At 40.5% G+C, this 114,282-nt stretch carries 120 protein-coding genes, 1 pseudogene and 1 riboswitch (1 of these 122 running past the window's edge); of the genes and pseudogenes, 93 read left to right on the top strand and 28 right to left on the bottom strand.

The genetic code is table 11. The features are described 5' to 3' along the window. The 10 genes from ACFOU2_RS12745 to ptsP all read left to right on the top strand — a co-directional run. Window positions 1-284, top strand: the 3' portion of a protein-coding gene (locus ACFOU2_RS12745; protein WP_377915680.1) for an SRPBCC family protein. The gene continues 169 nt to the left of window position 1, outside the view; the window shows 284 of its 453 coding nt (coding positions 170-453); its start codon lies beyond the left edge, outside the window; the stop codon is at window positions 282-284. A 158-nt stretch (window positions 285-442) separates the two neighbouring features. Further along, complete coding sequence (locus ACFOU2_RS12740; protein ID WP_377915678.1) at window positions 443-1,477, top strand: YkvI family membrane protein; 1,035 nt, start codon at window positions 443-445, stop codon at window positions 1,475-1,477. A gap of 232 nt (window positions 1,478-1,709) precedes the next feature. Continuing rightward, window positions 1,710-1,947, top strand: a riboswitch (FMN riboswitch). A 342-nt stretch (window positions 1,948-2,289) separates the two neighbouring features. Further along, entirely contained in the window at window positions 2,290-3,402 is a 1,113-nt protein-coding gene (gene ribD / locus ACFOU2_RS12735) for a bifunctional diaminohydroxyphosphoribosylaminopyrimidine deaminase/5-amino-6-(5-phosphoribosylamino)uracil reductase RibD (RefSeq protein WP_377916386.1), read from the top strand. Beyond that, window positions 3,383-4,033, top strand: a complete 651-nt coding sequence (ribE, locus tag ACFOU2_RS12730; RefSeq protein WP_377915676.1) for a riboflavin synthase — start codon at window positions 3,383-3,385, stop codon at window positions 4,031-4,033. The genes ribD and ribE overlap by 20 nt, the downstream gene beginning before the upstream one ends. Before the next feature lie 15 nt (window positions 4,034-4,048). Next, window positions 4,049-5,242 carry a bifunctional 3,4-dihydroxy-2-butanone-4-phosphate synthase/GTP cyclohydrolase II gene (locus ACFOU2_RS12725; protein WP_377915674.1) on the top strand — a complete coding sequence of 398 codons (1,194 nt, stop codon included), beginning with the start codon at window positions 4,049-4,051 and terminating at the stop codon, window positions 5,240-5,242. Between the two features lie 18 nt (window positions 5,243-5,260). Next, on the top strand, window positions 5,261-5,728 hold the full coding sequence (gene ribH / locus ACFOU2_RS12720) for a 6,7-dimethyl-8-ribityllumazine synthase (RefSeq protein WP_377915672.1): 468 nt from the start codon (window positions 5,261-5,263) through the stop codon (window positions 5,726-5,728). A 371-nt stretch (window positions 5,729-6,099) separates the two neighbouring features. Continuing rightward, window positions 6,100-6,951 (top strand): glucose PTS transporter transcription antiterminator GlcT, encoded by an 852-nt coding sequence (glcT, locus tag ACFOU2_RS12715; protein ID WP_377915670.1) that lies wholly within the window; start codon window positions 6,100-6,102, stop codon window positions 6,949-6,951. Between the two features lie 213 nt (window positions 6,952-7,164). Next, window positions 7,165-9,216 (top strand): glucose-specific PTS transporter subunit IIBC, encoded by a 2,052-nt coding sequence (gene ptsG, locus ACFOU2_RS12710; RefSeq protein ID WP_377915668.1) that lies wholly within the window; start codon window positions 7,165-7,167, stop codon window positions 9,214-9,216. 19 nt (window positions 9,217-9,235) lie between these two features. Beyond that, entirely contained in the window at window positions 9,236-9,502 is a 267-nt protein-coding gene (locus tag ACFOU2_RS12705) for a phosphocarrier protein HPr (RefSeq protein WP_377915666.1), read from the top strand. Further along, window positions 9,502-11,223 carry a phosphoenolpyruvate--protein phosphotransferase gene (gene ptsP / locus ACFOU2_RS12700; protein WP_377915664.1) on the top strand — a complete coding sequence of 574 codons (1,722 nt, stop codon included), beginning with the start codon at window positions 9,502-9,504 and terminating at the stop codon, window positions 11,221-11,223. Before ACFOU2_RS12705 ends, ptsP begins: the two co-directional genes overlap by 1 nt. A gap of 214 nt (window positions 11,224-11,437) precedes the next feature. Here ptsP and ACFOU2_RS12695 read toward each other — a convergent pair whose 3' ends face one another. The 3 genes from ACFOU2_RS12695 to ACFOU2_RS12685 form a co-directional block, all read right to left on the bottom strand. Further along, window positions 11,438-12,139, bottom strand: a complete 702-nt coding sequence (locus ACFOU2_RS12695; protein ID WP_377915662.1) for an LrgB family protein — start codon at window positions 12,137-12,139, stop codon at window positions 11,438-11,440. Next, a complete protein-coding gene (locus ACFOU2_RS12690) occupies window positions 12,136-12,504 on the bottom strand; it encodes a CidA/LrgA family protein (protein ID WP_377915660.1) in 369 nt (122 codons plus the stop codon). The genes ACFOU2_RS12695 and ACFOU2_RS12690 overlap by 4 nt, the downstream gene beginning before the upstream one ends. A 403-nt stretch (window positions 12,505-12,907) precedes the next feature. Beyond that, the gene (locus ACFOU2_RS12685) at window positions 12,908-13,798 is read right to left on the bottom strand and encodes a LysR family transcriptional regulator (RefSeq protein WP_377915658.1); all 891 of its coding nucleotides are present in this window, start codon (window positions 13,796-13,798) and stop codon (window positions 12,908-12,910) included. Between the two features lie 221 nt (window positions 13,799-14,019). Between ACFOU2_RS12685 and ACFOU2_RS12680 the strand changes: the two genes are divergently transcribed. Further along, a complete protein-coding gene (locus tag ACFOU2_RS12680) occupies window positions 14,020-14,793 on the top strand; it encodes a peptide ABC transporter permease (protein ID WP_377915656.1) in 774 nt (257 codons plus the stop codon). A 449-nt stretch (window positions 14,794-15,242) separates the two neighbouring features. After that, the gene (locus ACFOU2_RS12675; RefSeq protein ID WP_377915654.1) at window positions 15,243-16,028 is read left to right on the top strand and encodes an SDR family oxidoreductase; all 786 of its coding nucleotides are present in this window, start codon (window positions 15,243-15,245) and stop codon (window positions 16,026-16,028) included. A gap of 40 nt (window positions 16,029-16,068) precedes the next feature. On the opposite strand, the gene ACFOU2_RS12670 is transcribed toward ACFOU2_RS12675, so the two are convergent. Further along, window positions 16,069-16,680, bottom strand: coding sequence for a nitroreductase family protein (locus ACFOU2_RS12670; protein WP_377915652.1), 612 nt, complete (start codon window positions 16,678-16,680; stop codon window positions 16,069-16,071). 367 nt (window positions 16,681-17,047) lie between these two features. Here ACFOU2_RS12670 and ACFOU2_RS12665 point away from each other — a divergent pair, with 367 nt between their 5' ends. Beyond that, window positions 17,048-17,917: an NAD(P)-dependent oxidoreductase gene (locus ACFOU2_RS12665; RefSeq protein ID WP_377915650.1), complete on the top strand. Its 870-nt coding sequence runs from the start codon at window positions 17,048-17,050 to the stop codon at window positions 17,915-17,917. 89 nt (window positions 17,918-18,006) lie between these two features. Continuing rightward, window positions 18,007-18,189 carry a hypothetical protein gene (locus ACFOU2_RS12660; RefSeq protein ID WP_377915648.1) on the top strand — a complete coding sequence of 61 codons (183 nt, stop codon included), beginning with the start codon at window positions 18,007-18,009 and terminating at the stop codon, window positions 18,187-18,189. An 86-nt stretch (window positions 18,190-18,275) separates the two neighbouring features. Here the strand turns inward: ACFOU2_RS12660 and ACFOU2_RS12655 are convergent, their stop codons facing one another. Both ACFOU2_RS12655 and ACFOU2_RS12650 read right to left on the bottom strand, forming a co-directional pair. Further along, on the bottom strand, window positions 18,276-19,430 hold the full coding sequence (locus ACFOU2_RS12655; RefSeq protein ID WP_377915646.1) for an aminotransferase A: 1,155 nt from the start codon (window positions 19,428-19,430) through the stop codon (window positions 18,276-18,278). A 240-nt stretch (window positions 19,431-19,670) separates the two neighbouring features. Then, on the bottom strand, window positions 19,671-19,907 hold the full coding sequence (locus ACFOU2_RS12650; protein WP_377915644.1) for an IDEAL domain-containing protein: 237 nt from the start codon (window positions 19,905-19,907) through the stop codon (window positions 19,671-19,673). Between the two features lie 214 nt (window positions 19,908-20,121). On the opposite strand from ACFOU2_RS12650, the pseudogene ACFOU2_RS12645 reads away from it, so the two are divergent. Both ACFOU2_RS12645 and ACFOU2_RS12640 read left to right on the top strand, forming a co-directional pair. After that, a pseudogene (locus tag ACFOU2_RS12645) lies at window positions 20,122-20,364 on the top strand (CorA family divalent cation transporter); the annotation flags it as partial. A gap of 25 nt (window positions 20,365-20,389) precedes the next feature. Then, window positions 20,390-20,851: a DinB family protein gene (locus tag ACFOU2_RS12640; RefSeq protein WP_449237048.1), complete on the top strand. Its 462-nt coding sequence runs from the start codon at window positions 20,390-20,392 to the stop codon at window positions 20,849-20,851. Window positions 20,852-21,052: 201 nt separating this feature from the next. On the opposite strand, the gene ACFOU2_RS12635 is transcribed toward ACFOU2_RS12640, so the two are convergent. Further along, the gene (locus ACFOU2_RS12635) at window positions 21,053-21,250 is read right to left on the bottom strand and encodes a hypothetical protein (RefSeq protein ID WP_377915640.1); all 198 of its coding nucleotides are present in this window, start codon (window positions 21,248-21,250) and stop codon (window positions 21,053-21,055) included. A 158-nt stretch (window positions 21,251-21,408) separates the two neighbouring features. Next, complete coding sequence (locus tag ACFOU2_RS12630) at window positions 21,409-22,005, bottom strand: TetR/AcrR family transcriptional regulator (protein WP_377915638.1); 597 nt, start codon at window positions 22,003-22,005, stop codon at window positions 21,409-21,411. Between the two features lie 246 nt (window positions 22,006-22,251). Here ACFOU2_RS12630 and ACFOU2_RS12625 point away from each other — a divergent pair, with 246 nt between their 5' ends. Then, window positions 22,252-23,568: an MFS transporter gene (locus ACFOU2_RS12625; protein ID WP_377915636.1), complete on the top strand. Its 1,317-nt coding sequence runs from the start codon at window positions 22,252-22,254 to the stop codon at window positions 23,566-23,568. A gap of 77 nt (window positions 23,569-23,645) precedes the next feature. Then, entirely contained in the window at window positions 23,646-24,551 is a 906-nt protein-coding gene (locus tag ACFOU2_RS12620) for a chemotaxis protein (protein ID WP_377915634.1), read from the top strand. Between the two features lie 257 nt (window positions 24,552-24,808). Here ACFOU2_RS12620 and ACFOU2_RS12615 read toward each other — a convergent pair whose 3' ends face one another. Beyond that, window positions 24,809-25,276 carry a YkyB family protein gene (locus ACFOU2_RS12615; protein ID WP_377915632.1) on the bottom strand — a complete coding sequence of 156 codons (468 nt, stop codon included), beginning with the start codon at window positions 25,274-25,276 and terminating at the stop codon, window positions 24,809-24,811. Window positions 25,277-25,545: 269 nt separating this feature from the next. Between ACFOU2_RS12615 and ACFOU2_RS12610 the strand changes: the two genes are divergently transcribed. Together ACFOU2_RS12610 and ACFOU2_RS12605 are read left to right on the top strand one after the other, a co-directional pair. Beyond that, window positions 25,546-26,406, top strand: a complete 861-nt coding sequence (locus ACFOU2_RS12610; protein WP_377915630.1) for a GRP family sugar transporter — start codon at window positions 25,546-25,548, stop codon at window positions 26,404-26,406. A 14-nt stretch (window positions 26,407-26,420) separates the two neighbouring features. Further along, complete coding sequence (locus ACFOU2_RS12605) at window positions 26,421-27,206, top strand: glucose-1-dehydrogenase (protein WP_377915628.1); 786 nt, start codon at window positions 26,421-26,423, stop codon at window positions 27,204-27,206. On the opposite strand, the gene ACFOU2_RS12600 is transcribed toward ACFOU2_RS12605, so the two are convergent. Continuing rightward, window positions 27,203-27,463, bottom strand: a complete 261-nt coding sequence (locus tag ACFOU2_RS12600) for a LysM peptidoglycan-binding domain-containing protein (RefSeq protein ID WP_377915626.1) — start codon at window positions 27,461-27,463, stop codon at window positions 27,203-27,205. The two genes, ACFOU2_RS12605 and ACFOU2_RS12600, sit on opposite strands and share 4 nt — an antisense overlap. A gap of 209 nt (window positions 27,464-27,672) precedes the next feature. On the opposite strand from ACFOU2_RS12600, the gene ACFOU2_RS12595 reads away from it, so the two are divergent. Both ACFOU2_RS12595 and ACFOU2_RS12590 read left to right on the top strand, forming a co-directional pair. Next, complete coding sequence (locus ACFOU2_RS12595; RefSeq protein ID WP_377916384.1) at window positions 27,673-29,181, top strand: Ppx/GppA phosphatase family protein; 1,509 nt, start codon at window positions 27,673-27,675, stop codon at window positions 29,179-29,181. 251 nt (window positions 29,182-29,432) lie between these two features. After that, the gene (locus tag ACFOU2_RS12590) at window positions 29,433-31,559 is read left to right on the top strand and encodes an RNA degradosome polyphosphate kinase (protein ID WP_377915624.1); all 2,127 of its coding nucleotides are present in this window, start codon (window positions 29,433-29,435) and stop codon (window positions 31,557-31,559) included. Between the two features lie 34 nt (window positions 31,560-31,593). Here ACFOU2_RS12590 and ACFOU2_RS12585 read toward each other — a convergent pair whose 3' ends face one another. Continuing rightward, on the bottom strand, window positions 31,594-31,866 hold the full coding sequence (locus ACFOU2_RS12585; protein ID WP_377915622.1) for a hypothetical protein: 273 nt from the start codon (window positions 31,864-31,866) through the stop codon (window positions 31,594-31,596). A gap of 98 nt (window positions 31,867-31,964) precedes the next feature. On the opposite strand from ACFOU2_RS12585, the gene ACFOU2_RS12580 reads away from it, so the two are divergent. Continuing rightward, complete coding sequence (locus tag ACFOU2_RS12580) at window positions 31,965-32,363, top strand: fluoride efflux transporter FluC (RefSeq protein ID WP_377915620.1); 399 nt, start codon at window positions 31,965-31,967, stop codon at window positions 32,361-32,363. Next, window positions 32,360-32,713 carry a fluoride efflux transporter CrcB gene (gene crcB, locus ACFOU2_RS12575; protein ID WP_377915618.1) on the top strand — a complete coding sequence of 118 codons (354 nt, stop codon included), beginning with the start codon at window positions 32,360-32,362 and terminating at the stop codon, window positions 32,711-32,713. The genes ACFOU2_RS12580 and crcB overlap by 4 nt, the downstream gene beginning before the upstream one ends. Before the next feature lie 228 nt (window positions 32,714-32,941). Here the strand turns inward: crcB and ACFOU2_RS12570 are convergent, their stop codons facing one another. Then, window positions 32,942-33,808: a metallophosphoesterase gene (locus tag ACFOU2_RS12570; protein ID WP_377915616.1), complete on the bottom strand. Its 867-nt coding sequence runs from the start codon at window positions 33,806-33,808 to the stop codon at window positions 32,942-32,944. 289 nt (window positions 33,809-34,097) lie between these two features. Between ACFOU2_RS12570 and ACFOU2_RS12565 the strand changes: the two genes are divergently transcribed. The 4 genes from ACFOU2_RS12565 (at window position 34,098) to ACFOU2_RS12550 (ending at window position 36,791) form a co-directional block, all read left to right on the top strand. Continuing rightward, window positions 34,098-35,312: an EAL-associated domain-containing protein gene (locus tag ACFOU2_RS12565; protein ID WP_377915614.1), complete on the top strand. Its 1,215-nt coding sequence runs from the start codon at window positions 34,098-34,100 to the stop codon at window positions 35,310-35,312. A gap of 228 nt (window positions 35,313-35,540) precedes the next feature. Beyond that, the gene (locus ACFOU2_RS12560; protein WP_377915612.1) at window positions 35,541-35,885 is read left to right on the top strand and encodes a hypothetical protein; all 345 of its coding nucleotides are present in this window, start codon (window positions 35,541-35,543) and stop codon (window positions 35,883-35,885) included. Between the two features lie 56 nt (window positions 35,886-35,941). After that, window positions 35,942-36,175, top strand: a complete 234-nt coding sequence (locus tag ACFOU2_RS12555) for a hypothetical protein (RefSeq protein WP_377915610.1) — start codon at window positions 35,942-35,944, stop codon at window positions 36,173-36,175. Between the two features lie 88 nt (window positions 36,176-36,263). Further along, entirely contained in the window at window positions 36,264-36,791 is a 528-nt protein-coding gene (locus tag ACFOU2_RS12550) for a DUF3993 domain-containing protein (protein WP_377915608.1), read from the top strand. 297 nt (window positions 36,792-37,088) lie between these two features. Here the strand turns inward: ACFOU2_RS12550 and ACFOU2_RS12545 are convergent, their stop codons facing one another. Continuing rightward, entirely contained in the window at window positions 37,089-37,325 is a 237-nt protein-coding gene (locus ACFOU2_RS12545; protein ID WP_377915606.1) for a glutaredoxin domain-containing protein, read from the bottom strand. Window positions 37,326-37,596: 271 nt separating this feature from the next. Here ACFOU2_RS12545 and ACFOU2_RS12540 point away from each other — a divergent pair, with 271 nt between their 5' ends. The 13 genes from ACFOU2_RS12540 to ACFOU2_RS12480 all read left to right on the top strand — a co-directional run bounded on the left by ACFOU2_RS12540 (window position 37,597) and on the right by ACFOU2_RS12480 (window position 48,938). Beyond that, window positions 37,597-37,833, top strand: coding sequence for a YkuJ family protein (locus ACFOU2_RS12540; protein WP_377915604.1), 237 nt, complete (start codon window positions 37,597-37,599; stop codon window positions 37,831-37,833). 251 nt (window positions 37,834-38,084) lie between these two features. Then, the gene (abbA, locus tag ACFOU2_RS12535) at window positions 38,085-38,276 is read left to right on the top strand and encodes an antirepressor AbbA (protein ID WP_377915602.1); all 192 of its coding nucleotides are present in this window, start codon (window positions 38,085-38,087) and stop codon (window positions 38,274-38,276) included. Between the two features lie 288 nt (window positions 38,277-38,564). Continuing rightward, window positions 38,565-39,032, top strand: coding sequence for a cyclic-di-AMP-binding protein CbpB (gene cbpB, locus ACFOU2_RS12530; RefSeq protein WP_377915600.1), 468 nt, complete (start codon window positions 38,565-38,567; stop codon window positions 39,030-39,032). Between the two features lie 253 nt (window positions 39,033-39,285). Beyond that, window positions 39,286-40,170 carry a LysR family transcriptional regulator gene (locus ACFOU2_RS12525; protein ID WP_377915598.1) on the top strand — a complete coding sequence of 295 codons (885 nt, stop codon included), beginning with the start codon at window positions 39,286-39,288 and terminating at the stop codon, window positions 40,168-40,170. A 72-nt stretch (window positions 40,171-40,242) separates the two neighbouring features. Beyond that, on the top strand, window positions 40,243-40,953 hold the full coding sequence (dapD, locus tag ACFOU2_RS12520) for a 2,3,4,5-tetrahydropyridine-2,6-dicarboxylate N-acetyltransferase (RefSeq protein ID WP_377915596.1): 711 nt from the start codon (window positions 40,243-40,245) through the stop codon (window positions 40,951-40,953). Between the two features lie 140 nt (window positions 40,954-41,093). After that, window positions 41,094-42,224, top strand: coding sequence for an N-acetyldiaminopimelate deacetylase (locus ACFOU2_RS12515; RefSeq protein ID WP_377915594.1), 1,131 nt, complete (start codon window positions 41,094-41,096; stop codon window positions 42,222-42,224). Window positions 42,225-42,281: 57 nt separating this feature from the next. Beyond that, window positions 42,282-42,524 (top strand): YkuS family protein, encoded by a 243-nt coding sequence (locus ACFOU2_RS12510; RefSeq protein ID WP_377915592.1) that lies wholly within the window; start codon window positions 42,282-42,284, stop codon window positions 42,522-42,524. Between the two features lie 468 nt (window positions 42,525-42,992). Further along, window positions 42,993-43,541: a peroxiredoxin gene (locus ACFOU2_RS12505; protein WP_377915590.1), complete on the top strand. Its 549-nt coding sequence runs from the start codon at window positions 42,993-42,995 to the stop codon at window positions 43,539-43,541. Window positions 43,542-43,736: 195 nt separating this feature from the next. After that, window positions 43,737-44,192, top strand: coding sequence for a TlpA family protein disulfide reductase (locus tag ACFOU2_RS12500; protein WP_377915588.1), 456 nt, complete (start codon window positions 43,737-43,739; stop codon window positions 44,190-44,192). A 338-nt stretch (window positions 44,193-44,530) separates the two neighbouring features. Further along, the gene (gene gnd, locus ACFOU2_RS12495) at window positions 44,531-45,427 is read left to right on the top strand and encodes a phosphogluconate dehydrogenase (NAD(+)-dependent, decarboxylating) (RefSeq protein ID WP_377915586.1); all 897 of its coding nucleotides are present in this window, start codon (window positions 44,531-44,533) and stop codon (window positions 45,425-45,427) included. 417 nt (window positions 45,428-45,844) lie between these two features. Then, window positions 45,845-47,176 (top strand): cytochrome ubiquinol oxidase subunit I, encoded by a 1,332-nt coding sequence (locus tag ACFOU2_RS12490; RefSeq protein ID WP_377915583.1) that lies wholly within the window; start codon window positions 45,845-45,847, stop codon window positions 47,174-47,176. Window positions 47,177-47,198: 22 nt separating this feature from the next. Then, on the top strand, window positions 47,199-48,218 hold the full coding sequence (locus ACFOU2_RS12485; protein ID WP_377915581.1) for a cytochrome d ubiquinol oxidase subunit II: 1,020 nt from the start codon (window positions 47,199-47,201) through the stop codon (window positions 48,216-48,218). Window positions 48,219-48,278: 60 nt separating this feature from the next. Next, window positions 48,279-48,938 (top strand): potassium channel family protein, encoded by a 660-nt coding sequence (locus ACFOU2_RS12480; protein WP_377915579.1) that lies wholly within the window; start codon window positions 48,279-48,281, stop codon window positions 48,936-48,938. A gap of 191 nt (window positions 48,939-49,129) precedes the next feature. On the opposite strand, the gene rnjA is transcribed toward ACFOU2_RS12480, so the two are convergent. Beyond that, on the bottom strand, window positions 49,130-50,797 hold the full coding sequence (gene rnjA, locus ACFOU2_RS12475; protein ID WP_377915577.1) for a ribonuclease J1: 1,668 nt from the start codon (window positions 50,795-50,797) through the stop codon (window positions 49,130-49,132). A gap of 2 nt (window positions 50,798-50,799) precedes the next feature. After that, window positions 50,800-51,012 carry a DNA-dependent RNA polymerase subunit epsilon gene (locus ACFOU2_RS12470; RefSeq protein ID WP_377915575.1) on the bottom strand — a complete coding sequence of 71 codons (213 nt, stop codon included), beginning with the start codon at window positions 51,010-51,012 and terminating at the stop codon, window positions 50,800-50,802. Between the two features lie 556 nt (window positions 51,013-51,568). On the opposite strand from ACFOU2_RS12470, the gene ACFOU2_RS12465 reads away from it, so the two are divergent. From ACFOU2_RS12465 to ACFOU2_RS12455, 3 genes are all read left to right on the top strand, one after another. Beyond that, window positions 51,569-52,480, top strand: a complete 912-nt coding sequence (locus tag ACFOU2_RS12465; protein WP_377915573.1) for a DMT family transporter — start codon at window positions 51,569-51,571, stop codon at window positions 52,478-52,480. 14 nt (window positions 52,481-52,494) lie between these two features. Further along, a complete protein-coding gene (locus ACFOU2_RS12460; RefSeq protein WP_377915571.1) occupies window positions 52,495-53,274 on the top strand; it encodes a Cof-type HAD-IIB family hydrolase in 780 nt (259 codons plus the stop codon). Window positions 53,275-53,679: 405 nt separating this feature from the next. Next, complete coding sequence (locus tag ACFOU2_RS12455; RefSeq protein ID WP_377915569.1) at window positions 53,680-54,579, top strand: alpha/beta hydrolase; 900 nt, start codon at window positions 53,680-53,682, stop codon at window positions 54,577-54,579. A gap of 94 nt (window positions 54,580-54,673) precedes the next feature. Here the strand turns inward: ACFOU2_RS12455 and def are convergent, their stop codons facing one another. Both def and ACFOU2_RS12445 read right to left on the bottom strand, forming a co-directional pair. Next, window positions 54,674-55,228, bottom strand: coding sequence for a peptide deformylase (gene def, locus ACFOU2_RS12450; protein WP_377915567.1), 555 nt, complete (start codon window positions 55,226-55,228; stop codon window positions 54,674-54,676). Between the two features lie 123 nt (window positions 55,229-55,351). Then, a complete protein-coding gene (locus ACFOU2_RS12445) occupies window positions 55,352-55,459 on the bottom strand; it encodes a YjcZ family sporulation protein (protein WP_377915565.1) in 108 nt (35 codons plus the stop codon). Between the two features lie 200 nt (window positions 55,460-55,659). Here ACFOU2_RS12445 and ACFOU2_RS12440 point away from each other — a divergent pair, with 200 nt between their 5' ends. The 5 genes from ACFOU2_RS12440 to lpdA all read left to right on the top strand — a co-directional run bounded on the left by ACFOU2_RS12440 (window position 55,660) and on the right by lpdA (window position 62,085). Continuing rightward, the gene (locus ACFOU2_RS12440; protein ID WP_377915563.1) at window positions 55,660-56,355 is read left to right on the top strand and encodes a YkyA family protein; all 696 of its coding nucleotides are present in this window, start codon (window positions 55,660-55,662) and stop codon (window positions 56,353-56,355) included. 683 nt (window positions 56,356-57,038) lie between these two features. Further along, window positions 57,039-58,154: a pyruvate dehydrogenase (acetyl-transferring) E1 component subunit alpha gene (gene pdhA / locus ACFOU2_RS12435; RefSeq protein ID WP_377915561.1), complete on the top strand. Its 1,116-nt coding sequence runs from the start codon at window positions 57,039-57,041 to the stop codon at window positions 58,152-58,154. Window positions 58,155-58,157: 3 nt separating this feature from the next. After that, a complete protein-coding gene (locus ACFOU2_RS12430; RefSeq protein WP_377915559.1) occupies window positions 58,158-59,135 on the top strand; it encodes an alpha-ketoacid dehydrogenase subunit beta in 978 nt (325 codons plus the stop codon). Window positions 59,136-59,305: 170 nt separating this feature from the next. After that, the gene (locus ACFOU2_RS12425; RefSeq protein ID WP_377915557.1) at window positions 59,306-60,667 is read left to right on the top strand and encodes a dihydrolipoamide acetyltransferase family protein; all 1,362 of its coding nucleotides are present in this window, start codon (window positions 59,306-59,308) and stop codon (window positions 60,665-60,667) included. Between the two features lie 5 nt (window positions 60,668-60,672). After that, entirely contained in the window at window positions 60,673-62,085 is a 1,413-nt protein-coding gene (gene lpdA, locus ACFOU2_RS12420) for a dihydrolipoyl dehydrogenase (protein ID WP_377915554.1), read from the top strand. Between the two features lie 116 nt (window positions 62,086-62,201). Here the strand turns inward: lpdA and ACFOU2_RS12415 are convergent, their stop codons facing one another. Beyond that, a complete protein-coding gene (locus ACFOU2_RS12415; protein ID WP_377915552.1) occupies window positions 62,202-62,576 on the bottom strand; it encodes a hypothetical protein in 375 nt (124 codons plus the stop codon). A gap of 783 nt (window positions 62,577-63,359) precedes the next feature. Between ACFOU2_RS12415 and ACFOU2_RS12410 the strand changes: the two genes are divergently transcribed. Then, window positions 63,360-64,400, top strand: a complete 1,041-nt coding sequence (locus ACFOU2_RS12410) for a M23 family metallopeptidase (protein WP_377915550.1) — start codon at window positions 63,360-63,362, stop codon at window positions 64,398-64,400. Window positions 64,401-64,603: 203 nt separating this feature from the next. On the opposite strand, the gene ACFOU2_RS12405 is transcribed toward ACFOU2_RS12410, so the two are convergent. Further along, window positions 64,604-65,038, bottom strand: coding sequence for a DUF1885 family protein (locus ACFOU2_RS12405; RefSeq protein WP_377915548.1), 435 nt, complete (start codon window positions 65,036-65,038; stop codon window positions 64,604-64,606). 189 nt (window positions 65,039-65,227) lie between these two features. Here ACFOU2_RS12405 and ACFOU2_RS12400 point away from each other — a divergent pair, with 189 nt between their 5' ends. Both ACFOU2_RS12400 and ACFOU2_RS12395 read left to right on the top strand, forming a co-directional pair. Continuing rightward, a complete protein-coding gene (locus ACFOU2_RS12400) occupies window positions 65,228-65,527 on the top strand; it encodes a DUF3055 domain-containing protein (protein WP_377915546.1) in 300 nt (99 codons plus the stop codon). 272 nt (window positions 65,528-65,799) lie between these two features. Next, window positions 65,800-65,922: a GapA-binding peptide SR1P gene (locus ACFOU2_RS12395; RefSeq protein ID WP_377915544.1), complete on the top strand. Its 123-nt coding sequence runs from the start codon at window positions 65,800-65,802 to the stop codon at window positions 65,920-65,922. Between the two features lie 419 nt (window positions 65,923-66,341). Here ACFOU2_RS12395 and ACFOU2_RS12390 read toward each other — a convergent pair whose 3' ends face one another. Continuing rightward, a complete protein-coding gene (locus ACFOU2_RS12390) occupies window positions 66,342-67,817 on the bottom strand; it encodes an aminotransferase class I/II-fold pyridoxal phosphate-dependent enzyme (protein WP_377915542.1) in 1,476 nt (491 codons plus the stop codon). Window positions 67,818-68,477: 660 nt separating this feature from the next. On the opposite strand from ACFOU2_RS12390, the gene ACFOU2_RS12385 reads away from it, so the two are divergent. Both ACFOU2_RS12385 and ACFOU2_RS12380 read left to right on the top strand, forming a co-directional pair. Next, window positions 68,478-69,437, top strand: coding sequence for an NAD(P)H-dependent flavin oxidoreductase (locus tag ACFOU2_RS12385; RefSeq protein ID WP_377915539.1), 960 nt, complete (start codon window positions 68,478-68,480; stop codon window positions 69,435-69,437). Window positions 69,438-69,478: 41 nt separating this feature from the next. Continuing rightward, complete coding sequence (locus ACFOU2_RS12380) at window positions 69,479-69,748, top strand: UPF0223 family protein (protein WP_377915537.1); 270 nt, start codon at window positions 69,479-69,481, stop codon at window positions 69,746-69,748. A gap of 291 nt (window positions 69,749-70,039) precedes the next feature. On the opposite strand, the gene ACFOU2_RS12375 is transcribed toward ACFOU2_RS12380, so the two are convergent. After that, window positions 70,040-70,672, bottom strand: coding sequence for a YktB family protein (locus ACFOU2_RS12375; RefSeq protein ID WP_377915535.1), 633 nt, complete (start codon window positions 70,670-70,672; stop codon window positions 70,040-70,042). Between the two features lie 218 nt (window positions 70,673-70,890). On the opposite strand from ACFOU2_RS12375, the gene ACFOU2_RS12370 reads away from it, so the two are divergent. The 3 genes from ACFOU2_RS12370 (at window position 70,891) to ACFOU2_RS12360 (ending at window position 72,493) form a co-directional block, all read left to right on the top strand. Then, on the top strand, window positions 70,891-71,085 hold the full coding sequence (locus ACFOU2_RS12370) for a hypothetical protein (protein WP_377915533.1): 195 nt from the start codon (window positions 70,891-70,893) through the stop codon (window positions 71,083-71,085). Window positions 71,086-71,231: 146 nt separating this feature from the next. After that, on the top strand, window positions 71,232-72,032 hold the full coding sequence (locus tag ACFOU2_RS12365; RefSeq protein WP_377915531.1) for an inositol monophosphatase family protein: 801 nt from the start codon (window positions 71,232-71,234) through the stop codon (window positions 72,030-72,032). After that, window positions 72,032-72,493 (top strand): GNAT family N-acetyltransferase, encoded by a 462-nt coding sequence (locus ACFOU2_RS12360; protein WP_377915529.1) that lies wholly within the window; start codon window positions 72,032-72,034, stop codon window positions 72,491-72,493. The genes ACFOU2_RS12365 and ACFOU2_RS12360 overlap by 1 nt, the downstream gene beginning before the upstream one ends. Before the next feature lie 380 nt (window positions 72,494-72,873). On the opposite strand, the gene ACFOU2_RS12355 is transcribed toward ACFOU2_RS12360, so the two are convergent. Continuing rightward, window positions 72,874-73,059 carry a YlaF family protein gene (locus tag ACFOU2_RS12355; protein ID WP_377915528.1) on the bottom strand — a complete coding sequence of 62 codons (186 nt, stop codon included), beginning with the start codon at window positions 73,057-73,059 and terminating at the stop codon, window positions 72,874-72,876. A gap of 110 nt (window positions 73,060-73,169) precedes the next feature. Between ACFOU2_RS12355 and typA the strand changes: the two genes are divergently transcribed. From typA to ACFOU2_RS12340, 3 genes are all read left to right on the top strand, one after another. Further along, entirely contained in the window at window positions 73,170-75,014 is a 1,845-nt protein-coding gene (gene typA, locus ACFOU2_RS12350; RefSeq protein WP_377915527.1) for a translational GTPase TypA, read from the top strand. 32 nt (window positions 75,015-75,046) lie between these two features. Then, on the top strand, window positions 75,047-75,361 hold the full coding sequence (locus tag ACFOU2_RS12345; protein WP_377915526.1) for a YlaH-like family protein: 315 nt from the start codon (window positions 75,047-75,049) through the stop codon (window positions 75,359-75,361). A gap of 83 nt (window positions 75,362-75,444) precedes the next feature. After that, window positions 75,445-75,732 carry a hypothetical protein gene (locus ACFOU2_RS12340; protein WP_377915525.1) on the top strand — a complete coding sequence of 96 codons (288 nt, stop codon included), beginning with the start codon at window positions 75,445-75,447 and terminating at the stop codon, window positions 75,730-75,732. A 135-nt stretch (window positions 75,733-75,867) separates the two neighbouring features. On the opposite strand, the gene ACFOU2_RS12335 is transcribed toward ACFOU2_RS12340, so the two are convergent. Further along, entirely contained in the window at window positions 75,868-76,068 is a 201-nt protein-coding gene (locus tag ACFOU2_RS12335; protein WP_377915524.1) for a YlaI family protein, read from the bottom strand. A 324-nt stretch (window positions 76,069-76,392) separates the two neighbouring features. On the opposite strand from ACFOU2_RS12335, the gene ACFOU2_RS12330 reads away from it, so the two are divergent. After that, a complete protein-coding gene (locus ACFOU2_RS12330) occupies window positions 76,393-76,848 on the top strand; it encodes a pyridoxamine 5'-phosphate oxidase family protein (RefSeq protein WP_377915522.1) in 456 nt (151 codons plus the stop codon). Window positions 76,849-76,919: 71 nt separating this feature from the next. Here ACFOU2_RS12330 and ACFOU2_RS12325 read toward each other — a convergent pair whose 3' ends face one another. After that, complete coding sequence (locus ACFOU2_RS12325) at window positions 76,920-77,516, bottom strand: YhcN/YlaJ family sporulation lipoprotein (protein WP_377915519.1); 597 nt, start codon at window positions 77,514-77,516, stop codon at window positions 76,920-76,922. Between the two features lie 210 nt (window positions 77,517-77,726). Here ACFOU2_RS12325 and ACFOU2_RS12320 point away from each other — a divergent pair, with 210 nt between their 5' ends. Next, window positions 77,727-79,055: a PhoH family protein gene (locus tag ACFOU2_RS12320; protein ID WP_377915517.1), complete on the top strand. Its 1,329-nt coding sequence runs from the start codon at window positions 77,727-77,729 to the stop codon at window positions 79,053-79,055. 110 nt (window positions 79,056-79,165) lie between these two features. Here the strand turns inward: ACFOU2_RS12320 and ACFOU2_RS12315 are convergent, their stop codons facing one another. After that, the gene (locus tag ACFOU2_RS12315; RefSeq protein ID WP_377916382.1) at window positions 79,166-79,663 is read right to left on the bottom strand and encodes a peptidyl-prolyl cis-trans isomerase; all 498 of its coding nucleotides are present in this window, start codon (window positions 79,661-79,663) and stop codon (window positions 79,166-79,168) included. Window positions 79,664-79,823: 160 nt separating this feature from the next. On the opposite strand from ACFOU2_RS12315, the gene ACFOU2_RS12310 reads away from it, so the two are divergent. From ACFOU2_RS12310 to pyc, 3 genes are all read left to right on the top strand, one after another. Beyond that, window positions 79,824-80,105: a YlaN family protein gene (locus ACFOU2_RS12310; RefSeq protein ID WP_377915515.1), complete on the top strand. Its 282-nt coding sequence runs from the start codon at window positions 79,824-79,826 to the stop codon at window positions 80,103-80,105. Between the two features lie 331 nt (window positions 80,106-80,436). After that, window positions 80,437-81,642: an FtsW/RodA/SpoVE family cell cycle protein gene (locus ACFOU2_RS12305; RefSeq protein WP_377915513.1), complete on the top strand. Its 1,206-nt coding sequence runs from the start codon at window positions 80,437-80,439 to the stop codon at window positions 81,640-81,642. Window positions 81,643-81,716: 74 nt separating this feature from the next. Continuing rightward, window positions 81,717-85,166 carry a pyruvate carboxylase gene (pyc, locus tag ACFOU2_RS12300; RefSeq protein ID WP_377915511.1) on the top strand — a complete coding sequence of 1,150 codons (3,450 nt, stop codon included), beginning with the start codon at window positions 81,717-81,719 and terminating at the stop codon, window positions 85,164-85,166. A gap of 153 nt (window positions 85,167-85,319) precedes the next feature. Here pyc and ACFOU2_RS12295 read toward each other — a convergent pair whose 3' ends face one another. After that, window positions 85,320-86,258, bottom strand: coding sequence for a COX15/CtaA family protein (locus ACFOU2_RS12295; RefSeq protein WP_377915509.1), 939 nt, complete (start codon window positions 86,256-86,258; stop codon window positions 85,320-85,322). 600 nt (window positions 86,259-86,858) lie between these two features. Here ACFOU2_RS12295 and cyoE point away from each other — a divergent pair. The 9 genes from cyoE to ACFOU2_RS12250 all read left to right on the top strand — a co-directional run bounded on the left by cyoE (window position 86,859) and on the right by ACFOU2_RS12250 (window position 94,684). After that, window positions 86,859-87,794: a heme o synthase gene (gene cyoE / locus ACFOU2_RS12290; RefSeq protein ID WP_377915507.1), complete on the top strand. Its 936-nt coding sequence runs from the start codon at window positions 86,859-86,861 to the stop codon at window positions 87,792-87,794. A gap of 168 nt (window positions 87,795-87,962) precedes the next feature. Beyond that, a complete protein-coding gene (coxB, locus tag ACFOU2_RS12285; protein WP_377915505.1) occupies window positions 87,963-89,021 on the top strand; it encodes a cytochrome c oxidase subunit II in 1,059 nt (352 codons plus the stop codon). Window positions 89,022-89,061: 40 nt separating this feature from the next. Further along, window positions 89,062-90,930, top strand: coding sequence for a cytochrome c oxidase subunit I (gene ctaD, locus ACFOU2_RS12280; RefSeq protein WP_377915503.1), 1,869 nt, complete (start codon window positions 89,062-89,064; stop codon window positions 90,928-90,930). Then, the gene (locus ACFOU2_RS12275) at window positions 90,930-91,553 is read left to right on the top strand and encodes a cytochrome (ubi)quinol oxidase subunit III (protein WP_377915501.1); all 624 of its coding nucleotides are present in this window, start codon (window positions 90,930-90,932) and stop codon (window positions 91,551-91,553) included. The genes ctaD and ACFOU2_RS12275 overlap by 1 nt, the downstream gene beginning before the upstream one ends. Window positions 91,554-91,557: 4 nt before the next feature. Next, window positions 91,558-91,890: a cytochrome c oxidase subunit IVB gene (ctaF, locus tag ACFOU2_RS12270; RefSeq protein WP_377915499.1), complete on the top strand. Its 333-nt coding sequence runs from the start codon at window positions 91,558-91,560 to the stop codon at window positions 91,888-91,890. 236 nt (window positions 91,891-92,126) lie between these two features. Beyond that, window positions 92,127-93,035 carry a cytochrome c oxidase assembly factor CtaG gene (gene ctaG, locus ACFOU2_RS12265; RefSeq protein WP_377915497.1) on the top strand — a complete coding sequence of 303 codons (909 nt, stop codon included), beginning with the start codon at window positions 92,127-92,129 and terminating at the stop codon, window positions 93,033-93,035. Window positions 93,036-93,065: 30 nt separating this feature from the next. Then, a complete protein-coding gene (locus tag ACFOU2_RS12260; RefSeq protein WP_377915495.1) occupies window positions 93,066-93,524 on the top strand; it encodes a DUF420 domain-containing protein in 459 nt (152 codons plus the stop codon). Between the two features lie 128 nt (window positions 93,525-93,652). Next, window positions 93,653-94,342, top strand: a complete 690-nt coding sequence (locus tag ACFOU2_RS12255) for a GNAT family N-acetyltransferase (RefSeq protein WP_377915493.1) — start codon at window positions 93,653-93,655, stop codon at window positions 94,340-94,342. A 21-nt stretch (window positions 94,343-94,363) separates the two neighbouring features. Next, window positions 94,364-94,684, top strand: coding sequence for a hypothetical protein (locus ACFOU2_RS12250; protein WP_377915491.1), 321 nt, complete (start codon window positions 94,364-94,366; stop codon window positions 94,682-94,684). A 122-nt stretch (window positions 94,685-94,806) separates the two neighbouring features. Here the strand turns inward: ACFOU2_RS12250 and ACFOU2_RS12245 are convergent, their stop codons facing one another. After that, window positions 94,807-95,166: a YugN family protein gene (locus tag ACFOU2_RS12245; protein ID WP_377915489.1), complete on the bottom strand. Its 360-nt coding sequence runs from the start codon at window positions 95,164-95,166 to the stop codon at window positions 94,807-94,809. Window positions 95,167-95,382: 216 nt separating this feature from the next. On the opposite strand from ACFOU2_RS12245, the gene ACFOU2_RS12240 reads away from it, so the two are divergent. From ACFOU2_RS12240 to ACFOU2_RS12225, 4 genes are all read left to right on the top strand, one after another. Next, window positions 95,383-95,805 carry a CBS domain-containing protein gene (locus tag ACFOU2_RS12240; protein ID WP_377915487.1) on the top strand — a complete coding sequence of 141 codons (423 nt, stop codon included), beginning with the start codon at window positions 95,383-95,385 and terminating at the stop codon, window positions 95,803-95,805. A 218-nt stretch (window positions 95,806-96,023) separates the two neighbouring features. Then, window positions 96,024-97,037: a CAP domain-containing protein gene (locus tag ACFOU2_RS12235; protein WP_377916380.1), complete on the top strand. Its 1,014-nt coding sequence runs from the start codon at window positions 96,024-96,026 to the stop codon at window positions 97,035-97,037. 71 nt (window positions 97,038-97,108) lie between these two features. After that, window positions 97,109-97,876 carry a sporulation protein YpjB gene (gene ypjB, locus ACFOU2_RS12230; RefSeq protein WP_377915485.1) on the top strand — a complete coding sequence of 256 codons (768 nt, stop codon included), beginning with the start codon at window positions 97,109-97,111 and terminating at the stop codon, window positions 97,874-97,876. Window positions 97,877-97,952: 76 nt separating this feature from the next. Then, entirely contained in the window at window positions 97,953-98,633 is a 681-nt protein-coding gene (locus ACFOU2_RS12225) for a zinc metallopeptidase (protein WP_377915483.1), read from the top strand. A gap of 317 nt (window positions 98,634-98,950) precedes the next feature. Here the strand turns inward: ACFOU2_RS12225 and ACFOU2_RS12220 are convergent, their stop codons facing one another. Then, window positions 98,951-99,823: a YitT family protein gene (locus tag ACFOU2_RS12220; RefSeq protein ID WP_377915481.1), complete on the bottom strand. Its 873-nt coding sequence runs from the start codon at window positions 99,821-99,823 to the stop codon at window positions 98,951-98,953. A 199-nt stretch (window positions 99,824-100,022) separates the two neighbouring features. On the opposite strand from ACFOU2_RS12220, the gene ACFOU2_RS12215 reads away from it, so the two are divergent. From ACFOU2_RS12215 to ACFOU2_RS12145, 15 genes are all read left to right on the top strand, one after another. Next, the gene (locus ACFOU2_RS12215; RefSeq protein ID WP_377915479.1) at window positions 100,023-100,373 is read left to right on the top strand and encodes a nucleotide pyrophosphohydrolase; all 351 of its coding nucleotides are present in this window, start codon (window positions 100,023-100,025) and stop codon (window positions 100,371-100,373) included. Continuing rightward, entirely contained in the window at window positions 100,373-101,173 is an 801-nt protein-coding gene (dapB, locus tag ACFOU2_RS12210) for a 4-hydroxy-tetrahydrodipicolinate reductase (RefSeq protein ID WP_377915477.1), read from the top strand. Before ACFOU2_RS12215 ends, dapB begins: the two co-directional genes overlap by 1 nt. Window positions 101,174-101,189: 16 nt before the next feature. Continuing rightward, window positions 101,190-101,600, top strand: a complete 411-nt coding sequence (gene mgsA / locus ACFOU2_RS12205; RefSeq protein WP_377915474.1) for a methylglyoxal synthase — start codon at window positions 101,190-101,192, stop codon at window positions 101,598-101,600. Window positions 101,601-101,603: 3 nt separating this feature from the next. Further along, a complete protein-coding gene (bshB1, locus tag ACFOU2_RS12200) occupies window positions 101,604-102,311 on the top strand; it encodes a bacillithiol biosynthesis deacetylase BshB1 (protein WP_377915472.1) in 708 nt (235 codons plus the stop codon). Beyond that, window positions 102,308-103,435: an N-acetyl-alpha-D-glucosaminyl L-malate synthase BshA gene (bshA, locus tag ACFOU2_RS12195; RefSeq protein ID WP_377915469.1), complete on the top strand. Its 1,128-nt coding sequence runs from the start codon at window positions 102,308-102,310 to the stop codon at window positions 103,433-103,435. Before bshB1 ends, bshA begins: the two co-directional genes overlap by 4 nt. 13 nt (window positions 103,436-103,448) lie before the next feature. Then, window positions 103,449-104,654 (top strand): CCA tRNA nucleotidyltransferase, encoded by a 1,206-nt coding sequence (locus ACFOU2_RS12190; protein WP_377915467.1) that lies wholly within the window; start codon window positions 103,449-103,451, stop codon window positions 104,652-104,654. Beyond that, window positions 104,624-105,610 carry a biotin--[acetyl-CoA-carboxylase] ligase gene (locus ACFOU2_RS12185; protein ID WP_377915465.1) on the top strand — a complete coding sequence of 329 codons (987 nt, stop codon included), beginning with the start codon at window positions 104,624-104,626 and terminating at the stop codon, window positions 105,608-105,610. Before ACFOU2_RS12190 ends, ACFOU2_RS12185 begins: the two co-directional genes overlap by 31 nt. Before the next feature lie 346 nt (window positions 105,611-105,956). Continuing rightward, entirely contained in the window at window positions 105,957-106,790 is an 834-nt protein-coding gene (panB, locus tag ACFOU2_RS12180) for a 3-methyl-2-oxobutanoate hydroxymethyltransferase (protein ID WP_377915463.1), read from the top strand. Between the two features lies 1 nt (window position 106,791). Next, window positions 106,792-107,637 (top strand): pantoate--beta-alanine ligase, encoded by an 846-nt coding sequence (panC, locus tag ACFOU2_RS12175; protein ID WP_377915461.1) that lies wholly within the window; start codon window positions 106,792-106,794, stop codon window positions 107,635-107,637. Between the two features lie 13 nt (window positions 107,638-107,650). Beyond that, window positions 107,651-108,034 carry an aspartate 1-decarboxylase gene (gene panD, locus ACFOU2_RS12170; RefSeq protein ID WP_377915459.1) on the top strand — a complete coding sequence of 128 codons (384 nt, stop codon included), beginning with the start codon at window positions 107,651-107,653 and terminating at the stop codon, window positions 108,032-108,034. A 272-nt stretch (window positions 108,035-108,306) separates the two neighbouring features. Further along, window positions 108,307-111,129, top strand: coding sequence for an ATP-dependent DNA helicase DinG (dinG, locus tag ACFOU2_RS12165; RefSeq protein WP_377915456.1), 2,823 nt, complete (start codon window positions 108,307-108,309; stop codon window positions 111,127-111,129). A 2-nt stretch (window positions 111,130-111,131) separates the two neighbouring features. Then, the gene (locus ACFOU2_RS12160) at window positions 111,132-111,953 is read left to right on the top strand and encodes a hypothetical protein (protein WP_377915454.1); all 822 of its coding nucleotides are present in this window, start codon (window positions 111,132-111,134) and stop codon (window positions 111,951-111,953) included. A gap of 211 nt (window positions 111,954-112,164) precedes the next feature. Next, window positions 112,165-112,335, top strand: a complete 171-nt coding sequence (locus ACFOU2_RS12155) for a YpmA family protein (RefSeq protein WP_377915452.1) — start codon at window positions 112,165-112,167, stop codon at window positions 112,333-112,335. 20 nt (window positions 112,336-112,355) lie between these two features. Next, the gene (locus ACFOU2_RS12150; RefSeq protein ID WP_377915450.1) at window positions 112,356-112,844 is read left to right on the top strand and encodes a cell wall elongation regulator TseB-like domain-containing protein; all 489 of its coding nucleotides are present in this window, start codon (window positions 112,356-112,358) and stop codon (window positions 112,842-112,844) included. Window positions 112,845-112,931: 87 nt separating this feature from the next. Then, entirely contained in the window at window positions 112,932-114,116 is a 1,185-nt protein-coding gene (locus ACFOU2_RS12145; protein WP_377915448.1) for a pyridoxal phosphate-dependent aminotransferase, read from the top strand. Window positions 114,117-114,282: the final 166 nt, after the last annotated feature.

The raw sequence follows: 114,282 nt of genomic DNA, 5'->3' as shown, positions 1-114,282 counted from the left end.
TGGGTGCACAAGACACAACGTCCATTTTAGAGTTTATCGAGTACATTCCGAATCGTTCATATACTATACAGAGTGAAACAAACGGCATTGAAGTCATTTATAGATATCAATTTAAAACATACGATAACGGAACACTCGTTGATTTTACGGGGGAAGTGGTAGCCAAAAATATGATGATGAGGTTCATCCGCCCGATGGTGATCAACATGCTGAAAAAAGAAGATAAAGATTGTCTCTCTCTTCTGAAAAAAGCGATAGAACAGCGTGAAAAAATAAACAAATAAACGGGGAGCCGACTCGAAAGCCTCCAAACGATGACAATCATCAATTTTTCTATGAAATGTTTCCATTCTGAAAAAGAAACAGTGGTGCAGGCTCGTCTTTTTTTAAAAATAGCTTCATATAGTGTACTATTAGTAGCTTTTGAAAAAAGGGTGAGATGATGAAAAAAGAATGGAAACTGATCTTGCAAGTGGCTGCTACCTACATAGGAACAGTTGTAGGTGCCGGGTTTGCAACGGGGAAAGAAATTGTGCAGTTCTTTACCCGATATGGCACGCCCGGGTTAATCGGCATTGTAGTAAGCGGCTTATTTTTCGTTTGGCTCGGATCGAAAATGATGATAATGGCGCAGGAAATTGGAGCCCAATCCTATCAGCAACTAAACGACTATTTATTTGGAAAAACAATCGGTAAAATCGTAAATGTGTTTACCATCATCATTTTGTTTGGAATCACCTCTGTCATGCTGGCAAGCACAGGATCGATTGTAAAAGAACAGCTCGGTTGGTGGCCGCAAATCGGTATGTTCTTAACGGCCATTATTGCTTATATTTCCATCGTTAAAGGAATTGAAGGCATCATGATTGTAAACTCACTTGTTGTACCGATGATGCTCACTTTTTCGGTGATCATCATCGCGCCTTACATCGGCAATTTTTCCTTTTTGCAAGGTTCGTCCGCCCAATTATTGACAGGTGACATGAGTTGGTTAAAAAGCCCGTTCTTATACGCAGCTTTTAATTTAGCGATGGCTCAAGCTGTATTAGTACCGCTCGGCTATGAAATTAAAGAACGTAAGATTCTTCGGTGGGGCGCAATCCTCGGAGGAGTTGGACTAACCTTTATGATGATTGTCGCTCATTTGGCTCTTTCTAATTTGCCGTATACGTTCAAATTGGACATTCCTATGAGCGAAGTCATTAAAAATGTAGGGGTATGGGTAAATTGGCTGTTTTTAATCGTGATATATGGTGAGATTTTTACAACACTGATCGGTAATGTATTTGGAATGGCACGCCAGCTGCAAACCGTTATTCCTATACGTGAAAGTACATGGATTATCGTGATTCTGCTTCTTTGCTTTACCATTGGCCAAGTTGGATACGGGTCTTTATTAACGGCCTTATATCCTCTATTTGGTTATATGGGATTGGCTTTTATTTTTATGTTATGGATAAAAAAAGTAAAACAATGAATGGCCATGGGAAACTTATTGAAATCAAGAGGGTGCCGGCGGATCTTTTCAATCTTTATCCTATTTATGTTCGTCTGTTCTTGCATCCTGAATGGACGAAGGCTTATGCGTAAAGAATTTGATATGGGCGGTTTTTGCTCATGTCAAATTCTTTATGTGGATTTATATAGAAAACAAATTCCGTGATTTTTTTTGGCTTATCTGTTAAACTATTAGCAAAACTTAATAAAACCATATCCTTCGGGGTCGGGTGAAATTCCCAACCGGCGGTGATGAAACAGAATCGTTTCTAAGCCCGTGACCCGTTTATTTTTTATGATGATTGATGGTTAGTTGAACCAATCGAGCCCTTATGGACAGTTGTTTCCCTTTGAAGAAGGGGGAAGGATTCTGTCCGTTAGAGCGGGATAAACGGTGGATTCAGTGAAAATCTGGAGCCGACAGTATAGTCTGGATGGGAGAAGGATCAGAACGTGCAGATTTCGGCACTTTTATTTGCTTGTTTCATGAGTAAATAGAGGTTTATTTCGCTTGCTTATCAAGGAATAAAGAAAGCATGATTGTTGAATGATCAAGTAGCTTAATCTTCGGGCTTGCTTATAGTCAACTAGGGAGGTCTCTTCAGGAAGATCCTTTATTTCCTTGAGGCAATGATCTTAAAAAGCGGTCGTTATCGGGCTTATTTGGCATGTGGAAAGACTGATTCGTCTCAACAAACCCCAGGACATATGGACTGGGTTTTTTGTGTTTGGACATATTATTACTGGACAAACAAAATATGTAAAGGAGAAAAAGATTGGGAGGCGATGATGCTGAAAGACGACGATTATATGAAGCTGGCAATTGAGCTGGCAAAAGCAACAATGGGGCAGACGAACCCGAATCCTGTTGTTGGGGCTGTTGTTGTAAACAATGGCGAAGTAGTCGGCATGGGGGCGCACCTAAGAGCAGGCGAAGCGCATGCGGAAGTACATGCATTACAGATGGCCGGCGAACGGGCAAAAGGGGCAACCATTTATGTAACCCTTGAACCATGCTCACACTATGGCAAAACGCCGCCATGTGCTGACCTTGTTGTTAAAAAAGGAATAAAAAGAGCCGTAATTGCTTCGCTTGATCCGAATCCCCTTGTATCAGGAAAGGGAATCGAGCGTATGAAAGCGGCGGGAATCTCCGTAGAAACAGGGATATTGAAAGAAGAAGCAGATGCTTTGAATAAAATCTTTTTTCATTATATAAAAACGAAAATCCCGTATGTGACGTTAAAAACAGCGAGCAGTCTTGATGGCAAGACAGCAACGGTTACGGGAGACAGCAAATGGATTACAGGTGAGCAGGCCAGATTGGACGTACATCAATTGCGTCATCAGCATGATGCCATTTTAGTAGGCGTCCAAACCGTGATTGCCGACAATCCAAGTTTAACGACACGTCTTCCAGGTGGAGGAAAGCATCCGATTCGAATCGTTCTTGATGCTTCATTAAGAATACCAGAGGAGTGTACATTGCTAAATGACGGAGAAGCCCCTACCTGGATTATAACAGGAAACAATATAGATCCTGAAAAAGCAGGCCGTCTTCGCAACTCGTTTGTAGAGATTTTTCCGCTTCCTACTGAAAAGATTGATATCAAAGAAGCGTTAACGTTCCTTGGAGAAAAGGGTGTCACCTCCCTTTTAGTAGAAGGAGGATCGACAGTTCACGGAAGTTTCTTGAAGGCAGGGCGATTTAATCAAATGATTTCCTATGTGGCCCCGAAGCTCATCGGAGGTAAGGAAGCTCCAACTTTGTTCGGGGGAGAAGGAATCCCCAATATCAATGAAGCAGTTCAATTGAAAATCCAATCAGTCGAATACGTCGGCGATGATTTGAAATTAACGGCTGTACCGTTAGAAGGTGAAAGAAATGTTTACGGGAATTATTGAAGAAATCGGCAGAGTCCAACATATTCAAAAAGGAAAGGATGCTATTGAGATTGCGATTACTGCACACAGCATCCTTGAGGACGTAAGACTCGGAGACAGTATATCGGTGAACGGCGTTTGTTTAACCGTTACTTCATTTACAAAAAGTGAATTTACGGTTGATGTGATGCCGGAAACCATCTCTGCCACTACATTAAAAACACTAAAGCGGGGGGACGCTGTTAACCTAGAAAGAGCGATGGCGGCTAACGGACGTTTCGGCGGTCATTTTGTCAGCGGCCATGTTGATGGAATTGGCAAGATTACACGGAAATCGCCGAAAGGGAATGCTGTTTACTACGAGATTGAGGCCGATTCGGGCTTACTCGATTTTATGGTTTTAAAAGGATCAGTCACCGTTGATGGGACGAGCTTAACGATTTTCGGCTTGACTAATGAAACGTTTACGATTTCCCTTATCCCTCACACGTCCTCCCATACAATTTTAGGGGGAAAAACGGCTGGGGATATTGTGAATATTGAAACCGATATGCTGGCTAAATATATGAGAAAAATGATGGTGAAAGAGCAGCAGACAGCAAAACGTTCTATGACTTACGGTTTGCTGAAGGAATACGGGTTTGCAGAATAAAGGAGGGGAAGTTTGATGTTTCATCGTATTGAAGAAGCTCTTGACGACTTGAAAAAAGGCAAGGTCATCATTGTTTGTGATGATGAAGATCGGGAAAACGAAGGAGATTTTGTGGCCTTAGCGGAAAAAACAACCCCCGAAACGATTAATTTTATGGCCACACATGGCAAAGGGTTGATTTGTACACCGATTTCTGAAGAATTAGCACAATCACTAGATTTAAAGCCAATGGTTGAGCATAACACTGACTCACACGGGACGGCCTTTACAGTAAGTATCGATCATAAAACGACAACAACAGGTATTAGTGCGTTTGAGCGTGCAGCTACCATTCAAGCGCTCCTGGATCCAGAGGCAAAAGCGAGTGATTTCCGCCGTCCGGGACATGTGTTTCCGCTTATCGCGAAAAAAGGAGGAGTATTAAGACGTGCCGGTCATACGGAAGCAGCGATTGATTTGGCCGCTTTAGCAGGAGCAAAGCCTGCGGGGGTCATTTGTGAAATCATGAAGGAAGACGGCACAATGGCACGAGTTCCCGACTTGGTGGAAATAGCAAGCACTTTAGACTTAAAAATGATTACCATTAAAGATTTGATCGCTTATCGCAGAAAGCATGATAAGCTGGTTAAACGCGAAGTGGAAATCCAGTTACCGACATCATTTGGACACTTTCAAGCAGTCGGTTTTTCAAATGTATTGGACAATCGGGAACATATGGCGCTTGTAAAAGGGGAGATTTCAGCAGATGAGCCTGTTTTAGTCCGCGTTCATTCCGAATGTTTAACAGGTGACGTGTTTGGGTCACACCGCTGTGATTGCGGTCCTCAGCTGCATGCGGCACTTGCGCAAATTGAGCAAGAAGGCAAAGGCGTTTTGCTTTATATGCGTCAAGAAGGAAGAGGCATCGGTCTGTTAAACAAGTTAAGGGCCTACAAGCTGCAGGAGGAAGGATACGATACAGTAGAAGCAAATGAAAAGCTTGGTTTTGCGGCTGATTTACGTGATTACGGCATCGGTGCGCAAATGTTAAAAGATCTCGGTGTCCAAAAAATGAGGCTCTTAACGAATAATCCACGTAAAATCGCAGGGCTGGAGGGCTATGACCTGGAAATCGTCGAACGCGTTCCGATTCAGATGCCTGTATTGAAAGACAATGAGCGCTACTTGCATACAAAAGTAGAAAAACTTGGACATTTATTACACCTATAAGTTGGAGGAGAAATAAAAATGGGAAAAGTATTTGAAGGGCATTTAGTAGGAACCGGATTACGTGTAGGGATTGTTGTAGGGCGTTTTAATGAGTTTATTACAAGCAAGTTGTTAGGCGGGGCGCTTGATGCTTTAAAGCGCCACGGAGTAGAAGAAGAGAATGTGGATGTCGCATGGGTTCCGGGAGCATTTGAAATTCCGCTTATCGCGAAGAAATTGGCGGAATCCAAAAAATATGACGCCGTTATTACGTTAGGAACCGTGATTCGCGGTGCCACTCCGCATTTTGATTATGTTTGCAATGAAGTGGCAAAAGGAGTAGCATCCCAAAGCCTGCAAACAGGAGTACCGATTATTTTTGGTGTTCTAACCACAGAAAACATTGAGCAAGCAGTAGAACGTGCCGGTACAAAGGCTGGAAACAAAGGATGGGAAGCTGCGGCGGCAGCAATCGAAATGGCGAATCTAACAAGAGAGTTCCAATAAAAAGGATGACTCACCAGGGATAAAAAGTATCCCTGGTGAGTCATCCTCCTGAAAGGACCCGTCATGAAAATCCAGCAATAGCAAGGGATTCCGTGATGGGTTCTTTCAATAAACACCAATTTTTGTGATTGATCCCGCATTAACGGGCAGTAAACCCCCACTGATGGAAGTTTCCTTTATTGTGGAGACTTATGGGGCAGCTTACTAAAAAGGCCTGTCATTTGAAATCCGATAAGATCCAGGATTTGAATGATGGGCCTTTTTTTGGATATATAGTTCTAACATGATTATTTTCATTGACGTCAAAACTATTTCTTTTGTAATATGTAAGGACGAGTAGTGACAAGTGAAAGCAGGGGAGTGGAGGATTCGTGCAAGGGTCCTTTGTCGTAAAAAAAGCTTTAAACAACAATGTATTAATTGCGTCACATGCAGAATATGATGAGGTAGTCCTTATTGGAAAAGGGATTGGATTTGGCAAGAAAAAAGGTGATGAAATAGCGTCCGAAGCCGTCGAGAAATTGTTCCTGTTAAAGAGTGAGCAAGAAAGGGAACAGTACAAGCAGCTTCTTAACCATATTGATGAGCGCTTTGTTGGGCTCATGAACGATATGATTTCTCATATTCAGCAGAGGGTGAATGCACCGTTGAATGAACATATCCATGTCGCCTTAACCGATCATGTTTATTTTGCGATTAAGCGTATACAACAAGGAATGGACCTGAAAAACCCTTTTTTATTGGAAACAAAAGCATTATACCCCGATGAATACACAATTGCTTCTGAAGTAATTGATATGATAAATAAGAGAATGGGGCTAAAGCTGCCAAAAGGGGAAATAGGTTTTATCGCGCTTCATATCCATAGTGCATTGACGGCCAAACACATTTCAGAGGTGAATAAACATTCGCAGCTGATTCACACGATTATCGAAATGATTGAACATGCTTTTAAGATCCAGATTGACCGTGAATCCATTCATTATATGCGGCTTATTCGTCATCTTCATTTTACGATTGAGCGCGTAAAAGAAGGGGAGAAAGTAGAGGAACCTAAAAAATTAGCTTTACTCTTGAAAGAGGAATATCCTTTATGCTACAATTTGTCTTGGAAAATCATCAAGGTGATGCAGCAAGTATTACAATTACCTGTCTATGAGGCAGAAGCCGTGTATTTGACGATGCATCTGCAGCGATTAGTGGATAAAACTGAATTAGCATAAATTCATTTTGATACGTGTTACTGATTCGATCAGGCATGAGTTGAGAAATGAAACAATGGTGAGGTTAAAGGCTTATTTATGCCTTTTTGCTGCCATCTGTTTCTTTTTTTTCTCATGCCTTTTTTGTTGTTTGAAAAGAAAGCGTTTGATAAAGAATAACGTATCAATTCACTCGCTTGTTGCACACTACAAATAGAAAAGGAGGTATACGCTATGTTTAAAAAGCTTTTTGGCGTATTGCAAAGAGTAGGAAAAGCATTGATGCTTCCAGTAGCGATTTTACCGGCAGCCGGTATTCTGCTGGGCGTTGGTACAGCGCTTCAAAATCCGACTCTACTAGAGCGTATTCCAGCTCTTGAAGCCGATTGGTTCCAGCTGATAGCCAGCGTTTTGGCGCAGGCTGGCGATATCATCTTTGCCAACCTATCCCTCTTATTTGCGGTAGGGGTTGCCGTTGGTTTAGCAGGTGGTGACGGGGTTGCGGGTATTGCGGCGATTGTAGGCTATCTCATTATGAATAAAACAATGAGTACGATTTTAATAGGTACAGGGCAATTAGATCCGGCTATGATTGGAAAAGACCCGGCGTTTGCAAGCATCTTAGGTATTCCAACCCTGCAAACAGGGGTGTTTGGCGGTATTATCGTAGGTATATTGGCCGCGTCGATGTATAACCGTTATTTCAAAATTGAACTGCCTTCTTATTTAGGGTTCTTTGCAGGTAAACGTTTCGTACCGATTATTACGGGTGTAGCAGCTATTATTCTTGGCGTTGTATTAATTTTTGTGTGGCCGCCGGTTCAAGGTGGACTTAATGCGTTTTCAAAAAATATGATTGGAGCAAATCCGACGCTATCAGCCTTTATCTTCGGGTTGATCGAACGTTCTCTAATCCCGTTTGGGCTCCATCACATTTTCTATTCGCCGTTCTGGTTTGAATTTGGTGAGTATGTGAATAAAGCCGGTGAAGTGGTGCGTGGGGACCAAAAAATCTTTTTCGCACAGCTTAAGGACGGAGTAGAGTTGACAGCTGGTACATTCATGACAGGTAAATTCCCGTTCATGATGTTCGGTTTACCGGCAGCAGCGTTGGCAATGTATCATGAAGCGCGTCCTGAACATAAAAAATATGTAGCCGGTATCATGGGTTCGGCTGCGCTAACATCTTTCTTAACGGGTATTACAGAGCCACTTGAATTTACGTTCTTATTCGTTGCACCAATTTTATTTGCCATCCATGCCGTGTTTGCAGGCTTATCATTCATGGTCATGCAAATCTTGAATGTAAAAATTGGTATGACGTTCTCTGGTGGCCTAATTGACTATATATTATTCGGTGTGCTGCAAAACCGTACAGACTGGTGGTTAGTCATCCCGGTAGGTTTAGTGCTGGCTGTTATTTATTACTTCGGGTTCCGTTTTGCCATCCGTAAGTTTGACTTGAAAACACCTGGCCGCGAGGATAAAACAGAAGAAGCTGAAGCAGGTGCAGTTGAAGCGGGTGAGCTTCCACGCAACGTACTCGAAGCACTTGGCGGTCAAACAAATATCTCTAACTTGGATGCTTGTATCACTCGTTTACGCGTATCTGTCAATGATGTGAAAAACGTCGACAAAGAGCGTTTGAAAAAACTTGGAGCTTCAGGTGTTCTAGAAGTGGGTAATAATATTCAAGCGATTTTCGGACCAAAGTCTGATACATTAAAAGGCCAAATTAAGGATATTATGGAAGGGCGTACACCGATTGCAGCGACAGAGCCAAAAGCAGTTGAAAAAGAAGTCATTACACCTGCGGGAATGAGCGGTAACTTAAATGACTTGGTTTCTCCCATTAAAGGGGAAATCGTACCGCTTTCTGAAGTGCCAGATCAAGTATTTTCACAAAAGTTAATGGGTGACGGCTTTGCAATTGTTCCTTCTGAGGGAACAGTAGTTGCGCCGGCGGACGGAAAAGTAGTAAACTTATTCCCGACGAAGCATGCCATTGGAATTGAAACGACAAGCGGTCGCGAGATTTTGATCCACTTTGGTATCGATACTGTTAACTTAAAAGGTGAAGGCTTTGATGCTCTTGTGTCTCAAGGAGACGAAGTGAAAAAGGGTCAGCCGATATTGAAGGTTGATTTGGATTTTGTGAAAAATCACGCACCTTCTGTTATCACACCGATCATTTTCACAAACTTACAAGCTGATGAAAAAGTCAACATTTTAAAACAAGGTCACGTTGACCTTAATGAAGAAAGCATTATAAACATTTCAAAGTAGAAAAAGGAGATTGATCATCATGGCAGAAAAACAATTTACAGTAGTAGCAGATTCAGGAATCCATGCTCGTCCAGCAACAACATTGGTACAAGCTGCAAGCAAATTCGATGCTGATGTTAACTTAGAGTACAACGGTAAGACAGTTAATTTAAAATCAATCATGGGCGTTATGTCTTTAGGTATTCCGAAAGATGCTGTTATCAAAATTACTGCTGAAGGCTCTGATGCAGCAGATGCAATCGCTGCTTTAGAAGACACAATGAAAAAAGAAGGTTTAGCAGAATAATGACAAACGAAATTTTGGGCATTGCCGCGTCAAGCGGCATTGCCATTGCTAAAGCTTTTCGCCTAGAAAACCCGGAGTTAACAGTAGAGAAAACAGCAGTAACGGATACAAATGCAGAAGCAGAACGTTTCGAACAAGCGCTTGCTCAATCAAAATCAGAGCTTGAAGTCATCAAAGAGCATGCTCGTAAAGAATTGGGAGAAGATAAAGCGGAAATTTTCGCAGCTCATCTCCTTGTATTAAGTGATCCAGAACTAATCAATCCTATTAAAGATAAAATTACATCTGAACAAGTGAATGCTGAATTTGCTTTAAACGAAGTGGCAACGATGTTCGTTCATATGTTCGAGTCCATGGACAACGAATATATGAAAGAGCGCGCGGCTGACATTCGTGATGTAACAAAGCGTGTATTGGCTCATTTGTTAGGCGTTACTATCGCCAATCCGAGCATGATTTCTGAAGAAGTGGTTATCATCGCAGAAGATTTGACGCCATCAGATACTGCTCAATTAAATCGTAAATACGTAAAAGGTTTTACCACAGATATCGGCGGCCGTACATCCCACTCGGCGATTATGGCTCGTTCGATGGAAATTCCTGCGGTTGTCGGGACAAAAACGGTTACTGCGGATATCAAAAATGGTGCATTAGTCATCGTAGATGGTTTAGACGGAAAAGTAATCGTCAATCCGACAGAAGATATCGTGAAAGCATATGAAGACAAGAAAGCGGCTTATGAAGCGCAAAAAGCGGAGTGGGCAAAACTTGTAAACGAAAAAACGGTATCAGCAGATAATTATCATGTAGAATTAGCGGCCAACATCGGTACACCTGAGGATGTAAAAGGGGTACTCGAAAACGGCGGGGAAGGCGTCGGTTTATATCGGACAGAATTCCTATACATGGGAAGAGATACACTTCCGACAGAAGAAGAACAATTTACTGCCTATAAAACAGTATTAGAGCGTATGGAAGGAAAGCCGGTTGTCGTTCGTACATTGGATATCGGAGGGGACAAAGAGCTTCCATATTTAGATCTTCCAAAGGAAATGAACCCATTCTTAGGATTCCGTGCCATCCGTTTATGCTTAGAAATGCAAGACATGTTCCGTACACAGCTTCGTGCTTTGTTGCGTGCTAGTGTACACGGTAATTTAAAAATTATGTTCCCAATGATTGCAACTCTTGATGAATTCCGTCAAGCAAAAGCTATTTTAATGGAAGAAAAAGAGAAGCTTCAAGCTGAAGGTGTTGCTGTTTCTGACAACATCGAAGTTGGGATGATGGTAGAGATTCCGTCTTCTGCGGTCATGGCAGACCTGTTTGCCAAAGAAGTCGATTTCTTCTCAATCGGAACAAACGATTTAATTCAGTATACATTAGCGGCTGACCGTATGAACGAGCGCGTTTCTTACCTTTATCAGCCATACAATCCGGCGATTCTTCGCTTGATCAAAAATGTCATTGATGCTGCTCATAAAGAAGGAAAATGGGCAGGTATGTGCGGAGAAATGGCGGGAGATGAAATTGCCATCCCGATTCTCCTTGGATTAGGATTAGATGAGTTCTCCATGAGTGCAACATCCATCCTAAAAGCACGTTCTCAAATCCGTCATTTATCAAAAGTGGAAATTGAGAAATATGTAGATCAAGTCCTTTCCATGCCAACGACTGAAGAGGTAGTGGCATTTGTAAAACAAACTTTCCATATTGGATAATGAAAAAGCGTTTGGCAAAAAGCCAAACGCTTTTTTTACTATATAAGAAAGCATAGATTGCACATTGAAATTGTCTTGTTCCGCAAGCTATACTCTACGGTAATTTCACCACCTCTCTATTCATATTCCATTTCATCTTAACATTTTTTTGAATATTTTATAAATTTTTATCAACCATAAAAAAACCAATCGGAAAGTTATTGCCGATTGGTTTTTACGATAGCATATTGAATAGAGCCGGTATGATTGTATGGGCAAACACAAGAGTTAAAATGGCAGTAATGATCATCGCCAAACTTGAAAATGTTCCCTCCAGCTTGCCTAATTCAAAAGCGCGGGCTGTCCCCGTACCGTGGGCGGCCACACCCATCAAAAGCCCCTTAGCAACAGATGAGCGCAATGTAAGCAGCCGGATGAGCTTCGGCCCAATCATTGTACCCCAAATACCTGTCATAATAACAAACAAAATGGTTACGCTCGGGTCCCCTCCAATAGATTCTGACACATCGACAGCAATGGGAATCGTGATAGAACGAGGGATGATACTGTTGACGATTTGACCATTCAAATGAAACAATAATGCCAAAAAGAGCGACGAAAGGGTAGCAATCATTGTTCCACTCAACACACTTACTAAAATTTCAATGCTGTGTTTCTTTAAAAGCTGAAAATGCTTATACATAGGAATGGCAAATGCAACAGTAGCAGGCCCAAGCATATAGCTTAAAAGATTAGAGCCTTTCTTATAGGTTTCATACGTCATATCCCCAAAAGACAATAAAATGATGATGATAACAGGTGCGAATACAATGGGTGAAAATATGATTATTCTTTTATATTCATATATCTTTTTGGATATAAGGTAACTTAACAGTGTAACCACAATGGCTCCAAGGGACAATAGTAAAGTATTCATGCCGATTTTTCCTCCTTTCGCTTTGAGACTAATTCAGCTACAAGACCTGTCACTGACATCACGAGTACCGTACTGACAACAATAACGGCCATAATTTGTATCCCATATTGTTTAATAACGTCCGTGTAGTTAATCAAACCGACGACAGCCGGAATAAAAAACAGCAGCAGGTTAGCCAGTAACAAATTCCCGCCCTTTTCGATCCAGCTTAATTTAATGATCTTCAATTGAAGAAGTAAAAACAAAATGGCGAGTCCGATAATACTCCCTGGTACAGGAAGGTGAAAAAGTCTTACTATGCCTTCTCCAAGTAAGAAGATGACGGTTAGCAGTATCATTTGAAGAAGAATTGTGAATATTTTCACAAATATCACCACCTCTAGGATAAAAATTTATTATGAAAACGGTTTAAAGTTCTGTATACAAATAAGAGAGCCGCCTTGCATGGGACAAGACGACTCATCTTTGGGAGAAAAGAGTAACATGAGATTATGCAAATGGGTCTAGAGATCATGAATTCATCGTATAACGTTGAATCATTTTGTTGTAACGTAATGTGATGAATCTTACACAATTAAGTGTATACGAGAGTATACTTTCCGTAAAATACATAATAGTTATAGTTATTATGCATGGAAGCTATAGATGAAAAGGGTGAACCATCATGAGAAAATCAGCAAAATGAATGATTACTTGACGGCCATTTCAGTTAAAAAAACAAGATTATCTCCCTTCCCGTGACTTATGGGGCTCCCCCATATCGTTCACTTATTTGTTGGGAGAAGGAAAATACGATTTCAAGTGGTCCAAAAATGTCTTTGTAGCAATTGAGATGTAGCGGTCTTTTTTTATGATTAAACCAAGCTCCCATGGAATCGTATGTTTTAAATCAATAATACTCACTTGATCGGGGTTAAGTTTTAGGCAAATAGATTGAGGAAATAAGGCTACTCCTAGATTTGCCGCAACCATTTCACCGATGAAATCCCATTGTGAGCTTTCGTAGGCGATTTTTGGCTGAAAACCAGCGCGTAAGCATTCATTATAAATAATGTCATGCATCGAAAAATCTTCGTGGAACATAATAAACGATTCATCCTTTAAATCAGTTAAGGGAATCACGCCTTTTTCAGCAAGCGGGTGCTCTTTATGTACAACTACTTGTAATTGTTCTTTTGCAAAAGGAATGGCTTCAAATATGGTTTCATCTACAGGGAGAAGAACGACTCCTACATCGACTTCACCTTGTTCAACGATTCTTTCCATCTTCTTTGCGCCAAATTCAATCATTTGAATATGGATAAGAGGGTAAGAATCATGAAACGACTTAATGATACGCGGAAAGAATAATGTTCCAATGATAGGGGGGATACCAAATTTAATTGTTCCTCTTTTTAAATTCATTAAATCGTATAGAGAATTCGATAAGTCTCCGAGGGAACGCAGCACGGCTTCAGATTGCTGAAATACAATTTCACCCGCATCTGTGAGCTGAATTCGTTTTCCTGACCGATCAATTAACTTGATTCCAATTTCATCCTCTAGCGATTTGACCATCTTACTTAAAGATGGTTGTGAGATATGTAATACTGCAGCCGCTTTTGTAAAGCTTTTTTGCTTTGCGACTTCATAAAAATATTGAAGCTGACGTATGTCCATGCAGATCCCCTTTCACAAGAACCAATCTTGATGCTTAAAATATGTACAAACTTAAAGCTTATTATAACGAGTTTTACTACCTTTGTCATGACTCTTGTGTATTGAGCCGGATACCGCCAACTAGGACAGAGGTAGGAGGAAATACTTTTACTTTTAATTAATTAGCGATATAATAAATCAATAAAATACATAGCGAACATCATGTAAGGTGGTTAGTACGGTTGAGCAAAACAGATGGCATACGAGATCTTATTTATATAAACGGCAATCTTAATGAAAGATTCTTTATAACGTATGGTATTGAATTTAAAGAGTTTGTTTATTCAATCCCTTCGGAGCTTTCAAATATTTTATTATTAAAACATCAATTCGACGAAAGCGATTTTCATTTTGGAACATTGCTGGATTATGTGGAAAGAGAGCAAATTGATAAGCTGGCCCAGGACAATGTATACGGTTACGGAAACTTTTGCTGGATTGATGTGGAAGAACTTTCATCGCTCGATCTTCTCGAGCCGCATGATCTTGCTGCATTGTTGTATTTGGGCCACTATCAGAAGCCTTTACACAGCCCGTTTAACAATAAACTGAATAATCAATTTGTCTATCTCGCCCATGATGACGGGCGGTTTAACAAAACGTATTATAGAGATGTATATGATATGAAACATTTGATGAGCCGGATTGTCCCTTTGAAAATCTCTTCATTAAATCATAAACGTTTTTCTTTGCTGCGTAAGAAGTCGGAGTACCCCGCATTGCCTTTAGTGTTGGTGAATACGCTGTTAACATTAACAAATGATGGTCTTTTGCTTGATTTCCAGCATATGGGTCATACACGCAGAGATATACAAATCCCTGTTTATACGATCGGCGAATTTTTAGATATGGATGAAATGTACAATGACCTCGAGGAGCATAAAAGAACAAGTAAGCTGAAGGCGAACCTTATTTTAAACAAAAAAGATTTGGAGTGGAGCTTGATTGAAAGCTAAAAGGGGCTGACTCAAAAGCCTCCAGATGACGGTAAGCATCCATTTTTTCTGTGACGGGCCATCACCGCAACGCTTGATTTACCTGGATTTTTAATGACGGTCCATCGCAGGGGGTGTCCCAAAAGTATATTCTTTGTACTTGGGGCACCCTCTTTTAATGTTTTGATTTAAACGGATTGCGTCATTCCATCAGGGCTGCACAATCACGGGACTTCTCATCTTTCAGGTAGCCGCGGACAATGCCGACGGGGTAACGTCAAAATGTGGAGGAAATATTTAAAGGGAGCACAGAGGAGCAAATTTTACTAGGAAGATATCCCTTGCCGGGAGTAAAAAATCGGTCTCCAAGAAGCAGAAAGATTCGAAATAAACAAAACTTTCATAGGCAAGCTTTCTTTTTCATGGTAAATTGAATGATAGAATCACAAAGAAAAGGTGGGAACAAAACGATGGACTTACAGCTAAAAGGAAAAACGGCTATTGTATTAGCTTCAAGCCAGGGGCTTGGTAAGGCAATTGCCGTACAGCTTATTAAAGAGGGTGTAAACGTAATGCTTGCAAGCCGATCTGAAGAAAAGCTGCGTGCAACAGCGGAAGAGTTGTCTTCTTTAGCAGACGGAAAAGCAGTCTATACCATTGCGGATGTAACGCAAAAAGAATCTATTCAAATGGTCGTAAAACGAACCATTGAATATTTTGGGACGGTTGATATTTTAGTCAACAATGCCGGCGGGCCGAAAGCGGGGAACATTGAATCATTAACGGACGACGACTGGCAGGACGCATTTGAATTGAACTTGCTGAGTTATATTCGCACGATTCGAGAAGTGCTGCCATATATGAAGAAGCGAGGCGGTCATATCATTAACATTGCTTCTTCCTCCATTAAAGAGCCGATTCCTGGTTTGGTATTATCCAACACGTTCCGTACAGGAATTGTGGGGTTAACGAAAACATTGTCTCAAGAATTGGGAGAGTATAACATTTTAGTTAACACTGTGGCGCCTGGGCGAATTGCTACAGAACGTGTAGAACAGCTTGATCAAATCAGTGCCAAAAATGAGGGAATCTCCAAAGAAGAAGTTAAAGAGAAAGTGAAATCCACGATTTCTCTTGGCCGTTACGGAGAACCTGAAGAGTTCGCTAAAGTTGTTGCATTTTTAGTATCTGGGGCGAATACATACATGACAGGCAACTCGTTCTTAGTTGACGGCGGTATGGTAAAGTCCATATAAAAACACGCTCCAGATCTGGAGCGTGTTTTTATAATGGGTCTTATAGGAATGTTGCCAGCTCATCGACAGAAAGCCTTGCACTGGCATGAGCCGGTTTGGCTGCTTTACCGACTGAAATTAGCATAATGGGAATATAACGTTCAGGTACTTTGAATTCCTCAATAAACCGCTGAACATTAAAGCCCCCCATTGCACATGTATCATAGCCTTTCGCCTTCGCTGCAAGCATCAGCGTCATGGCAGCAAGCGATGCGTTACTGAACGCAGCATCGCGGGCATATACAGGGTTTTGGTAAGCCGCGTCAATTTGTCCTGCTAATACATCTTTTATTTCAGGGGTCATATGTCCTGCTTCTACAAGTGGATTGTAAACCTTATCTGTGTTTTTGTTAGCCTCTAAATCACCTAAGATGGCCACTACCGCTCCAGCCTCGACGATTTGTTTTTGATTATAACCGATAGGCAATAGGCGTTCTTTCGCTTCATTACTTAAAAACACTATGTAGTTCCAGTGTTGAAGGTTCCATGCTGATGGAGATTTACCAGTTGCCTCCAACAGCTCTGTTACTTCTTCCTTGGATAATTTTACAGACGCATCATAGTGTCTGACAGATGCGCGTTCGTTCACAATCTCGAAAAAATCTTTTGTCATGCTGTAGCCTCCTATATGTAAATGAAAGTAGTGAATTCGTTTTACAGTGGTCACAACTAAAGAGCAGCAACCTGCATGCAAGAAATTCTATTAAATGAAGAACAAAAATGCAAGTGATATGATTAGTCTGCATTAGGAGCAGCCATTTCTTGCATTTATTTTGTTTTTTATCGTAAATTGATTTGTTTTTCCCAGATGAATGTTTCCGCTAAAGAACAGGTCCTGGTCGATAGAAAAAGGGCATTCGCAGTCTTTTTACACGTTTTTTAAACGGGACGTTTTCGCAGTGTGTTACAACTCATTTTACTTTCATTCCTTCTCTCATGTGAAGTACAATAAGAACAAACGGTAAAGGGGAGAAGGTAGAATGAACGGAGAAACGAAAATAGGTTTTATAGGTACCGGCGTAATGGGAAAAAGCATGGCACGCCACTTGCTAAAAGCAGGATATCCGCTGTTTGTGTACACAAGAACAAAAGAAAAGGCCATCGATATATTGGATGAAGGGGCTATTTGGAAAGAAAGCCCGGCACAATTAGCGGCAGATGCTGATGTCATTATTACAATGGTCGGTTATCCCCGTGATGTTGAAGAAATTTATTTAGGGAAGGACGGCCTGTTGAACCATTCCAAACCAGGTACATACTTGATTGATATGACGACTTCTACTCCAACCTTGGCTAAGAAGATTCATGAAGAAGCGAAAAAGCGCAGCGTGTATTCATTGGATGCTCCAGTTTCGGGGGGAGATGTAGGAGCGCGTCACGCCACACTGACGATCATGGTTGGAGGAGACGAAGAAGCATTCAACGATTGCCGATCTATTCTCCATGTTTTAGGAAAGAATGTCATTCTTCAGGGAGAGGCAGGAGCAGGACAACATACGAAAATGTGTAACCAAATTGCTATCGCTTCTAATATGATGGGAGTTTCGGAAGCAATCGTTTATGCGGAAAAAGCGGGGTTAAGGCCCGAAAAAGTACTGAAATCCATTTCTGCCGGAGCGGCAGGAAGCTGGTCGCTGAGTAATTTAGCCCCTCGGATGATTGAAGGTGATTTTGAGCCGGGATTTTATATCAAGCACTTCATTAAAGATATGGGCATTGCCCTGGAAGAAGCCAAAGCCATGGGGATGGAAACCCCTGGATTGGCCCTGGCTAAATCACTCTATGACACACTTGTACAAAATGGAGAAGAAAACAGCGGAACACAGGCTCTTTACAAGTTGTATAAATAAGGGGCTTGTAGTGAATACTGTCTCTCATAAAAAGCTTTCTTTTGCCTTACACTAACTATGCACCGAACTTGTAAAAGGAGTGTTGGCAAATGGCAAAGCGTACAAAAAAGAACGATGCTGATCAAAAAAATAAAAAAGGTTTTGATTCAGCAGTGATCGATTCTGAATTCAGCCACGAATTCGGAAGTACTGATGCAAACAAGATCCATAATGATAAAGCAAAAAAAGAAAAAGCCCCTAAAAACGACGGTAAATATAAAGGCGGTTTATAAACAAAAAGAGACTCCCCTAACCTTGCAGGGAGTCTCTTTTTGTTTGAAGCTTGTCTAAGGACATATTAAGGATGATAAGTGATAAGTCAACGGTTGCTCAGATAATTCTCCATTCGATCGAGTGCCTCAGAAAGCAGGTCCATGGAATACGCATAAGAAAGGCGAACATATCCCTCACCCAAAGATGAAAAAGCGCTGCCGGGTACAAGGGCGACACCGGCTTTTTCCACAAGCTCTAGAGCGAATTCAAAGGAGCTTTGATGGAACGGGCTGATTGAAGGGAAGATGTAAAAGGCCCCATTTGGTTTTTCGGCCTCAAATCCCATATGCACAAGCCGTTCATATACATAATTCATGCGTTTTTCATATTCCCCTTTCATTTTTACGGGGTCCTGCCGGCCAATTGTCAAGGCAGAAATCGCCGCTGTTTGGGAAACAGAAGAAGCGCATGTAACATTATACTGATGAACCTTTAAAATATGGCGGCTGATGTTTTCAGGTGCAAAAATAAAACCAATGCGCCATCCTGTCATAGAATGAGATTTGGATAAACCATTGATGACAATTGTTTTGTCTCTCATAGAAGGAATGGTGGCAATTGATTCATGCTTGCCGTTAAACACGAGCTCGCTGTAAATTTCATCGGATAAGATAAAAATGTCCCGCTTTTCTAACAGGGCAGCGATATCATTTAGTTCATCCTTTAATAAAGTAACACCCGTTGGATTTGATGGATAAGGAAGAACGATGCAGCGGGTGTGTTCCGTTAAGTGCCGCTTAATTAAGTCCGCTGTTAGGCGAAAGCCGCTTTTGGTTGTATCGGCATGGACCGGCTTGGCGCCGCAAAGGCGAATAATGGGCTCATATCCTGGGTAGACAGGACCCGGCAGAATGACTTCACATCCCTCGGATAAAATTGTCCGAAATGTCACATCGATAGCTTCGCTCGCTCCTGTTGTGACGATGACTTCCGATTCGGGAGCATAGGATAAACCATATTGTTCGTTGACGAACCGCGCAGACGCTTCCCGCAGTTCCAATAACCCGGCATTATGCGTATAAGAGGTCAAGTTTTGATCAATCGCTTGTTTTCCGGCATCCTTTACATGAGATGGCGTCGGAAAATCAGGTTGTCCGATTGTAAGGGAGATTACATCTTCGTACCGGGAAACCATATTAAAGAATGTTCGAATCCCTGAGATTTGAATGCTCTTGACGCGTTCGTTGATAAGGTGTTCCATATGTAGTCATCCTTCCATTTCATTGCATACTTGAACCCATTTTAACACACTTGCGAAAGAAGTCCCCTTCTTTAACTAGACTGTAGGGCCGATAGGAGAGGTCATTCACGATAAAGCTGCTTCAAAACTTAGTGTGAATTTTGATTTAGAAGGATAATCTCCTAATTTGCCAAACGGAAGTTAACCATGATAAAAAGATAAACAAAAAGAGCTCTTGCAACGGCAAAAGAGCTCTTTTTATTAGTTACAAAGTTTGTTTTCCAATAACTCGTTATACAGGATACTGTACTGAATAAATGCTTGTTTATCCCCTTTGTCGAGCGATTTGTCGATTAAAGATTGCAAATGCTTTTTATTGAAAGAGTAGGTGAGGGTGTCAAGCAGTGAGGCCGCTTCTTTTTCATAAAACTTTGTTTTTAATGTTTGGTACACATCCATTTGATTGGTTGTTTTTGATTTACCATCATATTGTTTCATAATAAATTCTCCTTTCAGATTTTTATGACGGAGCCAACTTACTTCGTATTTACCCCGATTGCTCATAATTAATCCCATTATGTTCGAATTTTTTGTTGCGTTTTCATTACAGAAAAAGGGGAAAAGGTAACTATAATAAATCAGTTCCCAAAGAAGTGGAGATTTTATGATTCGTACATGTGCCATTAAAACAAATGGAGAAGTGAAATGCGATATATCCATCAATTCAGATCGAGTGAATCGGGTGATGATGACATTAACCGTTATTCCGACCATCTTCATCCCTTTAACTTTTATCGCCGGAATTTATGGGATGAATTTTGAAAACATGCCAGAGCTAAAAGGAAAATATAGTTATTTTGTCGTATTAGGAATTATGCGGCTGCTTGCCATCGGCATGACGATACGGTTTCAGCGCAAAGGATGGTTTCGCGTTAATAAAAAATCAAAACGATAAGGGGAAATGGAATGTGACAGAACGGATGCTTCATTTATTTGCCTACCACCAATGGGGGAATTTGGAGTTGGTTCATCATATAGGGAATTTACCTCAAGATGTGTACCAAGCCAATATCCAAAGTGTGTTTCCGTCTATAAAGGATACGTTTAGCCATATGGTGGCGGTAGATCGTCTTTGGTTTGAACGAATAAAAGGAAATAGAGAAGCGGTACAAGAAGAGAAACCGATGAATACAGCAGAAGCAATAGGCGATGAAATGAAGAAGCTGTATCAAGAAATGAGAACATACCTCCAAACAATAGACCACAATTACGTCGTTTCCTATTCAAACAGCCGAAAAGAGATGTTCCAAAACAATGTCATGGATTTGATTCACCATCTAGTCAATCATGGGACATATCACAGAGGAAATATTACTGCCATGCTGCACCAGCAAGGTTATCGTTCTGTTTCAACGGATTACATTTATTATTTAAGAAGATAGCTATGTTAAAATTGGGATAAAACAATGATTTCGCACGAATGAGCCCGACATACTAAAAATCAACATGATTGTTTAATCAAGCCAAGAAGATAAAAAAGCTGAATTGAAAGGTGTAATGGGCACACCTTTCAATTCAGCTTTCTTAATGAAGTGGCAATTATTCTCCTAAGGCAATAGAACAAATTACCGGTACTTTCTTTTTTAATCTGTATAAACAATACCTTCACGCCAGTAGACTGGAGCAGCTACACATCCCAAATCAACAGTATGATTGTCCAACATGATCACACATTGGTCTTTACCAGTCTGTTTTTGAATCTCTTGGTAAACGGATTTGTCTACATTTTCTAAGATTGTCATCTCATTATTGTTGCGGAATAAAATGACAGAACCTTTCATTGCCAGCGCACCTTCTTTAATGTTATTGAATTGAAAAAAGCGGTACTCAATTCAATGCGTAGTATAGTCCTTTTTTTTCAGGGCGTCTAGATTTTGGAATACATTCCTACTTTTCAATTAATTGTGAGCGTTTTCTTTAAATGACAGGGTAAGGTTTACTACTTACTGCTCAAAATTCCATGAAAAAATAAGGATATGGATGAGCTGATTAAATGGGTTAGTGATACAGACTCTTCATCAGTACACCAATAAAATAGTATGCCAAAAAAATGGTGCAGAATAGCCAAAGCCATTTGTTCTGAACTAATTTCCCGGATAAATTCCTCTTTCCGCTTTCCTTCGTCAAAAAGGCGAATAAGCTGTTCTTTAAACTTTTTGGACTGCAACAACTCTTTCCCCTGAAAATCATCATCAGTTATAAGAACATGAAAAAGAGAACGGCAAAGAGTACGGCCTGCTTTTTCGTATCGAACCACTATCTTTTCCAGCAGGTTACATAACCCTTCTGCAATATTTCCATTCTGTTGAATGATGTTTTCCGCTTCTTGTATCATATATTGCAATTGTTGCTCACGAATTGTGTGGAGAACAGCTTCTTTCGATGTAAAATAATTAAAAAATGTACCTTTAGCGACTCCTGCTTGCGATGTAATTTGTGAAACAGTTGTTTTAGCAAAGCCTTGTTTTTGAAATAAGCGGATAGCCGTGTCCTCCAGCAGCTTCCTTGTCAATTCCTTTTGTTGTTCTCTTCTCATAGTTAGTTATTCACCTCGGATAAAGGCCTTTTAAAGTTTAGTTATATAAAAACCATAGGCGGCAGGTCGATGGTCTGTGTATCTTTCTAGTTTTTCGATAACATAGAAATGATTGCACTGAAATGAGCGGCCTTCAAATAGCAAAAAATTCATATTGAAATAGGATGTGAATTTTTTGTAAAGGAACAGGACTTAAAGTGATATATATGGAAGTAAACATAGAAATGCGTAAAAGGGTGTGACAATATGGGTGAGCTTCGGAGAGAAGAGGCGGAAAGAAGCAGGAATAGACGTACGTCCTTTACTTTATATTTTTCATTTCCTGTATTGGGGTGGGCACTGTATGACTTTGCTAATACCATCTTTTCGTCTAACATTACCACCATTTTCTTTCCTTTTTACTTACAGGAAGTAATCGGAACAAATGATCAGTTAAACCAGATTGCAAGTACATTTATTTCCTATGCGAATGCCGTTGCCAGTTTGCTGCTTGTTATGTTTTCGCCCCTTTTTGGCGTTATGATCGATCAGACAGGAAGAAAGAAACGGCCTCTTTCCGTTCTTGCTCTTTTATCAATATTATGCACAGTTGGGATGGGTTTATCCGCTTTGTGGCAGGGTGACCCTTTTCTTTCTCTTGCTTTTGTCATTTTGTTATTTGTCTTGGCGAAGTTCTTCTATCATTCGAGCTTAATATTTTATGATACGATGATTTCTGATTTGGGTGCCAAAGAAGATATGCCGCTCATCTCGGGATTCGGGGTTGCCGTCGGCTATATTGGAACATTAGTCGGTCTCCTCGTTTATCCATTTATAGGTGATGGCCAATTCCACCAAGCTTTCATTCCGACAGCTGTCCTCTATTTTTTGTTTACCTTACCCCTTTTGCTCTGGGTAAAAGAAAAAAAGGAGCAAAGGGAGGAAAGTTCAGCAGTTTCCGTTTCGTTTTTAAGCGGCTATCGAGAAATTATGGAAACTTTTCGGGAAATAAAAAGCTATAAGCCCATCTTTTTGTTTATGGTAACGTATTTTTTTATAAATGATGCGATTGCCACTACGATTACCATGATGGCGGTTTACGCAAAAGCCGTCGTCGGCTTTACAACAAATATGTTTATTATCCTCTATTTAGTTTCCACGCTGGCGAGTATCATTGGCTCTTTCGCCTTCGGCTATGTTACGAAAAAAGCGGGAGCAGCAAAAGGGGTTACGTATGTTGCCCTCATATTAATCATCGCTTTAATCTTGGCTGTTACCGCTGTTCATTCAACGGTCTTTTGGGTCGCAGGAAGCTTGTTTGGAGTGGCGCTGGGGGCAATGTGGGTAACCACAAGAACTCTTATCGTCGAACTTGCTCCACCGCATAAAAGAGGGCAATTTTTCGGATTGTTTGCTTTTTCGGGTAAGGTGTCTGCGATTTTGGGCCCTGTTGTCTACGGAACTATCACGCTTGTTTTTGCTCATACAGGTAGTTTGGCAAGTCGTCTTGCTCTATCTTCTTTACTTGTCTTTACGCTGATTGGTCTACTTGTTCATTTCAAGACACCGTACGAACAGAAATAAACTTTTTATGTAAAACAGCCGATGATAGTAATGGATATATGAATAGGATTAGACTTAAAGATGGAAGGGCGAAAATTATGAAAGATGAAAAAGGCATTTTATTAGAAAGCGGTACAAACGAATTGGAGATTGTGGAATTTGGAATCGGTCAAATCAAATTCGGGATCAATGTTATTAAAGTAAAAGAAATCATTAATCCTGTCCCGATTACCCCTATTCCACACACACATCCGTATGTGGAAGGAATTATTGAACTGCGGGGGGAGGTTTTACCTATTGTAGACGTAGCAAAGGCTTTAAAGATGCCTCCGTCATCTGCTCCAGATAAGGATAAATTTATTGTAACAGAGTTCAATAAACAAAAGATGGTATTTCATGTTCATCATGTGACAAAAATTCATCGCATTTCATGGAAACAAATCGAAAAACCTTCTCAAATGTATCAAGGATTAGAAACCCAAATAACAGGTGTCATTAAAATGGATGGGCATATGTTGTTGATGCTTGATTTTGAAAAAATTGTAACAGATGTAAATCCTGATTCTGGAATCAATATTACTTCTGTAAAAAAACTTGGACCTCGTGAAAGGTCGAATAAGAGAATTGTCGTGGCAGAAGATTCGCCGTTGCTGCGCCGTCTTGTTTCAGATACTTTAGAAGAAGCGGGGTACGTAAACGGTGAGTTTTTCGAGAATGGGCAAGATGCCCTTCGATATTTAGAGTCACTTGTAGAGAACGGAGATTCCATTAAAGACAATGTTCATCTGGTCATTACAGATATTGAAATGCCGCAAATGGATGGTCACCACTTAACAAAGCGGATTAAAGAGGATTCACGATTGATGGGGCTGCCGGTCATTATCTTTTCCTCGCTTATCACAGAGGATTTACGCCATAAAGGACAAATGGTCGGAGCTGATGGCCAAGTAAGCAAGCCTGAAATCGCCGAATTAATTCAAATGGTAGATGAATATATTTTATAATGAAAGAGGGTGACTCGAAAGCATAAAAGAACATGCTTTCGAGTCACCCTCTTGAAAATGAACCATTCTAAAAATGCAGTAGAATCAAGGATTTTCTTGACGGTTCATTTCAGTCTAAAAATATGATAGGCCTTCTTAACAGTTTCCCCGTCAGAAGCTCCAACGTCCTATCGGTAAGAGCCATGGATGGCGAAGATTTCGACGTTAGCCACAGGATGTGGCTAACGTCGAAATATGGCTTGCACCGCTTTTCTTTGTTAAAAATAGCTTTTTCCTAAAGGTTTGAACACAGGGGCTTGTTTTTTTCTATGTAAATATAACGGATGCTGAGGAGGTTTCACCCAGTAGCCGGCATATTTAGATAGTATGCGCTTTGCATGCGACAAGGACATGGACGTTTTGGGATTTCGGTAATGATGATTTAAGTGACCGAGGTGAGGAAGTCGTTGAAAATCTTCTTTTTTAGGAGGCATATGAAAATAGTAGTCCCCAACAGAAACAAGTACGTCGGATTTTTGCTGGCTCTTCCCAGGGTTTGGAGAGAAATGGAGCCCTTCTTTTTTTGCTTTTCCTTCTGAAATCAACTTTTCCAGTGCAAGTTTTTTAAGAGTATACAGTTTTTTTGGATCGGGTGCTGCTTTTGCATGACGATTGACCGTAAAAATAGCCTGGGCAAGTTCATCTATAGATTCTTCTAGAGGTTCGTGACCGGTGAAGTCCGACATAATTCCACTCCTTCTTTTTATTCAGTGCATTTATAGGCAAAAAGAACCAAATATATAAGCTGGATGCTTGGTTCTCTTATATTATATACCCATATCGGCCTTTTGCAAACGAGTGATGTTCAGAAAAAAAGAGTCATTTAACCGTTTTTCAGAAAAGGTTTAAAAAAAATAAAAAAAGTGAACATAAGAAATATAGTTCATGAATTCATGAACTTTTACATCCAAACAAATAATAAAAAATACATAACTCAATTAAGAAGGTGCTGTAATTGTTCGATATTTTAATTGCTCTTATTCCAGCTATTACATGGGGAAGCATTGTTCTTGTCAGTGTAAAACTCGGAGGTTCTCCTGCCAACCAAGTTCTCGGTCTGACAATTGGTGCTTTCTTATTTGCGATAGGAGCTTACTTTTTTGTACAACCTGATCTTTCCTGGAAGGCCATCACCATCAGTTTTATTTCTGGTGCTTTTTGGTCTTTAGGACAAAAAAATCAGTTTGGTGCTGTTGAATATTTAGGGGTGTCAAAAGCGGTTCCCGTTTCAACAGGAATGCAGCTCGTAGCCACAAGCTTGTTTGGAGTTCTCATATTTGAAGAATGGTTAACAAAAATGAAAATCATGATTGGGATCACGGCCCTTATTTGTATTATTGTTGGGGTTGTTTTTACATCCATTGAAGAAAAAGATCAGGGAGGTGATAACGATAAAAATCAGTTTACAAAAGGAATGATCATCTTACTTATTTCTACGCTTGGATATTTAGTATATGTCATCATTTTACGTTGGTTTGAAATTGATGGATGGTCTGCAATTTTGCCACAGGCCGTGGGGATGATCGCCGGGGCCTTATTGCTGACGATAAAAGACAAGCCGTTTGATAAATACACCGTCCGCAATATTTTAACGGGTCTTATTTGGGCAACAGGGAATATCGGATTGCTGCTGTCCGTTCCTCGGGTAGGAGTTGCGACAAGTTTTTCCTTTTCTCAAATGGGGATTATCATTTCGACTTTTGGCGGCATCTTTTTACTTGGGGAGAAAAAATCGAAAAGACAAATGGTATTTGTTATTATCGGAAGCATTTTAATTATCTTGGGAGGCGTACTCCTCGGATATACGAAAAAATAAAAGGAGTGGTTGAGATGTATTCAGATTTAGCAGGCAAAGTGGCAGTCATTACGGGAGCGGCAACTGGAATCGGAAAAGCCATTGCTCTTCGGTTCGGACAAGAAAAAATGAAGGTTGTCGTCGACTATCGAAGCAAACAGGAACATGCAAGCGAAGTGGTGCAAGCAATTAAAGAGGCCGGTGGTGAAGCCATTGCGGTTCAGGCTGATGTATCCAAAGAAGAAGACATGAAACGGCTCATCGAGGCGGCACATACATCATTTGGCAGCCTGGATGTCATGGTGAATAACGCAGGAATTCAAAAAGAAATTCCTTCACATGAGATGAGGCTTGATGATTGGAATAAAGTCATTTCCGTGAACTTGTCAGGAACATTTTTGGGAGCATCACAAGCAATTAAGTATATGCTGGAAAACGATGTTAAAGGTTGTGTCATTAACATGTCAAGTGTTCACGAAATCATTCCGTGGCCGCATTTTGTTCACTATGCTTCCAGCAAGGGAGGCATTCGGATGATGACGCAAACATTGGCACTGGAGTATGCACCAAAAGGCATCCGAGTAAATGCGATTGGACCGGGAGCAATTAATACTCCGATCAATGCAGAGAAGTTTTCTGACCCAGGTGTAAAAGCGTCGGTAGAAAAAATGATTCCGATGGGTTACATTGCTGAGCCTGATGAGATTGCTTCTGTTGCGGCCTGGCTTGCATCACAAGAAGCGAAATACGTTACAGGCATTACCCTCTACGCAGACGGCGGGATGACATTATATCCGAGCTTCCAAGCCGGTCAAGGTTAAGGAGAAGGATAAGCGCGTGAAGGTCGAATGTATACTGCCGTTCCATTTGGCAAGATGGACGCAAGCTCGTTTACATAGACATGAACGGTATACGGGATACTTTTTGGATCCGGCAAGCCGGGAATGAAAATGACTTGTCCGGGTATAAGCATGTTTGGATTGATCAAAGGATTGGCAGCGATCAAGGATTGAAGCGGACGCCGATAATCAAGCGCGATGGCTGATAACGTTTCTCCGGGCTTTACAATATGGTTCATACCTATCCCCCCCTTTTTTTCACTCAATGTATTTTATTTCTATCAACTTAAAAACATGATAGAAATAAAAAGGCGAAATCAATCGGCAATAGATAATGCATGATTTTCTGTTGTGATAATCCCCTTTAATGGGCTAAAATGTTTATAGCAATATGTAAGGAAAATTACATAAGTAAAGGATGTTTAAACAATTGGGTAATAAATATGCAATGATTGACATTGGCTCCAATACGATGCGCCTTGTCATTTACGAATATGGCGAAAAGAGACGTTTTAAACAAGTGGAGAACGTGAAGGTGGCGGCTAGGCTTCGCAATTATTTAAATGAAGACCAGTGCTTAAGTGCCGAGGGAATAAGGGTGCTGATCAACACTTTACATACTTTTCAAATCATCACGAGACACCATAAAATCCGACAAGTAAAATGCGTAGCAACTGCCACGATCCGCCAGGCGGTCAATAAAGAAGAAGTATGTCGTATCGTTAAGGAAATGACAGATTTTACCGTGATGGTATTGTCGGAATACGAGGAGGCATTTTACGGATTTTTGGCCGTTGTCAACTCGACGGATAAAAAAGAAGGCATTACCATTGATATTGGTGGGGGAAGTACAGAAGTTACTTATTTTTCAGACCGTCAGCTCATTGAGTATCATAGTTTTCCTTTTGGAGCTCTTTCACTGAAGCTTCAATATATAAAAGGAGACATACCGACCGAAGAGGAGCGGGCAAACATTAAAAGTTTTGTTCGTTCTCAAATAGAAACGCTGCCGTGGCTGAAAGGAAAGCAGCTTCCGATTGTCGCGATTGGGGGAAGTGCGCGTAATATGGTTCAGCTGCACCAGAGTTTCATCAGTTATCCGTTAGCGGGTTTACACCAATATGAGATGACACTTGAGGATATTCGTGGCGTGAAAGAGCAGCTTGGCGGCATGACTTATCAGGATCTGCAAAAATTAGAGGGCCTGTCAAAGGATCGGGCAGATACGATCTTGCCAGCCATCGAGGTATTCGAAACATTATGTGAAGTAACGGGAGCACCGAAATTCGTGTTAAGCCGAAAAGGACTTCGAGAAGGCTTGTTATTTGAGGAACTGAAAAAGCCATTTGGAATTAGACTTTATCCGAATGTTCTGGAAGAAAGTTTCCAACAGATGATCATGGATTTTGAAATTAACATCGAACATGTGAACGAAGTGACGAAAACTGCCAGTTTATTATTTCAGCATTTTCGCATGCAGCTTGATTTCCCGCTCGAGGATGGGGACCTTCATTTGCTGAAAAGGGCAGCACAGGTTTTTCAACTCGGCGAGTATATCGATTCGGAATCGAGCAGCCAGCATACGTTTTATTTGTTAGCAAATCGGACAATTGACGGGATTAGCCATAAAGATCGGCTAAAATTAGCTTTAATTGCTTCTTATAAAGGAAAAACGGCATTTCGCCAATATATGGAGCCTTTTAAAGATTGGATGACAAAAGAAGAACAAAAAACATTGCGCTTTTTAGGGGCTGTTTTAAAGGTCGCTTCAAGCTTAAATGCAACGAAAAGAAACATTGTAAAACATGTAGATGTGGATAAGGATTTAAACGGTTTTACAATTAAAATCTTATGTAACAGCGATTACCGGGCAGAAGAGTATCAAGCGGAAAAACAAAAGAAACATCTCGAAAAAGCAACAAAGCAGTCTATTACATTGCAGTTCCAGGATTTATAAGTGTATCTTTAACGATTGCACTTATAAACCGACCCCGTAACCAAGCAGAACAAATCGAAAATCTCCGTAGCTGCGCACACCTATTATATTGCCATTGTAACTTTTTGAAGATTAGGATTATAAAAAATCACTGGCTGAATATAACACCATTAATAAAAATTAACAATTTATTTACATTTAATTAACATTGTAATGATATTGTGAAAAAGATTACGGAAAAGTAGAGATTTTAATAAGGGTGGGCAATCGTGATGGAAACAACAAGTACAATAACGGAACGAAAAAATCTGGGGCATCCATCAAATTATAACAACCGAGAATTAAGCTGGCTTGCTTTTAATCAGCGTGTATTAGAAGAGGCCATTGATGAACGCAATCGTTTATTGGAACGGTTTAAATTTTTAGCCATCTTTTCATCAAACTTGGATGAGTTTTTTATGGTGAGGGTAGCAGGGTTAAAGGACCAGGTTAAAGCAGGATTTAATAAACCGGAAAATAAAGCGGGATTAACTCCAAAAGAACAACTTTCCTATATCTCGAAGAAAAACCATACACTTGTTAATCTACAGTATGAGACATATAACGAGCTGCTTCCTCTCCTTGAAAAAGAGGGTATTCTGATTGTAAACGTGCAAGGTGTAAATGATGAACAAATGCAGTTTTTAGCGCAATATTTCAATGAGCAAATCTTTCCTGTTCTAACTCCAATGGCAGTGGATGCCTATCGTCCGTTTCCGATGCTTCTCAATAAGAGCCTGAATTTGGCCATTGTATTGGCCAACCATCAGGATGAGCAGGATGAGATGGAAAGGCTCGACGGAAAGCTGGCTCTCGTTCAAGTGCCTGCCGTGTTAACAAGATACATTGAGCTGCCTACTTGCGGAGAAAAAAGAACGTTTATTTTATTAGAAGATGTCATTTCGCATTTCATCTATAAGTTATTCAAAGGATATGAAGTGAAATCTGTTACCCCATTCCGTATTACCCGCAATGCAGACATGACCATTCACGAAGAAGGCGCGCGGGATTTATTGAAAGAAATCGAAAAAGAATTAAAAAAACGAAAATGGGGAGCGGCTGTTCGTTTGGAAATAAAGGGGCAGGAGTACGATGACAAGTTGCTTCACTATTTGAAAGAAGAATTGGAAATTCACGAAAAAGATATTTATTGTGTGGATGGTCCTCTTGATTTAACCTCTTTATTCTCCTTTTATAAAGATGTAGAAGCGACACACGAACATTTAGTGGATGAAACCCTCATTCCGCAGCCTCCCAAAGATTTGGCTTCGCATGAGGATGTGTTTGAAAAAGCGCTGCAGCAAGATATTTTACTTCATCATCCGTACGAGTCGTTTGAGCCGGTTGTTGATTTTGTGTCCGATGCCGCCGACGATCCCGATGTATTGGCCATTAAGCAGACCCTTTATCGTGTAAGCGGTGATTCGCCGATTATTAAAGCATTAAAAAGAGCCGCGGAAAACGGAAAACAAGTGACTGTGTTAGTAGAATTAAAAGCCCGTTTTGATGAAGAAAACAATGTACATTGGGCGAAAGAACTGGAGCAGGAAGGCTGTCATGTAATTTATGGGATGAATTACTTGAAAACGCATAGTAAAATTACACTTGTTGTAAGGCGTAAAAATGGGCGCATCGAACATTTCGTCCATTTAGGAACAGGTAACTACAATGATGCGACAGCTAAAATTTATACAGACATGGGACTAATTACAACGAACAAAAAAATCGGCATAGATGCCACGAATTTCTTTAATTATTTAAGCGGTTATACAGAAAAGCCAACGTATCATCACCTATCTGTTGCCCCGTTTAATATTCGGGAGGATTTCATCTCGTTCATCGACCAGGAAATTCAGTTCCACAAGCAACATGGGAATGGCCGTATTATTGCCAAGATGAATTCGCTAACGGACAAACCGATCATGATGAAGCTATATGAAGCATCCAATGCGGGAATAAAAATCGATTTAATCGTTCGCGGGATTTGCTGCTTGCGCCCAGGAATTAAAGGTGTCAGTGAAAACATTACGGTGCACAGTATCGTGGGCCGTTTCCTTGAACATAGCCGTATTTACTATTTCCATCACAATGGGGAAGAGAAATTGTTTTTATCATCAGCGGATATGATGACAAGAAATATGGAAAAACGTGTAGAGATTTTATTCCCGATTTTCGATGGCCGCTTAAAGAAACGAATCAATAAATGGTTGTCGATCATGTTGGCTGATAATGTGAAGGCCCGTAAACTGGATGCTGAAGGAAATTATCATTATGTGAAGAGAAAGGCCGACGGACCCATTATAGACAGCCAGCAAATCCTCTACGAAATGGCCTATCAGGTCAAAGAAGACGAAGAATAAAAAGATGTCGAGACATCAGGTCTCGACATCTTTTTTACCTGTATAGAGGAGGAGCGGTATAATACGTATTATAGATAGCCGCAGGGGAACCATAAGGAGCGCCATATGCACCGTATCCGCCATAAGGGATTGCAGGATATGGAGGGTAATAAGGAAAAGGAGCACCGTAAAATCCAGGACGACCAATCAACGCACCGGCTGCCAGCCCTCCTAACAACCCGCCTGCCAGTCCTCCAAGAAATGGAAAAGCAAAGAATCGACTTTCGCCGTAAGGGGCTCCACCACGATAATAACCGTATGGATACATAAATGAGAAAACCTCCTTGTGTTTTGTCTTAATAGTGTATGGCCATGTTGTAATGAATGAGCATGGTCTAAGTGTAAAATGGAAAGGAAGTTCGACAGATGAAGAGTAAAACAATTGTACTAGTGGCGTGTGGAGGAGCAATTGGGGCGGTATTACGCTATTTGCTTACATTCTTTATACCACAGAAAGAATTTGCGTTTGCTACCTTAACAGCAAATCTTGCAGGAAGCTTCTTATTGGCTATGCTTACGGCCATGTGGGCAGCGCATTTCTTGGATGAAGCCTTAAGACCTTTACTCGGTACTGGATTTTGCGGAGGATTTACGACCATGTCGACTCTTTCGAGTGAGATTAATCTTTATATAATGGAAGGAGATGGGCTCAAGAGTATGATTTACTTGTTTCTTTCTCTATTCGGCGGATTGTTGGTAGGGTGGGCCGGTTATGCCATCGGAATGAGAATTCCTTATAAACAACAGAAAGGAGAGCAGCCATGAGTACGATATTGGCAGTCGCATTTGGAGGGGCGATCGGGGCGGTCTTGCGCTATGTGATAGGAGAATATTTGAAAGGGTATAAAATCAAACAGTTAACGATTGGTACCTTTATCATTAATCTAATAGGCTCCTTCTTTTTGGGATGGCTCATGGGGTTACAGATGCCTGTGAATGCTTGGTATACCTTTTTTCTGACAACAGGCATTTGCGGTGCTTTCACCACATTTTCCACCTTTGTGATCGAATCAATCTCCTATATGAAAAAAAGGGCCATGATGACTGCCGTTATTTATGTCATCATCACGATGATTATTTGTCCGATCTTCTTTATGTTGGGATATAGAGTGTAACTTCACTCGGTAAAATTCTTGATAATGATTTGTGGCAAGAGGGGGATGATTCAAAAAAAGATAAAAAAGCCTACCCTTTCAACCATCCCCTGAAAGGACCCGGCATGTGATATTCAACAAAACCAAGGATGTTTCTGCCGGGTCCTTTCAGTAAAAACGTTGCTGTCTGTCTATCTTAAGCCTATGGGACAGCTTCTTTTTTCAATGCGAGTAATGGAATCAGATTCCTCACTCGTGTTTTAAGGTGAAAATGGTAATTTCAGGTTTAGCCAAAAAACGAAACGGAAGCCTTGTTGTCCCCAGTCCGCGATTGACATAGAGCTGCATCTTTGCCTCTCCCACTTTGTATGAGCCTTCTTGGTAGATGGTAGATAATGGAGGGGTGATCAATGGACCGTAAAATGGAATTTGAATTTGTCCCCCGTGGCTGTGACCCGAAAGCTGAAGGTCGACAGGATAGAGTGCAATTTTTTGTGCAACATCGGGTTCATGGACCATCACAATAGAAAATACCTCACTCGATAATTGTCGGAGTGTTTGATCATACTGCGGTTTGCCAAGCAGGACATCATCTAACCCGCAGATGGAAATATAGCTGTTGTCCACTAAACGAATATGGGCTATTTCATTCACCAGGAGGGTAAACTTGGATTCATGCATAATTTGTTTGTACATTTCCGTTCCATATCCGCCGTGATCGTGATTGCCGAAAATGGCAAATTTGCCTAGAGGTGCATGGACTTGCTTAAGAATGGGCGAAATTTGATTGATATAGGGGTATTCATTCGGTATATCAATCAAATCACCTGTAAACAACACGATATCCGGGCTTAAGGCATTCAGTTTTTCCACGAGACGTTTTAATAGTGGTAAGTCATAGGAAAGTCCGAGGTGAATATCACTGAACTGAAGAATTTTCATACCGTGAAAACTTTTTGGTATGTTTTTAGAGGTAAGGGTCCGTTCTACTACGTCAAGTTGTCTTGGTTCGATATATCGCGCATACATATATCCGAAGCCGAAAGTCAAAAAGGTACCTGCCGTAAAAGCAGCGACCCTTTTCAAAAAGGTTCGCCTAGTGTATATTTTCTTCATAAAAATCAACCTATTTCTCTTAGTTTTCATGCCTACCTATTATAGCATTCTTTTTTCATGTGCCTCAATTGTAAAACTATTAAGTCAGTTCTTCAGACGCTGATCGGAGATCGAGAAGAATACAGGATATAGAGAGAAGAAAAAGATAAAATGGGGAATGTATCACGATGGATGGAGGCCAACGGCTGAGTCAACATCCTTTCTAAGACCTGGGAAATCAGGTGAAACACTAGCGTAATCGCCACAGCCATATTATACTATTTTTATTATATGGGAAGGTGGTGTTCGTGTGGATCCATTAGATATTTTAACGAACCTAGATCAAGTCATACCATACTATCAAGCTATTTTTTCGGCTGATGCTCATAAGATTATTGGATATGAGGTATTAGGGCGATTTCAAACAGAAGACAAAGCAGAAAGTCTTGGCCCATTTTTTCACGATGATGCGATTCCAGATGAATACCGTATTGAAGTAGATCAAGTCGTATTAGCAAAGGCTTTAGATTATATTATAGAGGAAGAGGATAAGACGAGTCTAATATTTATCAATCAAAATACGAACTTGTTGATGAAGGATCACGGGGAATCGCTTCTGGCACTCTTGCGTTCTTTTGAAGAAAGAGGGCTTTCTTTAAGCCAGATCGTTCTAGAAATTACGGAGCATGATTTTAACGGAGATATCGACCAATTGGATCATTTGCTTACTTATTACCGTACATACGGGATTAAAATAGCGATTGATAATATCGGTAAGGAAAGCAGTAATTTAGATCGCATCGGATTGCTTTCTCCTGATATTTTGAAAATAGACTTACATATTTTGCGCAAAACGGCGATGACTCAATCATATCAAGATGTCCTTTATTCGTTAGCCTTGCTGGCACGCAAAATCGGGGCCACGCTCCTGTATGAAGATATTGAAGCCTCTTTTCAACTTCAATATGCATGGAGAAACGGAGGACGTTATTTCCAAGGCTTCTACCTTCACAAACCTTCGCCTGCTTTTGTGCCTGCTGATTTGTTAAAAGATAAGCTGAAAGAACAGTTTCGGAGCTTTATTGCCCAGGAGAAAAAGAAACTGCTTGCTATTCATAATTTGACTCAATGCTTCCAGGTGAAATTGCAACAGCTAATACCAAAATGTAAAAAGCTTACTTCCTATGATGAGATGATTGCCGTTATGGCCCGTGAATTATCAGATGTTTGCTTTCGTATTTACATTTGTGATGAAAACGGTTTCCAACAATCTGCAAATATTCTCAAAAAAGAGGAGTCCTGGAATTTTGAACCTCGGTATGTAAATAAAAACTGGAGCTGGCGTCCATATTTCCTCGAAAACATTATCCGAATGAGTCACGAACAAAAAGGAATTCTGTCCGATTTATACAGCGACATCGAATCAGGAGAGAGTATTCGCACGTTTTCTTATCCGATTGATTCTCATCATTATGTGTTCATTGATTTACCCTATTCTTTTTTATACGAACGAGACGCATTATAACAAAAGAAAAGCGGAACGAGCTAAGTTACAGCTAAAAACGCTCACGTCCTGTGAGCAACGCTGTAACCTTCGCCATCCATGGCTCTCCTCCATAGGGCATTGGAACTCCTGACAAAGAAGCGCTTTTTGCTTCATTTGAAGGATCGTCGACTAAGAACGGTCACGTCCTGTGACCAACGTCGACGCTTGAACATCCTGTTCTTCGAAAATGACCGTAGGAGCTGGCTCGTGCAGCTGGACAACGAAGAAAAGCGGAAGCGGCTCGCCCAGGGACGACACGCGCTGGAAGCTTCTTCACCAGAAGCGCTCTTTGCTTCTGAGGAAGAAGGTGAAGCGACGCGAGTCCCTAGCCGCTGCAGCTGGACAACGAAGAAAAGCGGAAACGGCGAGAAAATTTCCAGATACAATCTATGCTTTTTTACATGGCGAAAAGGACCCGGTACGAGAAATCCAACAAAAACATGGATTTTTCTGCCGGGTTCTTTTAGTACAAACGATTCCCGCTGTCTGCCTAAAACTTTGACGGCAGTTCTCTCTGGCGAAAGTCATAAAATTTGGCTTCTCTTGGAATAGATGCGTCTAAGAACGGAAAAATAGAAAAAAGTATAGAAAAGGAAAGGAGAATTGCTATGAGCATGATGATGATTTTGAGCTTGATTATTTTTCTAATCGCTGTTGTCGGATTGATTTATACGTATGTGGTAGCGAGAAATCAGAAGTATTTACAAAGTGAGCTGGATACAAAATTAAATGAGCGGGTACAGGCTCATCCTTATATTCGTAACCCTATTTTCATTGCTTGGACCTTATTTCTTTTAGCTATTCTAGCCATTGTTGCGTATGTCACAGCCTTATATTATTAAAAATTCTAAAAGATAGACCGGAATCTTGTTTGTATAAAGCAAAGAAGGGTATACAAGAAGCAACATCTTATTAATGGAGGGGTGTCACATGAAGAAGATAGCAGCTGTCATTGTAAGCGTGTTTCTATTATTAAGTTTCATCATGATTCAACCTGCTAAAGCCAAAGTGCAGCAGCCGACACGTGAGCGGGTGTTTGAAATATTGCACGCAGGTTTTCAAGCCCAGGTGAAGCTGGGAGAAAAACATGTCACCAAACAACAGGCGGTTTCCATATTGTCCCCTTATTTTGATTCATCTTATATTCAGCGTTTTTTGGATGAAAATCTGGTGAAAGAAGCGCAAGGATATATTACGTATGGTTCGGATTATGCTCTTTATTATATTCCATACTTTTCATATGACGATTTGACAAATGTTATGTACGATCCAAAACATCAAAAAATATATGTATATGAACATTTTCCGGCAGTAACCGACGGTCCCGTTACATACGGAGACCATTATGAATTGATGGTGCTAAGGAAACAACACTCAAGCTGGAAGATTGAGCAGTATGTATATAGTGAAGAGGTACCAAAAGAGGTGACATCTTCAAAAAATTTACAGTCGTTGTAAGATAAGGAATTGCTTTATAGCCAAACGAGTGAGAATATGATTTCCCAAAACCACACAAAGGAATCGTCATGGAGAATCCTTTGAAATCAAGGGTTTGCATAACGATTCCTTTTATTAAAAGATTTTTGTCACATGAAGGGGCGGCCTTTTGAGTCATCCCCTTTTGATTTGCGTTAAGAAAGACGTAAATCGGCAACGGTGGACTCAATTCGAAGCAGCTGTCAATTTAAAGTGTGAAGTATAAGGCCGACTAGGCCTCTGTTTTCCCCTTTACGGGCTTGCCAATCGGCGATTTTTTTAAGAAAGCCCAAGCAAACTTTCTAATCTTTTTAAATCAAACCCAATCACGAGTTCCTCGTCTACTTTTACCGTTGGCGTTGAATAGGCACGGAATGCATTCACCATCCGGTCTTTTGCTTTGGCATCTTTTGTAATATCATATTCTATATATGATACTTGATGATGTTTCAGAAATTCTTTCACAATTTGACACGGCGGGCATGAAGGTTGTGTATAGACTTCCACTTGTTTCATTTCAAAACTCCTTTAGTAAGAATAGCAAAGCTTTTTTCATTATAGTATAAAATAAAAAATAAGCAATGCGAGTGCTTTCATTCAAGTGGAAAAGTAAATATCGTACACTTGGACGATAAAATATGAGAAAGTACTTGTGTTTTTTGTCTCGGTACCCTATAGTTGTGAATGTGTCTTTTATATATGAACAAGTAACGTGGATAGAAAGAAAATGTTAGTGAAAGCTAAGCATAGATAGATTAACTATGCCATAGCTGAAAGGAGTATCGATATGTCACAGTTACAAGGCATTTTAACTCGTCTTATTAATCTCCGTGAGCAAGCAAGCGGCGGCGAAGTACCACAGCGTTTTTTTGAAGTGAATGGACAGCGTATTTGCAGCGTGAAATTTCATGCCAAAACAGAAACGTATGAATTGGAAGTATATCAAGATGGGGAAAAACCACAATCATATCAGTTCGATAATATCGATATGATTGCGATCGAAATCTTCGAATTAATTAACTAAAGTCCTATGTCTTCATGGGGCTTTTTTATATGTCGGCTATATTAAGGTCCAGTGTTAGTGCTTGTCTTATTCGTGTATTTTGCACAAATGAGCCAAACAACATCTACATCGGGAAAACGTCGAAATGTGTAATTTTCCTAACGAAATTGTCGTCCTCCTTATGTTGACACTATGTGCAAAACCCCCTAGACTAGAAGTAAGATATTGTATAGGGCCACATGCGTTCTGGAGTGAAGCGGGGGATCGAGTAAATGAATAACAATAGTTCTGTATTGCTATCCAAAGAGGAAGCTGAGCTTTTATTAGACTTACTGTTTGAGCAAGAATATGCGTTAGAAGTAGTAAGCAGTCATATGTTGGACATTGAAACAGGATTAAAGTCAGTAGATATTCATCAATATCAAAAAATAGCTTCACTATATAGCCGGCTTAGAGAAATGTAAAATTGATACATAATGCTGCAAGCTATTTACAGATGTAATAGCTTGTTTTATTTTTCCGTTTACACTTATGCTTTAAAGGGAATAGATAAAGGCGACATATTTACCGTCAAAAAATTTAGTTGTTCGGAAACCATTTTAAGGCGTTTTTTGTATACTATATTAATGATAACGCTTACATCGATGCGTGACGTGAGCAGCGAAAAAAATGATAATTACACGGAGAGGGCAAAATAAAGTAGAAATCTTAAATTACTCAAATAAGCAAGAGAGAATCGGGGGGAGACCACAATGGTTAGTATTTTTAGCGGGGCGTTTTCGACAACGTCCATTCAAGATTTATTAATTTCGGCAGATAAAGTGGCCCATGTTCAAATAGGAAACAATTTAGAACATGCGCTTCTTGTCTTAACAAAAACAGGCTATACAGCTGTACCGGTATTAGATCCGACGTTTAAGCTGCATGGCCTAATCAGCACAACAATGATTTTGGATTCCATCTTAGGATTGGAACGTGTTGAATTTGAACGCCTTGAACATATGAAGGTTGAAGAAGTGATGAATAAAGATATCCCGCGTCTGCACTTAGAGGATAATGTATATAAAGGTTTAAATCTAATGATAAATCACCCGTTTGTTTGCGTGGAAGACGAAAATCACGTATTTGAGGGTATTTTGACCCGCCGTGCATTTTTGCAGCAAATCAATCAGCAGTTAAAATTACAGGCAAAAGAGAAAAAAGGAAGCCATACCGACTAGGCGTGAGCACAGAAAAAAAGATTATTTAAAGCGATTGCTTTGTTTCGTTTATGTTGTTGGATGGAAGACATGGACGGAAAGGGCAATTGCTTTTTTAGGATACAGGACGCCGCGTACTCAGTCTTCACCCCTTTCATATGCAAATGTTTCCCAAATAAGCATATTATTTTTCTCTTTGCAGCGCTTTATATTAAGGTTAAGCTATGTTAAAGTCTAGCATGATAAGGAGAACTTATAAGAAAGAAGAGATGTTATGCAGCTGATTGAATGCAAAATGCTTGTTGTGCTGGCACAAGAGTTGAATATGAGGAAAGCATCTGAGCGTTTGTTTGTTTCACAACCCGCTTTATCGCAGCGGTTACAGACAATTGAAAAAGCTTGGAATACACAAATTTTTGTCCGTTCACAAAAGGGGCTATCATTAACGCCAGCAGGAGAGAAAATTATCCAATTTGCCAAGGAAGTAGTGGAGAAAGAAGAGAAAGTACGGGAAGAACTGGAGGCGCTCGATAAAGAAGTATACGGAACCTTAAAGCTTGCTGTTGCCTCTATTATCGGACAGCATTGGCTTCCAAGAGTGTTAAAACAGTTTGTTAAGAGATATCCTTATGCCAAAATCTCGCTTGTGACAGGATGGAGCAGTGAAATGGTGAATTATTTGTACGAAGATGAAGTCCATCTTGGCATTATACGTGGAAACCCTGATTGGAAAGGGGTAAAAGAGCATATCTTGACAGACACTTTATATTTAGTGGATACAGAAATCAGGCGGGTAGAAGATGTGCTCAAGAGCGAAAAGCCTTTTATTCAATTCAAGAGTGATTCTACCTATTATCAAGAGATACAGGACTGGTGGCTTCGACAGTTTCAAACAACTCCAACACGCACCATTGTGGTCGACCAAATTGAAACATGTAAGCAAATGGCGCTCAACGGAATCGGCTTTGCCATTTTGCCTTCCATTGCTTTAACAGAGCATGATCAGGATGTATATAAAATCCCGTTGCTCGATGAGCATCAGCAGCCTCTTTCACGAGATACGTGGTTAATCGGTTATGAATCAGCCTTTCAGCTAAAACAAGTAAAAGCCTTTTTGGAAGTTGTAAAGGAGTTTGAAACAGGAAAAGTCATACAATGATACTTGTCATCAATCAGACATTTTGATACATTAAAGGAATAGCACATAGGGAACCCAAGGAGGATATACATAATGAAAATGATGGATGCTAACGAAATTATTGCATTTATTCAAAACAGCGTTAAAAAAACACCTGTAAAAGTATATGTGAAAGGTCAATTAGAAGGTATTGATTTCGGTGCCGAATCAAAAGCGTTTATTACAGGAAACACTGGCGTAGTGTTTGGTGAATGGACAGATATTCAAGCGGCACTTCAAGCAAACGAAGAAAAAATTGAAGATTATGTGGTAGAAAACGACCGTCGCAACTCAGCGATTCCTTTATTAGATATGAAAGGAATTAAAGCTCGTATCGAGCCGGGTGCCATCATTCGCGATCAAGTAGAAATCGGTGATAATGCCGTTATTATGATGGGTGCTTCTATTAACATCGGGGCAGTAATCGGCGAAGGCACAATGATCGATATGAATGTGGTGCTTGGCGGACGTGCGACAGTGGGGAAAAATTGCCATATCGGTGCCGGATCGGTGTTAGCGGGCGTAATCGAGCCGCCTTCAGCAAAACCGGTTGTTGTGGAAGATGATGTTGTAATCGGTGCAAATGCGGTTGTATTAGAAGGTGTAACAGTAGGTAAAGGTGCGGTTGTCGCAGCAGGAGCTGTTGTAGTGGATGATGTTCCTCCATACACAGTTGTAGCAGGCACGCCAGCTCGTGTGATTAAAGAAATTGATGAAAAAACAAAATCAAAAACAGAGATCAAACAAGAGCTTCGCCAGCTATAAAAGATAGGGCGGGTAGAAAACACCCGTCATATCTTTTATGCAGAAAAATGAGAAGTATCTTTAAAAGCCCTGCTCAACGGCAGGGCTTTATGAGTAGGGAAGAGAAAGAATCACGATAGCATGTAAGGAGGAAACGGCAGATGGAAACATTGCATCCGTTTGTGGCGATTCGCCGGGAGCTCCATAAAATTCCGGAACTGGGGTTTCAGGAATTTAAAACTCAGCGCTTTTTGTTGGGCTATCTTGAAGCTTTGCCGCAGGAGCGTTTAAGTATCAAAACGTGGAGAACGGGCATTTTTGCAAAGATCCATGGAACCAATCCAACGAAGCTGATTGGTTACCGCACAGATATTGACGGGCTTCCGATTACAGAAGAAACCGATTACACGTTTCAATCGGAACATGAAGGGTTTATGCATGCGTGCGGGCATGATGTCCATATGAGTATTGCTTTGGGGGTCCTGACTCACTTTGTTCATCATCCGGTACAAGATGACCTTTTATTCATTTTTCAACCGGCTGAAGAAGGACCAGGCGGGGCAGAACCTATGCTTGCGAGTGATGTTATGCAAAAATGGAAGCCTGATTTGATGATCGCGTTACATATTGCCCCTGAGTATCCCGTTGGAACGATTGCTGTAAAGGAAGGATTGCTGTTTGCCAATACATCGGAATTGTTCATTGATTTAAAAGGAAAAGGCGGTCACGCTGCTTATCCGCATACAACAAATGATATGGTTATTGCGGCATGCTCGCTTGTAGGCCAATTGCAAACCATTATTTCACGGAATGTGGATCCGCTTGACAGCGCGGTGATCACAATCGGGAAAATTACCGGCGGGACAGTGCAAAATATTATCGCAGAGCGCGCAAGGCTGGAGGGCACGATTCGGACTTTATCACCTGAATCGATGATTCGTGTAAAAGAAAGAATCGAATCGCTTGTAAAAGGAATTGAAGTCGGCTACCAATGCGAAACTCAAATTGATTATGGGTGCATGTATCATCAAGTATATAACCACCATGAAATTACCCGAGAATTTATGGACTTTGTCCAAAGCGAGACGGATGTAACTCTGATTGAATGCAGAGAAGCTATGACAGGTGAAGATTTCGGTTATATGCTGAAAGAAATTCCGGGATTCATGTTCTGGCTTGGCGTCCAATCGCCATACGGCCTTCATCACGCGAAACTGCAGCCTGACGAACAGGCTATCGAGACGGCTATTGCACTGTTGACTCAGTATTTGACGAAGAAAGCAAACCGATAAATGGTATAATTCACCTCTTCTGGGGACACATTAGGAAAGTGAGGAGGTGGATGAACCATGGCAAAAATCGGTGTAGAAGGAAGTTTAACAAACGTACAGCAAGCCCTTCAGGAAAGAGGATATGATGTTGTGAAGCTTCGTCAAGAAAGTGATGTCCAAGGCTGTGACTGCTGCGTTATCACAGGTCTGGACTCAAACATTATGGGTATTGCAAACGCGGTGATAGCAGGACCTGTTATCGAGGCGAACGGGTTAACTGCCGAAGAAGTATGTCAACAAATCGAAAGCAAGCTTCGCTAATGAACATGTCGAAAACCGTTTGAGGTTTTTGGCTACATAAAAAAATGCTGGGGAAGAGCCTCCAGCATTTTTTATTGTATTTATAATGGCAGCTTTCATTTATCATACACCAAACCTATTGATTTTTTAGAGAACGTAAAAACAGCTCTTCAAAAAACTGCCTGTTTTAAGAGCACATTAGTTTATTACCTTTTTTGGAAATGTTACACTACTTATTGGAGAGTTTTTTCTCGGGCCGGCCTGCAAATGATTTTTTATATTTTACCGTTTATTCCAATCTTGTTATGGGCATAACATCTATGTAATGTTTTTCAGCGATCGCTTCAAAGGATTTTTATTTAAATTAATTATCATTTAACATTGACTAAAAATAGCGATTGCCTTATAATCAGAAGTGTGAATGGGAACTCTAAATGAGAATTCACATTACATATTCTCATTTAAATTTTAATTTGGAGGGATTTAACTATGCCAGAACGTATGGTAGGTAAACAAGCTCCACGCTTTGAAATGGATGCTGTATTAGCGAACAAGGAATTCGGTAAAGTAAGCCTAGAAGAAAACATGAAGAACGGTAAATGGACGGTTTTATTCTTCTATCCGATGGACTTCACTTTCGTATGTCCAACAGAAATTACAGCATTATCTGACCGTTACGATGAATTCGAAGATTTAGATGCTGAAGTAATCGGTGTTTCTACAGATACAATCCACACACACTTGGCTTGGATTAAAACAGACCGTAAAGACAACGGTTTAGGTGATCTTAAATACCCATTAGCTGCTGATACAAACCATGTTGTATCTCGTGAGTATGGCGTTTTAATTGAAGAAGAAGGTATTGCGCTTCGCGGTTTATTCATCATCAATCCAGAAGGTGAATTAATGTACTCTGTTGTTAACCATAACAACATCGGCCGTGACGTTGATGAAACATTACGCGTTCTTCAAGCGTTACAAACTGGCGGCTTATGCCCGGCTAACTGGAAACCAGGACAAGCTACATTAAGCGTTTAATGATAATCAAAAAGGTCTAACACTATGTTAGACCTTTTTTTGAACGTACGAGGCGATTCCAAAAGAGGCCGACTCTCATTTTGGGGGTCAGCCTCCGCCCTTGGACCGTCTCATAATATTTGGAACATATTATGAGTAGTAGACATTACAAAGCAATGTGAACAAAAACAATATCGATTTAAGGAGGAGACATCGATGAAGTTACGTGAGCAAATGCCTGAATTAACAGGTGCTACTGAATGGTTAAACGGACAAGTAACAAAGGAAGAATTAATTGGTGAAAAGCCAACACTTATCCATTTCTGGTCTATCAGCTGCCATTTATGTAAAGAAGCGATGCCGCAAGTCAATGAGTTTCGCGATCAGTATAAAGATAAATTAAATGTGGTAGCAGTTCATATGCCGCGCTCTGAAAATGACTTAAATATCGAGGAAATCAAGAAAGTGGCGGAAGAGCATAATATTGTGCAACCTATTTTCGTTGACAGCGAGCATAAATTGACAGATGCGTTCGAAAACCAATACGTTCCTGCTTACTATGTATTTGATAAAACAGGTCAGCTTCGCCACTTCCAAGCGGGCGGCAGCGGAATGAAAATGTTAGAAAAACGCGTTAACCGCGTATTAGCTGAAACAGAAGCAGCAGAGTAAAAGAGCGAACCATTCTGAAACAGCGAAAACCTTGCAAAAAAAGAAAAATGAGTCAATAAACGGTTCTCCATCTCACCCTTTTTGGTGTGAGATGGAGGGCCGTTTTTTTCATACTTTGGCAGGATGCTGTCATAGATGCCTGTTCTTGCACAGACTTCAGCTCTTTTCTTGTTTAATTATGTAAATTTAGAGGTAAACTTTTAAGAGAAGGGAAAGAAACATGGCACATTTGTAAAAAAGCACGAAGAAAGACGATTTTTGTCGAATGGTTTATTGTATAATATAACCTAGATGCTTTTTTAGGTATCTTACATAAGAGTTGGAGGTTTTTTAATCATATGAAGTTAGGTATGATCGGTTTAGGAAAAATGGGGGCAAACCTCGTATTGAATTTAATGGATCACCAGCACTCTGTAGTAGCGTATGATGTGAACGCAGAAGCGGTACAAAAAGCAGCAGAACAAGGAGCTTCCCCTGCTTCATCTATTCAAGATTTAATCACTCAATTAGAAAAGCCAAGAATTGTATGGTCAATGGTACCTGCAGGCGAGTTAACAGAAAACGTCATCCATGAGGTAATTGGTCTTTTAGAAGAAGGAGATATCATCATTGAAGGCGGTAACTCTCAATATAAAGATTCTATTCGTCGTGCAAAAGAAGCGAACGAACAAGGCATTTATTACTTTGATGTAGGAACAAGCGGCGGTATGGAAGGGGCCCGTAACGGAGCATGTATGATGATTGGCGGAGACAAAGAAGTATTTGCGGCAATCGAGCCAATCTTCAAAGATATCAACGTGGAAAACGGTTATTTATATTCAGGACCAGCTGGAAGCGGCCACTTCTTAAAAATGGTTCATAACGGAATCGAATACGGGATGATGCAAGCGATTGCTGAAGGATTTGAAGTGCTTGAGAAAAGTGAGTTTGACTATGACTACGAAGCAGTTGCACGCGTTTGGAACAACGGATCGGTTATTCGTTCTTGGTTAATTGAGCTGACAGAGCGAGCTTTCTCTAAAGATGCAAAACTTGATGCGATTAAAGGTATCATGCATTCTTCAGGAGAAGGAAAATGGACAGTGGAGACAGCACTTGATCTTCAAGTACCGACACCGGTTATCACATTGTCTTTATTAATGCGTTATCGTTCTTTACAAGAAGATACGTTCACCGGTAAAGTAGTAGCGGCTCTCCGCAACGAATTCGGCGGCCACGCTGTAGAGAAAAAATAAAAGAGAATGTTCTAAGACGGCCAAAAGCAGGCCGTTTCAGAACATTCCTTCAAATGAAGCGTCATGGAGAATCCAGTAAAACAAAGGGTTTTCCTGACGCTTTATTTGATTTGAAACATGTTTTATATTGCTGGAAGGAATTTGGAAGTTAACCTCCTTAACATTCTGAAATGGCTGCTCTATGAATAGATAAGAAGGAATAAATGTACAAACAACCAAATACGATATAGAGAAAACCTTCTTGGACAGTCAAGCTTACAGGAAGGTTTTTTCTTTTAGAAAGAGTTAGTCACAAAAAATTGTGAAATTACTCACAAAATATTCAAAGCTTCTCAACAAAGCCCTTTTAACCAGTTTTAAACTATCACTATAGTGAAATTAAAAAAGTAATGATTTGAAAAATGAGGTGGGGAAAAGATGGAATTTGATAGCGTTATGTTGAGCCGCATGCTAACGACATTAACATTGGCTTTCCATATTATTTTTGCAACTGTCGGTGTCGGTGTGCCTGTTATGATCGCGGTGGCTGAATGGATTGGGATTAAAAAGAATGATTCGCATTATATGTTATTGGCCAGGCGGTGGACACGCGGTTTTACGATCATGGTAGCGATTGGAGTCGTAACCGGCACGTGTATCGGATTGCAGTTGTCCCTTTTATGGCCAAGTTTTATGAAAATTGCAGGGCAGGCCATTGCGCTGCCATTGTTTATGGAAACATTCGCATTCTTCTTTGAAGCGATTTTCCTGGGGATTTACTTATATACGTGGGATCGATTTAAAAAGCCGATTTATCACTGGCTCCTTTCAATTTCAGTCATTATCGGTTCATCATTATCGGCATTTTTCATTACAACAGTGAATGCGTTTATGAACACACCGCAAGGATTTGAATTAGTGGATGGTGTCATTAAAACGGTCGATCCGATCCAGGCGATGTTTAACCCTGCTACACCAACAAAAACATTCCATGTGCTTACAACCGCCTATTTAACATCTGCATTTGTTCTTGCGATGATTGCAGCCTTCCAAATACTTTGCGGCAAAGCGACGGATTATACGAAAAAAGCACTGCGTTTAACGGTCACATCCGCCTTTGTCTTTGTGATTTTAACAGGGATTGCCGGTGACTTATCAGCGAAGTTTCTTGCTGAATATCAACCTGAAAAATTAGCGGCGCTGGAGTGGCATTTTGAAACGGAAGAAGGAGCCGATCTGATTTTATTCGGTACGCTTGATGAAGCATCACAAGAAGTGAAATATGCCATTCATTTGCCGAAAATGCTGAGCTTTTTATCATTGAGCGATTTTAATGGAGAAGTTACAGGGTTAAACGAGTTTCCGAAAGACGAGATACCGCCTTTGTACATTCATTATCTATTTGATTTTAAAGTATCGTTTGCGGGATTCATGACTCTTGTCTCATTATTATTCGTCATGTTTTCAAGATGGAAAAAAGAGTGGATGCATAATAAATGGTTATTGCGGGCCATTGTGCTCTGCGGGCCGCTTGCAATGATCTCCATTGAATTAGGGTGGATATTAGCTGAAGTGGGGCGTCAGCCTTGGATTTTAAGAGGATATATGAAAGTGCCGGAAGCGGCGACAACATCAGACGGTGTAGAGGCTATACTATGGCTGTTCCTTGGACTTTATATTGTCCTGGGTATCGTTTGTACGGTTGTCCTTCGAAAAATGTTTCTCAATAATCCGGCAGAAGCAGAACTTGAATATCGTTTTAAAGATTAACAGTTAAAGGAGGGCGTATCGGATGGAAATTCAACTGCTGGGAATGACTGTGCTTTGGTTATTCCTATATGGGTATTTAATTGTTGCTTCCATCGATTTTGGAGCAGGATTTTTTGCTTACTACGGAAAAGTCACAAAACAGGATCATATTATTAATCGGCTTATTAGCCGCTACTTGTCCCCGGTATGGGAAGTGACAAATGTTTTCTTTGTCTTTTTCTTCGTTGGTATTGTAGGCTTTTTTCCTGATACGGCATATTATTACGGCACAGCTTTATTGATTCCGGGGAGTATTTCTCTTGTATTGCTGGCCATTCGGGGCTCGTTCTATGCCTTCGGGAATTATGGATCAAAAGATAATAATCTTTACTTATTTTTGTATGGGGCAACAGGGTTGTTAATTCCTGCTTCACTTTCAACGGCCCTTACCATTTCAGAAGGTGGATTCATTGAAAAACGAGGGGAGAATGTTGTCTTTTTAGCAAAGGAACTGTTCACGAACTTTTACTCCTGGAGTGTCGTCATTTTAGCGATTGTATCAGTGCTCTTTATCAGTGCCAGTTTTTTAACATACTACGCGCATCGGGCAGATGACCAAAAAGCACTTGAATTGCTTCGCCGCTTCGCCTTGTTCTGGAGTCCGCCGACCATTTTGGCGAGCTTTTTAGTATTTGTTTCGTTAAAACAGCATAACGTCCGTCATTTTGAAAATATTTTGGATCGTTACTGGTGGATGTTTATGTTGTCGCTTCTTTGTTTCTTAATTGCGTCTGTTCTTATTTGGATGCGTTGTCGTTACGGTACAGCGTTTATCTTTGTCATGTTCCAATTTTTCTTTGCATTCTTTGGATATGGGGCATCCCATTTACCATATATTTTAGATCCGTATATTACGATTTACAGCGGCTATACAAACGATACGATGGGGATAACCTTAGTGGCGGCCTTTATTTTAGGTTTACTGCTGCTCATCCCATCTCTATTTTTACTTATGCGTTTATTTTTATTTGATGCAGATTACGTTAAGGGTAAAAAATTATGATAAAATCATTCTATACTAACTATTATATACTCAATAGAGTTACTATTGGAGGAGTTTTTTGTGAAAAAAGAGTTTGCTGTAATTGGACTGGGCCGCTTCGGTGGAAGCATTTGCAAAACATTGAGTGAGCAAGGAATGGAAGTACTGGCAATCGATATGGATGAAGATAAAGTAAATGAGTTTGCGAATATTGCTTCACATGCAGTAGTCGGGGATTCTACAGATGAGTCCGTATTGAAAAGTTTGGGAATCCGTAACTTTGATCATGTCATTGTGGCTATCGGTGCCAATATTCAGGCAAGCATTTTAACAACCTTAATTTTAAAAGAACTGGGTGTAGATAATATTACTGTTAAAGCGCAAAACGACTATCACGAAAAGGTGTTAACGAAAATCGGAGCGAATCGAATTGTTCATCCAGAACGAGATATGGGGCGCCGTATTGCAACAAACATAGTGTCAAATAATGTGTTGGATTATTTAGAGCTATCGGATGAACACAGCATCGTGGAGATTGTAGCGAACAACCGCGTGAATGGTCACTCGTTGATTGATTTGGATATCCGCGCAAAATATGGAATTAATATCGTGGCGATTAAAAGAGGGAAAGAAATTATCGTTTCTCCTCAGGCTTCGGAGATCATTCGTGAAGGCGATATTTTGATTGTTATTGGAGCGGATGTTGATATTAATCGTTTTGAGAAAAAAGTGGTGGGGTAAAAAAAGAAGGTCTTCCTCGAGTGAGGAAGACCTTCTTTTTTTATATAAGTATAAATTATACTTTGGGATTGTCCAGCTGCACAAGCCAGCTCCTACGGTCATTTCACTCCTGCCTTCCGAAGCAAAAAGCGCTTCTTTGTCAGGAGTTCCAATGCCCTATGGAGCTAAGCGGGCTTGTTTCGCTTTTCTCATTACACTTCCATGATAATTGGAAGAATCATCGGACGACGTTTTGTTTTTTCATATAAGAACGGAGCCAATGTGTCTGTAATTTCGTTTTTGATTTCAGACCATTGTGTGGTGCGTCGTTCCATGACCTTATTTAGATGCTTTGTAATAAGCGATTGTGCGTCATTAATTAAATCGCCTGATTCACGCATGTAGACGAAACCGCGTGAAATGATATCTGGACCTGCAGCAATTTTAAAGTCTTTCATGTTGATGCTTACGACAACGATAACAAGGCCTTCTTCTGATAAAATGCGGCGGTCACGAAGAACGATGTTTCCGATATCTCCGACACCATTTCCATCAATATAAACAGATCCCGAAGGAATTTTGCCGGTTATCCCGACTTCTTCATCACCTAATGCCAACACTTCACCATTATCCATAATGAAGCAATTTTCTTCAGGAACACCACAATCAATCGCCAGTTTAGCATGCATCTTTTGCATGCGATACTCGCCATGAATCGGCATGAAATATTTTGGTTTCATTAAACGAATCATTAATTTTTGTTCTTCTTGTCCACCATGGCCTGATGTATGGATGTCATTTAATGCACCGTGGATGACATCGGCACCGGCACGATACAGCATGTTAATCGTACGGCTGACACTTACTGTATTTCCTGGGATTGGGGAAGAAGAGAAGACGACCGTGTCACCAGGAATGATTTGAATTTGACGATGTGTACCATTTGCAATACGTGACAGTGCAGCCATCGGCTCGCCTTGGCTTCCCGTACACAAAATCGTTACTCGGTTGGCCGGGAGACGATTGATCTGTGATGCATCAACAAATGTATCTTTCGGACAACGAATGTAGCCCAAGTCTTGTCCAATTTCAATCGCTGCTTCCATACTGCGTCCGAATACCGCGATCTTACGATTGTTTAATACGGCCGCTTCTGTTACTTGCTGCAGGCGGTGGATGTTTGATGCGAATGTGGCAAAAATGATACGACCGTCTACTTTACGGAAAATATCATGAATGCTTTCACCTACACGTCGCTCTGACATGGTGAAGTGAGGAATCTCACTGTTTGTACTGTCAGAAAGTAAGCAAAGAACGCCTTCTTTTCCGATTTCGGCCATTTTCGTTAAGTTTGCAGGTTCACCAACAGGTGTAAAATCAAACTTGAAGTCACCCGTATGTACGATTTGACCGTTCGGTGTTTTTACCACGATACCATAGGAATCAGGAATACTATGTGTTGTACGGAAGAACGTGATAGACGTTTTACGGAATTTAATGACGTCGTCCTCTTTAATCTCGATAAATTTAGTTTTACGTAAAAGGCCGTGTTCTTCCAATTTATTTTTGATTAAGCCAAGCGCTAACTTTCCGCCGTAAATAGGAATATTAAGTTCTCTTAGTAAATAAGGAATCCCGCCAATGTGGTCTTCATGGCCGTGCGTAATAAAAAGACCCCGAATTTTATCCTCATTTTTTACTAAATACGAGTAGTCAGGAATAACATAATCGATTCCTAATAGCTCATCTTCAGGAAATTTGATACCGGCATCAATTAAAATAATTTCATCTTGAAATTGTACAGCGTACGTGTTTTTACCGATTTCGCCAAGACCACCCAGGGCAAAAACAGCTGTTTGATTGTTTTTCACAAATTTCATATTTATCCAATCTCCAATACTTTAAAATCTTCACTTTGTTGTTCATATTCTAAATATGCACCCGTAAGCGCTTGAACAAATTCAATATTTATAAGGCGTTCTTTTAATTTTAAGCGTACATCGCGCTCCGATTCTCCCTCAATGTAAAGAACATTTGTCTTTTCACGTACAGGTACCTCATATAAACTTTCTTGATAATATACTTTAAAAATCATGCTAATTCTCTCCTTACTACCGAAATTCAAGTAACTTTTTATATTATATTATAAAATGGTTATGTATTTCATGTACTTTTTACTAAGAAACGTCATCTTTCACATATTTTAGTCATCCAACCAGAACAAGTCAATGTGGTAAAAGATATAAATCTTCTTATAAGGCGGCAGAATGTGCAAAATTTGATTATGTTTATATACGAAATAGACCTTATGTTAAAAAATCGGTTTTAAACGATTAACGAAAAGGTCCATTTCTAGTGTTTGTCCACAAACTGCGTATTTTGCAGTTGGGGACATTGGTATTTTTTTATTATGCAATAGTTTTTTTACGAAACAAGTCGTTCCACCGCTGTAACAGTTTTTTTCGCAAACGTTTCAGCATGACAATCTCATCTCCTTATTGAAATGCTGTCTCTTTTTTTCTACTTGTAGTATGTGTTTTTTTTAAAAAAGCTTTTCATGGATATATATGGTATAAAAAATATCTTTCATTTGACAATATTTTGTATTTTCTTTATATTGAAATAGAATATACAGCATAGGAGAGTAACCGATGGCAAAGCTATATAGTGCCTTATTTTTATTAAGTGCGATATGGGGAACGTCTTTTTTATTTATTAAATTATTAGTGGCAGAGCTGAGCCCTGTCGGATTGGTGTTTTGGCGCTGTTTGTTTGGAGCGGTAACATTATTGGTTATCATTTTGCTAAAACGAGAAACAAGCTCCATGAAGGATTTTCCGTTTATTCCTGTTTTTTTTGTAGGTTTGTTTAATAATGCTTTGCCCTTTATGCTTATCTCATATAGTGAATTAACCATCACAAGCAGCATGGCATCTATTATTAATGCCACAACTCCAATATATACGGTGCTCATCGGCTTTTTCTTTTTTTCGCAAAAGCTGCGTCGTGAACAATGGGTTGGGATTATTGTTGGCTTTATCGGAATCATCATTTTGGTAGATTTCCAATTGGGGGATTTGATGAATCAAAATACGACCGGGATACTTGGGATGACGGCAGCGGCTTTGTGCTATGGATTAGGCGCACAATTGTCTAAACGCTATCTCCAGCATATAAGTGTTACATACACTTCGTTCAGTACATTAGCGATAGCTTCTTTGATCACCTTTGTTCTATTATTGTTCACGAAGCCGTCTGAACTTATTTTCTCCTATTCATCTACTGTTGTTTTATCTCTGGTTGGATTGGGGATTCTTGGTTCGGGCTTTGCATATTTGTTATACTATTTTATGGTGAAAGAAGGGGGACCGGAATTTGCTTCGATTGTCACATATATTGTTCCCGGAATGGCTATTATGTGGGGATATGTACTGCTGGGAGAGCCGGTGACAGGGCAAATGGTGATTGGCTTAGTTTTTATTTTGTCAGGTATTTATTTAGCTTCACGCGCCAAAAAGGCTTCTTCACCGAGGGGGATCATGTTTGAAAAAAACATACGATGAGCAGGTGATGAACAATGGAAAAGCGCAGTATGATTTTCTTTGATATTGACGGAACATTATTGGATCATGACAAAAAGCTACCTGCTTCTACAAAAGAGGCAATCCGAGCTTTGAAAGAAGCTGGCCATGAAGTGGCGATCGCTACAGGTCGTGCACCATTTATGTTTCCGGAGTTGCGCAAGGAACTGGAGATTGAATCATTTATCAGCTTTAACGGGCAATATGTCGTATTTAATGGAGAAGTCATTTACAAAAACCCATTAAAACGTGATGTCTTACAATCATTAACGGATGCGGCTCTTCAAAGCGGACATCCACTTGTCTACATGGACCATGAAACGATGAAGGCAAGCGTTGAGCACCACCCGCACATTGAAGAAAGCATCGGTACATTGAAGTTTGTCCACCCTGAGCATGATCCTCATTATTTTAAAGATCGCGAAATCTATCAGTCCCTGCTGTTTTGTACAGGTGGGGAAGAAACACCATATAAAGAAGGTTTTAAAGACTTCCATTTTATCCGCTGGCATCAATATTCAACAGATGTTCTTCCATTTGGCGGATCAAAGGCACGAGGAATCGAAAGAGCGATCGAAAAAATGGGCTTCACTAAAGATCAAGTATATGCATTCGGTGATGGATTAAACGATATGGAAATGCTTCAATATGTCGGCAACGGGATCGCAATGGGGAATGCCCATGATTCGGTTAAGAAAGTTGCAAAGCATGTGACGAAAAATGTGGACGAAGACGGAATTCTACATGGGCTGCAATTAGTCGGACTACTAAAATAACAAAAAAAGGATGACTCAAGGTGAAGAGAATGCTGATGAGTCATCGCCTTAAAAATGAACCGTCATGGAAGTCCGGTATAACCAAGGTTTTCTTTGACGGTTCATTTCAGCTGAAAACATAATAGCGATCGATTGGGAGCTTATGGGAGGGCTCCTTTTTATTTTGTGAAAATAAGGAAATATCCTTGCGACATTCTTGGGGTTTACAGGATAAAAGTTGAAAAATGATAGAAAATGTTTTCGTTTCTTTAGACGCAGCCCGCAGTAACCCTTTCACCGGCGAAGAGGAAATAGGAACCCTCATTCAAGCGACATTCTGACAAATCGAATGAGAACATGACAGAACGATCAAAAAGTCTTCATCGTTTGTTAGAATGAAATCAAAAGCAATATAAGGTGATGAAAATGAAAGCAATGCTTGGAATGGCAGGTATCTTCATCTGCATAGCCGCCCTTGTGCACTTCTTCCAAACTGCACGAGTGAGCTCTCCGCTTTTACCCGTTCATCCGACCCTGGTGATCCATGGGTTCCGCGGGACTGAGCGCTCCATGGCCACTATGATTGAGCGTTTTGAATCCAACGGGTGGGGATCTCATGTGAAAACATGTGTCGTGAAAGAAACAGGACAGATTCAATGTCGAAACGTAAGAAACGCCAAACAAGGATCCATCCCGCTGATTCACGTAGTGTTTCAAAATAATACAGCGAATCTGCAGCAACAGGGAGAATGGGTTTCAAAAGTCGCCAGGAAAATAGGTGAAGAGTACGAAACAGAAAAAATCAACATCATCGGACATAGTATGGGAGGCCTCGCAGCGTTAAAGTATTTGACTGGCTATCATTCTCCATCTTATCCAACAGTTGAGAAATTAGTTACGGTGGGCACTCCGGTGGCAGGCTTACGTATGGAGGATCTTGTGAAGCAATATCCGATGGCGAAGAAAGATGTACATACGCCTGCAGCTATCGATTTACACATCGAATCCGATGCGTTAAACGATCTCCATCAGCAATTGAGACGTTTAAATCAATATGATACTTCCATCTTTTCAATTGCCGGAAATGTACAAGAAATGGGAAAAACGAGAGGGGATGGCTCGGTAACGGTAGAGAGCGCATTATATTTGCGCACATTTTCAGAAAAGGTAAAAACGGCTTCGTTTTCCGCTTCCCATTTTGACCTACATGAAAGCGCCGGGGTTGATTGCGCCGTTTATGAGTTTATAAGAGAGGATAAAGGAAATTTCCATCAGTGCGGGATGGACCGAAGACTAACTACGCGGCGTCCTGTCGTAACGTCTTGACTAGCACATCCTGTGCGTCGCCGATGGTTAGTTGATCTTATCGCGGGATAAATAGAAGAAAGAGGCCGCTTGCTTGCAGCCCCTTTCTCCTATCCTACCGCTCGAGCGGGGAGGCATCTGCCGGCGCTTCAAAGGGATTTTGCTCATTGATATGGTCATAAAACATGATGCCGTTTAAGTGATCGATTTCATGCTGAAACACGATGGCGGGCAAACCTTTCAAACGCAGCTTGACTTCTTCGCCTTCCAGTGTCGTTCCCGTGACGGTTACACGTGCGTAGCGCGGAACATAACCCGGTACATCACGGTCAACAGAAAGACAGCCTTCGCCGCTTGATAAATAAGTCTTTTCAACCGAGTGGCTCACAATTTTTGGATTAAATAAAGCATAACTGTATAGCTTGCCTTTTTCATCCGTAACATGGACGGCAATCATCCGTTTAGACACATTAATTTGTGGTGCAGCAAGACCAATCCCTGGACGGAGTCCGTACTTCTCGGCTATTTCAGGGTTTTGGCTATTGATTACATATTCAATCAGGCTTTGCAAAGTTTCTTTATCCTCTTCAGAAGCGGGCAGTACCACTTCTTCTGCAACCGCTCGTAGTGTCGGATGACCTTCTTTAATGACATCTTTCATTGTAATCATGTTTCTTACCTCCTCATACAAACGGATAAACTAAGTCTAACAAAAGCATATGTAAAAGTCATTATGAAAAGCGAAGAGAGAAGGGGAAAAGACAAGAAAGCGGCCTGAGGCGGCCGCTTTCTGTTAAGTGTAAATAACCGCGCCAATGATGATGAGTAAAATGAATAGAATAACCACTAATACAAAAGTGTTGCGGTACCCGCAACCATAACCGAATCCGTATCCGTACATGCTGAATTCCTCCTTATCATTGTACCTGTAAGGTTATGACTAAGGTTATACAGGCTAATATAAGGTATGTAAGGTAAGAAGTTTTGGTGAAGGGGAAAATGAAGTGCTAAAAAGGGAATGAAGATAAATGATGGTAAAAATCACAAATTTCCCTTGTTTTGTAGTATAATGTGTTACATATATAAGGGAGGCATTTTACTGTGCGTTATGTTTTAAAAATAAAAAAAATTGGTTTATTTATGGCGTTTGGGCTGGTTTTTTCCGCTTGTTCTAATTCTTCTTCCCCTCAAATCGATATCTACAAATCGCTTGAGCAGATTGTAGCGGCAGAAAAAACCTTTTCGAAGCAACAACAGCCGCTGGTTGATCTGGAAAAACAAGAGAAAGAAAAGTATGATCAAATCATCTCGCTTGGCATGAAGGAACAAGAACAAATTCGCAAGCTTTCTAATGATGCGCTTGACATAGTGGGGAAAAGAGAAAAGCGCATTCAGCAAGAAAAAAAGAGCATGGATGAATCAAAGAAGAAATTCCAAGAAGCAGTTGAACTGATTGATTCACTTGATGAAGAGGAACATAAAAAAGAAGCAGAATCACTCATTAAGCTGATGAATAAGCGGTATACCAGCTACGATAAACTGCATGATCACTATGAAAAAGCTGTTCAGTTAGATCGGGAACTATACCAAATGTTCAAAAAGGAAGATGTCGCGTTGGACGAGCTTGAAAAGCAAATTGCCAGCATCAATGCTACATATGATCAAATTCTGAAAGCGAATGAAGAATTCAACAACCTGACAAAACAGTATAATGAAGCAAAAGCTGCTTTCTATAAGAAAGCAGGGCTTGAAGTGGTAGAGAAAAACAAAGATGATAAGAAAGAGTCGGTGCAATAAGAGCATCGGCTCTTTCTGTGCTGCTAGTTTCTTGTTTCAAAGTACGGACGGGAATGAAACATATTAAAAATTACATCCTTTTCTCTTATCCGGATATATACAATCTTGCTTTTTCAATTAAAATGTCGGAGGGGTATGAACAGAATATTATTTCAATTCTGTAAATTAGAAATTTAGAACTAAAGAGAATTGTCGGAATTCATTACAATCCCTTTCGTGAGAAGAGGTGAACCTTTTATTGATTAATGGAAAAAGAGCGATGGTGATTATTATAAAACATATAGTACAGAATTGATTGTTGTAATAGTACAGATGAGAATTTGTTGAGATTTTGATTTGCGCTTACAAAATGAAAAGAAATATTGATACAAAAGCGTTGACGAATCATTTTATAATAGTGTAAACTTATCCGTGAAATCAGAAGTTGTATTAATCATTTTCATAAGATAATTAATACAGTTGTTCTGTAACATGATTTTCATAAGCATTCCTTTTACTCAATGTTTTCTTCGGAATCGTGAGGGAATACATAACACTGTAGTCCGAAATCGGCTCCTTTTCAAATGCTAGTCGACAAAGTATGACTTTTAATAATTCAAATTGGTTATTCTAACAATGTATGTGTAAGTATGGCTAGCAACAAGAAATTACCCAACCGTAAATGAAAGGAAGAGGTGACTTAGATGGCTGCTAAAACAAAAAAAGCTATTGTTGATGTAAAGAAGCAATTTGAGAAAATTGCAGAGCAGTTCCAAACATTCCAAATTTTAAATGAAGAGGGCGAAGTTGTTAACGAAGCGGCAATGCCTGATTTAACTGATGATCAATTAAAAGAATTAATGCGTCGTATGGTATATACTCGCATTCTTGACCAACGTTCCATTTCGTTAAACCGCCAAGGACGTTTAGGATTCTATGCACCAACTGCTGGACAAGAAGCTTCTCAAATTGCTTCTCACTTCGCATTAGAAAAAGAAGACTTTGTATTACCTGGTTACCGTGATGTACCACAATTAATCTGGCACGGACTTCCATTATACCAAGCATTCTTATTCTCCCGCGGACATTTCCATGGAAACCAATTCCCTGAAGATATGAATGCACTTTCTCCGCAAATTATCATTGGTGCACAATATGTCCAAACTGCCGGCGTTGCATTAGGTATCAAAAAACGCGGTGAAAAGTCAGTTGCAATTACGTACACTGGTGACGGTGGTGCGTCTCAAGGTGACTTCTACGAAGGTATCAACTTTGCGGGTGCATTTAAGGCTCCGGCAATCTTCATCGTACAAAACAACCGTTTTGCGATTTCTACACCAGTTGAAAAGCAATCTGCTGCTCGTACAATCGCTCAAAAAGCAGTGGCTGCAGGTATTCCTGGTATCCAAGTGGACGGTATGGATGCTTTAGCGGTTTATGCAGCGGTACGTGAAGCCCGTGAACGTGCAGTGAACGGTGAAGGTCCTACATTAATCGAAACATTAACATTCCGTTATGGTCCACATACAATGGCGGGTGACGATCCGACTCGTTACCGTGCGAAAGAAGAAGAAAACGAGTGGGAGAAAAAGGATCCACTTGTACGCTTCCGCAAGTTCTTAGAAGCAAAAGGCATCTGGAACGAAGAAGAAGAAAACAAAGCAATTGAACAAGCAAAAGAAGATATTAAAGAAGCAATCAAGAAAGCTGATGAGTATCCAAAACAAAAAGTAACGGACCTAATGAATAATATGTATGAAACAATGCCGTACAACTTACAAGAACAATACGAAATTTATACAGAGAAGGAGTCGAAGTAAGCCATGGCGCAAATGACAATGATTCAAGCAATCACTGATGCGTTACGCACAGAACTAAAAAATGACCCTAATGTGTTAATCTTCGGTGAAGACGTTGGTGTTAACGGCGGTGTATTCCGTGCAACTGAAGGTTTACAAGCTGAGTTCGGCGAAGATCGTGTATTCGATACACCGCTTGCTGAATCAGGTATTGGCGGTCTTGCAGTAGGCCTTGGCTTAAAAGGTTTCCGCCCGGTTCCTGAAATTCAATTCTTTGGCTTCGTTTATGAAGTGATGGATTCAATCAATGGACAAGCTGCTCGTATGCGCTACCGTTCCGGCGGCCGTTGGAATGCACCTATCACATTCCGTTCACCGTTTGGCGGCGGGGTTCACACGCCAGAACTTCACGCAGACAGCTTAGAAAACTTAGTAGCATCACAACCTGGTCTAAAAGTTGTTATTCCTTCAACACCATATGATGCGAAAGGTCTTTTAATTTCTGCAATCCGTGACAATGATCCGGTTATTTTCTTAGAGCACATGAAACTATACCGTTCTTTCCGCCAAGAAGTACCTGAAGGTGACTACACAATCGAACTCGGTAAAGCTGATGTAAAACGCGAAGGTAAAGACTTAACAATCATCTCTTATGGCGCAATGGTTCATGCTTCATTAAAAGCTGCCGAAGAATTAGAGAAAGAAGGTCACTCTGTAGAAGTTGTTGACTTACGTACAGTTCAACCGTTAGATATCGACACAATCATCGCTTCTGTAGAGAAAACTGGACGTGCAATCGTTGTTCAAGAAGCGCAAAAGCAAGCCGGTATTGCAGCAAATGTTGTGGCTGAAATCAATGACCGCGCGATTCTTAGCCTTGAAGCTCCAGTATTGCGTGTAACTGCACCTGATACTGTATTCCCATTCTCAGAAGCTGAAGGTGTATGGTTACCAAATCATAAAGACATCGTTGAAACAGCGAAGAAAGTATTATCATTCTAATTCAGTTTCTTTCCCTCCGGCCGGAGGGAAAGAAACTGATCAACAGGCTTTTCAGCCGGTTGATTATTAGCATCAGTAAGAAAAATCAGTCCTATACTGATTTCTTTTACAAGAATCTATACAGCCAAGTCAGTAGATGACTAGAAAGAATTCTTAGGAGGTTGAATCTCATGGCAACTGAAGTAGGCGCATTATTTGAATTTAAACTGCCAGATATCGGTGAAGGTATCCATGAAGGTGAAATCGTAAAATGGTTTGTTAAACCTGGCGATGAAGTAAACGAAGATGACGTACTTGCTGAAGTACAAAACGACAAAGCGGTTGTAGAAATCCCATCCCCGGTTAAAGGGAAAGTATTAGAGCTTAAAGTTGATGAAGGTACAGTAGCGACTGTTGGTCAAGTTATCGTTACATTCGACGCACCTGGTTACGAAAACTTAAAGTTCAAAGGTGACCATGGCGACGAAGCCCCGGCTGCTGAAGCAAAAACAGAAGCTCAAGTACAAGCTACTGCTGAAGCTGGACAAGATGTCAAAAAAGAAGAAGCTCCTGCAGCTGAAGCACAAGGTGCAACTGGGGCAGGTGCGGCTCCTCAAGCAGAAGTTGATCCTAACCGTAAAGTGGTTGCAATGCCATCTGTACGTAAATATGCTCGTGAAAAAGGTATCGACATTAAAGCTGTTCCTGGTTCAGGCAAAAATGGCCGTATCACTAAAGCGGACATCGACAACTTCTTAGCTGGAGGCGCTCAAGCTCAAGCTCCTGCAAAAGCGGAAGCAAAAGAGGAAGCTCCAAAAGCGGCTGCTGCAACAACAATTCCTGAAGGCGAATTCCCAGAAACTCGCGAGAAAATGAGCGGTATCCGCCGTGCAATCGCAAAAGCGATGGTTAACTCTAAACATACTGCTCCACACGTTACATTAATGGATGAAATCGATGTAACAAAACTTGTTGCACACCGTAAGAAATTCAAAAACATTGCAGCTGAACAAGGCATCAAGCTAACGTTCTTACCATACGTTGTAAAAGCGTTAACGTCTGCTCTTAAGAAGTACCCTGTATTCAACACATCGATCGATGATGCAACGGATGAAGTAATTCACAAACATTACTATAACATCGGTATCGCTGCTGACACAGAAAAAGGCTTGCTAGTACCAGTTGTGAAAAATGCTGACCGTAAATCTGTCTTCGCAATTTCTAATGAAATTAACGAACTTGCAACAAAAGCTCGTGAAGGCAAATTAGCTCCAGCGGAAATGAAAGGCGCTTCTTGCACAATCACTAACATCGGTTCTGCCGGCGGTCAATGGTTTACTCCAGTTATCAACCATCCGGAAGTAGCAATCTTAGGTATCGGCCGTATTGCTGAAAAAGCAATTGTGCGTGACGGGGAAATCGTCATTGCTCCGGTATTGGCGTTATCATTAAGCTTTGACCACCGTATGATTGACGGCGCGACAGCTCAAAATGCTCTTAACCACATTAAGCGTTTATTGAACGATCCAGAATTATTATTAATGGAGGCGTAATTCAAATGGTAGTAGGAGATTTCCCAATTGAAGTAGATACTCTTGTCATTGGTGCAGGTCCTGGCGGATATGTTGCGGCAATCCGTGCAGCTCAATTAGGACAAAAAGTAACAGTTGTAGAAAAAGCAACTCTCGGCGGGGTTTGCTTGAACGTAGGATGTATTCCTTCAAAAGCCCTTATTACTGCAGGACATCGCTTTGAAACAGCGAAACATTCTGAAGACATGGGAATAAAAGCAGAGAACGTAACCGTTGACTTCTCAAAAGTTCAAGAGTTCAAAAACGGCGTTGTGAAGAAGCTTACTGGCGGTGTTGCCGGCCTTCTTAAAGGAAACAAAGTAGACGTCGTAACCGGCGAAGCTTATTTTGTTGATTCAAATACAGTACGTGTTATGGACGAAAACTCTGCTCAAACTTATAAATTCAACAATGCGATCATCGCTACAGGATCTCGTCCGATCGAAATTCCTGGTTTCAAATTCTCTAAACGTGTATTAGATTCTACTGGCGCATTAGCACTACAAGAAGTTCCGAAGAAAATGGTTGTAATCGGTGCTGGTTATATCGGTACAGAGCTTGGTACGGCTTATGCAAACTTCGGCACAGAAGTAACATTCATTGAAGCCGGCGACGAAATCCTAGCTGGTTTTGAAAAACAAATGAGTGCCATTGTAAAACGTAACTTAAAGAAAAAAGGCAACGTTGAAATCTACACAAAAGCAATGGCTAAAGGTGTAGAAGAGACAGAAAACGGCGTACACGTTACATTCGAAGCAGGCGGCGAAACAAAAACAATTGAAGCTGATTATGTTCTTGTAACAGTCGGCCGTCGTCCTAACACTGATGAAATGGGCTTGGAGCAAGTTGGTGTGAAATTGACTGAGCGCGGCTTAATCGAAATCGATAAGCAATGCCGTACAAGCGTTTCAAACATTTATGCGATCGGTGATATCGTAGCTGGTCCTCCACTTGCACATAAAGCTTCTTATGAAGGTAAAATTGCAGCTGAAGCAATCAGCGGTCATCCTGCTGAAATTGATTACCTTGGTATTCCAGCGGTTGTATTCGCTGAGCCAGAACTTGCATCTGTTGGTTATACAGAAGCACAAGCAAAAGCAGAAGGCATTGAAGTGATTGCTGCGAAATTCCCATTTGCCGCAAACGGACGTGCTCTTGCACTTAATGAATCTGACGGTTTCTTAAAACTTGTTGCACGTAAAGAAGATGGTGTCCTAATCGGTGGACAAATTGCCGGTGCAAATGCTTCTGATATGATCGCTGAAATCGGTCTTGCAATCGAAGCTGGCATGACAGCTGAAGATGTGGCCATGACAATCCATGCTCACCCAACTCTTGGCGAGATTACAATGGAAGCAGCAGAAGTGGTAATCGGCAGCCCGATTCATATTGTGAAATAATAACTTGTTTTTTACGCCTGTAAAAACGGTAAAGGGTTGGAGAGTGATTCTCCAACCCTTTTTATATCGCTTAATATCGAAAGTTCCCGCTTTTTATTTCAAAAAAGCGGGAAGCTTTATTTTACGCTTAATGTACGCTGTAATTGTTCAATGATTTGTTGTTTTGGAACAGAGCCTTCAATCTTGGTCAAAATCTTGTTATTTTCAATCATAATGAGAGCTGGATAGCTTTGCAATTCAATCAGGTCATTGTTAATCCGAATCGATGATTGATGAACGATTCTAATGTTTTTTAATTCTTCGGGGAATTTCCCTCTTAAGTCCAATAAAGCATCATAATACCTTTCTTCTGCTCCTATATTTTCTTCGTTGGAAAACAGCAAAACTTGTTTTTCGGAAGATTGAATTTTAAGGCCTTCCTGTTTGATGATACTGCAGCCGGAGAGCAACATTACAGATATCACTAAAACAGCAGGGAGTTTTAATGCCATCCAAGTCACTTCTTTCATTGAAAATTTGTCTTTATTGTATCACGCCCCCCTCCCGGTTTTTGATGTTGTCAAACATTTGTTACAAAAATGAAAAATAAACTTGAATGAAGCGCATATCTATATTTATGTATAAGCAGTTGACAAGTTCTTTTTCGGGTTCTTGTCAACTGCTTATACGAAGACCAAAATCATACGAATAAAAGCAGTATGAGCGGAACAAAGAAGGAAACGATCCAAATTAACTCATCTCTACAAAGTAATATATGTATGTCTAATTTTTGTTACGGCTCCCGTCCGAAGGAAATGAGGGATAATCATTACGATTTTATTATGGCTCATTCAATTTTTGATTTGGACAGGTTATGTTGTAGTTGAACATCTTTCACGTCGGGATGAACTAACGGCAAAAACCATTTTATTTTTCATTTTTCTATATTTGGCTTATGTGGTGGCGGAATATGTATTGGAAAAGAGAAAAACAGCCGCATTCACGACAGTTTTTTCATTATGTATCTTCACCTTTGTCCAGCAAATAGTACGATGGTTCTATTAATGGAGGACTCGTGTAGATAACTAAATTTTTCATCGGCAACAATCTTTTTTATTTAAATCAAAGAAGCCCGTTTATAAAAAACGGGCTTCTTTGATTGTGAGATCTATTATCTTCTCTTGGTTAAAACAGCCAAGAATAAACTGTTTCCCCATAATATCCTCCTGTCTATTCTCCGTTGATTAGTTCACGAAATACCTGTCCATACTGATAAAAAAGGGAGGAGTGGACAGGTGAAAAAAACAGTATGGGCAGCGGCGGTTATCATGCTTATTATACCTTTTATTTTTCTTGGGTTAAAAGACAAGCAAGAAAAAATAGTTCCTGCCAAACAAGAAGGGATTACTCTCCCTTCTGTAATGGAAGGAAATGAGCTATATATTGAAGCAAAGGTACTCGCTAATCACTTAAATGGAAATTACTCATTTAATGAGATTGACCGGGCTCTCACATTAACCCTGAATCATCAACGGTTTCTTTTCATTGAGGGGGTACCGGTAGTAGAGGTAAACGGACAATACAAACCGATTAAACAGAATGATTTTTTTATAAAAGGGAACCAAGTCTACCTTTCGGCTTTATGGCTGCGACGCTTTTTTCCGACAGATATTTTGATCCATCATGAAAAAGTGAGGCTGTTAAACGAGGTGAAAAGAGAAGAGAATGTCGAACCTGTTCAAGCACCTCCACAAAATATTGAACATATGATTGGGCAATTGCAAATCTTATCCTCTCCATTAAAAAGAGTAAAACCGGATCTATATCCATCTCATGTCCCGGGAGCAAAACGGAATTACCGAGGAGGCAGGCATGAGGGGTTGGATTGGTATAGCTATTCAACTGGAGCGGTTATTAATGAACAAACTCCCGTGTATGCAATGGGGAAAGGAACGATTGTACGAGTCGATCATGTGTATAATGGGTATCAATCGGAAAAAGAGAGAGAACAGGATCTGCAAGTTTGTCGTTTGCATGGAAAAACGCCTCTTTACATATTAGATCGGCTGCGAGGCAGACAAGTCTGGGTTCAGTATGAAAATGGTGTTCAAGCAAGGTTCGCGCATCTAAGCAAAACAGCAAAAGAACTTCAAGTCGGGGGCAAGGTCGATGAACATACTCTTATTGGGTTTGTGGGCAATTCCGGGACGAGTGGAGAAGTAAAAAAAGATGGAACAGAACTTCACTTGCATGTCGATTTGCTGTTGAACGGCCGTCTATTTTGGGAGGGCTTCACAAAAGAAGAGGTAGTAAGCATCATTCAAGCCATATTTTAAGCTGCCTAAAACGATGAGGAGCAGACTAATCAGCGGAGAATTCCGTGATTAATCTGCTCTTTTGTCCGGGCTCTATCCGGGGCAGTAAGCGTCTTATTTCAAGCAACAATATGCGGGGAGAACTACCCGTAACAGCTTGATAAGTTTAACTAACAAAGGAGCAAAGACTAAAATCACGACGTCCTGTGCATTGGAAGTTTCTTTTATCTTTTATAAAAATACATCACCCGTCCGTTGAATAAATGCAGCTCACCGGCCAGTTTCTTGGCGATGAACTTGCAAAATTCATTGGCTTTTCCTTTGTCGCCGTTTGTGGCTCCGTTTGGAAGGATAAGTTGGATATAAGTTTGTTCTTTTGTTTCCTCTGTTTCCTCGTCTAAAATCGTTTCTTTCCCAATCTTTAAAATCATCGCAAAGTATTTATTGTTCGTTCCCTTTAAGTAAAACATCTCTTGTTTGGCATCCACTACATTATGGATTTCATAAGGAAAAGCACTATAATCGTAGTTCCAGCCAAGTTGTTGTCCTGTTTTTGCGGTAATTTCTTTATAATAATGAAATAAGCCTTTGAGTTCTTCTAATGTAATATCTTGCTGATCGGATTTTGGAACCAATTTTATCAATGCATTTGAAGCCACATTATTCCCCCTCAACAGATGGACATCCAAATCAGGAAACAGTTTCCATACTTTTTATTATCATTCTAGCATTATCAAAATTAGCGGACAAGAATAATTGGAAAGTAATTGACAAATAATCGCGGCATATTGTAATATGTTAAATAGTAAATTATAATAAAATTCAGATTTTTATGAAGGGGGAATAGTATGGATTTATTTGAAAAATTGTATGATGAAATGGAAGGGGTTAAAGTCAGGTTTGTAGGTTTTACTACAAATGACACCCGCTACGATTTTGGCATTGTGTACACAAATATGTTCTTTGGAAAACCCCTTGTCGTCTGTATGCAAACTGGCCGCTCCACTCTCCTCGATTCAAAAGATATTGAAGACTTAGATCATCTCCAAACTGTATTCCGTATTCGCACAAAAGAAGAAGCTGCTGACTTAGCGGAATTTTTCCGTGATAATATTCCAAGTTCTCCATTTGAAACGCAATATGAATAGAAAAGAAGACAGGTTGCATACCTGTCTTCTTTTCTATTAAAGTGTAGTGTTAAGGTGCGGGCAACAAATGTTGTACCTATACACTTTAAAAACGAGTTTAGATGGATAAACACACACATTAAAAAATAAACATATTTTTAATGTGTTATACTAATTAACCATTGACAATTTAAATGTGACATAATATTATAATTATAGATAGAAAATCAAACGCTTACATTTTGAAAAACATCGATTTATATTATTAAACTCAAACAAAGGGGAGTTTATAGATGGGAACTATCGTATGTCAAACTTGCAATAACACAATTGATTATTTCGAAGATGAGAAAGTAACAATATTGTACGGGCAATGCAATTGCTCAAGTTGTGAACAGACAGAAGATCTAGATTAATTGTTAATAAGAGGAGAAGATTAGGAGATAATCCATTCTCGGCCAGCCGGGAATGGATTTTTTTACTATATGAATCCACATAAATAATGTAACATGGACAAAAGCGGTCCATGTTACATCATTTACGCATAAGGCTTCGCCCATTTCCCTTACGGGCCCTTGCCGAAGCCTTATACGAGAACCTTTGTAAGCTCATTCAAGATGAGAGAACGGAAAGGCGCGAATAGAAGAAAGCCCGGTGACAGAGGTTAAAAAATTTAATTGGACTTATATATAAGCATAAGTTGCGCGTTGAAATTCAAGTTATGCTCTAACAACACCGCTTCATTTACCTGAAAAACGAGCGGGTAGATGAAACGGTGTTAATTTCCAAAGACTGAATGTGTCTCTTTTTATTTATCCTAATTGTAAGAGACCCATTATTTAATAGCGCGATGTTCCTTGATGACACGGAATGAGTTTAGCTCGTAATCTTCTGCGCCTTGAACAGGAAGTCCGGCTTCTAAGTTCTTTTTAATGTATGTCAAATTTTCTTCTGTAATGATTTCACCAGGGATGAAGATGGGGATTCCTGGTGGATACACCATAACAAACTCCGCAATGATTCGACCTGCTGATTGGTCGAACGGTACAACTTCCGTTTCCGCATAAAAAGCATCACGAGGTGTAAGGGCAAGTACTGGAATATCCGGAAGCAGTACGGAAGTATCTACATTCATATCGGCTTGATCCTTGAATTCATTCGCCAATTCTTGTAAAGCAGATACAAGTTTTTGGAGATCTTCTTCTGTATCACCAGGTGTCACGATACAAAGAATGTTATAAAGATCTGACATTTCAACTTCGATATTGAACTTTTCACGAAGCCATTTCTCTACGTCATAACCCGTAATCCCAAGATCTTTTACAGATATGATTATCTTCGTAGGGTCCATGTCATACGTAGCACTTGTTCCCAAAATTTCACGCCCCACGCATCGAAGGTGTTCAATTTCATTGATTTGATCACGTGTTTGTTCGGCGAGACGAATTGTATGTTCAATCAATGCTTTTCCTTCTGTTGCCAAGCGTTTTCGGGCTACATCCAAAGAAGCAAGTAACAAATATGATGTAGAAGTTGTTGTTAGCATACTTAAAATAGCCTGAACACGTTTAGGAGATACAAGCCCTTCCCGTACATTTAAAACAGAACTTTGGGTCATTGAACCACCAAGCTTATGCACACTTGTTGCCGCCATATCTGCTCCTGCCTGCATGGCGGAGAGAGGAAGTTCCTCATGGAAATGAATGTGAACGCCGTGAGCTTCATCCACAAGTACAGGGATACTGTGGGAATGGGCAATTTCCACAATTTTTCGCAGGTCACCGGCAATACCAAAATAAGTAGGGTTAATGACAAGTACAGCCTTCGCATCTGGATGCTGTTCTAAGGCTTTCTCAACGGACTCTGGTGTAATACCATGTGAGATGCCCAACACAGGATCGATTTCAGGATGAATAAATACAGGGGTTGCACCTGAAAATACGATGGCACTCATGACCGATTTATGCACATTGCGAGGAATTAAAATTTTATCCCCGGGGCCACAAACGGACATGACCATTGTCATAATTGCGCCGCTTGTACCTTGAACAGAGAAAAATGTATGGTCAGCACCGAATGCTTGAGCGGCCAAATCTTGAGCCTGTTTGATCATCCCTTTAGGCTGATGTAAATCATCTAAAGGACCAATGTTGATTAAATCTATAGAAAGCGCATTTTCGCCAATGAACTCTCTGAATTCAGGATCCATTCCGCTTCCTTTTTTATGTCCCGGAATATGAAATTGAGTCGGATTCTTTTTGGCATGTTCTACTAGACCAGTAAATAACGGAGTTTCAAATTGTGAAGACAACTTTGCTATCCACCTCTTTATCTATTCAATATTTTTATCATAAACAGCGGTTAAAGTAACCGTGTTATTCGTTTTCAGTTTATTATCGCCTATTTCAAACATAAAACAAATGAATTATAGCATCTATTGAGTCCTTTGCAAAGCAAATTTTGCATATGTATGAATTTACATTGACAGTTGGGCGCAAATAAAGAACACATGTCCCGAATTGCCAAAAAACTTTTTGGTTTATCAGAGATGAATGGCATGATGATCAAATTGCGGCTAAAAACATTTAAGTCTTGTAAGCAATGTTGCAGCCCTAACAATCCTGCGGGAATATCTTTGTAAACACACTCTGCGCGATGAAAGAAAATACATAAACCATATATATTTATATAGAACAATATTGATCTTTCAATTTTTAGCTCCTTTGCGCGAAATGGCCATTTTGCCCGCTTTCAGCTTCAATTGGAAGGAAAAAACAAATATTAACATTAGACTTTAGAATTGCCCTGCATTAAAGAAGGAATTCAAAGATGAAACAAGAAGGTTTTATATATAGATTCAATTTAATGGTTCACTATTAGTCGTCGTTTTGTGCGTAAATAATTCGACATGGGGGGTTTTTAGTCATGTCCGATTATTTATGTGGATTTGTATCGTAAGGGGGAATGAAAGGTGAAGTGGAAGACAAGAATTACAGAAATGTTAAATATTGATTATCCGATTATCCAAGGCGGTCTGGCTCATTTAGCCTATTCAGAACTGGCTGCTGCAGTTTCTAACGCGGGAGGATTGGGGCAAATAACCGCTATGTCCTTGGAAACGCCTGAACAGCTGAGGGAGGAGATAAGAAGGGTACGTCAAAGAACTTCTAAACCATTTGGTGTCAATTTTGCGATTGGACAACATGGCCGCCCGTTTTCACATATGCTTGAAGTAGCGATCGAGGAAAATGTTCCTGTTGTGACAATGACGGGGGGAAACCCGACCCCGCTGTTTGAGCAGCTAAAAGGAACAGACATCAAAAAATTGGTACTCGTGGCAGCGAGAAGGCAGGCCGAAAAAGCAGAAGAACTTGGGGCAGATGCTGTCATGGTTGTGGGTCAAGAAGGGGGCGGACATCTTGGACGTCATGATACGGGCACTTTTGTTTTGGTACCGCAAGTAGTCGATGCTGTATCAATTCCTGTTGTGGCGTCAGGCGGCATCGGTGATGGCAGAGGAATGATGGCGGCATTAAGCCTTGGGGCAGAAGGTATTGAGATGGGAACGAGATTCATTGCCACAAAGGAATGCGTTCATGCTCATGAGCTTTACAAGCAAGCTCTTGTCAATGGAACGGAATATGATACAGTAGTGATTAAGCGTACGCTTGGAGCACCTGCCAGGGTCATCGCCAATGATTGGACAGACCGGATCCTTCAATTAGAGCAAGAACAAGCCGGTTATGAGGGGCTAAAATCGTACATAAGTGGAGAAGCGAACAAGCGCTACATTTATGAAGGAAAAGAAGGAGAAGGATTTGGATGGGCCGGACAAGTGATGGGAATGATTAGAGATATCCCGTCTGTCAATGAATTAATAACGAGAATGATGGAAGAAGGAGAAGCGATTCGCCGGCGATGGAGCATGTAAAAGCGAATGTGTGATACATAAAAGAAAGTGGAGTGATCAACATGGAATATCAATATCCGATTTCATTGGATTGGAATACTCAAGAAATCATCGAGGTCATCAAATTTTTTGAAATGGTCGAAATGGCTTACGAAAGAGGAATTGACCGCGATCAATTGATGGCAGCGTATCGCCGCTTTAAAGAAATTGTACCAAGCAAATCGGAAGAAAAAAAGATTGGCAATGAATTTGAAGAGATAAGCGGTTACTCCATATATCGTACGATGAAAGCAGCTAAAGAATCACCAGCCGGTGCTACCGTTAAAATGTGAAAAAAGGATGCCCTATGGCTACATGCCTGTCCATCCCCATCTGATGAATTGTCATGGGAAATCCAGTGAAAACAAGGGTTTCCATGACGATTCATTCGATTGAAAAATGTTTGTAATAGTGAGGGATAGACTTTTGAGTCAGCCCCTATAATGAACCGTCATTTGAGTCCGGTTAAATCAAGGACTCTAGTGACGGTTCTCTTTGTGTACATCTTTTCAGTATGATTTTTTTAGGTGAGTATCATACAAACTAGATTAGAGAATAAACTAAATATACACTATTTTAAATCATCAGGATGATGCCTGGGCCAGTTTGTACAATGGCAAGACCGTTTTGAACGTGTCTTCGATCGTCGTCAACCATTCTTCTCCGCTCAAGGCGATCGCTTTTTCTCTTGGGATGTTTATCCCGCATAAAATTTCAGCTTTCTTGACGGTTTGTAGTCGGGTAAACAGCTCTTTTAAATCTCCGGTTTGTAAACTGCCCATCCGTAAAGCTTCCGGTTGTGTATGGTCTTTAGACCAAACAAAATGAGAAGGGATGATTTGTTCTACTTCGTTTAGCTGCTGAAGAAGTGCTTGTCCAAAGGATTCTTTAATCGGCGATTCATATATAACGGCAAACCAGACAAATACATGCGATTTCCATAAACCGATTTGAAAGTGGGGCATCATTTTATAACCTCTTTTATTATTAGCAAAAGCAACCCACGTATCCTTTGGAGGATTTTTCGTACGACGTGCATGTTTTGCTACATGATAAAACATTTCATCTCCGGAAAGAGCCGAAAGGGTAGGAGTGAAATGTTGCCCTAATGCCTCGAGTTTTGGCCGAATTGTCGTTTTAATTCCTTCCATCCGGTCATCTAGTCCTTCGATATCAAATACATTAAAATCTTTTTGAGAAAATCCTGTAAACAGCATATGTCCCCTCCACTTAATTTATCAATATAGTCACTGAATGTATGATAACCATAGCATACACAGGCTTGTCAAACGATGTCTATCGATTTTTCTAGGTAAACACACAATTTAGTTACATGTAGCCTTTGATTATCATAGAATGTATCAATTAAAAATATCTGAAAATTTAGTTTTTTGGAGATGGAAATATTACGGGAAAATGGAGAGGAGGTCTTATCATGAAACAAGTAGTCAACATGTATAAGAAAATGGACGGTCAAAAGCGGCTTGCAGTGCTTCGGTTAGAATTAGATTATGAGTTGGCGACTTTATATGAAGCAATGGTGGAAAATGATGAAACAAAGAAAACAGAGTGCAAGCAAAAATTAGAAAAATTGCGTCAGGAAATGGTGAGATTACAAAGTGTAAATTAGGGGAAATTCGTTTGTAGGGAGCAAATGCCGCGAACCTTGCGTAAGGGTTCGTTTTTTCTGTGAGTTGAATACTTGATTTACCGGTTATGTTTTTTTAAGCTTAGTTTACATACGAATACATTAAAAACCTGGAAGGGGTTTAGGAAATGGAACATATTTGGAAACAAATTGATACATATGCGAAACAATGGATAAAGCAAGCGGGCACTCTTATTAAACAATCATTTAGCAAAGAGCTGCTCATACAAGCAAAATCAAATCCGAACGATTTAGTCACCAATATGGATCGAGAAGTTGAACGCTTTCTCGTAGGTAAAATTCGTGAAACGTTTCCATCGCACCATATTATAGGGGAAGAGGGGTTTGGAGAAGATCTTGAATCAAAAGAAGGGGTTATCTGGGTCATCGATCCGATTGATGGAACGATGAATTTTGTACATCAACAACGTAATTTTGCCATTTCCATCGGCGTTTTTGAAAATGGGATCGGTCGCATTGGTTTAATATATGATGTTATGCACGATGAGTTATATCATGCCTTCAAGGGACATGGTGCATTCATGAATGACATCGAATTGCCGAAGCTGGAGCCAGTACAGGTAAAAGAGGCTGTTATCGGTCTGAATTCAACATGGGTCACTCCGAATAAACGCATTGACAAGGAAGTATTAACACCGCTTGTACGCGATGTCAGGGGAACGCGTTCTTACGGGTCGGCAGCAATCGAAATGGCTTATGTCGCGGCGGGACGCCTTGACGCCTATATCACGATGCGCTTATCACCATGGGATTTTGCAGGCGGAAAAGTAATTGTAGAGGAAGTTGGAGGTACAACAACGACGTTAGACGGAGCTCCACTAGATATTTTGACAAAAAGCAGTGTGCTCATTGCCAACCCTATCTTACACTCAGAAATCTTAAATAACTACGTGAAGCGTGATCAATAATGCTGCTGTCTTCTAAGAAGTATGAAGAGAAAGATCAACCCTTTTTTCTCAAGTTAATAGAGGAAAGTCCGTTGTGGCAGCAGGAAGAAGGTTTTCCATCCGAGTTATTAGAATATAGGAGAAAATATGAAATGATGAACGGGCAATGGGAGGTCTGGTATGAAGGGCCGTGTCGGATTGGCTTAACATTCACGGTTGACTGGGCACCTTCAAATGAGAAGGCATGGCTCGGCACCATTTTAGTGGATGGACAAGCCCGAAAAAGAGGATACGGAAAAGCAATTGTTCATGACATTGCACGTCGGTACGAAAAGGAAGGCCATGATGTCTTATTTACTGCTGTACCGCTTCAGCGATTGGAGTGGATGCAGTTTTTTGCCGCTTGTGAATTTGAACAGCTTAAAGTGGAAGAGGATGAGCAGAAAAAACCTTATATGATCATGACGAGACCTCTTGCATAAAAATAGATTATTGTCATTCCCTGAAGGCTTTTGAGTCAGCCCCCTCTTTTTTGAGGCCGTGTTGCCCTTTATGATTGGATATTTGAGAGAAACCGGTATGAGACAAGAGCCGTATATATGAGCGTGATGTTCAGGAGTTATGGAGAAAGTACTACGGAACCCTCATTTTAAAAGGAAGTGCCCTTTTCATTTTGATAAATTGTTTAATCGTATTAACAGCAAGCTGCTTTTTTGAAGCAAATAGGCTTCCCGCCGATCGGAACATATCCGGCGGGAAGCCTATTGAATTTAATGTGCTGTCGGGTCATATAATGGTCTCTCATGGAAGCGGAGCACAAAAACTTTTTATTTTGAGAAATCCAGCCAAAACGGACTATGTTTTATAGTTCTCCTCGTTCGCGCCTTTTCTTTTTCGTCGAAAATCCTAGGCCCATAATGATAAATAAAACGATAATGGATACAATAATACCGATTAAACTTTGTTCGCCAATAAAAACTCCAATTGACATGATGGAAGTGGCGGCCAAAATTGAGTAAACAAGAAAAATCCACTTTATTTCTTTCATAAAAATCCCTCCCAAAAACCAGATATCATAAGTGTACATAAAAGTATTCTTCATTTCTAGATGTAGTATGATATAATATCCTAGTTATTATGAACATTAGGAGTGAAAATGTGAAGATTCGTCAAGACTTACGCAATATTGCGATTATTGCCCACGTAGACCATGGAAAAACGACTTTAGTAGACCAGCTTTTACGTCAATCTGGTACGTTTCGTGTAAACGAGCAAGTGGAGGAACGTGCGATGGATTCAAACGATCTTGAGCGCGAGCGCGGTATTACCATTTTGGCTAAAAATACAGCCATTAATTATAAAGATACACGCATCAATATTTTAGATACGCCCGGACATGCCGATTTTGGCGGTGAAGTAGAGCGTATTATGAAAATGGTAGACGGTGTGTTGTTGGTTGTCGATGCATACGAAGGATGTATGCCGCAAACACGCTTCGTTTTGAAAAAGGCGTTAGAACAAAATTTAACACCGATTGTTGTTGTAAACAAGATTGACCGGGACTTTGCCCGTCCGGAAGAGGTAGTAGACGAGGTTATCGATTTATTCATTGAATTGGATGCAAGCGAAGAACAATTAGAATTCCCTGTCATTTATGCTTCTGCCATTAACGGTACGGCAAGCACAAGTCCGGACCCGGCAGAACAAGAAGAAAACATGGCTTCATTATTTGATGCAATTGTAGAGCATATTCCTGCTCCTGTGGATAACAGCGACGAACCTCTTCAATTCCAAGTAGCGATGTTAGACTATAATGATTATGTCGGCCGTATCGGAATTGGACGCGTGTTCCGCGGAACGATGAAAGTAGGGCAGCAAGTAGCGCTCATGAAGCTGGACGGCTCTGTCAAACAGTTCCGTGTTACTAAGATGTTTGGTTTCTTAGGGTTGAAACGTGTAGAAATCGAAGAAGCCAAAGCGGGCGATTTGATTGCTGTTTCCGGTATGGAAGACATTAACGTCGGGGAAACGGTTTGCCCTATCGAACATCAAGAAGCACTGCCGGTTTTACGCATCGATGAGCCGACATTGCAAATGACATTCCTTGTAAACAACAGCCCATTTGCAGGCCGTGAAGGAAAATATGTAACCGCACGTAAAATTGAAGAGCGTCTTCGCTCTCAACTTGAGACAGATGTCAGCTTACGTGTAGAAAACACAGACTCGCCGGATGCATGGATCGTTTCAGGACGCGGAGAGCTTCACCTTTCCATTTTAATTGAGAACATGCGCCGTGAAGGATATGAGCTTCAAGTATCCAAGCCGGAAGTTATCGTAAAAGAAATTGACGGAGTCAGATGTGAGCCGGTTGAGCGTGTACAAATTGACGTTCCTGAAGAGCATACTGGTGCGATTATGGAATCAATGGGTGCCCGTAAAGGTGAAATGACGGATATGATCAACAATGGTAACGGGCAAGTTCGTTTGATCTTTATGGTACCGGCACGCGGCTTGATTGGTTATACGACAGAATTCTTATCATTAACAAGAGGGTTTGGCATCATCAACCACTCCTTCGACAGCTACCAGCCGATGCAGCCTGGTCAAGTCGGCGGACGCCGCCAAGGTGTATTGGTTTCCATGGAGACTGGTAAAGCGTCCACCTATGGTATTACAGGTGTAGAAGATCGGGGTACAATTTTTGTGGAACCCGGAACAGAAGTATATGAAGGCATGATTGTCGGAGAACATACTCGTGACAATGATATTGTCGTCAACATTTGTAAAGTGAAACAGGCGACAAATGTTCGTTCTGCAACAAAAGAACAAACAGTCGGTATGAAAAAACCGCGCATTATGTCATTGGAGCAATCACTCGAGTACTTAAATGACGATGAATACTGTGAAATTACACCTGAATCGATTCGTTTACGCAAGAAAATTTTAGATAAAAATGAGCGTGAAAGAATAGCTAAGAAAAAGAAATACGCTGAAATGCAGTAATGTTTAGAGATACTTGGGGAGGGGGAAATAAAATGGATGTCAAAGAGCACTTGTCATTTTTTGCAGCTCTTTATAAGGTAGGCGATAATCCGGACGTCGGAATGTGGTTATTGTATTTAACCATCTTTGCCCTGTCTGTAGTCGTCTATAAATTAGGCTTTGCAAGGAGACTTCCGATTTTAAAGTCGGTGATCATCTATACATTTCTAGCCCTGGGGTGTACCATTTTAACCTTTTTGGGTATCTTTTTACCTGTTGCAGAAGGATTAGTCGTCGCAGCCCTCGTATTAATTATATATAAAGTTCGCTTATACCAATCCAAAAAGCAGGAAGCGAAGATGAATTAATCAAGTTCTTATGGAAGGGGCCTCCCTTGAACGAGAAGAGGATCATCCCAACCGTTAGAACAACAAGTAAAGGGGCTGCCAACATGAAATCAGTTCAAGACGCTATATACAATTGGTTAACGATCAAGGTTGTGGCTGACGCACGGCCTGATGACCATGCAGCACAAGAAACGCTTGCATTTTTTGATTTACTGTTAAAAGAGGATCATGGAGTAGAGAGTTTGACGTTTACAAAAGATGACGTAATGTATCTTGTGACATATGTGGTGCATGGGGAAGCAAAGGCAGCACGCTTTCCTGTTGAGTTAATTGATGTAATGTATGAGCAAATCGAACGAGAACCCCATAAATATGTGAACTATTCCGAATGAAAAGAGGGTGTCCCAGAAGCTGGGATACCCTCTTGCAATGAACCGTCATGAAAAATCCAAGAAAATCATGGATTTTAGTGGCGGTTCATCGCAGAAAAATAGGTTATTGTCCTTCCCCGAAGGCTTTTATCACAATTACCAGTCCTCCTCCACTTTTCGCGGTTCATATAAACGAAATTTTCCTGTCTCCATTCTTTCTTTTGTGCGCTTCTCGATTCGATCCCGACAATCTGCACACATATATGTATGAATAGGACGATTACGCAAACGCTTTGCCAATAACGTCTCATCTTCAATGGATTCAATCTTGTCGCATAAAACACATTTTACTCTCATGCCCTCACCTCAAAAGCTTAAAATTGATTACATAACACTCGGTTTGCATAAAGTGAAACCTCATTCGTCATGAGTCTTTGAATACACAAGGCGTTTTGTTTTTCCTTAATGCCCAGTGTCAGTTGATATGGATGTTGAAAAATTAAGGCTACATTGATTATGAGCGGAAAGTAAGAAAGATGTCAATTTATTTTCGTTTTAGGATGGATGCTCAGAAATAAAATGCGGGAAAAATTTAATATAATGAAATTTTTGCGTTTCCTTTGTTAGAAAAAATAGGTAATATTAATAGTAAAGCAATCAAGAAACCAGGAGGGGATAAAATTGGCTAATCAAGTAGAACAAACATTGATTGATCCTTTATTCGAAAGTTTACAAAAAGAAAGATTTGTTACAATCGCTACAGTAGACTTCGAAACAAAAGCACCAAATGTGAGTGCCATTTCATGGGTATTGGCCAAAGATTCTTCACGCCTTTATTTTGCGGTAGATAACCGTTCAAGAATTGTAACAAATATTCAAAACCATAGCGGTGTAGTGATTAATATCATTGCAAACGAATCTTGTTATTCCATCAGCGGTACCGCTTCTGTTAAACGGGAAAAATTGGAAGGCGTTCCTTTGAAATTAGCATTAATAGAAGTAAACATAAATGAAGTGCGCGATGTTATGTTTTACGGATCAAAAATTTCAGTGGAACCTGCTTACGAAAAAACATATGATCCTCAAGCAGCAGCGAAACTCGACAAACAAGTAATGGATGCGATGAGAGAAGCCTAATATATGGATTCACATAAAGCATCAAGCAGAATTTAAATAAAAAGATGGGTCCTGTATTGGGACCCATCTTTTTATTTATTCAAGTTATTTTTAGACTGATCTTGTTGTTCTTGCTTCAGCTCTTTTTGTTTATCAGAAGGGAGGTTATCATCATTGGTTTGGGTTCCAGACGGATTTCTTCTGATGTCCTCCGCTGCTTCTGGGACAACACGACCGGCTATGTCAGCTAATTCTTCTAAAAAGCCGGTGATGGGCCTCCCATTTTGAATGTCGCGGCCAATTTCTCTTAAACGCGCATAAGTGTCAGGGTCAGCGATGACAATCGCATTGGCTCCAAACGGATCTTCTTTAAGGCTCTCTGCTACAGAATATTTAATGGAGCCTACTTCGGAGCGCTCTAATTTTGCATCTACGTCAATTCCTACAATCGCGTATTTGCCGACAACGACTGCTGTTGCGTCATTGACGTTTGGGATATTTGTGGCAAGTTGGACAAGATGGCGTGAAATCTCCTGTGCTGACCGATTCTGAACATGCTCAGGAACACTGTTTTTCACTTTGATTAACTGTTGTGGATTTTGATTTTCTTCAACAGGTTCTCGATTTATTGCACAAGCGGATAAAGTAAAGGAAAAAAGGACTCCGGTAAGAAGCAACCATTTTTTCATGTTGAAAAAATCCCCCTTTTGGCTTGAGATTCTTGTCTTTATTGTTTAATAAACCTTCTATCTTTATGCGTCCATTCATATATTTAAGACAAACGGTCCGTCCATGAATGATCATTTACATAATTAATGCAGAAAGGGGAGCCATCAAGTAATGGGTGGATCCAGCATTTACTACTTCGCGAAAAACTACTCAGAGTAGGAGGCGGAAGATTGGGGAAAATTTACGTATTAGATACGAATGTTTTATTGCAAGATCCATATTCAATTTTTTCTTTTGAAGATAATGAAGTTGTCATACCGGCTGTTGTGCTGGAGGAAGTAGATTCCAAAAAGAGAAACATGGATGAAGTAGGAAGAAATGCCCGGCATGTATCTAAACTAATTGATGGTCTGAGACAAATAGGAAAGCTTCATGAAAAAATCCCATTGAAAACAGGAGGTTTTTTACGAATTGAACTGAATCATCGTTCATTTCATCAACTCCAGGAAATTTTTGTGGAGAAAACAAATGATAATCGAATATTGGCTGTAGCCAAAAATTTGTCGCTTGAAGAAGAAACGAAAGAAGACGGAAGGCAAGTAATTTTGGTGAGTAAAGATGTCCTTGTGCGTGTAAAGGCGGATGCGATCGGGTTGATGGCTGAAGATTTTTTAAGTGACAGGGTAGTGGAGGACGACAGTATCTATAAAGGTTTTTTGGAAGTATACATTCAGAAAGATTCGCTGGGCCTGTTCTATGAGAAAGGGGAACTGCCGCTTTCCCAAATGGCTCATCACCCTTTTTACCCGAATCAGTTTGTGATTATGAAGGATGCGTTTGGAAGTAAAGGTTCTGCAGTAGGGATTGTTGACCAAGCAGGGAATAAGGTTCGAAAACTTCTATATGAATACGATCATATTTGGGGAATCAAACCGAGGAACGTCCAGCAAATTATGGCACTGGAGCTTCTTTTGCGGGATGATATACCGCTTGTAACATTAATTGGGAAAGCGGGGACAGGAAAGACGCTCCTTGCTTTGGCAGCAGGTCTAATGCAAACAGAGGATTTAGGCTATTTTAAAAAGCTGTTGGTTGCAAGGCCTATCGTTCCGGTCGGAAAGGATCTTGGGTTTTTACCGGGTGAAAAACAAGAGAAATTAAGACCGTGGGTGCAGCCGATTTATGATAATTTAGAGTATTTATTCAACACGAAAAAACCGGGAGAGCTTGATGCGATATTAGCGGGAATGGGGTCTATTGAGGTAGAAGCCCTAACGTACATTCGCGGAAGAAGCATCCCGGACCAGTTTATCATTATCGATGAAGCCCAAAATTTAACCAAGCATGAAGCAAAGACAATCTTAACGAGGGTAGGGGAGCGAAGTAAAATTGTTCTCATGGGTGATCCTGCCCAAATTGATCACCCTTATTTGGATGAGTATAACAACGGCCTCACATATGTAGTGGAAAAATTTAAGGAGCAAAAAATTTCCGGACATGTTAACTTGATTAAAGGAGAGCGCTCAGCTCTTGCTCAGCTGGCAGCGGATTTACTTTAATTAATGCGGAGGATGTCCAGCACCTTTAAAAGACGGGCATGTCGGACATCCTCTTCTGAAGAATATCCTCCATTAATTGGCGGAGGCGCCATGACTTTTAATTAGCTTCTTTATTTGATCGTAAATCCCCGGACATGTGTAATCGGTTCATTTACGTTGGAACCGTCACCAAAATAAACGCAGACAGGACCATCTTCCTTAAGGGGCTTGCCGTTTTTGGAAAATCCTATGATAAACGTGTATGCCTCTTGCAGCGGTACTTCCAAGGTATTGTACTCAGTTTCTATGATACACATAGACGCATCCTCTTTCGGTTCAGCGTTCTTTAAAAAGTGTTTAAATGGAATGCCAAACGAACCGTTAATGATTTTTTCTTTTTCAAACTTCTTTTCCGTTTTTAATGTCGGAGGGAAGACTGCCCCTTCTCGAATTTCCCGATCCCAGTGAGCTGAAATGCTTTTTGTATAGGCGGACAGTTCATCCTCTTTTTCCGTATTTGACGAAAAATATGTGTCCAAATCCACTTTACGGTCATCAAAAATCCAAACCCCTGGATCTAGTGTAATGGTAAATTTTACATTGCCTTTGATGTGTAGAATATTTTCCATGTTTGTCACCATTCCCTTTCCCCGAATCACTATTAAGTATAAAGACTTTATAGAGAGATGTCACCATTTGAGTGTCCGTTTTTTTCTTGCAATTTCAACAGTTTAACGATATTATTTAAAGATAGAATCAGGAATTTGCTCGGGAACGGAGGGACTGATTTTGACGCCTGAGATTACAATAGATCATCGTGACAAAGCATATGCACTCCTAAAGGCAGATGCTGATAAAATTTTAAAGCTTATTCGAGTTCAAATGGATAATCTGACGATGCCTCAATGTCCGTTATATGAAGAAGTATTAGATACGCAAATGTTCGGATTATCGAGGGAGATTGATTTTGCTGTACGCTTAGGGCTAATTGAAGAGCAGGCAGGCAAAGCATTGCTTGATCGTCTTGAACGGGAATTATCCGCTTTACATGAAGCGTTTACAAAAAAATGAACTCGCACATGCATTTAGTTTAACTCAAACTATACATTTATTAGTTTGAGTTTTTTCATAAGGTTGAATGTGGAAGGAACATGCATTTAACCTTATGAGGAGGCCTGCCATGTTTAGTGTGGATGCTCCCCTTTTATGTATCTCTGTTCTAGCAGCGAAGCTTAAATAAATAGGTTTTATGCACCTTCATATACATAAAAAATATTTTATGCGCTTTTATTTATAATTATAACAAGATTATCAACAAAAAATAGAGAAAATATAGTAAGATAGAAGTGGCAGTCTTGTTGCTTCATACCTTCCAAAATGGATGTGTAAAGGAAGAGGTAAGATGTTTAAAAGAATGTTCCGCTACTACGATTATTCAATTATTATTGCGATTTTGTGTTTGTGTGCCATTGGGCTTGTCATGATTTACAGTGCTAGTATGGTTACAAGTGTGACGCGATACGATGTACCGTACGACTATTTTTACAATCGTCAAAAAGCGTGGCTTGTTGTTGCCTTTTTGTTTTTTTTCTTGACAATGATCCTTCCTTATAGAATCTATCTGAAAATTATTCCATACGGCATCGTCACAATAGTAGCTGCTTTAATCTTTCTATTTGTACTGGGCCATACCGCAGGTAACGCCAAAAGTTGGTTTCAGCTTGGACCTGCTAATTTGCAGCCTGCGGAATTTGCCAAACTTGGCATCACCATGTATTTAGCAATGGTTTTATCCAAAAGGCAGGAATACATAAACAATTTCCGGCAAGCTTTTTTGGGACCGATTGGATTAACGCTATTCATTCTCGGCCTTGTTCTCGCGCAGCCGGACTTTGGAACAGCTATGCTGATTGGCGTGATTGCAGCTGCAGTTATGTCCTGTTCGGGAATCAATCTAAAGAGTTTTTTTAAACTCGTCCGCTTTGGACTGGCCCTGGTTCTTGTAGGATTGCCAATCGGCAAGTTAACAGGCTATGTTTCCGAAGAACGGTTGTCCCGTTTTACAGGGGCAAGCGATCCTTTTAAGCATGCCGAAGATGCGGGATATCAGCTCGTTAATTCCTATTTAGCCATTGGTTCTGGAGGAGTGAAAGGATTGGGGCTTGGAGAAAGTATTCAAAAATACGGCTATCTCCCTGAATCCCATACGGACTTCATCATGGCTGTTATTGCTGAAGAACTAGGCTTCTTCGGAGTAGCTGTTGTTTTGCTGTTGTTGTTCTTTATTGTGGCTAAAACGCTTTTGTTAGCTAAAAAATGTGATGACCCGTTCGGCAGCTTAATTTGCGTTGGGATTGGAACCATGATTGGCATTCAAGCGTTTGTCAATTTAGGTGGATTAACAGGTTTAATCCCTATTACGGGTGTTCCGCTTCCATTCATCAGTTACGGGGGTTCTTCCCTTGTTTTATTAATGATTTCCATGGGAATGGTGGTCAATATTTCGATGTTTGTCAATTATCGAAAAGACAAGAAACAAACAAACTCGCAGCAACAAAAATTGACTGCTACAAAAGGGAATTCTGTTCCTTTGAATCCAAACGTGTAAAACGATGGGGATTTTCCCCATCGTTCTATATATATTATTAAGGTTATAATAGAGTTGGAAAGGGGATGCATAGCATGAGCTTTGTGACAAAGAAAATCAAAAAAGTACTTGTTGCTAACCGCGGCGAGATTGCCATTCGTGTGTTTCGGGCTTGTACAGAATTAAATATTCGGACAGTTGCTATCTACTCAAAAGAGGATTCAGGCTCCTATCATCGCTATAAAGCGGATGAAGCTTACTTAGTAGGAGAAGGGAAAAAGCCGATTGAAGCTTATTTGGATATCGAAAGCATCATTGAGATTGCAAAAGCGCATGATGTCGATGCCATACATCCGGGCTATGGTTTTTTGTCAGAAAATATCCAATTCGCAAAACGTTGCGAAGATGAAGGAATCATTTTTATCGGCCCACAATCAAAGCACCTGGATGTGTTCGGGGATAAGGTAAAAGCGCGTCATCAAGCTATTCAAGCGCATATCCCCGTCATTCCAGGCAGTGACGGCCCTATTTCAAGCCTTGAAGAGGCGGAAGCTTTTGGACAGGAGCATGGTTACCCGATCATCATTAAAGCGGCTCTTGGCGGGGGCGGACGAGGTATGCGCATCGTTCGCAGCGAGGCTGGTTTAAGAGAGTCGTATGAACGTGCCAAATCAGAAGCGAAGGCTGCATTTGGCAGTGATGAAGTATATGTAGAGAAGTTTGTGGAAAATCCAAAGCATATTGAAGTACAGATTTTGGGGGACCAGGATGGAAACATTGTTCATTTGTATGAACGCGACTGCTCCGTACAACGACGTCATCAAAAAGTAGTGGAAGTAGCTCCGAGTGTCTCTCTATCTGAAAAGCTGCGCCTAGAAATTTGCGCAGCAGCCGTTCACCTGATGAAAAATGTAGATTACATAAATGCAGGAACGGTAGAATTCCTTGTGGCTGACAATAAATTTTACTTCATTGAAGTGAACCCTCGTGTGCAGGTAGAACATACGATCACTGAGATGATTACAGGCATCGACATTGTACAATCCCAAATCTTAATTGCTGATGGTCATTCTTTACATAGCGATGAAGTGGGAATTCCTAAGCAAGAAGATATTGTTGTTCATGGTTATGCCATTCAATCACGTGTAACGACAGAAGATCCGCAAAATAATTTTATGCCTGATACAGGAAAAATCATGGCTTACCGTTCAGGCGGCGGATTCGGTGTACGTCTTGATACAGGAAACAGTTTTCAGGGAGCGGTTATTACACCGTATTATGATTCACTGCTTGTTAAAGTGACAACGTGGGCATTGACGTTTGATCAAGCAGCAGCAAAAATGGTAAGAAACTTAAAAGAGTTCCGTGTTCGCGGTATTAAAACAAACATCCCGTTCCTTGAAAATGTTGTAAAGCATGAGAAGTTCTTAAAAGGGGAGTATGACACATCATTCATCGATTCCTCACCAGAGCTGTTTGTATTTCCGAAACGCAAGGACCGTGGTACGAAAATGCTCACATACATTGGAAACGTAACGGTGAATGGATTCCCCGGCATCGGCAAAAAGAAAAAGCCTGTATGGAACAAACCTTATTTGCCGAAAGTGAAACACTCTGAACCAATCCCAAACGGCACGAAACAAATTTTAGATGCAGAAGGTGCCGAAGGGCTTGTAAAATGGGTGAAAGAGCAAAAAGAGGTGCTATTAACGGACACAACATTCCGGGATGCCCACCAATCATTGTTAGCGACGCGGGTGCGTACAAATGATCTCATGCACATCGCAGAACCAACGGCGCGCATATTGCCGAACTTATTCTCAATGGAGATGTGGGGCGGAGCAACATTTGATGTGTCTTATCGCTTCTTGAAGGAAAATCCTTGGGACCGCCTGATAAAATTACGCAAAGAAATGCCAAATGTATTGTTCCAAATGCTTCTTCGTGCCTCGAATGCAGTTGGTTATAAAAACTATCCGGACAATGTGATCAAAGAGTTTGTGGAAAAATCGTCACAAGCAGGGATTGATGTCTTCCGGATTTTTGATAGTTTAAACTGGGTAAAAGGCATGGCGCTGGCCATCGATTCAGTACGGGAAAACGGCAAGATTGCAGAAGCGGCAATGTGTTATACAGGGGACATTCTAGATCCGACAAGAAGAAAATACGATTTAAATTACTATAAAGAGCTGGCCAAAGAATTAGAAGCATCAGGTGCTCATATTTTAGGAATCAAGGATATGGCCGGTTTATTAAAACCACAGGCTGCTTATGACCTGATTTCTGCTTTAAAAGAAACGGTTGACATTCCGATTCATTTACACAGCCATGATACAAGCGGCAACGGTTTGTTCATGTATGCAAAAGCGATTGAAGCGGGAGTAGATATTGTAGATGTAGCTGTGAGTTCAATGGCGGGATTAACATCACAGCCAAGTGCTAACTCGCTCTACTATGCATTAGAAGGAAATGAACGCAAGCCGCAAGTGAACATTCAGGGATTAGAACAGCTTTCCCAATACTGGGAAGATGTCCGCAAGTATTATCACAATTTCGAAAGCGGCATGAATGCCCCCCATACGGAAGTGTACGTTCATGAGATGCCGGGAGGTCAGTACAGTAACCTGCAGCAGCAAGCGAAAGCTGTCGGATTAGGAGATCGCTGGGAAGAAGTAAAAGATATGTATTCGCGTGTGAACCATTTATTTGGTGACATTGTGAAAGTAACACCGTCTTCGAAAGTAGTAGGAGATATGGCGTTGTATATGGTTCAAAATAATTTGACTGAAGACGATATTTATGAGCGCGGGGACACATTGAATTTTCCTGATTCTGTCGTCGAATTGTTTGAAGGCTATTTAGGTCAGCCGCATGGCGGATTCCCGAAAGAGCTTCAGCGCATTATTTTAAAAGGAAAAGAACCAATTACTGTTCGTCCTGGAGAGCTGCTAGAACCAACAGATTTCCAAGAAATTAAAGAAACGCTTTACCACACGTTGAATCGTCCGGTTACAAGTCATGAAGTTATTGCCTACGCCCTCTATCCAAAGGTATTTATGGAATATCAAAAAACGGTAGAGCAGTATGGAGACATTTCAGTACTTGATACACCAACATTCTTATATGGAATGCGTCTTGGAGAAGAAATCGAAGTAGAGATTGAAAAAGGAAAAACGCTAATCGTCAAACTTGTTTCGATCGGTGAACCACAAGCAGATGGTACACGTATCGTTTACTTTGAATTGAACGGCCAACCACGTGAAGTCATGATTAAAGATGAAAGTATTAAAACAACCGTTCAGGCAAGAACAAAGGCTGACGGCAGCAACCCGAATCATATTGGTGCCTCAATGCCTGGAACAGTATTGAAATTGCTTGTGGAAAAAGGAGAGAAGGTATCTAAGGGAGACCACCTCATGATTACGGAAGCAATGAAAATGGAAACAACTGTTCAAGCGCCTTTTTCAGGTGTCGTAAAAGATATCTTTGTGAAAAACGGAGATGCGATTCAAACAGGGGACTTGCTGGTTGAGCTAACGAAATAATAAAAAGATTTCTTTTTAACTGCACATTGCATTGATGGAAAAAGGACCTTGGCTTTCGTCTTTTATGCTATCGAGGGCTTTTCAATTCTGGTATAGCTTGGATAAGTTTATAAATAAAGGGACATGGCTCACAAAGCCATGTCCCTTTATTTATTATGAAGCTTGTGTTTTTGTTTTACGTTCGCTTTGTCCAGCTGTTTTTTTGCTCCGTGTTGAAAGGAGTGTCAAGTAGCTTAACACGCCAAATAAACAAGAAATAATAAGAGCATGTAAGAGAGCGACAAATAAATTTAAACGCGTAAACACGACAGATGCCCCAGAAACAACTTGTAAAGATATAAGGATGAAAGCGATCATCCAACCGTAATAAACGACCTTTTGATTACGGTAGTGTTTATATGCATGAATAAAGGCAATCAAAATCCAGAAAAATATCAAACTAGCTGCCAAGCGATGTCCCATTTGAATCCATTCATGCAATTGAACTGGGAAGAAACGGGTTTTTGCGCAAAACGGCCAATCCGGACAAGCAAGGCTTGCGTTTGTGTGGCGTACTAATGCACCCGTATATACGACGATATAGCTGTAAATAATGATACCGTAAATATGAAATTTCATTTTTTTATCAAGTACCATGGAGTGAGCATCGAACTTTTTATCAACTTCAAAAATTAGTAGAGTTAACAGAAAAACCGATGCAAATGAAATAAGGGAAATACCAAAGTGTAAAGCCAATACAGCGTCTGATTGTCCCCATACAACAGCGGCTGCGCCTATTAATGCCTGAAGAAGCAAAAAGAAAAACGAAATAAAGGATAAAAACTTAGCTTCCTTCACATGTTTTATTGCGATCCATGACCAAACAGACAAGGCTAAAACAAGCAGGCCACCAGCACCTGATACGAGGCGGTGGCTTAATTCAATAATAAGTTCCGGAGTAATCTCGCTCGGCACGATTTCACCGTGACAGAGCGGCCAGGATTTTCCACAACCCATTCCAGAACCTGTTTTAGTAACAAGCGCACCTCCTAACAAAATGAGGAGCATGACGATTGATGTAGCAACTGCTAACAATTTTAATCCACGCTGCAATCTATTTCACCATCCTATATGACCATTCAATTTATTTTATAAAAACCAAAAAAATTGGTTGTACGAACCATTCTTATTATATCAATAAATATAAAGGGACAAATGAGAAAAAAATTAATATTTTTTGAAATATACACTCAGAAAGAGAATTTTTTGATATTATAGTAAAAAATGGAATCACGACACATCAAAATATGTCAGAATTGATTGCTCCGAGTAGAAAAAAGTCCATTTAAAGTTTCTGCTTATAGAAATAATATAAATACGGCCAACTCTCCGCATTTCATTATTTTAAATTTAAAATATCGAAAGAAGCAAGCAATAAAAGGTCTTTTCAGAGAAGGGACAAAAAAAATACATATATTTTTCATATTTTATTCACAAAATTGCCGAAAAATGTGTTTTAATATACACGAGAAACATGTTCTAATATTGTATAGTAGTATACAATTTTTGGTACTGCTTTTTTATGAGATAACCTTGGAAACGCCTTCATCCAGCGGGATGTAAAAACGTATTTCAAATTAATCTTAAACTATGATAATATGAGTAAATGATTAGAGAGATGACTAAAGGATGAAGGGTAAAGGAGGAAATACGATGAATGACACGAGGGCATTAGAGGAAACAACATTAGCCGCTTCAGACAATGGTCCTCATTCAATAGAACAAACAAGTGTATGGAAAGATTTTTTGGCAACAATAAAAATAGGGATTGTAAACTCTAATTTAATTACAGCGTTCACCGGTTTCTGGCTCGCGTTATATTTCAACGGGAAAGGTTTTTTAGATTCGTTGGATCTTGTTTTCTTTGCCATGGTCGGTACTGCACTTATCATTGCGGGATCTTGCAGTTTAAACAACTATGTGGACCGTGATATTGACCATTTGATGGAACGCACGAAAGGAAGACCGACAGTAACAGGAAGATTCAATCCGATAACAGTTCTTCTAATGGGAATAGGTTTTACTTTAACCGGCTTATTGATGCTTATGATTACGAGTGTAACAGCTGCACTTATTGGTTTAGTTGGTGTAGTTACATATGTTTTCTTTTACACCATGTGGTCTAAGCGTTTATATACTATCAACACTGTAGTAGGAAGTGTATCTGGTGCTGTTCCTCCATTAATTGGCTGGGCAGCTGTTGACAGCAATCTTCATATTGTTGCTTGGGTACTATTTTTAATCATGTTTATTTGGCAGCCACCACATTTCTTGGCACTCGCTATGAGACGATGTGAGGAATATCGAGCAGCAGGGATTCCAATGTTGCCGGTTGTTCACGGCTTTGAAATAACAAAGCGACAAATTTTAGTCTGGATTGCTTGCTTAATGCCGCTTCCATTTTATCTGCATGCTTTAGGTCCGATCTTTTTAGTATTGGCTACAGCCCTTAATGCAGGCTGGTTAGGGCTTGGGATACTAAAATACAAAAAAATGGAAGATACAAAATGGGCGACAATGATGTTTGTATACTCATTGAATTACTTAACCATTATGTTTGTCGCGATGGTGATTGCTACTTTAATTTAGGCTTTGTTAAATGACATAATTTACTTGCCGCTCATTTTCAGCACTTGTTGAAAATGGGCGAAATACATAATTTCTAACATTGCCTTGCCTTAATTTAAGGAATTTCTTCTAAGTAGAATTAATATAGAAGGAATTTACACATCAATGAAAGAGGGGTTTGGATAAGCTATGAAAAACTGGCTACCGAAATGGCGAGTCATGTCTTTATTTAGCATGATAGCGCTTTTATTAGCCGGCTGTGGTAAACCGTTTTTATCAACGTTACAGCCAGCTGGTGAAGTAGCAAGCATGCAGTACGACTTACTGTTGCTGAGCACTGCGATCATGGTACTCGTTATTATTGTCGTTACCATTATCTTTATTTATGTAGTAGTGCGGTTCCGTCGTCGCAAAGGGGACGAAAACTTCATTCCAAAGCAAGTGGAAGGAAGTCACAAGCTAGAACTAATTTGGACTGTTATTCCTATTCTCTTATTAATTATTTTGGCAGTTCCAACGGTAGCTTATACGTTTAAACTTGCAGATGTAAAAGAGATGGATGCCAAAAAAAGCGATGCACTTGTGATCAATGTACGTTCCAATGCATATTGGTGGGAGTTTGAGTATCCTAATCAGAAAATTATAACATCTCAAGATTTAGTCGTACCAACAGATCAAAAAGTTTACTTCAAACTTAAGGCTTCCGATGTAAAACACTCATTCTGGATTCCGGCCGTGGGAGGAAAGATGGATACCAACACAGAGGGTGAAAACAAATTCTGGTTAGTCTTCGATTCCAAAAAAGCTGAAGAAGTAGACGACGTGTTTTATGGTAAGTGTGCTGAATTATGCGGTCCATCACACGCTTTAATGGACTTTAAAGTAAAAGCGCTACCAAAAGATGAATTTGATGCTTGGGTGAAGGATATGAAGGCCGCGAAGCCTGAAGTAGCTGATGCGGATGCAAAAGCAGGTGAAGAGGTTTTCAAGCAAAGCTGTATCGGCTGTCATGCTGTAGAAGCGCAGGATCAGCGCCCAGAACAAGCCCGTCAAGCACCTAACTTAGCTGGATTCGCTGATCGTGAGCGCGTTGCCGGTGTTTTAGAACACAACGAAGAGAACATTAAAGCTTGGATAAAAGATCCTGAAGCCATTAAGCCAGGGAACAAAATGACTGGGACTTATAAAGTGTCAGATGAGCAGATCGATCAATTAGCAAAGTATTTAGAGTCTCTTAAACTTCAGTAATCTGTCAGCTTGGGGAGCTTTATAAAAGGGAGGTAAAACCGTGAGTACGTTAACTCAGAAAAAGGGAGCTGGAGCTGTAATATGGGACTACTTAACAACAGTAGACCATAAAAAAATCGCCATCCTTTACTTAATTGCCGGAGGATTTTTCTTCCTCCTAGGTGGTCTTGAAGCTTTATTCATACGTATCCAGCTTGCGGTTCCGAATAATGATTTCGTTAGCGGAGGTCTGTATAACGAAATTTTGACAATGCACGGAACAACAATGATTTTCTTGGCTGCGATGCCACTTTTATTTGCTTTAATGAACGCGGTCATGCCACTTCAAATAGGCGCGCGTGACGTAGCGTTTCCATTTGTAAACGCCTTAGGTTTTTGGTTATTCTTTTTCGGTGGTGTTTTCTTAAACTTATCATGGTTTTTGGGTGGAGCGCCTGATGCTGGTTGGACATCTTATGCATCCTTATCATTAAATTCACCTGGTCATGGTATTGATTTTTATGCATTAGGACTGCAAATTTCCGGTGCGGGTACGTTAATCGGAGGGATTAACTTCCTTGTAACGATCATTAACATGCGTGCACCCGGTATGACCTACATGCGCATGCCGCTTTTCACTTGGTCAACATTTGTTGCTTCGGCGTTAATTTTATTTGCATTCCCGCCATTAACAGTTGGCTTATTCTTAATGATTTTTGATCGCCTATTCGGTTCAAACTTCTTTGACCCGACTCTAGGTGGTAACACGATTATTTGGGAACACTTATTCTGGATTTTTGGACACCCTGAAGTATACATACTTGTACTTCCTGCGTTCGGAGTTTTCTCTGAAATTTTTGCAACATTCTCAAGAAAGCGTCTTTTCGGATATTCATCCATGGTATTTGCGACAGTGTTAATCGGTTTCCTAGGTTTCATGGTATGGGCCCACCACATGTTTACAACAGGTTTAGGACCGATTGCAAACGCGATTTTCGCAGTTGCTACAATGGCGATTGCCGTACCGACTGGTATTAAAATCTTTAACTGGTTATTAACACTTTGGGGCGGCAGCATTCAATTTACATCCCCAATGCTGTATGCTGTAGCCTTCATTCCTTCATTCGTTATGGGTGGAGTAACAGGTGTCATGAACGCAGCAGCTCCTGCTGACTATCAATTCCATGACAGCTATTTCGTTGTTGCCCATTTTCACTACGTAATTGTAGGCGGGGTAGTATTTGGGATCTTGGCTGGTGTGACATATTGGTGGCCAAAAATGTTCGGCCGCATGTTAAATGAAACACTTAGTAAAATGACATTCTGGTTATTCTTAATCGGTTTCCACTTAACATTCTTTATTCAACATTTCCTTGGTTTAATGGGTATGCCCCGCCGCATTTGGAAGTTTTTGCCTGGCCAAGGATTAGAAACAGGAAACTTAATCAGTTCCATCGGTGCTTTCTTTATGGCAGCTGCTGTCATTATATTACTCATCAATGTAATTAAAACAAGCATTAACGGACCAAAAGCACAAGCAGATGCTTGGGGAGACGGACGTACATTAGAGTGGGCAATCGCTTCTCCGCCACCTGAATACAACTTCAAGCAAACTCCGCTTGTTCGCGGTTTAGATGCTTTATGGGTAGAAAAAATGGAGGGCAAAAAAGGCATGACTCCTGCAGAACCAATTGGAGATATTCACATGCCAAACAATTCATTTATACCTTTCGTCATGTCATTAGGATTGTTTGTAGCTGCATATGGTTTCTTACATCGCAACGATGCCGCATGGGGCGATGTTGTAGGTGTAATTGGTTTATTCATTACTTTATTATCCATGTTCTTGCGTTCTTGGATTGATGACTTAGGATATCATATTCATAAAGAAGATTTATTAAAAGACGATGACAAGGGGGTTAAGGCATAATGGAATTAAATGAAAAATTAACAGCTGAAACATTTCCGGCATCGCCTGAAAAAGCAACCCTCGAAGGTAAAAATAAGTTTCTAGGATTTTGGCTGTTCCTTGGCGGCGAGACTGTATTATTCTCCTCTTTGTTTGCTACGTATTTAGCGTTGAAAGACCATACGGCAAACGGTCCGACAACTCAAGACTTGTTTGAGCTGCCGCTTACATTTGTTGCAACGATGCTTTTATTAACGAGCAGTTTAACAAGCGTGTATGCAATGTATCATATGAAAAACTTCAACTTCTCTAAAATGATGCTTTGGCTCGGGGTTACTGTGTTACTGGGGGCTGGCTTCCTGGGGTTAGAGATTTACGAGTTCAATCATTATGTACATGAGTATAAGCATACATTTAAAAGCAGTGCGTTTGGCTCGGCATTCTATACGTTAGTCGGTTTCCATGGAGGACACGTGGCATTAGGTCTATTATGGATTTTGACCTTAATGATCCGAAATGCTAGACGCGGTCTAAACCTATATAATGCACCTAAATTTTACGTAGCGAGCCTTTACTGGCATTTTATCGACGTTGTTTGGGTATTTATCTTTACAGTTGTATATTTAATGGGAATGGTGGGATAAACTGATGGCGGCAAATCATTCAAATTCAGCGAACCCAAAAGTTGATTTAGAGTATCGCAGAAAAAAGAATGCTGAAGACATGAAAATGCAAGTAATCGCCTTTGCGCTCATGATTTTCCTCACGCTTGTTGCGTTCTTTGCAGTATGGAACGAAGATTTCAGCGGCTGGTTCACAGTACCGTTTATCGTACTTCTTGCTGTCGTTCAATTACTGTTCCAACTTTATTACTTCATGCATATGAGCCACAAAGGCCATGAAGTTCCATCGCTATTCTTATATTCAGGTGTACTTGTTGGATTATTAACAGTGTTAACGTTCGTCACAATCGTATGGTGATAAAAATCATGGAGTTGGCATTTTTGCCAGCTCCATTAAATTTATTTCCGTGGTGGGCTTTAGCATATAGATTAACGGTGTTCCGATAAAAATGGAAAAGTCAGCTTCGGAAGAATTTGTGTAGCGGGTGTCTTTTTACCCGTTCTACAAATTCTTTTAATGTTTCATTGCCGCTCTTAAAGCTTTTTATGTATAATAAAATCAATCGGTCACTGACAATTTGGGGTGATGTTTTTATGGGAAATCTACAAATTTTCGGTTTTCAAGCTTTATGGAGTCCTTTGTTTCTTATTTTTGTCGTTGGACTTATAGCTCTTTATTTTAATGTAATCGGATACTTGCGATCATATTTTAAAAACAGTGCACCGGTTGAAACAAAAACGAAAATATTTTTTGTCACGAGTATGGTTCTTTTATATGTTGTGAAAGGATCGCCAATTGACCTTTTGTCCCATATCATGTTTAGTGCACATATGACACAAATGGCCGTTTTATATTTAGTGATAACACCATTGATGATTTTAGGATTGCCGGATTGGCTTTTACGTTATGTAATCGATAACAATGTGATAAAGCCAATATTTTCTTTTTTTACAAAGCCATTGATAGCCTTATTGGTTTTTAATGGAGTATTTTCTCTTTACCATGTTCCTTTGATTTTTGATGTGATGAAAACAAATACCTTTTTCCATTCACTTGCTACAATTGTGATTTTCATTGCTTCCTTTTTCATGTGGTGGCCGCTTCTCAACCAATTTCCGGAGCATCAAACATTGACGCCTATTAAGAAAGTAGGCTACATTTTCGGTGATGGCATTCTGCTAACCCCTGCCTGTGCCCTTATTATTTTTGCCAAGGCTCCATTATATGCAACATATACAGATCCACAAGCCTGGGTAAACGCATTAGCACTGTGCGTATCCCCTGATATGTTATCTAATTTGGGCTTAATTGGGCCTGAAATGTTTAATATGCTTCCATTAGTGGAAGATCAACAGCTTGGCGGCATCGTCATGAAAGTTATTCAGGAGCTAGTGTACGGAACCATGTTGGCGTATATTTTCTTTCAATGGGCAAAGCAAGAGCGTGAAAAAGATGATATGGAATTGCAAAGAAATGAGATTTCTCCACGTCTAAAAGTATAAGAAATCCATATAAAAAGAAAGGATGCAGCGATGATACCAATTTTACCAACGATTAGTACAAGCTTCATAGTGTTAAGCGCCATCACTGTCGCAATTGGATGGTATTTAATAAAGCAAGGGAAAATTGAAGCTCACCAAAAAACGATGTTTTGGGCTGCTATTTTTGCTCTTATTTTCTTTATTATTTATGCTTCTAGAACAGTTTTCATTGGGAACACAAGTTTTGGCGGACCAAATCATCTAAAAATTTATTATACACTGTTTTTGATTTTCCATATTTTCCTTGCAACAATAGGCGCCGTTTTTGGAATTGTCACACTATTGACAGGATATAAAAATCAGTTAATTAAGCATAAGAAAATAGGACCAATCACAAGTATTATTTGGTTTTTTACAGCTATCACAGGCATAGCTGTTTATTTACTGCTTTATATCTTCTATCGCGGCGGTGAAACCACTTCTGTTATTAAAGCTATTTTAGGGTTTTAATGTATATCCATTGCTCTTGATTCTGTTCTGGCGGATTCAGGGGCGTTTTTTATTGTTGCGTTGTTTATGCTGGATTAGAACTGCTAAGTCGTATTAATATGGAAAAAAGATGAAAAGGGGGATGGAAATTGACATTGAGGCAAATAGCGGGTGAAGAGGGCTATGAAGATACATTAAAGTTATCTCAATATGCTTTTCAGTATACTCTAACCGAGGAAGAACGGGAAAAGAAAAAGCGGTCATTGGCGAGGCAGCAAATTTGGGCTATCTATGATGATCAAAACCAACTGGAATCAAAGCTGCATATTCTTCCGCATAAAGTATGGATTGAAGGACAATCCATCCCAATGGGAGGTATTGCCGGGGTGGCGACATGGCCGGAACACCGAAGGAACGGAAATGTTGCCACACTAGTAAAACACGCATTACAGCAAATGAAAGAGGATGGCTATGTCATTTCCTATCTACATCCTTTTAAAGTAAGCTTTTATCGTAAGTATGGATGGGAGTTAATCGCAGATAGACACACATATGAACTGTCTAAGGATGATTTAGTCATGTTTCCATCTATCAATGGACGAATTAAAAGGATGGACATCGAGAGAGAGTGGAATATCCTTAATGATACGTATGAAGCGTTTAGTGCACATTATAATGGCATGCTGAAACGGGATAAATTTTGGTGGCTTCATCATGTTAACAATCCGGGATATCATTTTGCGGCGGCTTTCGGTGATCAGGATGAAATGATTGGATATTTAATGTACAAAATTCACTTCTTCTATCAGCTGCATAAGCTAATAAAAAAGGATCGTTGAATGGAAAAGGAGGGGTTTTTTGTGTCGAAGCAGAGGAAGGAATTTCCGGTACATCATTCCATTGCCGAGATGATCTTGAATATTTGCTTCGAGGAGTATAAACGCAAATTTGACCGCCGTATGTCCTTATTGCATTATAACCTTAACATGCCTGCTAAACAACGCCACCATATTGATCAATCGGCCATCAATCTTGATGTGAGTGTGGCTGTACCGTTAACTCGATCATTATTAATAAAATGCGAAGAACTACAACAGATGCTCAAACAAGAATTTCAGCTATTGACCGGACTGAATGTACAAGATGTAAGAATTCGCATTCAAAGGGTTTTGGTGGAATAATGTAAACAAAAAGAGGCCCCGTCATGGAAATCCATCAAAATCAGAGGATTCCGTGACGGGGCCTTTCAGTAAAGATGAACTTTTGTCATTGATTAGAGACTTGTGGAACAGCCTCTCCAATATTATATGTTAACCGCTTCCACTTTTGCTTTTACATCAATAAGTATTTTTTTGCACTGCTCTACAAGGGATTTTGGAAAATTTTCACCTTCGCCATATTCTACCCCATGGGGATAATAATGCTTACCAAGTAATGGAGTTATTAGTTTGATGACAGCACGGTGTGCCCCAACATCTCCCTCAACGGCGTATCCTTGAATACGCAGATAGTATACGTCATTTTGAATTTCAAATTTACGATCATATGTAACACGCTCATAATCCCATTGGCCGGCACGTACTAATCCAAGGTCTTCCATTATTTCATCTAAGCGATTTAAATCAGCTGTTAAATTTTCAATTCCGGTGTTTTCAAATTTCATCCGTATTCCCTCCTAAAACATATACTCCCTTGCTTAATAATAGTATGAATGGAAAGAAGTTGCAATGGAATGATGGGTAATATTCACGAAATTCAAGAAAATTCTTATTGAAGAGGAACGAATTCCCTCGAAGAAATTGAACCTTTTTGACTAAACTATAGAATGAAAAGGCATATTGCCTTTTTAGTGGAAGGGAAAAAAGGAGGAGTTCACCGAATGCAGACAGTTCGCGATGTAATGACGACAAACGTAGAAGCGTGTACAACTCTAGATAATGTATATGAAGTTGCATCCAAAATGAAAGAACTTAATGTAGGAGCAATTCCGATTGTAGAAAACGGTCAAGTAATGGGCATGATTACAGACCGCGATTTAGTCATCCGCGGTATTGCTGAGCGAAAGCCGAACTCCCAAAAAGTAACAGATGTAATGAGCGGGCATTTAGTCACTGTTTCAGCGGATGCATCTGTGGAGCAAGCAGCGCAATTAATGGCACAGCATCAGGTTCGTCGCCTACCAGTCGTAGAAAATGGACAGCTCGTGGGGATTGTGGCACTGGGGGATTTGGCAACCAATAAATATTCCGATCAAAAAGCAGGCTCAGCATTAACTCAAATTTCGGAGCCTCTTCATCAATAGTCAAAAAAGATCATCCATCTGTTTTGGATGATCTTTTTTTGAAGCTAGACGAAACCCAATTGCTTTATATTACGTATAAGTAGGTACTCAGGTTCCTTATATGTATAAGAATGGAAAAATCGTGTTAAAAAAGTAAGGAAGAAGTTGTGGTGATGGTGAATATAGATTAGATACAATGAGTAATAAGGAGTGACCAAAAGCTGAAACAGATTTTGTTTGTGTTAGTAGTAACTGCCCTTTTTTTATATATTTATAATTCTCTTCCTGTGTTTCAATCTAAAGAAGCGAATTTTTCTCTCGAACAGCAGCAAGAGCGTGTCGAACAGAAAGTAAATAAATCCATTGAAGGGGAAAATATCTTTCAATTTATGGGGAAAAACCAAGAAGAGATCATTGGCATGCTTGGCGAGCCGGAACGAATTGATCCATCGGCTTATGATTATGAGTGGTGGATTTATAAAAATGGTGTAAGTTCTTATATGCAAATTGGAATAGCAGACAGCAGGGTCGTCACCGTATATGCGACTGGTGACGAATTGGATGCAGCCCCGTTCCAAATCGGAGAGCAGCGGGACGACTTAGAGAAGAAAGTTTCAATGGACTCGGAGGTCCAGCTGGATTATAACGGTGGAGACTACCGATTTGAGCTTTCCGGTGAAGATCAGCAAAAAAGCCCTCTCGTTCGTTATAATCAAGTGTTTGTCCAGTTATATTTCGATCATTTTTTAAACACATTATCAAGTATACGAATCATGGATGAAGAAACATTACTAAAGCAGCGTCCGTATGAGCTCTCTTATCGAGGTCCGCTGGTGAATCCGAAGCCATTGGATGATCAACAATGGCATCAAGTGGAGGAAGGGGCAGAAAAGCAAATCCTGGATATTACAAACGTGATAAGAGCCCATCATGAACTAAAACCTCTTCTATGGAACGAGAAAGCGGCGAATGTTGCTTATAAACATAGTAAAGATATGAGTGATCATCGATATTTTTCCCATGTGTCCCCGATAGAAGGTGACCTGGGAAACCGGCTAAAAGAGGGGAATGTTCCATTTACAATGGCCAGGGAAAACATTGCGGCACAATATCAGGACGGCGCAGCCGCCGTTGAAGGGTGGCTTAACAGCGAGGGGCATCGAAAGGCATTGTTAAATAAGGATTTCACTTATTTAGGGGTCGGCGTGTACCAAAAATATTACACTCAAAACTTTATCCGAACATTGCCGTAATCGAAAAAGAAACAGGTCTACTCTTGTCCACCTCTACATAAAGTTTATTAGAACTTAGAGGAGGGACAAGAATGAAAGGGAAAATCGTCGTGATGGTGTTGCTTATTTTATTGAGCCTCCAACCGCTGGCATATGCAAAAACAACAAGTTGGGATTCGCTCAATAATTTATCTGATGAGGCATTGCAGCTTACAAAACAGGAACGCTATGAAGAAGCGGCGGCTTTGTTAGAACAGTTTCCTCAAAAACTTGAGCAATCCCGTCATGATACGGTTAATTTGTCACCGGAAAATATTCGAATGTTAACCGCCATTCATCAAGAAGCGGTTGGTGCTTTGGCAAATGACGGATTGGAGAAAGTGGAAAAGGTAAGAAAGATTATTCGTTTCCGTCTTTTGGTTGATGCACTTCAAAGTGAACACCAGCCCCTATGGACAGAAATGGAAGGAAGCATTATGGGGGCATTCAGCCAATTGAAAACAGCAGCTGCGGATGGGGACTCGCTTGCTTTCCAAAATGATTTCCATTCCTTTTTAGACCAATATGAAACCATTTTGCCCAGCGTTCAAGTTGATATAAGACGAGAATATGTGCAGCGCATGGATGCGCATTTAGCTTTTTTAAATCAGACGGAAGCAGTCAATGAAGAATCGCGTTTGAAACAGTTGGATCAGATGGAACAGGACTTGCAGAATTTGTTTCATAAGATGAAAGAAGAAGAAGTGAATCCTTCCCTTATATGGATGATGGTAACAACAGGCAGTGTTATTATCTTTACATTATCGTATGTTGCTTGGAGAAAATATAGGGGAGATAAAATACAATATACGACTCCTTAAAGGCTTATAAATTGACAGAAAATGAATGGATTGACTAAAATGATAGTAAGAAAATTTTAATGCTGGAGGCTTTATAATGGGTTATTTGCTTTACTTTATTCTTATCATCCTATTGCCGATTTGGGCGCAAATGAAAGTAAGAGGTGCTTATAAAAAGTACTCTCGCGTTGCTAACACATCGGGAGTAACCGGTGCAGAAGTAGCTAGACGTATTTTAGACGAAAATGGCCTTTATAATGTACAGGTAGAAGCGGTTGGAGGCTTTCTATCCGATCACTATGATCCTCGCTCTAAGACGGTTCGTTTATCACAGGAAAACTATTATGGTCATTCTGTAGCCGGTGCTGCCGTAGCAGCCCATGAAGTCGGCCATGCAATCCAGGACGCACAAGGGTATGCGTTTTTACGTTTTCGGCATGCATTAGTACCGGTTGCAAACTTCGGTTCTAACTTATCATGGATTTTTATTATGATCGGGATTTTCGCTCAATTAAGCGGTATGCTGCTGCTTGGGATTTTATTTATGGCAGCAGCCGTGCTGTTCCAAGTTGTGACATTGCCGGTTGAGTTTAATGCATCCAGCCGTGCAATGGATCAATTAGTAGCATCAGGCATCATTCGCAACGAAGAAGAGCGTCGTACACGTAAAGTGTTGAATGCGGCTGCCTTAACTTATGTAGCCGCTGCAGCAGTAGCAGTACTAGAACTGGTTCGTCTTGTATTGATTTATACAGGTATGGCAAATAACGAAGATTAACGCAAAAAGCCGCTGTTTAAAAAGACAGCGGCTTTTTCACTCTGCAAGAAAGTATAAGGTGCATGTTGAAATTGTCTAGCTCCGGCTCCTAATCTTTCGGTCGTTTCACTTCTGCCCATGAAACCAAAGAACGGTTTCCCGGTCAGAAGTTCCAACGTCTCTCAAGATTGAACAGTCGCCTCCGCTTTTCTTGATTGTCCAGCTGCAAAAGCCAAACCGTACGGCTGTTTCGCTTCTTCCTGCGGAGTCAAAAAGCGACTCCTTCTCAGAAGCTCCAACATCCTATCGGTTTAAGCCGGCTTTCTCCGCCTTTCGTTTTACCTTTCAATGGGCATTTTGTTTTCGTCCAGTGTAAAGCCTTCACCCATTACGTCATGTACATCGCTAACGGCTACGAATGCATGGGGATCAATCGAGGTAATGACTTGCTTTAAGCGAAAGATTTCATTTCTGCTTACAACACAGTATAAGACATTCAAATCTTGCCTTGAGAAAGAACCTTGACCTTTTAAAACTGTGACTCCACGATCCATCTCTTTCATGATTTTTTGGGAGATTTCCTCATTGCGATTCGAGATGATGGTAGCTCCTCTGGCCGAATAAGCCCCTTCTTGCATAAAATCAATCACTCTTGCTGCTACAAAAACAGCTACAAGTGTATACATTGCTTCTTTATAATCTAGATATAGCAGCCAGGAAAGAGTGATGACGACAAGGTCGAATAAAAACATCGTCTTTCCCATGTTCCACCCGACATATTTTTGAACAAGACGGGCAATGATATCGACTCCGCCGGTCGTGCCTCCGTTTCGGAATATAATTCCCAGGCCGACCCCGATAAAAACACCGGCAAACAATGCTGCAAGTGTCATGTCGTCTTTTAGCGGCATCTCAACGGGATATCGCTGGAATATTGATAAAAACAAAGACAAGCTGACTACGCCAAGCATTGTATAGAAAAAGGATGTACGTCCAAGCAGCTTCCACCCCACAAAAAAGAGCGGAATGTTTAGAACTAAGTTTGTAATGGAAGGATCAATATTAAATAGAAAATATAAAAGCAGCGTAATTCCTGTAAACCCGCCTTCTGCTAAGTTATTCTGCATGTTAAAATTAACTAGTCCGAAAGCGAAAATGGCTGAGCCAAGCAAAATAAAAAAGATGTTTGGTATCTTTAGCCCTTTTAACATATGTACCTCCTGCATTTGGTGATATTGGCTACTATTTCATAATAGTTGAAAGTTTTAATACTTACAAACGAATGCGTCAAAAATGAAAGCTTCAACACTATCTTTTCACCAATGTAAAAGAATAAAACCAATTTAAATGTTTGTCAAAAATGCTTCATTTGGCTAACATGTAAAGAGAATGTAAATGAGGTGAATATCGATGGCAGAAAAGACAATGAAGGAAATGCAGCAAGAAGTGGATCAATACATAAGCCAGTTTAAAGAAGGCTACTTCAGCCCGTTGGCGATGCTTGCCCGCATGACGGAAGAGCTCGGCGAATTAGCACGTGAAATTAACCATTATTACGGAGAAAAACCAAAGAAAAAAACAGAAAAAGAACGTACAGTTGAGGAAGAGCTGGGCGATCTTTTATTTGTTCTCATTTGCTTTGCCAATTCGTTGGACATTGATTTGCGGCAAGCACATGATATGGTTATGCATAAATTTAATACAAGAGATAAAGATCGCTGGACAAAAAAAGAAAATGAAACAGAAAAGGAGCAAGCATAATGAAACAGATACGTATTGTATTAGCAGGACCTCGCGGAAGAATGGGACAAGAAGCGTTGAAATTAATCCAGGAAACGGACCATTTTGAGCTAGCCGCAGCTGTCGACCGTATTCATGATGGAAAATACATAAGTGATATCGAAGGGCTACCTTCTTTAAAAGCACCGATTTACACGGATATCGAAAAATGCTTTCAAGAAGTGGAGGCCGATGTGTTAGTGGATTTAACCACTCCTGAAATTGGACGCTTCCATACGAAAAAAGCGCTGGAGTACGGTATGCGGGCAGTTGTAGGGACAACCGGCTTTTCGGAAGAAGATTTGCAGGAGTTGAGACAAGCAGCCGAAGAAAAAGGGATTGGCTGTATCATTGCACCGAATTTCGCCATTGGAGCCATTCTCATGATGAAGTTCTCACAAATGGCCGCCAAATACTTCAGTGATGTCGAAATCATTGAGCTTCATCATGACCAAAAGCTGGACGCTCCGTCAGGAACAGGCCTAAAAACAGCGGAACTTATTGCACAAGTACGTGAGACAAAACAACAAGGACATCCGGAAGAAACGGAACTGTTACCAGGTGCTCGCGGTGCCAATTACGATGGTATTCATCTTCATAGCGTCCGCCTTCCGGGCTTAATTGCGCACCAAGAAGTGTTGTTCGGCGGATTTGGTCAGTCATTAACAATACGTCACGATTCATACAACCGCGCTTCCTTCATGTCGGGAGTAAAATTAGCCGTTGATACGGTAATGGCCGTTGACACGCTTATTTACGGCTTAGAAAATATCATTGAATAGGGGAGAGAACCAAACAATGAAAATCGCCTTAATTGCACATGATAAAAAGAAAAACGATATGGTTCAGTTTACGACGGCATATAAATATGTTCTGGAAAAACATGCGCTTTATGCCACCGGAACAACAGGATTGAAAATCATGGAGGCAACAGGACTTCGCGTACATCGCTTCCAATCAGGCCCTTTAGGCGGCGATCAGGAAATTGGAGCACTCATTGCCCAAAATAAGATGGACATGGTCATTTTCTTCCGTGACCCGCTCACTGCTCAGCCGCATGAGCCAGATGTTTCAGCATTAATGCGCCTTTGCGATGTGTATGCAGTGCCGCTTGCTACGAACATGGGGACAGCCGAAATTTTAATCCATGGGCTTGAGCGCGGCGATTTGAAATGGCGCTCCATTATTCATGGACAGCAAGGAGAATAAGCTATGCAACTAGACGTATTAGCATTCGGGGCTCATGCCGATGATGTAGAAATCGGTATGGGCGGAACCATTGCCAAATTTGCGGAGGAAGGGCTGAAGGTAGGCGTTTGCGATCTTACCCATGCGGAGCTTTCTTCAAACGGGACGGTAGAACGACGAAAGCAAGAAGCGGAAAAAGCGTCACATATTTTAGGCATCCATAAACGCGTTCACCTTTCCATCCCGGACAGGGGGCTTTTTTTAACGGAAGATCACATTCGAAAGGTTGTCTCGATCATTCGTACATATCGGCCAAAACTTATTTTTGCCCCGTATTATGAGGATCGGCACCCTGATCATGGGAACTGCGCCAAAATCGTAGAAGAGGCTATGTTTTCTGCAGGAATCCGAAATTATGAAGATGAAGAAAAACAGCCTGCTCACCGTCCCGCTGCTCTTCATTATTATATGATAAACGGCTTTCATAAACCGCATTTTTTCGTTGATGTTTCAAACACTTTCCAAAAGAAATTAGCGAGCTTGCAGGCGTATGAAAGCCAGTTTGTCAAAGGAGAAGGCAGTTTTAATACTCCTTTAGTGAACGGATATATTGAGACGGTGGAAAGACGGGAGCGATTGTTTGGGAAGGAAGCGGGCGTTTTATATGCCGAAGGCTTCTTAACGAAAAAACCATTGCTTTTGTTTCAGGATCTACTAGGAGGCATTAAATGAAATTAAAGATTGGAATTGTTTGCTATCCTTCTGTTGGAGGTTCAGGTGTTGTTGCCACAGAACTCGGGAAAATTTTAGCGGAAAAGGGCCATGAAATTCATTTTATTTCATCGAGTATGCCATTTCGTTTAAATAAAGTTTATCACAATATTTATTTCCATGAAGTGGACGTTAATCAATATTCCGTATTTAAATACCCTCCTTATGATTTGGCGTTATCGAGTAAAATTGCCGAGGTAGCCAAGCGCGAGAAGCTCGATCTTATTCACGTCCATTATGCCATTCCACATGCGATTTGTGCCTTTTTGGCTAAACAAATGACAGGGGAGCACTTGAAAATTGTCACCACGCTTCATGGGACAGACATTACGGTGTTGGGTTCAGATCTTTCCATGAAGGATTTAATCAAGTTTGGGATTGAAAAATCAGATGCCGTTACGGCGGTTTCACATGCACTTGCTCAGCAAACCTATGATTTAATCGCTCCAAATCAAAAGATTGAAATGGTTCATAACTTTATCGATGATCGTGTATATCATAAAAAAGAAGTCGATCATTTACGAAAAGAGTATGGTATTTTGCCTGATGAAAAAGTAATCATTCACGTTTCGAATTTCCGGCATGTTAAACGTGTTCCTGATGTTGTGAAAGCATTTCATCTCATTCAAAAAGAAATTCCCGCCAAGCTTTTATTAGTCGGCGACGGCCCTGAAATGACAATTGTCTGTCAGCAGGTTCGGCAGCTTGGGTTAGGAGATCGAGTGTTGTTTTTAGGAAAACAGGAAAACGTGGAAGAGTTATACTCCATCAGTGATTTAACACTGCTGTTATCGGAAAAAGAAAGCTTTGGACTTGTGCTTTTAGAAGCAATGGCGTGCGGGGTCCCTTGTATCGGTACAAACATTGGCGGTATTCCTGAAGTGATCATTGATGGCGAAACAGGGTACGTTTGTGAAGTGGGGAATATCGAGGATATTGCATCTAAATCATTATATATTTTAAAAGACGAGCAACGGCTGCAAACTATGTCTGAAAGGTCGCTTGCGGTTGTGCTGGAAAAGTTCCATTCCCAAAAAATTGTGAATCAATATGAAAAAATCTATTATGACGTGATTCGGTCATAATGGGAGGGTTATGATGGAGAAGCCTTTTATTGATGCACTTCCGATTATTGAGAAGTTAGAACAAACCGGTTATGAGGCCTATTTTGTAGGCGGAGCCGTTCGTGATTCCATTATTGGCCGACCAATAGGAGATGTTGATATTGCGACATCGGCCAAGCCGGATCAGGTCATGAGGCTATTTGAAAAAACCATTCTTGTAGGAATTGAACATGGGACGGTGGTTGTTGTCTATAATGAGATACCATACGAGGTGACAACGTTTCGAACAGAGGGAACATATGAGGATTTCCGTCGCCCTTCCTCTGTCACGTTCGTTTCTTCCTTAAAAGAAGATTTGCAGCGCCGTGATTTTACGGTAAATGCCATCGCGATGAACAAAGAGGGACACATCATGGATCCCTTTGGAGGACGGTCAGCTATTGAACGGAGAGTCATTGAAACAGTCGGGCAAGCTGCCGAACGGTTTCATGAAGATGCATTAAGAATGATGCGAGCTATCCGCTTTGTCAGTCAGCTCGGCTTTTTATTAGAAGAAGAGACCAAGACGGCCATTATAGAGCATGGTCATTTGTTAAAGCACGTTTCGATTGAAAGGATAGCGGTTGAGTTTGAAAAAATGATGGGAGGTCAAAAGCCGCAAACAGCTTTAGCGTTATTGATTGAAACAAACCTGTATCAACATTTGCCGGGATTCTCTCTTACAGATGAGATGAAAAGAACCATCTCTATCTGCAAATGGCAAAGAGCCAAAGATATAACGGAAAGCTGGGCTATGATGCTCATTCTTTTAAAAGTAAAAGAGACGGCTTCCTTTCTAAGGCAATGGAAGCTTCCGAATAAACGGATAAAAGATGTTCAGGCGGTTGTGGACGGCTACTATGAAATGAAGAAGCGAAATTGGGATAGACAAGCCGTTTACCAGTATGGGCTTGAAACAGCACTTCATATCAACCAAGTAAACATGATGCTAAGTGAACGCCCAAACGAAGAACAATCGATTCAAGCATTATATAAAGAACTTCCGATTCATTCTTTGAAAGAATTGGCCGTAAATGGAAAAGATCTTATGGCGATTTGCAAACGGAAAGGCGGACCATGGCTTTCATTATTACTGCAAACGATTGAAAGAAAAGTCGTAGACAAAGAACTGCCAAACAATCGAGAGGCAATAAAGGAGTGGCTGCAATCTTGCAATCAGATATTAGACGAACCTTGTTAGAGATGTTTACTAATTCGGAAGATGAATATGTATCAGGACAAAAAATCAGCGATATGCTTGGCTGTTCGCGTACAGCTGTTTGGAAACACATTGAGGATTTGCGCAAAGAGGGTTATGAGCTGGAGGCGGTTCGAAAAAAAGGGTATCGAATTGTCCAAAAGCCCAATAAAGTGAGTGAAACCGAGTTGAGGCTCGGATTGCACACGGACCGTATCGGTCAATCTATCCATTATGAAGAAACCGTCGATTCTACGCAAAAAATTGCTCATCGCCTCGCTCAAGAAGGGGCAAAAGAAGGAACGGTCGTGGTGGCTGAGGAGCAAATAGCGGGAAGAGGGAGATTAGACCGCGTGTGGTACTCTCCAAAGCATACCGGTGTGTGGATGAGCATTATTTTACGTCCCCCGCTTCCTCCGCAGCGTGCTCCCCAACTCACGTTATTGACGGCAGTAGCCGTTGTGCAGGCCATTCAAGAAGTAACAGGTATTTCCCCGGATATTAAATGGCCCAATGATGTGCTAATCAATGGGAAAAAGGCAGTCGGTATTTTAACGGAAATGCAGGCGGATGCTGACCGCATTCATTCTGTTATTATCGGAATTGGGATTAATGTCAACCAGAACAGCGGACATTTTGATTCTGCGATTCAGGATATCGCTACATCATTGAAGATAGAGAGCGGGGAAGACATTAATCGGGCGTTATTGATGCAAACGATTTTTGCCAAACTAGAGCAGCTGTATGATGAATATTTAACAAATGGTTTTAAGCTAATCAAGCTGTTATGGGAAGCGCATGCGGTAAGTATCGGCAAACATATTGTTGCCAGAACATTGACGGGTTCCATTGAAGGATTCGCAAAAGGAATTACAGATGAGGGCATCTTATTACTTGAAGATGCTTATGGACAAATGCATCAAATTCATTCAGCTGACATCGAATTGATGAATCGTTGAAAAATTTTACTGGCCATCGAGGGGCAGATTTTTTATAATACGGAGGAAAGGGTAGTATCGCGCGAACTGCACCTTTCATCCGTTTTTTATTTTAGTGAGTAAGAAAGATTCAACCATTCCTTACTTACGTGCATAAGTGTTTAACTAAATTGGATTCTGCCTTGATCCAAAAGTAGGATAGGACTGGGACAGAGGGATGATCATGACCGAATAACAGGGTATTCGTTTACTTCCTTCTTTCTGCCGGAAAGAAGGTTTTTTACAAGACCTGACACAGTCTTTAGTGTTGATGTTTAGCTTATTATTCGGGACGTTCATTTCCTCTTCGAAAAAGGAGGAAGAATGAATGAAAACAAAGTCAGATTTTCTGAAAATGAAAGAACAAGGTGAACCGATTGTTATGCTGACAGCTTATGATTTTCCATCAGCGAAGCTGGCAGAACAAGCGGGGGTAGACATGATTTTAGTCGGGGACTCATTAGGAATGGTCGTGTTAGGATATGAGTCTACCATTCCAGTCACCGTTGACGATATGATTCATCATACAAAAGCGGTTAAGCGCGGAGCAAAGGAAACCTTTATTGTAACAGACATGCCGTTTATGTCTTATCATGTATCAAGAGAAGAAACGATGAAAAATGCGGCTCGTCTTATGCAAGAAGGAGGAGCGCATGCGTTGAAGGTAGAAGGAGCGGACGATGTTCTATTCGCCATCGCTGATTTAACACGGGCTGGTGTGCCGGTTGTCGCGCATTTAGGATTAACACCGCAATCTGTGGGAGTATTAGGCGGATATAAAGTGCAGGGAAAAGATGCACAAGCAGCTAAGAAATTGATCCAGGATGCCAAAAGATGTGAGCAGGCAGGTGCCATTGCCCTTGTTTTAGAATGTGTCCCTCATCAGCTTGCAGAAGAAATAAGCAAGCAGCTTTCCATTCCGACCATCGGCATTGGAGCGGGAGCGGAAACAGATGGACAGGTATTGGTTTATCATGATGTCCTCACATACGGGGTGGAGCGCGTGCCAAAGTTCGTGAAACAATATGGGCAGCTTAATGAACCGATTGTGAGCGGAATCAGCCGGTTCGTGCAAGAAGTGAAAACAAGAGCGTTCCCGGAACAGCAGCATTCGTTTACAATGAAAGAAGAAGAGCTGGAAGCCTTATATGGAGGAAAGTAAGATGAAAGTGATCAGCAAGATTTCACAGATGCAAGCAATCATGAAGCAAGAGAGAATGAACGGACGAACGATTGGTTTCGTGCCGACAATGGGCTATTTGCATGAAGGACATCTAACGCTGCTCCAAAGGGCGCGCCAGGAAAATGATATAGTCGTTTTAAGCATCTTTGTCAATCCGACACAATTTGGTCCAAATGAAGATTTTGATGCTTATCCTCGGAATTTTGAGCGCGATGAACAGTTGGCGAAGAAAGCTGGTGCAGATTACGTGTTCTACCCGGATGTTGAGGAAATGTATCCGCGAAAGATGTCGGTTGCCGTAACAGTGACAGAACGGGTAAATGTGCTATGCGGTAAACAGCGCGAAGGGCATTTTGACGGGGTGGCAACCGTTTTAATCAAATTGTTTCATATCGTGACACCTGACCGGGCTTATTTTGGGATGAAGGATGCCCAGCAAGTAGCGGTCGTGGATGGACTTGTCCATGATTACAATTTCCCGATTGAGCTTGTGCCGGTTGAGACAGTGCGAGAAAAAGATGGTCTTGCCAAAAGTTCGCGGAATGTGTATTTGACAGAAACGGAAAGAGAAGAAGCTCCAGCTTTGTATAAAAGCCTAAAGCTGGCAAAAGAGCGAATTGATTCCGGAGAACGAAACCCTGAAGCCATTTTGTCCTTTATGAAAGACTATATTCAAACCCATACATCAGGCATTATCGATTATATTGAAATATATTCCTACCCTGAACTAAAAGAGATCGACACACTAGAAGGCAGGATCATTATCGCTCTTGCGGTTAAATTTTCAAAGGCTCGCTTAATAGATAATATGACATGGACTGTATAATGGAGGATTTCAAATGTTTCGAACAATGATGAATGCAAAAATACACCGTGCAACCGTAACAGAAGCAAATTTAAATTATGTCGGCAGCATTACGATTGATCAAGATATCATCGATGCTGTCGGGATTGCAGAAAACGAGAAAGTGCAAATTGTAAATAACAATAATGGAGCCCGGTTGGAAACGTACGTTATTCCGGGTGAACGCGGAAGCGGCGTCATTTGTTTAAATGGGGCCGCTGCCCGCCTCGTTCAGCCAGGCGATATCGTCATTATTATCTCTTATGCTGTTGTGGCAGAAGAACGGGTGGCCGATCATCAGCCTACAGTAGCCATCATGGATGAAAACAACCGTATTCAGCAATTGATTAAAAGAGAACCAGCTGGTACAATTCTATAAGACGAATGCTGACCGGGGGACATAAAAAACATGCTACCCGGTCGGCATCAAGCAATGGACCGTTCCGTTTATTTCGTTGGTTTAACCACGATTTCACGAAACGGTCCATTGCTTATGAATATGTTTTTAACGAATAACCGGGCTTTAAAGACAGGCTCTTTCTTTTTTTTTAGGAATGTCTATAGGTGAGATTGCCAGGCTTTCTCTCTTTTTTTACATACACTCCCCATGCTGATTTATACTAAAATAGAGAGACAAGTGAGGTGTTAATCGTGAACAGGCGATTTGTTGTGGTAGATTTAGAAACAACCGGCCATTCACCGAAACAGGGAGATAAAATTATTCAGGTGGCTGCTGTTGTAGTAGAGAAAGGAAAAATTGTCGAACGGTTTGCCAGTTTTGTCAATCCCAAGACCCATATTCCTTCTTTTATTGAACAATTGACTAATATCAATGACGAAATGGTAAAAGATTCGCCATTATTCGAACATATCGCACCGGATGTATTAAAGCTATTGGACGATGCTTATTTTGTCGCGCACAACGTTGCATTCGATTTGTCTTTTTTGCAGGCAGAGCTTCATGAATGCGGGTACGATACGTTGTATAATTCAACGATCGATACGGTCGAATTAGCTCGTATTTTATTGCCTGCAGCCGAAGGGTATAAGCTTAGTCAGTTGGCAGAAACCTTACATATAAAACATGAAAATCCGCACCAGGCGGACAGTGATGCAGAAGTGACAGCCTATGTTCTCTTGTCGCTCCTTGAAAAGTTACATTCGTTACCGCTTGTAACCTTAAAACAGCTTTATGCGTTTTCTCTTCATTTAAAAAGTGAAATTAGTGAACTCATTGAAGAGATTATGGAAACCAAACAAGAGCTTCTAAAGGAAAACGAGCAGCTTTTCCACCTTGTCCATGGCGTTGCTTTAAAAAAGAAGCAGCCTATTGAGGAAGAGCTTCCCCAACCGCCGCGATCATTTGAAGAATTTAATGAAACGAAAGAAGAAGTGTTTTCGCGAGTGCTCCCTCATTATGAGAACCGCCCTGCCCAATGGAATATGATGAGCATGGTGCATGAGGCCCTTTCTACGCATCAACATGCTTTAATTGAAGCGGGAACCGGGACAGGAAAAACACTCGGATACTTAATTCCATCTGTTTTCTATGCCAAGCAGTCTGAAAAGCCGGTAGTTGTTTCTACCCATACAGTCTCGCTTCAGCAGCAGATTATGGACCGTGATATTCCCATATTGCGCCAATTGATGCCTTTTAGTTTCAAGGTGGCCATCTTAAAAGGACGTCATCATTATTTAAATCTAAGAAAATTTATAAACTGGATTAAAGAGAGAGAAACTAATTATGATGCTATCTTAACAAAAGCTAAAATTCTCGTTTGGCTGACAGAAACTGAAACAGGGGACATTGATGAAATCAATTTGCCTTCCGGAGGAAAACTGTTCTGGGAACGAATTAACGATGGACACCCTTCTCCCTTGGATTTTCGCTATCCTTGGGTAAAACTTTCATTCTACCAGCGGGCAAGAAAACGATCAAATGAGGCCGATATTGTCGTCACGAATCATCGTTTATTGTTTATGGACTTGATGAGCGACCAGGACTTGCTCCCGGATTATGACAACGTCATTCTCGATGAAGCTCATCGCATCGAAGCCATTGCAGGTGAACAGTTCGGGATTCAAGTCGATTATTTTCAAACCCACTCTCTCTTTTCTCGAATCGGTACATTAGATTGTGACGGTCTATTAGCGGACATAAAGGAGATATTGGAGCAGGCTCGCCTGTCAGGAAAGCCTGATGTTTGGCAGTTTCATCTGATTATAAAGGAACTGAAAACAGAGCTGGATGATATGTTTCGCTTAATTCATGCGTTTGTTTCAAAAAGGATAAACGATGGAGAGGGAGGCCGGGTTAGTTTCCGTTATGATGAAAAGGTAGCGTATGATGCTGGATGGATCGGCATTCGTGAGCTGGCTTCCAGAGTACAATTTTTATTTTGTGACTATTTAAGAGAATTTGATCAATTAAAAGCATCCATTGAGCAGTCAGGTGTCCAATGGACACGGAAAGAGCAAGGGGTTTTTTCGGATTTTTACGAAGCCTGTGAGGAAGTCGGACAAATAAAATTGAAACTTCAGCATTTATTATTAGAGGAGAAGGAAGAGGAAGTGGCCTGGTTTGAGATTGAACCAAAAGGAGCCGCAAATGCTACTTTCTTATACAGTCAGCCTATTGATGTAAGTGAGCAGCTCGCGGATTGCTTTTTTGCCCAAAAACGAAGTGCTGTTTTAACCTCGGCTACATTGACAGTCAATGGTTCATTTGATTACATGATCCGGGAGTTAGGACTTTATGATTTTCAACCGCTTCAGCTCACTGTCCCTTCGCCATTTGATTACAATAAACAAGCTAAGGTTTTAATACCAAAGGATATGCCGTCCATCAACTCGATTTCATTGGAAGAGTACAGCATGATTCTGGCCCAGCGAATCATTGATATTGCATCGGTTACGGAGGGAAGAATGCTCGTCTTATTTACTTCGAATGAAATGCTGAAAGAAACGTATCACTATGTGAAGGAATTAAATCAATTAGACGAATACGTACTCTTTGGGCAAGGGATCTCAAGCCGAAATCGAACAAGGCTTTTGAAGGATTTTATTCAATTTGAAAAATCCATTTTGTTTGGTACAAGCAGCTTTTGGGAAGGAATTGATATACCAGGACAACATTTATCTTGTTTAGTTATGGTTCGCCTGCCGTTTTCTCCGCCGAATGAACCAATAACGGCGGCTAAAACGGCTAAACTTAAGCAAGACGGCTTGAATCCATTTATGGAGTACTCGCTGCCTCAGGCGATTATTCGATTTAAACAGGGATTTGGCCGTTTGATCCGGACAAAAAAGGATCAAGGAGTCATGTTCGTCTTTGATAACCGCATTTCAACAACGCAATACGGAAAATACTTTTTACGTTCTCTTCCTTCCATGGATGTAAGGGAGCAACCATTTGATCAGTTGCTGAAAGAGTTAGAAGATTGGTGGACAAATTCTGGTAATATGGAGCGATGAAGATGTTAAAGAAGCTTTGTGTAATCTTCTTAGCTTGTTTCGTTTTCCTGGATCTTCGAGTTGTACAGGCGAGTAAAATTGAAAATATTGAGTTTGAGCTGGGGGAAGATGAAGCCGTTTTGACTTTTTTTCATCTTTCAAAAGGGGAAGCGGCACTGCTGCAGGACGGCTTCGGACATTCCATCTTGATTAATACCGGGCACGCCGCCTCTAAGCGGGAAGTATTAGCGATGTTGGATTTGTTTCAAGTGAAAAAGCTGGATGCCATTATCGTTACAAGACAAGAAGCAGGATACAATGATAACATCCGGCCGCTTTCAGAACGGTTTTCTCCTGAAGTGATTTATGTGCCCGCCCTCTATACGGGTGCTCTGCCGCCCGTCCAAATCGTGGAATGGGACAAGGGGGATCACAAGCTGTTTGGAAAGGCATTAATGATAACCGCTTTAAGGGAGGAAAAAGAACCTGTTCCTTCCATGAATTTATCGATTAAGTACTGCGAAAATCACATTTTTTATATGACCAATTATTCGGCTTACACTGAGCAGCATCTTCTGGAGGAAAAGCTGGAGGATGTGAATGTCATTAAAATGCCGAGCCTTTCAAAAGGGGATAGGCTGGAAGAAAAAGTGGTTGAGCATTTAGACCCGCAAACAGCCATTTTCCCAGCTTCGAATGAATATCATCTTAATAAGCAGTTTATCGAATACTTGTATGAACTGTGGATCGATATTTACTTTGTTCAGAAAATGGGAACCGTCTCGATGAAGATGAATGAAACACACTATGAAATCATTACGCTCCCAGCGCCTGAAGGCAAGTAAGATTATGTTTTAAAACAAAAAAAAGCAGCTGTCAAAAGCTGCAAATAGATGGTGTAGGCCAGGAAATCTATATGATAGTTTAAAAAAAGCCATGGATGTTGTTAAAATAGTTATTGAAATCTTTGCTTTGTTTCGGTTGTAATGATATTGTTGCCGAAGCAAGGAGCATTATGAATAACAAATTTGGGAAGGAAATAGGAGGGGATTTATTATGGAGAGCAAAATTCAAGTCTTATCAACGGTTCGAGTCCAAAATTCTCCTGATTTATACAAACTTGTCGATAGTTTGAATCGTACATTGAAGAAGCAGGACTTAATGTTTGGCTTGGCTCTTGATGAAAACGACAAAGATGTAGCAATTTTTACGATTTATCGTACATAAAGAAGTAGGGATCGATAAGTATGAAAAAATGGGGAATAATCATTATTGTATTTATTATTTTAGCCGGATTGGGAATGACGAACGTTTACTTTAAATCGGTCGAATCCAAAAGGGACGCGGAAGGGCAAGCGGTACAAAAAGCAAAGAAAGTTTACGATTTAAATGAAATCATCAGCACGCAAACATACTACGGTTCCCATACGTATTATATTATTAAAGCAAAAAACAAGAAAAATGAAAAAGTTATCATTTGGGTGCCTAAAAATGATAAAAAACGTGATATGATAGTAAAGAAAGAAAATAGTGGAATGTCACGGGAAGAAGTGATATCCCTTGTACAAAAAGAGCGCCACCCTGAAAAAATCAAGTCGGTTCGCCTGGGAATGGAAAATGATCTTCCATTATGGGAGATCACATATGTGAACCAAGATAACAGCTTTACATATTATTATGTGAATTTCCAAACAGGTGAATTTCTGAAACGATACAGCATTTATCAAACATCCTAACTATTTCAGCGGTTAATTGTGCTCATTTGTATTATTTTTTGTATTATGAAAAAAGTTATCCGTTAATGCCTTTAGGGGGAAGTCAAGATGAAATTAGCAAAACGTGTATCAGCTTTAACACCTTCATCCACACTCGCTATTACAGCAAAAGCAAAAGAATTAAAAGCGGCAGGCCACGATGTAATCGGTTTGGGAGCAGGAGAACCTGACTTCAATACACCTGAGCATATTTTGGAAGCTGCAGTAAAAGCAATGAATGAAGGTCACACAAAATATACGCCATCCGGCGGTTTAGCATCTTTAAAGAAATCGATCATTCAGAAATTCCAGCAAGATCAGGGGTTAGAGTATACACTTGCTGAGGTGATCGTTTGTTCAGGTGCCAAGCATGCTCTTTATACTCTGTTCCAAGTATTGTTGGACGAAGGGGACGAAGTCATCATCCCAACACCTTACTGGGTGAGTTATCCTGAGCAGGTAAAACTGGCCCAAGGTATTCCGGTATACGTGGAAGGTCGTGAAGAAAACAGCTTTAAAATTACACCACAACAACTGGAAGCGGTCATTACAGATAAGACAAAAGCTGTCATTATCAACTCACCAAGCAATCCGACAGGAATGATTTATACTCGTGAAGAACTTGAAGCACTCGGTCAGGTATGTGTCAAACATGATATTCTGATTGTTTCTGATGAGATTTATGAGAAGCTTGTATATGATGGAAACGAGCATGTATCAATTGCCCAGCTTTCTCCTGAATTAAAAGAGAGAACTATTATCATTAACGGTGTGTCTAAATCGCACTCCATGACAGGCTGGCGTATTGGCTATGCAGCCGGGAATAAAGAAATCATTAAAGCAATGACTAACCTGGCAAGCCACAGCACTTCCAATCCAACTTCTGTTGCCCAATATGCTTCCATCGCAGCTTACAACGGAACACAAGAGCCGGTTGAAACGATGCGCCAAGCATTTGAGGATCGTTTAAATATCATTTATGAAAAATTAATTCAAATTCCAGGCTTTTCTTGTATTAAACCGCAGGGAGCATTCTATCTGTTCCCAAATGCCATCGAAGCGGCAAAATTAACAGGATTTGATACGGTGGATGCATGGGTGGAGGCCATTTTAGAAGAAGAAAAAGTGGCGCTTGTACCAGGATCAGGCTTTGGGGCTCCTGAAAATGTACGCTTATCTTATGCAACATCACTGGAGCTGTTGGAAAAAGCTGTAGACCGCATTCAACATTTTATGAACAACCATATGAAATAAAGCAGTATATAAATGAAAAGGCGCAAAGAACGCGCCTTTTCATTTATAAAAGCAATGGACCTTTATGGCAAATTAACATTGCATAAAAGCATTAATTATGAACGGAAAGGTCTATTGGCTTACCTCGAAATGAAAGCGCTTTAATAATTTTTAGCCTGCTCCGCTT

The sequence above is a fragment of the Bacillus songklensis genome (genome assembly GCF_042649685.1).
Taxonomy (GTDB): domain Bacteria; phylum Bacillota; class Bacilli; order Bacillales; family Bacillaceae_H; genus Bacillus_BA; species Bacillus_BA songklensis.
Note: the sequence above shows the minus strand (reverse complement) of the source record. Positions and strands in the feature narration are given on the sequence as shown.

Excerpts from the sequence above, each read along its gene's own strand:
- ACFOU2_RS12740 (WP_377915678.1), top strand. The coding sequence starts at position 443 with ATGAAAAAAGAATGGAAACTGATCTTGCAAGTGGCTGCTACCTACATA.
- ribE (WP_377915676.1), top strand. The coding sequence starts at position 3,383 with ATGTTTACGGGAATTATTGAAGAAATCGGCAGAGTCCAACATATTCAA.
- ACFOU2_RS12725 (WP_377915674.1), top strand. The coding sequence starts at position 4,049 with ATGTTTCATCGTATTGAAGAAGCTCTTGACGACTTGAAAAAAGGCAAG.
- ribH (WP_377915672.1), top strand. The coding sequence starts at position 5,261 with ATGGGAAAAGTATTTGAAGGGCATTTAGTAGGAACCGGATTACGTGTA.
- ptsG (WP_377915668.1), top strand. The coding sequence starts at position 7,165 with ATGTTTAAAAAGCTTTTTGGCGTATTGCAAAGAGTAGGAAAAGCATTG.
- ACFOU2_RS12705 (WP_377915666.1), top strand. The coding sequence starts at position 9,236 with ATGGCAGAAAAACAATTTACAGTAGTAGCAGATTCAGGAATCCATGCT.
- ptsP (WP_377915664.1), top strand. The coding sequence starts at position 9,502 with ATGACAAACGAAATTTTGGGCATTGCCGCGTCAAGCGGCATTGCCATT.
- ACFOU2_RS12695 (WP_377915662.1), bottom strand. The coding sequence starts at position 12,139 with ATGAATACTTTACTATTGTCCCTTGGAGCCATTGTGGTTACACTGTTA.
- ACFOU2_RS12685 (WP_377915658.1), bottom strand. The coding sequence starts at position 13,798 with ATGGACATACGTCAGCTTCAATATTTTTATGAAGTCGCAAAGCAAAAA.
- ACFOU2_RS12675 (WP_377915654.1), top strand. The coding sequence starts at position 15,243 with ATGGACTTACAGCTAAAAGGAAAAACGGCTATTGTATTAGCTTCAAGC.
- ACFOU2_RS12670 (WP_377915652.1), bottom strand. The coding sequence starts at position 16,680 with ATGACAAAAGATTTTTTCGAGATTGTGAACGAACGCGCATCTGTCAGA.
- ACFOU2_RS12665 (WP_377915650.1), top strand. The coding sequence starts at position 17,048 with ATGAACGGAGAAACGAAAATAGGTTTTATAGGTACCGGCGTAATGGGA.
- ACFOU2_RS12660 (WP_377915648.1), top strand. The coding sequence starts at position 18,007 with ATGGCAAAGCGTACAAAAAAGAACGATGCTGATCAAAAAAATAAAAAA.
- ACFOU2_RS12655 (WP_377915646.1), bottom strand. The coding sequence starts at position 19,430 with ATGGAACACCTTATCAACGAACGCGTCAAGAGCATTCAAATCTCAGGG.
- ACFOU2_RS12650 (WP_377915644.1), bottom strand. The coding sequence starts at position 19,907 with ATGAAACAATATGATGGTAAATCAAAAACAACCAATCAAATGGATGTG.
- ACFOU2_RS12640 (WP_449237048.1), top strand. The coding sequence starts at position 20,390 with ATGCTTCATTTATTTGCCTACCACCAATGGGGGAATTTGGAGTTGGTT.
- ACFOU2_RS12635 (WP_377915640.1), bottom strand. The coding sequence starts at position 21,250 with ATGAAAGGTTCTGTCATTTTATTCCGCAACAATAATGAGATGACAATC.
- ACFOU2_RS12630 (WP_377915638.1), bottom strand. The coding sequence starts at position 22,005 with ATGAGAAGAGAACAACAAAAGGAATTGACAAGGAAGCTGCTGGAGGAC.
- ACFOU2_RS12625 (WP_377915636.1), top strand. The coding sequence starts at position 22,252 with ATGGGTGAGCTTCGGAGAGAAGAGGCGGAAAGAAGCAGGAATAGACGT.
- ACFOU2_RS12620 (WP_377915634.1), top strand. The coding sequence starts at position 23,646 with ATGAAAGATGAAAAAGGCATTTTATTAGAAAGCGGTACAAACGAATTG.
- ACFOU2_RS12615 (WP_377915632.1), bottom strand. The coding sequence starts at position 25,276 with ATGTCGGACTTCACCGGTCACGAACCTCTAGAAGAATCTATAGATGAA.
- ACFOU2_RS12605 (WP_377915628.1), top strand. The coding sequence starts at position 26,421 with ATGTATTCAGATTTAGCAGGCAAAGTGGCAGTCATTACGGGAGCGGCA.
- ACFOU2_RS12600 (WP_377915626.1), bottom strand. The coding sequence starts at position 27,463 with ATGAACCATATTGTAAAGCCCGGAGAAACGTTATCAGCCATCGCGCTT.
- ACFOU2_RS12595 (WP_377916384.1), top strand. The coding sequence starts at position 27,673 with ATGATTGACATTGGCTCCAATACGATGCGCCTTGTCATTTACGAATAT.
- ACFOU2_RS12590 (WP_377915624.1), top strand. The coding sequence starts at position 29,433 with ATGGAAACAACAAGTACAATAACGGAACGAAAAAATCTGGGGCATCCA.
- ACFOU2_RS12585 (WP_377915622.1), bottom strand. The coding sequence starts at position 31,866 with ATGTATCCATACGGTTATTATCGTGGTGGAGCCCCTTACGGCGAAAGT.
- ACFOU2_RS12580 (WP_377915620.1), top strand. The coding sequence starts at position 31,965 with ATGAAGAGTAAAACAATTGTACTAGTGGCGTGTGGAGGAGCAATTGGG.
- crcB (WP_377915618.1), top strand. The coding sequence starts at position 32,360 with ATGAGTACGATATTGGCAGTCGCATTTGGAGGGGCGATCGGGGCGGTC.
- ACFOU2_RS12570 (WP_377915616.1), bottom strand. The coding sequence starts at position 33,808 with ATGAAGAAAATATACACTAGGCGAACCTTTTTGAAAAGGGTCGCTGCT.
- ACFOU2_RS12555 (WP_377915610.1), top strand. The coding sequence starts at position 35,942 with ATGAGCATGATGATGATTTTGAGCTTGATTATTTTTCTAATCGCTGTT.
- ACFOU2_RS12550 (WP_377915608.1), top strand. The coding sequence starts at position 36,264 with ATGAAGAAGATAGCAGCTGTCATTGTAAGCGTGTTTCTATTATTAAGT.
- ACFOU2_RS12545 (WP_377915606.1), bottom strand. The coding sequence starts at position 37,325 with ATGAAACAAGTGGAAGTCTATACACAACCTTCATGCCCGCCGTGTCAA.
- ACFOU2_RS12540 (WP_377915604.1), top strand. The coding sequence starts at position 37,597 with ATGTCACAGTTACAAGGCATTTTAACTCGTCTTATTAATCTCCGTGAG.
- abbA (WP_377915602.1), top strand. The coding sequence starts at position 38,085 with ATGAATAACAATAGTTCTGTATTGCTATCCAAAGAGGAAGCTGAGCTT.
- cbpB (WP_377915600.1), top strand. The coding sequence starts at position 38,565 with ATGGTTAGTATTTTTAGCGGGGCGTTTTCGACAACGTCCATTCAAGAT.
- ACFOU2_RS12525 (WP_377915598.1), top strand. The coding sequence starts at position 39,286 with ATGCAGCTGATTGAATGCAAAATGCTTGTTGTGCTGGCACAAGAGTTG.
- dapD (WP_377915596.1), top strand. The coding sequence starts at position 40,243 with ATGAAAATGATGGATGCTAACGAAATTATTGCATTTATTCAAAACAGC.
- ACFOU2_RS12515 (WP_377915594.1), top strand. The coding sequence starts at position 41,094 with ATGGAAACATTGCATCCGTTTGTGGCGATTCGCCGGGAGCTCCATAAA.
- ACFOU2_RS12510 (WP_377915592.1), top strand. The coding sequence starts at position 42,282 with ATGGCAAAAATCGGTGTAGAAGGAAGTTTAACAAACGTACAGCAAGCC.
- ACFOU2_RS12505 (WP_377915590.1), top strand. The coding sequence starts at position 42,993 with ATGCCAGAACGTATGGTAGGTAAACAAGCTCCACGCTTTGAAATGGAT.
- ACFOU2_RS12500 (WP_377915588.1), top strand. The coding sequence starts at position 43,737 with ATGAAGTTACGTGAGCAAATGCCTGAATTAACAGGTGCTACTGAATGG.
- gnd (WP_377915586.1), top strand. The coding sequence starts at position 44,531 with ATGAAGTTAGGTATGATCGGTTTAGGAAAAATGGGGGCAAACCTCGTA.
- ACFOU2_RS12490 (WP_377915583.1), top strand. The coding sequence starts at position 45,845 with ATGGAATTTGATAGCGTTATGTTGAGCCGCATGCTAACGACATTAACA.
- ACFOU2_RS12485 (WP_377915581.1), top strand. The coding sequence starts at position 47,199 with ATGGAAATTCAACTGCTGGGAATGACTGTGCTTTGGTTATTCCTATAT.
- rnjA (WP_377915577.1), bottom strand. The coding sequence starts at position 50,797 with ATGAAATTTGTGAAAAACAATCAAACAGCTGTTTTTGCCCTGGGTGGT.
- ACFOU2_RS12470 (WP_377915575.1), bottom strand. The coding sequence starts at position 51,012 with ATGATTTTTAAAGTATATTATCAAGAAAGTTTATATGAGGTACCTGTA.
- ACFOU2_RS12465 (WP_377915573.1), top strand. The coding sequence starts at position 51,569 with ATGGCAAAGCTATATAGTGCCTTATTTTTATTAAGTGCGATATGGGGA.
- ACFOU2_RS12460 (WP_377915571.1), top strand. The coding sequence starts at position 52,495 with ATGGAAAAGCGCAGTATGATTTTCTTTGATATTGACGGAACATTATTG.
- ACFOU2_RS12455 (WP_377915569.1), top strand. The coding sequence starts at position 53,680 with ATGAAAGCAATGCTTGGAATGGCAGGTATCTTCATCTGCATAGCCGCC.
- def (WP_377915567.1), bottom strand. The coding sequence starts at position 55,228 with ATGATTACAATGAAAGATGTCATTAAAGAAGGTCATCCGACACTACGA.
- ACFOU2_RS12445 (WP_377915565.1), bottom strand. The coding sequence starts at position 55,459 with ATGTACGGATACGGATTCGGTTATGGTTGCGGGTACCGCAACACTTTT.
- pdhA (WP_377915561.1), top strand. The coding sequence starts at position 57,039 with ATGGCTGCTAAAACAAAAAAAGCTATTGTTGATGTAAAGAAGCAATTT.
- ACFOU2_RS12430 (WP_377915559.1), top strand. The coding sequence starts at position 58,158 with ATGGCGCAAATGACAATGATTCAAGCAATCACTGATGCGTTACGCACA.
- ACFOU2_RS12425 (WP_377915557.1), top strand. The coding sequence starts at position 59,306 with ATGGCAACTGAAGTAGGCGCATTATTTGAATTTAAACTGCCAGATATC.
- lpdA (WP_377915554.1), top strand. The coding sequence starts at position 60,673 with ATGGTAGTAGGAGATTTCCCAATTGAAGTAGATACTCTTGTCATTGGT.
- ACFOU2_RS12415 (WP_377915552.1), bottom strand. The coding sequence starts at position 62,576 with ATGGCATTAAAACTCCCTGCTGTTTTAGTGATATCTGTAATGTTGCTC.
- ACFOU2_RS12400 (WP_377915546.1), top strand. The coding sequence starts at position 65,228 with ATGGATTTATTTGAAAAATTGTATGATGAAATGGAAGGGGTTAAAGTC.
- ACFOU2_RS12395 (WP_377915544.1), top strand. The coding sequence starts at position 65,800 with ATGGGAACTATCGTATGTCAAACTTGCAATAACACAATTGATTATTTC.
- ACFOU2_RS12380 (WP_377915537.1), top strand. The coding sequence starts at position 69,479 with ATGGAATATCAATATCCGATTTCATTGGATTGGAATACTCAAGAAATC.
- ACFOU2_RS12375 (WP_377915535.1), bottom strand. The coding sequence starts at position 70,672 with ATGCTGTTTACAGGATTTTCTCAAAAAGATTTTAATGTATTTGATATC.
- ACFOU2_RS12370 (WP_377915533.1), top strand. The coding sequence starts at position 70,891 with ATGAAACAAGTAGTCAACATGTATAAGAAAATGGACGGTCAAAAGCGG.
- ACFOU2_RS12365 (WP_377915531.1), top strand. The coding sequence starts at position 71,232 with ATGGAACATATTTGGAAACAAATTGATACATATGCGAAACAATGGATA.
- ACFOU2_RS12360 (WP_377915529.1), top strand. The coding sequence starts at position 72,032 with ATGCTGCTGTCTTCTAAGAAGTATGAAGAGAAAGATCAACCCTTTTTT.
- ACFOU2_RS12355 (WP_377915528.1), bottom strand. The coding sequence starts at position 73,059 with ATGAAAGAAATAAAGTGGATTTTTCTTGTTTACTCAATTTTGGCCGCC.
- ACFOU2_RS12345 (WP_377915526.1), top strand. The coding sequence starts at position 75,047 with ATGGATGTCAAAGAGCACTTGTCATTTTTTGCAGCTCTTTATAAGGTA.
- ACFOU2_RS12340 (WP_377915525.1), top strand. The coding sequence starts at position 75,445 with ATGAAATCAGTTCAAGACGCTATATACAATTGGTTAACGATCAAGGTT.
- ACFOU2_RS12335 (WP_377915524.1), bottom strand. The coding sequence starts at position 76,068 with ATGAGAGTAAAATGTGTTTTATGCGACAAGATTGAATCCATTGAAGAT.
- ACFOU2_RS12325 (WP_377915519.1), bottom strand. The coding sequence starts at position 77,516 with ATGAAAAAATGGTTGCTTCTTACCGGAGTCCTTTTTTCCTTTACTTTA.
- ACFOU2_RS12315 (WP_377916382.1), bottom strand. The coding sequence starts at position 79,663 with ATGGAAAATATTCTACACATCAAAGGCAATGTAAAATTTACCATTACA.
- ACFOU2_RS12305 (WP_377915513.1), top strand. The coding sequence starts at position 80,437 with ATGTTTAAAAGAATGTTCCGCTACTACGATTATTCAATTATTATTGCG.
- pyc (WP_377915511.1), top strand. The coding sequence starts at position 81,717 with ATGAGCTTTGTGACAAAGAAAATCAAAAAAGTACTTGTTGCTAACCGC.
- cyoE (WP_377915507.1), top strand. The coding sequence starts at position 86,859 with ATGAATGACACGAGGGCATTAGAGGAAACAACATTAGCCGCTTCAGAC.
- coxB (WP_377915505.1), top strand. The coding sequence starts at position 87,963 with ATGAAAAACTGGCTACCGAAATGGCGAGTCATGTCTTTATTTAGCATG.
- ACFOU2_RS12275 (WP_377915501.1), top strand. The coding sequence starts at position 90,930 with ATGGAATTAAATGAAAAATTAACAGCTGAAACATTTCCGGCATCGCCT.
- ctaF (WP_377915499.1), top strand. The coding sequence starts at position 91,558 with ATGGCGGCAAATCATTCAAATTCAGCGAACCCAAAAGTTGATTTAGAG.
- ctaG (WP_377915497.1), top strand. The coding sequence starts at position 92,127 with ATGGGAAATCTACAAATTTTCGGTTTTCAAGCTTTATGGAGTCCTTTG.
- ACFOU2_RS12260 (WP_377915495.1), top strand. The coding sequence starts at position 93,066 with ATGATACCAATTTTACCAACGATTAGTACAAGCTTCATAGTGTTAAGC.
- ACFOU2_RS12245 (WP_377915489.1), bottom strand. The coding sequence starts at position 95,166 with ATGAAATTTGAAAACACCGGAATTGAAAATTTAACAGCTGATTTAAAT.
- ACFOU2_RS12240 (WP_377915487.1), top strand. The coding sequence starts at position 95,383 with ATGCAGACAGTTCGCGATGTAATGACGACAAACGTAGAAGCGTGTACA.
- ypjB (WP_377915485.1), top strand. The coding sequence starts at position 97,109 with ATGAAAGGGAAAATCGTCGTGATGGTGTTGCTTATTTTATTGAGCCTC.
- ACFOU2_RS12225 (WP_377915483.1), top strand. The coding sequence starts at position 97,953 with ATGGGTTATTTGCTTTACTTTATTCTTATCATCCTATTGCCGATTTGG.
- ACFOU2_RS12220 (WP_377915481.1), bottom strand. The coding sequence starts at position 99,823 with ATGTTAAAAGGGCTAAAGATACCAAACATCTTTTTTATTTTGCTTGGC.
- ACFOU2_RS12215 (WP_377915479.1), top strand. The coding sequence starts at position 100,023 with ATGGCAGAAAAGACAATGAAGGAAATGCAGCAAGAAGTGGATCAATAC.
- dapB (WP_377915477.1), top strand. The coding sequence starts at position 100,373 with ATGAAACAGATACGTATTGTATTAGCAGGACCTCGCGGAAGAATGGGA.
- mgsA (WP_377915474.1), top strand. The coding sequence starts at position 101,190 with ATGAAAATCGCCTTAATTGCACATGATAAAAAGAAAAACGATATGGTT.
- bshB1 (WP_377915472.1), top strand. The coding sequence starts at position 101,604 with ATGCAACTAGACGTATTAGCATTCGGGGCTCATGCCGATGATGTAGAA.
- bshA (WP_377915469.1), top strand. The coding sequence starts at position 102,308 with ATGAAATTAAAGATTGGAATTGTTTGCTATCCTTCTGTTGGAGGTTCA.
- ACFOU2_RS12190 (WP_377915467.1), top strand. The coding sequence starts at position 103,449 with ATGGAGAAGCCTTTTATTGATGCACTTCCGATTATTGAGAAGTTAGAA.
- panB (WP_377915463.1), top strand. The coding sequence starts at position 105,957 with ATGAAAACAAAGTCAGATTTTCTGAAAATGAAAGAACAAGGTGAACCG.
- panC (WP_377915461.1), top strand. The coding sequence starts at position 106,792 with ATGAAAGTGATCAGCAAGATTTCACAGATGCAAGCAATCATGAAGCAA.
- panD (WP_377915459.1), top strand. The coding sequence starts at position 107,651 with ATGTTTCGAACAATGATGAATGCAAAAATACACCGTGCAACCGTAACA.
- ACFOU2_RS12160 (WP_377915454.1), top strand. The coding sequence starts at position 111,132 with ATGTTAAAGAAGCTTTGTGTAATCTTCTTAGCTTGTTTCGTTTTCCTG.
- ACFOU2_RS12155 (WP_377915452.1), top strand. The coding sequence starts at position 112,165 with ATGGAGAGCAAAATTCAAGTCTTATCAACGGTTCGAGTCCAAAATTCT.
- ACFOU2_RS12150 (WP_377915450.1), top strand. The coding sequence starts at position 112,356 with ATGAAAAAATGGGGAATAATCATTATTGTATTTATTATTTTAGCCGGA.
- ACFOU2_RS12145 (WP_377915448.1), top strand. The coding sequence starts at position 112,932 with ATGAAATTAGCAAAACGTGTATCAGCTTTAACACCTTCATCCACACTC.